The following is a 110,935-nucleotide window of genomic DNA, read 5'->3' as shown; positions in this document are numbered from 1 at the left end:
CGGGAGTCTGCAAAAAACCCTCCCCCAATGCAGGGGAGGGCACAGGCTACTGACAATCGGGGGGAGACGAAGCCGCCCGGTACGTACAGTCAAAGGTACAGCGCTGAAAGAGAGGTCCGCAGGAGCGGGCGATGCCAAGCCGGTTCGGGAGTGGTCCCGGGCCGGGCATGGCCCGCGCCTTCGTGCATCGTGACTTCCGGGTTGCTGCTACCGTCGGTTTGACCCGACGGTAGCAGCACCTTCTTGCCGTGGATCAGCGCAGCAGGCTGAGCACGCCCTGCGGCACCTGGTTGGCCTGGGCCAGCATGGCCGTACCGGCCTGCTGCAGGATCTGGGTGCGGGTCAGCTCTGCGGTTTCCTTGGCGAAGTCGGTGTCCTTGATGCGGCTACGCGATGCCGACAGGTTTTCCGTCGAGGTCTGCAGATTGGCGACGACCGAGGTGAAGCGGTTCTGGATCGCGCCGAGGTCGGCGCGGGTGCTGTTGATCGCACCCAGGGCCTTGTCGACCACTTCCATCGCCTGCTGTGCGCCGGTGACGGTGCTGATATCAACGTCGGCCAGGACCTTCGCAGCCGGGGCGGTAGCAGTGCCAGCGATCGCGCTGGTGGTGAAGTTGCCGCCGGTGGTTACCGCAGCCTTGATTGCGCTGAACTTGCCATCGCTGTCTACGCTTTCCTTGACCGAGGTCAGGGTGATGGAATCAGCCGTCGCCGGAGTGGCGGTAGGATCGCCAGCCTTCAATTCTGCATAGATGCCGGTTTCACCGATCTTTGCGTTGATCGCTGACACCATCGCGGTATTGGCGGCGGCAAGGTCCTTGGCTGCGTCGCCGGTGGCGGTGAACTTCACGTCGCCGATGGCAATACCACCCGCCGGGATGCTGCCACCAGTGAGGGTGGGGCCCTTGATGGTGGCTTCTGCACCAGCTGTCGTTGCAGTGCCGGCGGTCAGGGTCAGCGAAGCGCTGTCGAAGGTCGTGGCGCCGATCGAGTTGGACTTTGCGTCCACCACCTTGTCGATGGCGATGGCTTGACCTGCATTTGCGCCAACCTGGAACAGTTGGCTGGAGAACGAACCGTCCAGCAGCTTGGTGCCATTGAACTCAGACTGCTTGGCGACACGGTCGATTTCGCTGACCAACTGGGTCACTTCGGCCTGCAGCGCCTTGCGGTCGCTGGCGGAGTTGGTGGCGTTGGACGACTGCACCGAAAGTTCGCGGATGCGCTGCAGGTTGTTGCCGATCTCCGTCAGAGAGCCTTCGGCGACCTGGGCCAGCGAAATGCCGTCGTTGGCATTGCGGATGGCGACGTCGGTACCGCGGATCTGGGTGCCGAAGCGCTCGGAGATCGCCAGGCCAGCGGCATCGTCCTTGGCGCTGTTGATGCGTGAACCGGAGGACAGGCGCTGGATGGTGGTGGCCAGCGAGCTGCCGCTGGTGCTCAGGTTGCGCTGAGCATTCAACGACATCGTATTGGTGTTGATGACTTGTGCCATGGTGCTTTTCCTTTGGCGAAGGTGGAACGTGTTTCAGGAACCGGGCGGCAGCTCAGCCGCCGCCCGGCGGTCGATCAAGGTGCAGATCAGCGCAGCAGGCTGAGCACGCCCTGCGGCACCTGGTTGGCCTGGGCCAGCATGGCCGTACCGGCCTGCTGCAGGATCTGCGTGCGGGTCAGCTCGGCGGTTTCCTTGGCGAAATCGGTATCCTTGATGCGGCTACGCGAGGCCGACAGGTTTTCCGTCGAGGTCTGCAGGTTGGCGACGACCGAGGTGAAGCGGTTCTGGATCGCACCGAGGTCAGCACGGGTGTTGTTGATTGAATCCAGAGCGTTGTCAACAACCTCAAGAGCACGTTGGGCGCCAACGACGCTGCCAATATCGAGGCTCGACAGAGTCATCTTGGTATCCGTGCTGCCGGTTGCGCCAATCTGAACGGCAGTGATATCCGTGGGGGTGCCAGACACGGCAGTCTTTGCTAGGCCAGCGGCATCAAGATCCGCCTTGACAGAAGTCAGGGTGATCTTGCCCGCGACCGCTGCTCCAGTTGCTGGATCAGTTGCTTGGGCGGCATGCACGCCAGTCTCACCGATCTTCGAGTTGATGGCAGCAGAAACAGCGGTTAGAGCATTCTGGACGGTAGCAGCTTGGGTAGCGGCCGCATTGGCCCCGGTCCCCTGATCGAACGTAACATCGCCCAACTTGATGCCGCCAACCTCCAGTCCGGAGATCTTGCCCGAGGAAAGATCCATGGCTGCTGCAATGGTCAGCGAGCCATCGGCAGCAAAGGCAGAGTTGCCAATGGAGTCGCTCTTTGCATCAACCACTTTGTCGATGGCGATGGCCTGCCCTGCGTTGGCGCCGACCTGGAACAACTGGCTGGAGAACGAGCCGTCAAGCAGCTTGGTTCCGTTGAACTCGGACTGTTTGGCGACGCGGTCGATTTCGCTGACCAGCTGGGTCACTTCGGCCTGCAGTGCCTTGCGGTCACTGGCCGAGTTGGTGGCGTTGGACGACTGCACCGACAGCTCACGGATACGCTGCAGGTTGTTGCCGATCTCGGTCAACGAACCTTCGGCGACCTGGGCCAGCGAGATGCCGTCGTTGGCATTGCGGATGGCGACGTCGGTACCGCGGATCTGGGTGCCGAAGCGCTCGGAGATCGCCAGGCCAGCGGCGTCGTCCTTGGCGCTGTTGATGCGCGAACCGGAGGACAGGCGCTGGATGGTGGTGGCCAGCGAGCTGCCGCTGGTGCTCAGGTTACGCTGAGCATTCAACGACATCGTGTTGGTGTTGATGACTTGTGCCATGAGGAGAGGTCCTTGAGCGGTTGCACGTGAGTTGGGTTAGACGCCCCCGACGTGCCCCGGGGGCGGCTCATGTCAGCGCTGCAACAGGCTGAGCACGTTCTGCGGTACCTGGTTGGCCTGGGCCAGCATGGCCGTACCGGCCTGCTGCAGGATCTGGGTGCGGGTCAGTTCGGCGGTTTCCTTGGCGAAGTCGGTATCGCGGATGCGGCTGCGCGAGGCCGACAGGTTCTCCGAGGAGGTCTGCAGGTTGGCCACCACCGAGGTGAAGCGGTTCTGGATCGCGCCGAGATCGGCGCGGACGCTGTTGACCGACTCAAGAGCCTTGTCGACGATCGACAGTGCCTGCTGAGCACCCGCAACGGTGTCGATCTTGATATCCGCAACATGGACCGGGTTGGCTGCGGGACCGACAGTGTTCATCGCAACAGGGTCCGTAGCCGGAGCGACCGGCGGCTTGGTCACAGTGATGTCAGTCGCGTTTCCATCCGCCTTGACGGCGGTGAGCGCGACCTCGCCCGGAATGACTGCGCCATTGGCTGCAGTGGCTACTGTAGCGTGCAACCCGGTTTCGCCCAGCTTGTTGTTGATGGCTGCGGCGACGGCCTTGGCCGCGCGCTCCATGTTGGCGTTGTCGACGGCCGGCTCCGGGGTGCCGGCCACAGCGCGGGGGGTATAGTCGAACTTGATCTCGCCCAGGGATACATTGCCGACCTTCAGGCCGCTCAGCGTACCCTTTGCATCTTCCACATCGGTTGCAGTGAAGGCGATCTTGCCGGCATCGAGGAAGCTTGCTGCCCCCAGCGATTCAGCCTTTGCATCCACCACGCTGTTGATCGCAATGGCCTGGCCTGCATTGGCGCCGACCTGGAACAGCTGGCTGGTGAACGAGCCGTCCAGCAGCTTGGTGCCGTTGAAGTCGCTCTGCTTGGCGACGCGGTCGATTTCGCTGACCAGCTGGGTCACTTCGGCCTGCAGGGCCTTGCGGTCGCTGCTGGAATTGGTGGCGTTGGAGGCCTGCACGGCCAGTTCGCGGATGCGCTGCAGGTTGTTGCCGACTTCGCTCAGCGAGCCTTCGGCAACCTGGGCCAGCGAGATGCCGTCGTTGGCGTTGCGGATGGCCACGTCCAGGCCGCGGATCTGGGTGCTGAAGCGCTCCGAGATCGCCAGGCCGGCGGCGTCGTCCTTCGCGCTGTTGATGCGCAGGCCGGACGAGAGGCGCTGGATGGTGGTGGCCAGCGAGTTGCCGCTGGTGCTCAGGTTGCGCTGAGCGTTGAGCGACATCGTATTGGTGTTGATTACCTGTGCCATGGGGTCGTCTCCTCTTATATGGAACCCGTTGGTGAATGAAACGAAGCGCCGCCTGTTTTTTTGTGTGGCTGTGTGCTTCGTTGTTGCCAAATGAATAACGGCGCTTTGTCAACAACCTTTAGCCGTGAATTCCGCTGAAGCCGTAATTCGTTGCCGGAGGCTGTTTTTCCGGGGTTTTCCAGCCCTGGAGGGGCGTGAAGGCGACCCCGGAAGGGGCGGCTGGGCAAGCCCAGCCAGCGCTGATGAAGGTATCGGCGGGGGCCAGCCGGGCTTGATGGGCAATCACGGAAAATCCGCGGAAGGTAGGTCGGCGCGCCCGGCGGCAACGGGCCGCATAAACGAGAAAGGCCGCGATGCAGGGCATCGCGGCCTTTCAGGGGTGACGCAGGAGATGCGTCAGCGGATCTTGTTGAACAACGACATCGACTGCATCTGCGAGAAGATCGTCTGTGCCGCCTGCAGTGCAGTGCTCTGCAGCTGGTACTGGCTCAGCGCATCGGCGTAGTCCAGGTCGCGCATCTGCGACAGCGTGGTCTTCAGGGTCACACTGTTGGCCTCTCGCATGTCGGCGGCATTGTCCAGCGCCTTCAGCTGCGCACCGCCGGCCGCACGCGAGTCGATCATCCGCTCCGACGCCCGTGCCACGTCGCGCAACGCGCTCTGCAACTCGTTCTGCTGTGCGCTCATCTTCGCGGTGGTGCCGGTGTCGGCGTCAAGCGCGGTGATCAGCTTGTCCATCGTGTCGAAGATGTCACGGCTGCTCGCCGGCTTCACGTTGAAGCTGTCGCCTGCGGCAGGCGCACCGGTGATCTGCAGGCGTACGCCGTTCACTTCCAGATCATCACCGGCCTTGTAGGTGCCGGTGCCGGTCACATTGCCGGCACCATCCAGCACTTCGTACTGGTTGGCGGCGGTGAAGCGGACGCTGAAGCTCTGGCCGTTCCAGCTGTCGCTGCCATCGCGGGTGATGTTGGTCAGCACGCCGTTGCCGGTGTTGCCGGCGGCGGCACCGCCATCGACGAAGCCATCGCCGGTGGGGATGCGCATGAAGATCTCGCTGCCGGGCAGGGCATCGCGGACGTAGGTATCGGGGCCAACCTCGATCTGGCGCTGGGTCTGGTCACCGCGGTAGACCACCTTGCCATTGATCTTGGCGAACGGCGGGTCGCCGTCGTTGGTACCTCCGAATACATAGCGACCGGTGCCGTCCTCGGCGTTGGCCAGCGACAGCAGGCCGTCACGGATCTGGTTCAGCTCGGTGATCAGTGTCTTCTTGTCGGCCGCGCTCAACGCGGGGTTGCTGGCCTGGATGGTCAGGTCGTTGACCCGCCCCATCAGATCGTTGACCTGTGCCAGGGTGTTTTCCTGCACACCCAGGCGGTTCTGTACGTTGCCGGCGTTGAGCTTCATGCGGTCCAGTGCGGCCAGGCTGCGGTCCAGTCCGACCGCAGCGCCGGCGCCGACCGGATCGTCCTTGGCGGTGACGATCTTGCTGCCGGTGGCGATCTGCTGCTCCAGGTGGCTGAGCTTGGCCTGCTTGGCCATCATCAGCGACACCGACTGGTTGTACATCATGCTGGTGGAGATGCGGCTGCTCATCGGCGGACGGCTCCCAGGATGGTCTGGAACATGCTGTCAGCGGTGGAGATCAGCTGCGAGGCTGCCTGGTAGGCCTGTTGCAGGCGCAGCATGTCGGCGGCCTCCTCGTCCAGGTTGACGCCGGACACTTCATCGCGCGCTTCCTGCGCCTTGTCGTTGATCACCAGCTGGGCATCCAGCGAGTACTCGGCCGAACGGGCCGCGGCACCGACCTGGGTGGTCAGGCCGCCCAGCGCGCCGTTCAACGTCACCGTGCCGGCGTTGAAGGCCTTGGCGCTCTCGACCTTGGCCAGCTTGGCGGCATTGCTGTTGTCAGAGGACCCGGCCGGGGTCGGGGTGATGTTGAAGGTGTCGCCGACCTTCGGAGCGCCGTCCAGCACGAAGCTCCAACCATTGGCACTGATGGTCTGGCCGGGGGTGTAGGTCTGCGGCGGGCCACCGTCGATGGTGTAGGTGGTGGCCGAGGTGAACACGATGGCCGCCGGGTTTCGCAGGTTGGCGTTGCTCGCATCGGTCACGGTCACGCCGCTCAGCTTGCCGGTACCGGTGTTGGCGGTCGCGGCCGCGCCTTTGACCGCAGCCGCAGCGGCAATGCGCGACGGATCGGTGATGGCCATCTCCATGCTGCCGGCCACACCTGCGGTGGGCTGCAGCAGGAAGCGGTCGTTGGCCGACGGCGTGCCGCCGACCACCAGCTTGACGCCGTTGATCATCAACGGGTCGGCAGCGGTGCCCGAACCGGTCAGCGGCACGCTGGCGCCGGTGTCGGCCCGGCTGGCCTTCCAGTTGGTGCCATCGAACTGCAGCACCACGTTCTGCGCGTCCAGCTTGCCCAGGTCGCCATAGGTCGCGCTGAGGCTGGCAGTGCCGGTATTGCTGTTGTTGGCGGTGACGCGCGGGTTGCCGATGTTGAAGAAGTCGCCACCCAGCTGGCCATACAGGTCCACGCCCTGGTGATGGGCCTGGTTGAACGTTTCGGCCAGGCCCACGGCGAGCTTGCCCAGTTCGGCCTGGGCCGGGGTCAGCACGGTGTCGCGGAACTCCAGCAGGCCACCGATCTGGCCACCGACCGCCTTTGCGTCAAGCCGGATCGTATTGCCCTGCGTCTCCAGAGCCAGCTGCAGGCGCTCGGGCTGGTACGGGTCGGCCACGGTGGTGACCTTGGTCGCCGTGGTACCCACCACCAGCGCGTTGCCGCCGGCGGTGTAGACATTCATGATGCCGCCGTCCTGGATCACTGCCGTGCCACCGGTGTAGCCGATCAACTGGGTGATCAGCTGGTCGCGGCGATCGAGCAGGTCAGGCGCAGCCGTGGCGATGTTGGTGCCGATGGCACCGTTGATCTGCGCGATCTCCTGCGCCAGGCGGTTGACCTCGGTGGCACCGGCCATCAGGCCGTTGTTGACCTCGCTGTTGAGGTTGTTAAGGTGCGTGTTGAGCTGCACGAAGCGGTTGGCCAGCGCCTTGCCGCCGTCGAGCATGTTCTGGCGGTCGGCGGTGCCGGAGGCATTGGAGGACAGGCCGCTGACCGAGTCGAAGAAGTTCGACCACACACCGGCCACGTTGGTGGCGGCGTCGGAGAACAGCGAGTTGACCCGGTCGGCCATGCTGGAAAGCTGCTTCAGGCGCGCCAGTTCACCGCTGCTGTCGAGCAGCCGCGAGATCGCCAGCTGGTCGGCGGTGCGGCGGATGTCGGTGATACGGGTGCCGTTGCCGACCGTGCCATAGCCGTAGTTCTGCGGATCGGCGGTGGCGAAGTTGACCTTCTGCCGGCTGTAGCCGGGTGTATTGAGGTTGGCCACGTTGTGGCTGGTGGTCGCCAATGCACGCTGGAAGGCGAGCAGGGCACCGGTACCGGTGGAAAGTACGCTGGACATGGGGTTCCTCAACGACGAGTGATACCCAGCGCCGCAGTTGCGGTGCTGGCGAAGGTCTGGCCAAGGCGCGAGCCGGCATCGGCAACGGCGCTGACGGCGCGCTCGATGGTCGGTCCGCCGGCGATCGCGGCGATCTTGGCCGCATAGCGCGGATCGGTGGCATAGCCGGCGCGCTGCAGGCCGCGGGCGAAGCCCTGCACGTCGGTGCCGGCCTGCAGGGCCTGCTGGTAACGCGGGCTGGTCTTCAGCAGGCGCACGTAGTCGGCGAAGCTCTCGGCCGGCGAACTGTAGGCGCGGAAGCTGGCGGTCTCGTTGCGGCGCACGCCATCGACATATTCGTGGGTGCCGGCCGTGGCGCGCTGGCCGTTCCAGCCATTGGCCTTGATGCCGAACAGATTGTGCGAGGTGCTGCCGTCGGCATGCTTGATGTGGCGCTTGCCCCAGCCGGTTTCCAGCGCCGCCTGGGCGACCAGGGCGCGGGCATCCACGCCCAGCTCCTTGGCTGCGCTCTGTGCGTGCTGCCAGATGCTGGCTACGAAACCTTCCGGGGTGTGTTCGCCCAGCTGGGCGACGGCGGTGCGCGTGGCCATCGCATCGGCTGGGCTGATGGCCGTGCCGCGGTTGCTGGCGGTGGCCGCCCATTGGTCGCTGCTGGCGGCCCAGTCCTCGCCCTGCAGGCTGCCGATGTACGGATCTTCGGTGCCCAGCGAGCGGTGCATGCTGCTGCTTTCGCGCCCGGCGATCAGGTCCAGCGCCTGTTCCATCGGCGCAACCGCGGCGTGTGCGCCCGACTGGGCGCCGGCGGCCATCTGCTGCAGCAGGCGCACCGCTTGGCTGCCATCTTCCAATGGCAGCGACGGTGCCGGCTTGGCCGGTGCATTGAGCTGGTAGGCGCGGCTGGCCTTGGCCGGATCCACGCGGGTATCCAGCGCCGGACCCTCGGCGGCCTGCCCGGACAGCTGCCGGCTGATCATGCCCGACAGTCCCAGGCCCTTGCCGCGGGTCATCGCCTCGGCAATCTTCTGGTCGTACATGTCGCGGAACATCTTGTTTTCGCCGGGGAACAGCGAGTCGCCGAAGCTGGCGTCACGCATGCTCTTGACCAGCATCTGCGCGAACTGGCCTTCCAGTTGGCGCGCGACCTTGTCGATCTTGGCCGGATCGTTCTGTTGCGCCGGGTGCAGATCGAATGCGGGATTGATGCGCATATCAGATCACCTCGAGCTCGGCACTCAGGGCGCCGGCCTGCTTCAGGGCTTCCAGGATCGCGATGAGATCGCCCGGTGCCGCGCCTACCGCGTTCACCGCGTGCACGATCTCGTCCAGGGTGGTGCCGCCGCTGAACTTGAACATGCGGCTGCCGTCGTTGGTGGCAGTGATGGTCGACTGCGGGCTGGCCACGGTGCGGCCGCCGGACAGCGCATTGGGCTGGCTGACGTTGGTGTTTTCCTGGATGGTCACGGTCAGCGAACCATGCGAGATCGCAGCCGGTCCCACGCGCACCTGCTGGCCGATGACCACGGTGCCGGTGCGCGAATTGACCACCACCTTGGCCGGGGCGCTGCCCGGGGTCAGTTCCAGGTTCTCGATGCGCGCCAGCAGGCCAATGCGTGCGCCCGGATCGGTCGGCGCGGTGACCGCCACGGTCACGCCGTCGACCGCACGTGCCGCACCTTCGCCAAAGGCGTTGTTGAGCGCGGCGACCATGCGCGAGACCGTGGTGAAGTCATTGTTGTGCAGGTTCAGGGTGATGTCGCCGCCGTTGGCCAGCGGATCGGGCAGGGCGCGTTCAACCGTGGCACCGTTGGGAATGCGGCCGACGCTGGGCACGTTCACCGAGACACGGGAACCGTCCTTGCCCTGCGCACCAAAGCCGCCGACGATCAGGTTACCTTGGGCGATCGCGTAGATCTGGCCGTCGGCGCCACGCAGCGGCGCCATCAGCAGCGAACCGCCACGCAGCGAGACCGCATTGCCGATCGACGATACGGTGATGTCGATCGGCTGGCCCGGCTTGGCGAACGGCGGCAGTTCGGCGTGGATCGCCACGGCGGCCACGTTCTTCAGCTGCGGGTTGACGTTCGGCGGTACGTTGACGCCCAGCTCGCCAAGCAGGTTTTTCAGGCTCTGCACGGTGAAGGGGGCCTGGCTGGTGCGGTCGCCGCTGCCATCCAGGCCGACCACCAGGCCATAGCCCACCAGCGCATTGCCGCGCACGCCGCCGACCTGGGCCAGGTCCTTGATGCGCTCGGCGCTGGCCGGGGCAACCACTGCGAAGACCATGAGCACGCCACAGTAGAGCGACGCCATGCGTCGCTGCCAGGAGGAAGAGGAGAAGAGTTTCATGCCCATACTCAGAACGGCGTCAGGCCGGAGTTGAAGAAGCGGCTCAGCCAGCCCATCGCGTTGGACTGCGCGACCGGGCCGCGGCCGCCATAGACGATGCGGGCCTCGGCCACGCGGCTGGACGGAATGGTGTTGTCCTGGCTGATGTCGCCCGGGCGGACGATGCCCTGCACCTGCACCAGTTCATCGCCCTGGTTCAGCCGCAGGTTCTTCTGCCCCTGTACAACCAGGTTGCCGTTTGGCAGGCGTTGGACCACGGTGACCGTGACGCTGCCCTGCAGGCGGTTGCTCTGCGCGCTGTTGCCCTTGCCGGTGAAGTCACGCGCGCCCTTGGCCGTGGCACTCAGGATGTCCTTACCGCCGAGGGTGACCGGCGCGCCGAGAATGGACGGCGTGCCCAGGCTCAGGTTCGATTCCTTGTTGGTTGCGGTATTCGCACTGGTTTGCGCGGTGGTGTTTTCCAGCAGGGTGATGGTCAGCAGGTCGCCAACATCGCGTGCGCGGCGGTCCGAATACAGCTGCAGGGTCGGGCCGGCGGCATAGATGGCACCCGCGGTCGGCTGGGCCTGCGGCGGCATGATCGGCTGGATCGGCGCCATCGTCGGGTAGGGACGCACGTCGCCGGCGATCACGCAGCCACCGAGCAGGGCGGCCACGGCGCAGGCGAGGGCAGTGCGGGCGAAGTTGGAAATGGGCGACATGGCGGTTTCCCGGTTTGGCCGGTCAGAGCTTGTTGTTGAGGTAGCCGAGCATCGAATCGGTGGTGGAGATCGCCTTGGCGTTCATTTCGTAGGCGCGCTGGGTTTCGATCATCGACACCAGCTCTTCCACCACGTTGACGTTGCTGCCTTCCAGCGCGCCCTGCACCACGGTGCCGAGGCCGTTGAGCCCGGGGTTGCCGTTCTGTGCCGGACCGGAAGCGGTGGTCTCCAGGAACAGGTTCTCGCCGCGAGCCTGCAGGCCGGCCGGATTGACGAAGTCGGTCAGGGTCAGCGCACCCACTTCCACCGACGCCGCACCGTCGGCCATCTTCACGCTGATGGTGCCGTCGGTACCGATGGTCACCGACTGCGCGCCTTCGGGAATCTGGATGCCAGGCTGCACCGGGTAGCCGCTGTTGGTGACCAGTTCGCTGTCCTGGTTGATCTTGAACGAGCCATCACGGGTGTAGGCCGAGCTGCCATCAGGCATCTGAACTTCGAAGAAGCCGCGGCCGTTGACCATCACGTCCAGGGCGCGGCCGGTCTGCTGCTGGCCGCCCTGTTCAAAATTCTTGGCGGTGGCGACCACGCGCACGCCGGTGCCGAGCTGCAGGCCGGTCGGCAACTGGGTCTGCGCCGACGAAGAGCCGCCGGGCTGGCGCACCTGCTGGTACAGCAGGTCTTCAAAACTGGCACGGTCCTGCTTGAAGCCGGTGGTGTTGGTGTTGGCGAGGTTGTTGGAAACCACCGACATGCGCATCTGCTGCGCATCCAGTCCGGTTTTCGCGATCCACAATGCCTGGTTCATCTTCGGTGTCCTGTCTGGTGAAGCCGGCCGCGTGGTGCGGCCCTTGAATGCGGGTGTGCAAGCGGTGTGCCAGCGCCGGCATCAGCCGGCGCCGGAATTCCGTCAGCTGCCCAGGCGCAGCATGCTGTTGGCGCTGCGCGCGTTCTCGTCGCCGTGCTTGATCACCTGCACCTGCATTTCGTACTGGCGCTGCAGCTGGATCATCTGCACCAGCGCGCCAGCGGCGTCCACGTTGCTGCCTTCCAGCTGGCCGCTGTGCACGGCCGTGCCCTGTGCCGGTGCGAACGGCTGGCGTGGGTCGGTGTTGCGGAACAGGCCATCCAAGCCACGCTCCAGGCGTTCATCCGGTGCCTGCACCACTTTGATGCGACCGATCTGTGCCATGGTCTGCGGGCCTTCGCCCTGCGGGATGATCGAGAGCGTGCCGTCGGCACCGATCTCCATCGCCTGGTAGGGCGGAATGGCGATCGGGTTGTTGTTGTCATCCAGTACCGGACGGCCGCTGGAGGTCACCAGCTGGCCGTTCGGCGTCACCGACAACGCCGCGCCGCGCGTGTAGGCCTCGCTGCCGTCACTGGACTGCACGGCCAGCCAGGTGCCGGTCTGCAGGGACAGATCCAGCGGCTTGCCGGTGATGTGCTGCGAACCGGGCGTGCGGTTGAACCCGGCGTCGACATGCAGCGCATCCACCCGCGAGGCAAAGCCCGGGCCACGGATCGGGAAGGCTTCGGTGTTGGCCAGCGCTTCCTTGAAGCCGGGGGTGTCGGAGTTGGCGAGGTTGTGGCTGAGCGTGCCCTGCGCCTGCAGGGAGGCGCGGGCACCGGTCATCGCCACGTAAAGGGCTTTATCCATGCGGGGAGTTCCGTGACAGGGTCAGCGCGTCATCAACGGATGTTGATGACGGTCTGGGTGATCTGATCCTGGGTCGTGATCATCTGCGCGTTGGCCTGGAAGTTGCGCTGCGCGGTGATCATGTTGACCAGCTGCTCGGTGAGGTCGACGGTGGACGCTTCCAGCGAGCCGGCCTGGATCTTGCCGAGGTTGGAGGTGTCCGGCATGCCGGTGCGCGGCGTACCCGACTCGAACGTCTCCACCCACAGGTTGTTGCCCTTCTGCTCCAGGCCCTGCGGGTTGTTGAAGGTGGTCAGTGCGACCTGGCCGAGGGGCTTGTCGTCACCGTTGGAATAGCGGGCATAGACCACGCCGGTTTCCGACACGGTGATCTCGTTGAGCTTGCCGGCGGCATAGCCGTCCTGCTGGGTGTTGCGCAGAGCGAACTTCTCTCCGTACTGGGTCGAGCCGCTGATATCCAGCGTCATGTTGAGCTGACCGGCGCCGGTGGTCGGGGTGAACGTGCCGAGGCTGACCTTGCCGTTGGCCGGAGTGGTCAGCTTGCCGCTGTTATCGAAGGCGACCGCGGTCGGGGTGCCGGCCGGTTGGCCGTCCACGTAGTTGTGCACGGTCCACTCGTTTGGATTGGCGCCCTTCACGAAGTACGAGACCTGGATATGGCTGACGCCCAGCGAGTCGTACACGGTGATGCCACCGCTGGAATGGTTGTAGCTGTTGGAGTCGGTTGGATCGAAATTTGCGACCGTCGGCTGCTTGGCGTTGGCCGGCAGGGTGAAGCCGACCTTCACTTCGCTGGTCTGCTTCGGCGGGCTGTCGGTGGTCAGCAGCTGCAGGTCGACCAGACGGCCTGCATCGAAGTTGGTGCCATCGGCATTCGGCGCGAACACCTGCAGTCGCGCGCCCTGCGGGTTGATCACGTAACCGGCGGAATCGGTCTGGAAATTGCCGGCACGCGAGTACACGCGCGAGCCGTTCATGTTCATGGTGAAGAAGCCCTCACCGGAGATCGCCATGTCCAGGCTGCGGCCGGTCTGTTCATTGTGGCCCTGGATGAACTGCTGGGCGACATTGGAAACACGGACGCCCGAGCCGGTCTGGTTCTTCGACAGGCCGTAGCTGGTGGAGGCGAACAGGTCGGCGAATTCGGCGCGCGATTGCTTGAAGCCGGCGGTGTTGACGTTGGCGACGTTGTTGGCGGTGACGCTCAGGTCGGTGTTGGCGGCATTGATGCCGGACAGAGAGACGTTGAAGCCCATGGGATGCTCCTGGTTGATGCGGAATGTGCGGCTCAGCTGACGCGGAGCACGTAGTCAATCGGGGCCGTGCCCAGGCCCTTGAGGTTCAGGTACAGACCGTCGGAACCGACGGTCACGCTCTCCACCGGGGCCTGCACGAAGGTGGACAACTTGGTGCTCTTCCCTGTGGTGTCGACGTGGTTGGCGACGATGGAGTACTTGCCCGGTTCCATGCGCTTGCCGTTGGCGTCCTTGCCGTCCCACTGAAACGCGGTTTCACCAGCGGCCTTGGCTTCTACGCTCAGCGAGGTGACCTTGGTGCCGTTGGCGTCAGTGATGTCGACGGTTACGATGCCGGCCGAGGGTGCGGCCACCGTGCCTTCGACGCTGCCTTCCTTTTCCAATACCAGCTTTTCCGACGGCACCAGCACCTGGTGACCGACCAGCGCGGCACCGCGCAGTACCTGGTCGCTGGCCATCGATTCCTGGAAGCCCTTCACCGTCTTGTTCAGATCGGTGATGCCCTGCACGGTGGACATCTGCGCCATCTGCGCGACCATCTGCGTGTTGTCCATCGGCTTCAGCGGATCCTGATGCTGCAGCTGCTCGGTCATCAGGCGCAGGAAGTCGGCCTGGTCCAGCGTGTTCTTCTTTTTCGTAGCGTTGCTGTTCGGGGCGTTCAGGCCGAGTGCGGCGTAGACGTCCTGGCTGGTCTGGTTGTTGACGGCGGTGGTCATGGCGGTATCCGGTACTGCGGGCCTCAGCGGCCCATGGTCAGGGTGGCCAGGGCCAGTTCCTTGGCGGTGGTCAGCATCTCCACGCCGGCCTGGTAGTTACGCGAGGTCGAGATCAGGTTGACCATCTGCGCCACCGGATCGACGTCGGGCTGGTAGATGTAGCCATCGCCATCGGCCAGCGGGTGGCCCGGCTCATAGCGCTTGATCGGCGCGGCCTCGCTCTGGGTGATCTCCTTGACCTTCACCGAGGTGATGTTCGGATCGTTCTTGCTGGTCACGGCCTGGAAGATCGGCTCCAGCGGCTTGTACACGGCGTCGGCGGAACCGGCGACGGTGTCGGCGTTGGAGAGGTTGGAGGCGATGGTGCTCATGCGCACCGACTGCGCCTGCAGCGCGGAGCCGGCGATATCGAAGATCGGCAGGTTGCTCATGGCTTATTGCCCCGTGATCGCGGTCAGCATGGAACGCACCTTGCTCTCGACGAAGCTGAGCGAAGCGCGGTATTCGAGTGCGGCGCGGCCATAGGCGGCACGCTCGGCATCGGGATCGACGGTGTTGCCGTCCAGGCTGGGCTGTACGCCGTCGCGCGCGATCTGGAACGGATTCAGGCCACTACTGATTTCGTAGTGCTGCTCGTTGGTGGTGGTCATCAGGCCGTTGGCATCCTGCCCCTGGGCATGGCGCAGGGCGGCATCGAAGTCCAGGTCCTGGGCCTTGTAGCCGGGAGTGTCGGCATTGCCGAGGTTGCTGGCGATCAGCTTCATCCGCTGTTCGCGCAACGGCATGGCCTGGGCGTGGACGCCCAGGTAGTCGGTAATCAGGTTGCGCACGGTGCACTCCCACGGGAACGTTGCCCGGGAAGCTGCAAGGGGTGTGCCAAAGCACGCGCGACATCGCGTCCGCCGGGCATGGTCCGGCGCTAGCCCAGGGGTCGGGGAGGTTGTGGTAGCGCCGGGCCATGCCCGGCGGAGACCCGTGACGCGGCCCTACGCCGCCATCGCGACCTTGCGCAGGCGGTCCAGCACGAAGTCAGCCAGTTCGTGAGGCGAGTATTTGGCGACGAAGGCGTTGGCGCCGACGCGCTCGACCATCGCATTGTTGAATACGCCCGACAGCGAGGTGTGCAGCAGCACGTACAGGCCGGCCAGGCCCGGATGGCGCCGGATTTCCGTCGTCAGCGTATAGCCGTCCATGGCCGGCATCTCGATGTCCGAGATGACCATGGCGTAGCGCTCGGCCGGGTTCTCGCCGGAGGCATGGATCTGAAGCAGGTGGTCCAGTGCCTGCTTGCCATCGGAAAGCAGGGTGGCGCCCACCCCCAGCTGGTCCAGCACGCTGCGGATCTGCTGGCGGGCTACGCGCGAGTCGTCCACCACCAGCACCTGCAGCTGCGGGCCGTCGGCCGGCATTGCCATGGTCGGGTCCAGCACCGCTTCGCCACGGACCTGGGCGATGTCGGCCAGTACGCTTTCCACGTCGATCACCTGGATCAGCTCGCCCTGGAAGCGGGTCACCGCGGTCAGGTAGCTCGATTCGGCGCCCAGTTCCGGCGGCGGGTGGATGTCTTCCACCGCGATGTTGACGATGCGCTCCACGCCGCTGACCAGGAAGCCCTGGATCGAACGGTTGAATTCGGTGACGACCAGATAGCCGGGCGAGGTGTCCGCATCGGGCTCGCGCTCGGGATGGCCGATCGCCAGCCCGAGGTCCAGCACCGGCACCGAACGGCCGCGCACGTCGGCCACGCCGGAGAACTGGCTGGGCAGCCCGGGCACCTGGAACAGCTCCGGGCGCCGCAGGACCTCCTGCACCTTGAAGACATTGACGCCAAAAAGCTGACGTCCGCCGAGACGGAACAGCAGCAGCGCCAGGCGATTGTGGCCGGCCAGTCGGGTCCGCTGGTCGATCCGGTTGAGCAGGTCATGGGACATGGCTGCTGTATCGGCGCCGCAGTGGCGGAACTTGAGGGCGCTCTGCCGCCCGCGTGGTCCGCACCGCAATTGTGGCGTCGCGCCATGTTCGACCGAGGCTCGACTCTACAAAACGCAGCTCTGCCCATCTGGCACACCCCTTGCACGCACCAGGGCCAGATCCCATCGACAGGAGGCGCCATGCGCCGGGTCACATCTCTCTTCGCCATCGCGTTGGCCTTGGCCTCGCCGTGGGCGGTTGCCGCCGACTGGCAGCCGGTGGCCAGCATTCGCGCCGCGGCGTTGTCGACGCTGCCGGCCGGCAGCGAGGGCGAGGCCCAGGTGGCCGATGCGCTGCGCCTGCCCAGGTGTGGTGGCGCGCTGCAGGTGCAGCCCACCGCCAACACCACGGTCGAAGTCAGCTGCCCCGATGCCGGTGGCTGGCGCCTGTTCGTGCCGGTGAAGGTACGGCGCAACCAGACCGTGCTGGTGCTCAATCGTGGAATCGGCACTGGAGAAACCCTCACCGCCGCCGATATCACCACTGCCCAGCGTGACGCCGCCCGGATTGCCGGTGCAGTGCTGGCCGATCCCAACGCGGCGATCGGCCGCATCGCCCGCCGTCCGTTGCAGGCCGGAGCCCTGCTGTCGAACAACGATCTGGTGGTGCAGCGTCTCATCAAGAGGGGAGACAATGTGGCCCTGGTATCGCGTCGCGGCTCGGTCGAGGTCCGCATTGCCGGTCGCGCGATGGGCGATGCCGGTGAAAACGAACGGGTCTCGGTAGAGAACCTGTCCTCGCGGCGGATCGTGCAAGGCACGGTCGATGCCGCCGGTGACGTAATCGTGGCGCGTTGATTTACCGCAAAATATCCCTAAAGATCACGGCCCTGCGGCCGTTATCCCTTGTGAACGGCAACTCCAGGACACCCCATGAGCCAGAAAATCGACGGCAACCTGCAGGTCCCCCAGGCACTGCGCAGCGTGACGACCCCGGCCAACAAGCCCGGCGTCAGCACCGATGCGGCAGCACGTCCGGTCGAAGCGGCCGACAGCCTGCGCCTGACCGGCGAGGCCACCAATCTGCAGGCCATCGAGCGTGAGCTGACCACCGCCCCGGCGATCGACGCCCAGCGCGTGGCCGCCGTGCGCGAATCGCTGCAGAACGGCACCTACAAGATCAATCCGGACGCGATCGCATCGCGCATGCTCGAGCTGGACCAGCAGCTGCACGGATGACCGCGGCGATGAGCGAGCCGCTGCAGCGCCTTGCCCAGGCCCTGGACGTTGAACGCCAGGCCTTGGTCGAGCACGACGTGCACGCCCTGATTCGGGCCACCGGCGCCAAGCTGGAGGCGCTGCGTGCGCTGGAAGGCGCGCCGCCGGTGGGCGAGGGCGAACAGCTGCAGGAACTGGCCGAGCGCAACCGCGCCAACGGCGTACTGCTGTCGCGCCGCCGCCGCGAGGTCAACTGGGCATTGCGCCAGCTCGGCCGCACCGAAGATGCCTCGGCCTACGATGCCAAGGGCCAGGCGCACACCGTCACTGCGCGCCGTCCACTCGCCGTCGCCTGACGCGACGGCGGTCGCACAACCCATTCCTGCGGGCTGAAGCCCGCTGCGTGACCGCGTATATTGGGCGCCTGTTCGAATGCCCCGAGTCGCCGTGTCCGCTGCCAACGCCCTGGTTACCGCCCCCCTTCCGCCACAGCCGGTGCTGCAGGCCCTGCTTGAGCGCCTGCGCGAAGGGCTGCTGCTGTTCACTGAAGACGGGCAGGTGGCGCTGGCCAATCCGGCCGCGCAGAACCTGCTGGCCAGCGGCGAGGGTGGCGGTCTGCCACCACCGCAGCGCCTGCGTGAACTGCTGCCGCCCGATGCCCTGGAACAGGCGCGCCAGCATGGTCACTGGAATGGCAGCCTGCCGCTGGGCGAGGGCGTGGTCATCGCCCATCTGTATCACCACGGCCCGGTGGGCCAGGGGAACTTCCTGGCGTTGTTCCGCCATATCGAGGGGCAGGAAGACTACGAGCGCGAGCTGCAGCAGCGCCATGCCGAGCTGCGCCAGGCCTACCTGCGCCTGAACGGCACCCAGGAAAAGCTGCTGCAGTCGGAAAAGATGGCCTCGATCGGCCAGCTTGCTGCCGGCGTCGCGCACGAGATCAACAACCCGATCGGCTACGTGCACTCCAACCTGGGCAGCCTGCAGGAATACCTACGCAGCCTGTTCACGGTGATCGAAGCCTACGAACGCGCCCTGCGCGCGCCGGACCCGAAGGCGTTGATTCCGGAAATCGACGATATCCGTGACCGTCTGGACATCGATTTCATCAGCCGTGACCTGCCGCAGCTGATGGCTGAATCGCGCGAAGGCATCGAGCGGGTCACCCGCATCGTGCGTGACCTGAAGGACTTCTCGTATTCCGGCCGCGACGAATCGTGGAAGCTGGTCGACCTGCACGCAGGCCTGGAATCGACCATCAACATCATCTGGAACGAGCTGAAGTACAAGGTCACCCTGGTGCGGGAGTTCGGCCAGCTACCGCTGGTGGAATGCCTGCCGTCGGAGTTGAACCAGGTCTACATGAACCTGCTGCTCAACGCCGGCCATGCCATCGCCGAGCGCGGCACGATCACGGTGCGCACCGGCGTTGATGGCGATCACGTGTGGGTCGAATTCGAGGACACCGGCGGCGGCATCTCGCCGGAACTGCGCCAGCGCATCTTCGATCCGTTCTTCACCACCAAGCCCGTTGGCAGCGGCACCGGCCTGGGCCTGTCGATCTCCTACAGCATCATCAACAAGCACCACGGCCGCATCGACCTGGACAGCACCCCGGGCGTGGGCTCGCGCTTCCGCGTGGTGCTGCCGGTGAAGCAGCCGCGCTGATCGACTCTACATGTGGGTCACCGCAGCGGACGATCCTCACCGCCATCTCCGCTTTCCACCGGCGCCGGACCGGCGTTGCTGCGGCGTTGCTCCTCATAGGTGCGGAACGCCTGGTGGATGTGCTTGCGCAGCTCGTCGTCGTTCCACGGCTTGGTCAGGAAGCGATAGATCGCACCGCGGTTGATCGCGTCGGTCACGGTGTTCAGATCGGTGTAACCGGACAGCACCAGGCGGATCGTGTCCGGGTACAGCATCTTCACCCGGCCCAGGAACTCGGTGCCGCTCATGTCACTCATGCGCTGGTCGGACAGGATCACCTGCACGTCGTTGATCGCCAGCAGGTCGAACGCATCGCGCACGTTGCCGGCGGCCAGGATGCGGTAGCCATCGCGACGGAACAGGCGCACCAGCGAGCGCAGCACGTTCTCCTCGTCGTCCAGCAACAGCAGCGTGCGGTCGGGACGGGTCTCGGCAAAGGCCTCCGGGCGCAGGTAGCGGCGGCGCAGGGTCATGCCGGCGGCATCGGCCGACATCGGTTCGCCGAACAGGTAGCCCTGGAACACGTCGCAGTCGTTGCGGCGCAGGAAGCCCAGCTGCGCCTGCGATTCCACGCCGTTGGCGATCACGGTCATGCCCAGCTGGTGGCCCATGGCGATGATCGCACGGGCGATGGCCGCTTCGCGGTTACCGGCCGGCGCACTCTTGATGAAGCTGCGGTCGATCTTCAGCTTGTCCACCGGGTAGCGCACCAGCGCACTCAGGCTGGAATCGCCGGTGCCGAAATTGTCCAGGCTCAGGCTGATGCCTTCGTTGCGCAGGTTGGCCAGCGTCTCGTGCACGAAGTTGACGTTGTTGGTCAGCGCGCTTTCGTTGATCTCCAGCGTCAGCATCTGCGCCGGCACGCCCGCCGCCTGGATCAGGCCCATGACTTCTGCGAAGAAGTTGGGCCGCAGCAACTGCAGGGTGGAGACGTTCACGGCGATGGTGAAGTCGTCGAAGCCCTGGTCGCGCCACAGGCGGGCCTGCTTCAGCGCGCCCTCCAGCACCCAGGTGCCGATCTGCACGATGATGCCCAGCCGTTCGGCGGTGCGCATGAAGCGCTCCGGCACCAGCATGCCCAGCGTCGGCGACTGCCAGCGCAGCAGCGCCTCCATGCCCACCACGTGGCCGTCGCGGGCACTGACCAGCGGCTGGTAGCGAAGCTTCAGCTCGCCATTGGGGATCGCGTCGACGATCTGGCGCGCGATGATGCTCTCGCTGTGCGCGCTCGGCGGCGTGTCCACGGCGTGGATGCGCACCGCGTTGCCGCCTTCGCGGGCCGCCTGGTACAGCGCATCCTCGGCATGATCGAGCAGGCGTGAGGCGCTGCTTGCATGGTCCGGGCACAGGCTCACGCCCAGCTTGCCGGTCATGAACAACGTATACGGCAGCACCGACAGGGGCAGCTCCATCTGCTGCCGGATCTCCTCGGCAAAGTCCTCCGGCAGCGGCACGTCGGCCGTGCGTGGCACGGCGATCAGGAACTCATCGCTGCCGTGGCGCCACAGCTTGCCGCGCCCGCGCAGGTAGGACTGCAACCGCTGCGCCACCAGCGCCAGGGCCTGGTCACCCACCTCGGCGCTCATGTTTTCGTTGACCGAAGCGAAGTGGTCGATGTCGACATGCATCAGCATCAGTGCGGTGCCGCCCGAGGCCGCCTCGGCGACCATTACCTGCAGCTCGGGGTTGCCGGCGCCAAGGCGATCAGGCGCATCATCGATGCTGACCGGGGGCTGGTTGGGATTCCACATAGGCTCAGTATTCCGGTGACTCAGCGGCGGCCATGCTGGCCGCCTGGTAGGGGAGGTGGACGTCGATCAGCGTGCCTTCGCCGTGCGCGGATTCGATCCGCACATGGCCACCGACGCTCTGCGCGCGCTCACGCATCACGATCAGGCCCAGCCCGCGCGGACCATCGGGGTCGAAACCCTCGCCATCGTCGCGGATCTGCAGGTGCAGGCCGCGCTGGCCGACATCGCGCAGCTGCAGCTGCACCTGGCTGGCACGGGCGTGGCGCAATACGTTGGTCAGGCTTTCCTGCGCGATACGGAAGCAGGCCTGCTCGATGCTGTTGTCGGGACGGTGCGGCAGGGGCTCGATCTCGGCCAGCAGTTCCACCGGCGACGAACGGAACAGTACCCGTGCCTGCCAGCTCAAGGCTGCTTCCAGGCCCAGCGCGTCGAGCTGCGGCGGGCGCAGCAGGGTAGAGATGTCGCGCAGCTTGGCCACCGTGGTATCGGCCAGGCTGACGATCTGCGCCAGATCCTCGGCGCGGCGCTGCGGATCATCTTCGTCCTGTGCTGCGTAGGCGGACAACTTGATCGCCGTGATCGCCTGGCCGATGTCGTCGTGCAGATCGCGCGAGATCGCGCGGCGTTCATCCTCCTGCAGCGAGAACAGGCGGCCGGCCATCGCCTGCAGTTCACGGTTGCTGGTTTCCAACGCACTGCGGGTCCGCTCGGAATCGCTCAGGTCGCGCACGATCAGCAGCTTGCAGTCGCGTCCGCCATAACGCACTTCACCTACCGCCAGGCCGGCATGGAAGCTGCGGCCATCAGCGCGCTGCATCGCCACCACGCTGCTGTGACCGGGCCCCAGGTGGGGCTGGCCGGCACGCAGCTGGCTGCGCACGCGGGACAGATCGGCGTTGCCCACCAGTGCCGACAGCGGCTCGCCCAGCAGGGTGTGGCTGCCATAGCCGAACAGGCTGGCGGCCCAGGCATTGGCGTACAACACGTGTTCTTCGGAGAGGATCACCACGCCATCGGGCAGTACCCGTACCAGCTCGCGGAACTGCTCCTCACGCTCGCGCAGCAGGCGTCGCGACTGCTCACGCTCGGTCACGTCCTGCAGCGTGCCCAGCACGCGATTGCGGCCGGCCTCGTCGATGCCGCTGGCAGCACGCAGATGCACCATCAAGGCGCGGCCATCCATCGACAACAGCGGCAGCAGCACGTCCACGTGCACGGGATCGCCGGAGCAGAGTTCGGCCAGCAGCTGTTCGGTCTGGGTAGCGGTGGCCGGATCGGCCGGCACCAGCAGTTCGTCGAAGCGATGCCAGCGCCGGGCCTCGGGCGGGCGGCGACCCAGCAGGCGGTAGACCTGATTGGAATAACGGCCGAGCCCGGTGGACGGGTCCAGCTCCCAGGCGCCGATGCGGGCCAGCTCGTGGGCTTCTTCCACCCGGGCCAGCGCCTGGTCGCGGCGCAGTTGCGCCAGATCCTCCGCAGTGCGGTCGATGGCAATCAACAAGCGGGCGTTGTGGCCGTCGTAGCTGATGGCGTTGGAGCGCAGCTCCATCTGCCGCAGCGAGCCGTCACGCAGCTGCAGCTGGGTACGCAGGATGCACAGTTCCTCTGGTGCCTCGCGGATCGCCTCCAGCTTGGTCTGCAGTGCCTGGTCCTGGCCTGGCGGCCACAACGCGTCGATGGTCTGCTCCAGCAGTTCGTCACGGTCCCAGCCGAAGGCGGTGCAGGCCGCCGGATTGGCATCGAGGATCGCCAGCGTATCGAGGTCATAGACCAGGATCGGGCCGGGGTTGCCTTCGAACATCTGCCGCAGGCGCAGCTCCGAGGCCTGCTGGCGTGCATGGGTGTGCAGCACGTGCTCGGCCAGCGGGCGCAGCAGCAGATACAGCAGGCCCGCACTGGCAAGGGCGAAGAACGAGCCCTTCAGGCCCTGCCACAAGGCCGCCTGCTGCGGGTCAGGCACCAGTGCCTGCACCGCACTGTCGGTGGAGATCATCCAGGCCAGCGCCATCGCCAGGTAGCTCAGCACCACCCGGCGCCGGTCGCGGCTCAGCGCCTGCGCCATTCGCGGGTCGGGAACTGGGGCGTTGCCGGTCGGTTCTGCGGGCATGGACAGGGCGGAAGAAAGGGGCGCCGGCCATCTTACCGCGCAGGTGCGCCCAGACCACTCAATTATCCGCCGCAGGCGCCGTTAACCACTGCGTGCCCCGCTGACGGGCGTGTCATCCGGAGCAAGATCGCGTGGACCAAGGGATCATCGCCAGCCTGCTGCAGCACCCGCTTGCGTCGGCGCTGGTCATCGTCGACCGCACGGGCCGCCCGCTGGCGGCCAATCCGGCTGCGCGCGAGCACGGCTTGCCGGCTACCGTGGCTGCGTATGCGCCGATGCTGGAAGATCTGCGCCTGATGGCCGCCGATGGCGGCATCGTGGCCTGCACGCTGCCGGGTGGCCCGCACGGGCACTACGACGGCCACCTGCGGGCCGTGCACGATGGCGCCGGCAATCTGCTGGCCTTCACGCTGAGCATTCCCGAACCGGTGCCGCTTGGCGGCGGTGGGCGCTGGGAGCTGGCGCTGGACAGTGCCGGGCACAGCCTCTGGGACTGGGACATTCCCAGCGACCGTGTGGTGCGCACCCCGGCGCTGGGTGACGAAACCGCCACCGAGATCCTGGCCCGCGTGCACAGCGAGGATATCGCCCAGGTGCGGGTCGCACTGGACGAGCATCTGCGTGGCTTGAGCGAGCAGTACAGCGCACAATTCCGCTTCCGCCAGGCCGATGGCCAGTGGCGTTGGGTACTGGACCGCGGGCGCGTGGTCGCGCGCACCGCCGATGGCCAGCCGCTGCGCATGGTCGGCACGCATACCGATATCGAACAACAGAAGCAGCTGGAAGGGCTGCTTCAGGAACAGCAGCTGCACCTGAGCGAGGCCCAGCGCATCGCCAGCATGGGCAGCTGGTCGTTCGACCCCAACAGTGGTCATTTCTGGTGGTCGCCGGAACTGCGCTCGATGCTGGCGCTGGAGCAGGGCAGCGCGCCCGGCCAGCGCCGCTGGCTGAAGCAGCTGCATCCGCGCTCGCGGGGTGCGTTGCGTGCAGCCTGGCGGCGTCTGTGGCGTGATGGCCGGGCCGCCAACATCGAACTGGAACTGACCCGCGGCCACGAACCGTCGCAGCATCTGCGGCTGTGGATGCAGCCGCTGCTGGACATGGATGGCCAGCCCAAGCGCTTGCTCGGCCAGGTGCAGAACATCACCGAGCAGCACCAGACCGATGCGCTGATCCGCTGGCGTACCGAGCTGCTCAACCGCGTCTCCGCGCTGGGCCGCATCGGCGGCTGCGAGATCGAGGTGCAGACCCGGCACATGCAGTGGACCGAGGAGTGCTATCGCATCCACGGCCTGCGCAAGGAGCCGATCACCCTCGACCAGGCGCTGGCGCTGTACACCGAAGATTCGCGCAATGCCTTCGACGCCGCGCTGGTCCGGATTGCCGGTGGCGGGCTGCCCGAACAGCTGGACCTGTGCTTCTACCGCCAGTCGGGCCTGCGCGTGTGGGTGCAGGTGCTGATCGAGCTGGATCGCCGTGACGGACTGCCGCCGCGCTTCGTGGTGCTGTTCCGTGACATCACCCGCGAGCGCGAGGCCAACGAGCGCATCGAGCTGCTGGCCCACTACGATCTGCTCACCGGCCTGCCCAATCGCGTGCTGCTCGGCGAACAGACGGCAGAAGCCATCGAGGAAGCGCGCGACCGTGGCACCTCGCTGGCGATGCTGTTCATCGATCTGGACGGTTTCAAGACCATCAACGACAGCTTCGGTCATGCCACCGGTGATGCGCTGCTGAAGGCCGCTGCGACGCGCCTGCACCAGAACCTGCGCAACAACGACCTGTTTGGCCGCTTCAGTGGTGACGAGTTCATCGTGGTGCTGCGCGATCTGGCCGAGCCGGAAGACGCCGGCCACGTGGCGCGCAAGCTGATCGCCTCGTTGGCCGAGCCGCTGCGCCGTGGCGAGACCACGTTGAAGGTCGGCGCCAGCGTCGGCATCGCGATGCTGGGCGATGCGCAGACCGACTTTGATTCCCTGCTGCGTGCTGCCGACGCCGCGATGTACGCGGCCAAGGAAGCCGGGCGCAATACCTACCAGTACTACAGCCAGGATGCGCTGGCCCGCATCCAGCGCAAGCTGGAGCTTGAGCACGCCCTGCACGGCGCCATCGAGCGCGAAGAGTTCAGCCTGGCCTACCAGCCGCTGCTGCATGCCCACCACGGCGAGCCACCTGCAATCGAGGCGCTGCTGCGCTGGCACCGGCCCGGGATCGGCTACTGCAGCCCGGCCGAGTTCATTCCGATTGCCGAGAAGTGCGGTGAGATCGTGCGCATCGGCGACTGGGTACTGAATGAAGCCTGCCGCCAGGCCACCGCCTGGGACCGCGCCGGCCTGCGCTTCGACCGCATCGCGGTGAATGTCTCCGCGGTGCAGCTGCGTGACCGTGGTTTCGCCGAGCGCGTGATCGAGATCTGCCACGCCCATGGTTGGCCGCCGCAGCGGCTGGAACTGGAACTGACCGAGTCGGCACTGATCCGTGACACCGACATCCTGCGCCATTGCTTCGATGTGCTGGAACGGCACGGCGTGCCGCTGGCGGTGGATGACTTCGGTACCGGCTTCTCCAACCTCAATTATCTCAACCGCTTCCCGGTGGGCCGCCTGAAGATCGACCGCAGCTTCGTGCAGGGCATGCTGCATGATTCGGGCACGGCCGAAGTGACCCAGGCCATCGTGCACCTGGGCCACGCGCTGGGCATGAAGGTGGTGGCCGAGGGCGTGGAAACACACCAGGAAGAAGACATGCTGCGCCGCCAGGGCTGCGACGAGATCCAGGGCTACCTGTACTCGCGCCCGCTCAGCCCGCGCGACCTGGCGCAGTGGCTGCGCCAGCCACAGCCGGTTTCGCTGCGTACCGATGCCAGCGGGGAAGTGGTGCTGGCGCGCTGATCAGCTGCACTGGTTGGAACTGACCTTGGCTGCTGTGTCTATCCACGCATGGCGTGGATCTACCGCAATCCGCTTTGGTGGGTGCCGACCGTTGGTCGGCACTGATGCCTGGACGCGCGATCATCCACGCACGGCGTGGATCTACCTTGGGAACTCCGCCTTCAACTGCATGCGCAGCGCTTCGACGATGGCCGCATAGCGCCGCTTCTGGACCAGATAGCTGGCCAGGAACAGCGGCAGCACCAGCAGCATGGGCGCCACCATCGGGCGCATCGCCACCAGCAGCAACAGCAACAGCGACAGGATGGCCACGAACCAGCTGCACAGTCCGATCACCCGCACCTCGTGCCGTCGCGCGTTGAGTACGATGCGACCGCGCATCACGGGGAAGTAGCGCAGGCCGAAGCTCGGCGCGAAGCTCTCGCGGAACGCCATGCTGCCATCGGGCAGCGCATGGAAGGCCAGTCGCAGCCACTTGTCCTGCGGCAGGTCACGTTCCAGGCTGCCCAGCGAGAGCCGGGACTGCATGGCCGGTGACGCCGCGATGCGCTCATTGAACACGGTGATGCCCCAGCTGAAATAACCGGCCACCCAGGCCATCAGAAGGACGGTCTCGATCAGCAGGAGTGCGATCAGGGCGATGGCCATCGGTCTTCCATGATCGGGATCGGTGGATCATGCCACTGCCCGGACAGTAGATCCACGCCATGCGTGGATGGCAGGCGGTCCGAGCCACCATGCGGGTGGGGCCGCCCAGCGACTCAAGCAGCCTCTTGGCGTCAGTCCTCTTCCACCAGATCGCTAAGATCCAGAATCCGTGGAGCAACACTGTGCGCAACGACGCTTTGGATCATTCCGGGCTTGGGCCGAAGTGAATAGGCTCGCATCGTGTGGATGGGATTGAACTCCAGCCACGGGCAGGATGAATGCCCCACGATAACCGGCATGTTGAAACTGATGTCCTTGGGATCATCCAGTGGGAGAGTCCATTTGCCGCCGTGATGCTGACACACGGTTTCCCCAAGATATCGTGCAAACACAACTCTCAAGGCAGCCTGCTCGTCCTTCGATAACGTTGCGGCCATCAACGTGTACAGGGTTTCGAGGCGATCAAGGCTCTCCAGGCTACCGTCTAGGTCGACGCCGCGCTGCTGCGCCTGCTCGATCAGCCATTCAATCTGATCGTCCATGATGATCAGAAACTGTTCGAAGGCTTCTTGCGCTTCTTCCGGATTGAATGCCATGACGCTGTCAAGGAGGGAGAGCGATGAGTGTGCCCGGAGCCGGTGATTCAGACCATGCAACAAATCTGAAATGGTGGGTGGCCGCTGCCATTTCATCCACGCATGGCGTGGATCTACTTCAGCGCTTCCCCATCCAGCCCCAGGTCCCACGCCAGCCCCAGCAGCGCCTCGTCCGCGCGGGACGGCGCCGGCCGCGCATCGGCCAGCTGCTGCAGCTCGCGGATCTCCTCGCGTGCCACATCCTCCAGCTGTTGCAGCTGCTCACGCACGCTCGCGTTGCGCGGGCGCTCGGTATCGGTGAGGGAGGGCAGGGCACGGATCAGGGTCATGGTGCGCGTACAGGATGCATCCAACGGCGGGTCACAGGCAAAGGCCCCGGAGGAACCGGGGCCTTGCGGGCTGCCGGCGAGGGCAGCGGACATCAGGGTCAGAACAGCTCGACGGTGCCGGCGCCCATGCTCTGCTGGGCAACCGGCTTGTGCGGCGGGCGTTCCCATTCGCTGCGCAGTTCGCGCAGGCGGCTGCCGGTGCGCTGCAGGGCGGTGGCGATCTCTTCGTCGAACACGCCGCCGTTGCGGTGCAGCAGTTCCTGCAGGGCGACTGCTTCGCGGTTGATCGCGGTCAGGCGGTCCAGGTGGGTGTGCACGCCGCCCAGCGCCTGGGTGGCGATGTCTTCGAACTGCAGGGCGCGCACGGCTTCGGCCACGCTGCCATCAATCGAACGGGCACACTCGGAGACTTCGCGCATGCCATCGCCCAGCGAGGCATTGATCTGGGCCACGTTGTCGAGCATCGCGGCCGCTTCCTGGCGCGCTTCACGGGAGCGATCCATGTCACGCGACGCCATGTGCGAGACCGTCTCGCGCACCTTGGCAATGGCGTCCTTGGAGCTGTGCGCCAGCTTGCGGATCTGCTCGTTGAACGTGGTCGAGCGCTCGGACAGGTTGCGCACTTCGTCGGCGACCACCGCGAAGCCGCGACCGGCTTCACCGGCACGCGCTGCTTCAATTGCAGCGTTCAGGGCCAGCAGGTTGGTCTGGTCGGCGATCGATTTGACGTCTTCCAGCAGCGCGAAGATGCCATCCAGGTGCTGCGCCATCTGGTCGATGTGCTGCACGGTGGTGCTGCTCTGGCCGCTCACCTGTTCCAGTGCTTCGACCAGCTGTTCCATGCGGTGGCTGGCGTGCTGGGCGAAACGGGCAACGTCGAGGCCGGCATTGCCTTCATCACCGGCGCGGTCGACGATGCGCGACAGGGCCTGGCTCTGCTGGCGCGACTTGCGGTTCATGGCATCGAAGCTGCCGCCCAGGCTGGAGACGGCCTGGCGGATCAGGTCACGGGCACGTTCCACTTCGCCGCGCGAACCGTCGATCTCGTTGCCGACGAAGTTGCGCAGTTCGGTCAGCAGCTGGTCCTGCTCACGCAGGACACGGGCATGTTCCGGGGAACGGTGCGCCTGGGCGCGGGTGGTCCACCACGCAAAGCCGAGCCAGCTCAGCGTCATCGTGGTCAGGATCGCCCAGCGCAGGGCGGCCGGCCATTCGAAACCGATGGCGAAGGGGAGCAGCAGGGTCAGAGCCAGGGGGGCGGCCAGACGGATGAAAATGCGTGAGTACATGGACGTTCTCGGGAGGTGCACGGAGGATGTATCGGCCGTACCCCCTTTCTCTTTAACGTCGATGTGCCCGGAAGTGCATTCTGAATGCGCCGGTTTTCCGGCGCCTTGGCGGCTTCAGGGTCAGAGCCCTTTCCGTGCCGGAAAGGGATCCGACCCCATGGCCTCAGGCCAGCTGCCGGTCCACGGCCTCGATCATCGCTTTGCGGCTGAACAGGAAGTCCCAGTAGCTGCCGCCCAGCTGGCGCCACAGCACCGCCGAGCGCACCGCGGCCAGCAGCAGGGCGCGGATCTCGGCCACAACGCCAGCCTGGCCCAGATAGTGCGGGTTGCCCTGCACCATCACCCGCGGCTTGAGGTGGCTGATGGTGTCCGCGTAAAGGCCGCCCAGGTTGGCCAGCACGTCCGGATGGCCGCTGTCGCCCAGCTCGGTGGCCTGGCGCTGGGCGCGCTCGATGCCCGAGGCGACCTTGTTCACGGTGGCGCCGTCCTGCACGAAGCGACGCTCCAGCTGCAGCACCGACAGGGCCAGCTTGGGCAGGATCGGATCCTGGCCCTGGCTGCGGAAGTAGTTGTGCAGCAGGCGCAGGCCGGCCTTCAGTGCATGGCGGTCACCGAACACCTCCTGCGGCGAGGACGCATCGACACGGAACACGCTGTCCACGGCGGTGCGCACGGCGGCGGCGTCGGAATGGCCGGTATCGGCGATACGGCGTACCTGCTGCAGGGCCTGGGCAATGCCGGCCAGGGCCAGGACGCGGTCGTCGACAGTGAAACTCATGCAGCGATTACCTCAAAAGGGGAGGGGGTGGTGCGCAGGCGCTGTTCCAGCGGCGCATCGGTGGCGGCGATCACCGCGCCACCCAGGCACACGTCACCGTCATACAGCACCAGTGATTGACCGGGGGTAACGGCGCGCTGCGGGCGCGCGAAGGTGACCAGCACGCTGCCATCGTCCAGCACCTCGACCGTACACGGCTCGTCGGGCTGGCGGTAGCGGGTCTGGGCGGTGCATTCAAAGCGCCGTGCCGGCGGCGCGCCGGCGATCCAGTGCGCGGTTTCCGAGCGCAGGCGATCGGACAGCATCCACTTGCTGTCGCGGTCCTGGTCCACGTACAGCACGTTGCTGGCCACATCCTTGCCGACCACGTACCACGGCGCGGCCGGACGTCCACGCACGCCGCCGATGTTCAGGCCTTCGCGCTGGCCCAGGGTGAAATAGAACACGCCCGGATGTTCGGCGATGACGCTGCCGTCGGCCGGGTCGAGGATCTGGCCGGGCTTGGCCGGCAGGTAACGGCCGAGGAATTCACGGAAGTCGCGCTCACCAATGAAGCAGATGCCGGTGGAGTCCTTCTTGGCGTGGGTCGGCAGGCTGACGTCACGTGCGATCCGCCGCAGGTCGGTCTTTTCCAGGTCACCGATCGGGAACAGGGTGGCCGCCAGCTGTTCCTGGCCCAGCTGGTGCAGGAAGTAGCTCTGGTCCTTGGAGCGGTCGGCGCCGCGCAGCAGCAGCCACTGGTGGCCGCGCTGGGTCACACGTGCGTAATGGCCGGTGGCGATGCGTTCGGCGCCCAGTTCGCGGGCGGCATCCAGGAAGTGCTTGAACTTCACTTCGCGGTTGCACAGCACGTCCGGGTTCGGCGTACGGCCGGCCGCGTACTCGGCCAGGAAGTGCTCGAACACGCCCTGCCAGTATTCGCTGGAGAAATCGCGGAAGTGGAACGGAATGCCGAGCAGGCCGCAGACGGCCACCGCATCGCGGCGGTCGTCCTCGGCACGGCAGTCGCCGCTGCCGTCGTCGGCCCAGTTCTGCATGAACAGACCGGCTACGGCCTCGCCCTGCTGTACCAGGCGCCAGGCGGCGACCGAGGAGTCGACGCCACCGGAGACGCCCACCATCACGCGCGGAGTGCTCATGCGACCTCCCGGACCAGGGAAAGTGGATGGCGCTGGCCACCCAGGTAATCAGCCACCACCTGCCAGACCAGCGGGCTGCGCAGGCGCTCGCCGGCGGCTTGCAGTTCGGCCGGGGTCAGCCAGAGTGCGCGGTCGATGCCGGTGTCCAGTGGCTGCGCCGGGTCGTGCGAGACCGGGCGCGCCGCGTAGCAGAAGCGCAGGAAGGGGGTGCCGTCGCCGGCCGTCCACTGGTAGCAGCCGATGAAGTGGGTCAGCTGCACCGTCCAGCCGGTTTCCTCGCGGGTCTCGCGCAGGGCTGCCTCGGCCAGGCTTTCGCCCGGCTCGAGGTGGCCGGCCGGCTGGTTCAGCACCTGGTGGCCGTCGATGGTCTCTTCAACCAGCAACACGCGGCCGCCGTCGACCACCACAGTGGCGACGGTGGCGTGCGGTGCCCAGCGCGGGTCCGGCGTAGCGTTCAACTCAGAACTCGTCCTTCTTGGTCAGTTCCAGCTCCATGGCGTCGGCGGTGCGGATGGCCGCATCGATGGCGTCGCTGAGCTGGTCGGCCGTGGCATCGGCGTCGATCTTGACCACGAACATGGCGGTGGTGTCCTGCTTCACCCAGCCGCCCATCTTGGCGTCCTGCGAATCTTCCAGCAGGCGGTTGGCCACGGCCACCGGGAACTGCTTGGTCTTGGCGTTGTAGGCCGGCGACCAGATCTCGCGGATGTTGTGGGTGCCGAAATCTTCCACCGACGAGCGCACGTAGACCATCTGGGTGCGGTCACCTTCGACGTCGAACACCATGCGGTAGTCGCCGTCCTCGTCGACCTCGTAGGTGTAGCCCAGCTTGTCCAGGTGGCGGGCCACGGCCTTGTCGGCCTGGGTCTCGGCGGCGGCGGAGCCGGCGGCGGCCAGGGCGATCAGCAGGGCGGAGAGAAGGGTCCTTTTCATGAAGATCCTGTGAAACAGTGTTGAGAGAGGATGCAATTGTGACGGCGGCCGTGCGTGCCGTCCAATCTGCGGCGGGCCGACGCAGGCCCGCTCGAGCCTCTATAATGAGCAGATGCCCCGCGAGTCTTCCCCCGATTCCCATCACGAGCACGGCGTTGCCGTGGAACCCGCGCGCCCGGAAGTGGCGCCGCCGCCGTTCTACCAGGTGATGCTGCTCAATGACGACTACACCCCGATGGATTTCGTGGTGGACGTACTGCAGCAGTTCTTCAACATGGACCTGGACAAGGCCACACAGGTGATGCTGCACGTCCATACCCGCGGCCGCGGCGTGTGCGGGGTGTTCACCCGCGAAGTGGCCGAGACCAAGGTTGCCCAGGTCAACGAGTATTCGCGGATGAACCAGCACCCGCTGCTGTGCACGATGGAAAAGGCCTGACCGCCCCCGACCTGTAGAGCCGAGCCCACGCTCGGCTGCTGTTCACCCAGGCATCCAGATCTCTGCCAGCAGCAGCCGAGCGCAGGCTCGGCTCTACAGCTGGATCAGGCCTCCGCCAACGCCTCCAGCGCCATACGCGCCACGGCCTCGTCGACCTCGGCGGGGGCGCCGTCATCCCGGAACCAGACTGCCGACAGCCCCGCGCTGGCTGCGATCCAGCGCAGCAGGCGCGTGCGCTCCAGGCCCGCCAGTGCACTGACCTGTTCCAGCCGGGCGGCAAACCGCTCAGGCTGCGTCGCAACGTGGATGCCCGGACCGCACAGGTCCGGGTTGCTGAACAGTGTCGTGTAATCAAAGGCGCGATCACCCAGCAGCCGCTTCGGGTCGATCGCCAGCCAGCCGCGCGCGCCGAAATCGAGCACGTTGTCGTGGTGCAGGTCGCCGTGCAGCGGCCGGATCTCGCGCTCTTCCTGCAGCAACCCCTCCGCCAGTGATCTGCACTGTTCCAGCAGTGGCGGCAGCGCAGCCCTTGGCTGCAGCAGGTCGGCGAACCATCTACGGAGGCAGACCAGTTCCGCTGGCGGCGCGCTCCGTGGCCGGTGCAGCCGCTGCAGCACCTGGCACAGGATCGTGGTGCAGGCGTCATCGTCGCCCTCGATCGAGCGTTGCCGCAGCGAGTCGCCGCCGGCACGCTCGATCAGGATCGCCGGTCCCTCGTGGGCCAGCAGGCGGGCGGCGCCATCGCCCTCCCACCAGCGCAGCAGGCGATGGCTGTTCTGCTCTTCGGTTTCGCTGCTGATCTTCAGCATGGCCGGCTCGCCGGCGATGGTCAGCACTGGCCAGAGCTGGGCATGGGGCGTTTCGATGGCTGCGCCATCACGCCGCAATCGCCAGCGGCTCAGGTAGGGTTCGCTCATGCTGGGCGGGCTGTCCTGGAGTGAATGAAGATCAAGCGATGTGTACTGCTAACGCCATCTGAACGCAGCAATCCGCTAGGGTGATGGAAATCGCGTAGTCAGGCCGCATATTGTCCCCATCTGCCGCCGGAGTAATCCATGTTCAGCAAAGACCTCGAACACACCATCGGCCAGTGCTACAAGCGCGCCCGTGAGGCCCGGCATGAGTTCATGACGGTCGAACACCTGCTGTTGGCACTGCTCGACAACCCGTCCGCCCAGGCCGTACTGAAGGCGTGTGGCGCCGACGCCGAACGCCTGCGCCAGGAGCTGGAGCAGGCCATCGAGGCCTCCGTGTCCCGCCTGGCCGAAGATGACGGCCGCGATACCCAGCCGACCCTGGGCTTCCAGCGCGTGCTGCAGCGGGCCGTGTACCACGTGCAGTCCTCGGGCAAGAAGGAGGTCACCGGCGCCAATGTGCTGGTCGCCATCTTCGGCGAAAAGGACTCCCACGCCGTCTATTACCTCAACCAGCAGGACGTCACCCGGCTGGACGTGGTCAATTACCTGTCCCATGGCATCGCCAAGCTGGGCGAAGAAGGCGAGCAGCCGTCCTCCTCCTCCGAGGGCGAAGGCCGCATTGAAGGCGGGGAGGGCGAGCCGAAGGGCGATGCCCTGACCGAGTTCGCCAGCAACCTCAACGAACAGGCCCGGGCCGGTCGCATCGACCCGCTGGTCGGTCGTGCCGACGAAATCGAGCGCACCATCCAGGTCCTGTGCCGCCGCCGCAAGAACAACCCGCTGTACGTGGGCGAGGCCGGCGTGGGCAAGACCGCGATTGCCGAGGGCCTGGCCCGCCGCATCGTCGAGGGTTCGGTGCCTGAGGTGCTGGCCGATGCGGTGATCTATTCGCTCGATCTGGGCGCACTGGTGGCTGGTACCAAGTACCGTGGCGACTTCGAGAAGCGCCTGAAGAGCGTGCTGACGGCACTGAAGAAGGTGCCCAACGCGGTGCTGTTCATCGACGAGATCCACACCATCATCGGTGCTGGCTCGGCGTCGGGCGGCACCATGGATGCGTCCAACCTGATCAAGCCGGCGCTAGCGTCGGGCGAGCTGCGCTGCATCGGCTCGACCACCTTCCAGGAATATCGTGGCATCTTCGAGAAGGACCGGGCGCTGGCCCGCCGTTTCCAGAAGATCGACATCGTCGAGCCGACGGTGGGCGAGACCTACGAGATCCTGCAGGGCCTGAAGTCCAAGTACGAGCTGCATCACGGTGTGACCTACTCCGACGAGGCCCTGCAGGCCGCAGTGGACCTGTCGGTGAAGCACATCGGCGACCGCCTGCTGCCGGACAAGGCCATCGACGTGATCGACGAGGCCGGTGCCCGCCAGCGCCTGCTGCCCGAGGAGCAGCGCAAGGAGCTGATCGACGTTGAAGAGGTCGAGGCAATCGTGGCCAAGATGGCGCGGATCCCGGCCAAGCAGGTCAGTGCCACCGACAAGGATGTGCTGCAGCACCTGGAGCGCAACCTGAAGATGGTGATCTTCGGCCAGGACCCGGCCATCGAGACGCTGTCCTCGGCGATCAAGCTGGCCCGCTCGGGCCTGGGCAATCCGGAAAAGCCGATCGGCAATTTCCTGTTCGCCGGTCCGACCGGTGTCGGCAAGACCGAGGTGACCAAGCAGCTCGCGCTGCAGCTGGGCATCGAGCTGGTCCGCTTCGACATGTCCGAGTACATGGAGCCGCATTCGATCAGCCGCCTGATCGGTGCCCCTCCGGGCTACGTCGGCTTCGACCAGGGCGGCCTGTTGACCGAGAAGATCGTCAAGACGCCGCACTGCGTGCTGCTGCTGGACGAAATCGAGAAGGCGCACCCGGACATCTTCAACATCCTGTTGCAGGTGATGGACCGCGGCGTGCTGACCGATACCAATGGTCGTGAGGCGAACTTCAAGAACGTCGTGCTGGTGATGACCACCAATGCCGGCGCGGCGCAGGCCTCGCGGCGTTCGATCGGCTTCACCAAGCAGGACCATGCCACCGACGCGATGGAGACCATCCGCCGCAGCTTCACCCCGGAATTCCGCAACCGCCTCGACGCGGTGGTGCAGTTCCAGGCGTTGGGCTTCGAGCACATCCTGCGCGTGGTCGACAAGTTCCTGATCGAGCTGGAGATGCTGCTGCAGGACAAGCACGTCAGCCTGTCGGCCACCCCGACCGCGCGCGACTGGCTGGCTCACCACGGCTTCGACCCACTGATGGGTGCGCGCCCGATGGCCCGCGTGATCCAGGACAAGATCAAGCGCCCGCTGGCCGACGAGCTGCTGTTCGGCAAGCTGGTCAACGGTGGCAAGGTCAGCATCGATGTCCGCGACGACGAGCTGGTGGTCGAGACCCAGGCTGAGCCGGAGCGGCTGCTGCCGGTTACGGTGGAGTGAGCTGAAGGCTTGGCGTGAAAGACTGGAAACAACAAGGGCGGCTTCGGCCGCCCTTGTGCTGTCCGGGGTCAGCGGCTGCGGCGGCGCGCTTCGCGCTTGAACCGCTCGGCATCGATCAGCTCGATGCGCGCGACCTCGCAGCTGCCGCGACCGGTGTCCAGAGCGCTTCGGCCCTCGCTGCACAGCTCGCCAGCCTCCTTGCCGTCGGTCTTGAAGCCGAGGCGGGTGGCCAGCACGGCAGAAGGGCAGCTGTTGCGGAAATGCACGACATAGTGGTCTTCGCCGGAGCGAAGCAGGATGTTCTTGTCGGCGCCGGCGCGAACGATCTGCTGTTCGCCGGTCAGTGGTACGCACTGCGCCGGCGGGGTGTCGGCGGCATGGGCGGGCGATGCCAGCAGGGTGGCGGCAGACAAAGCCAGGGGGATGAGCAGGGAAGACAGATTCATGGCGGGGCAGGGGGCGGCGATCCGGACTGGATCGGATCCCAGGATGCTGCCGCCGCTGCAAATGCGAATCTGCCGCAAGCAGGGCTGACCGACGTCACGGTGAGATCGGTCACGATGACCTTTGGCGCATCAGGCTGCGATCGAACGGAATCCCTGCTGGCGCCCCTGGTTGCCGCCATCCTCGATGACGAATGCGACCGCTTCATGCGGAATGTGCGGTCGCTGCTTGAGTGTGCTGCCCATGTGTGGGACCTCGCGCTGCACGGCCAGATACAGTGGGTGGGATGCGTCCATGCTGGTGCAGACCAGGCAGGGCTGGCCGAACCAAGTGCCGTCCGGGCCCTTGCTGGCGTAGCAGCGGCTGGTGACGGACTGCGGGTCCAGGACGATCAGGTAGATCATGCGCGCAGCGCCTTCTGTGAAGAACGCGTTGAGTCTAGAGTCCCGGCGCGATGCCGGATTTCAGACAAGGACGAAAATCGAACGATCTCGGTGCCGCGCATTTTCTTCCGCGCACGACAAAGGGCCAGCAGCGAGGCCGGCCCTGTCGGAGTGGCGCATTGCGCCGACCGCTTACTTCATGCGGTAGGTGATACGGCCCTTGGTCAGGTCGTACGGGGTCATTTCAACCTTGACCCGGTCACCGGTGAGGATGCGGATGTAGTTCTTGCGCATGCGGCCGGAGATGTGGGCGATGATTTCGTGCCCATTTTCCAGACGAACGCGGAAAGTGGTGTTCGGCAGCGTCTCGCTGACGGTGCCCTCGAACTCGATGGAATCGTCTTTCGACATGTAGTCCTGTGCGGTTCAGAAAACGGCCACGCTGGGCCTAAGGCGCGGTATTTTACGCGTGATGGGCCCGGCTTGCAAAGTTTGTGTTAACCCCCGGCCAAACGCCGTGCTGGCAAGCGTCCGACCGCCTGGGTCCAGGGGCCTTCACGGCCGTCACGGTGTACGGCCTGACGGACGTGCTCCAGAAAGTCCGCGCGCGGCAGGTGTTCGGCGCCCATCCGCAGCAGGTGCGGATTCTCCACCTGGGCATCGATCAGTTCCCAGCCCCAGTCACGCAGGGTGGATGCGAGGGCCGCCAGGGCGATCTTGGAGCCGCCGCTGGCGCCACTGAACATGCTTTCGCCGAAAAACATCGATCCGATCGCCACCCCATAGATGCCGCCGACCAGCGTCTGCCGGTCCCAGACCTCGAAGGAGTGGGCAAACCCCAGGTCGTGCAGCTGGCTGTAAGCCTCGACCATCGCCGGGCTGATCCACGTACCGTCCTGGCCCGGTCGCGGTGCTGCGGCGCAGGCACGCATCACACGACTGAAAGCGGTGTCGGCGGTGATCTCCCACGTGCTGCCGCGCAACTGGCGGCGGAAGCGGCTGGACAGGTGCACGCCCTCGGTGCGGAACACCATGCGCGGGTCTGGCGACCACCACAGGATGGGCTCGCCCTCGCTGAACCACGGGAAGATGCCGCCGGCATAGGCGTTGAGCAGGCGCACCGGATGCAGGTCGCCTCCCACCGCGAGCAGGCCGTCGGGCTGGCGCAGTGCGGTTTCAGCCGGAGGGAAGGGAGCGTCCGGCGCATCGGCCAGGCGCCAGGGCAGCTGGCGGGTCATGCCGCCATTGTATTCGTCGTGGCGATCGCTGATGTCTGGCACCATCAGCGTCCAACGGCAAGGAGCCCACGCATGAGTGACGCGATCACCGCCATCCTCGATGTGCACGATATCCCGCGCACGCGCAACGACAGCCAGGGCATGCTGCTGGCGCTGGCCACTGAACAGCCCGGCCAGCTCGGTGCGCTGATGCTGCTGGCCCTTGCCCGGCGTTCACCCAGCTCGGCCTTTCTCGACATGGCGCTGGATCTGCTGCCCGATGAAGCGATTGTGCCGGTCTGTGCCGAGGCCTGGCGCCGCTATCGGGATGGCGAGCGCGGCGAACTGCTGGCCAGCGTGATCGAATTCACCAGCTACCAGGCGCCGCAGGTGCTGCAGGACGACTGGGAGGCCTTGCTGGCGCTGGCCACCGAAGACGAGCTGCAGCTGGCTTCGCAGGTATGGCAGGGCCTGCCCTCCGTCATTGCCGTGCAGTGGGCGCAGATTCTGGTTGAGGCCGACGACGATCGCGAGATGGCGCGGGCCAGGGCGCTGCTGCTGGCGGCGCAGCCCGAGAGCTATGCCGTTGCCCGCGGCTACCTCGCTGACTGGGGCGCGCTGGATGCTGAGGTCTGGGCGCACTGGGCCGGCGTCGCGGACGGACCGCAGCCGCGGCGCCTGCATGGGGAGCGGCCGCTGCACATCCGCTTCGGCCGCGAGCAGCATCGCGCGCAGCAGGCGGACGAACCGAGCTGGCGCAAGCGCATCTGGCGCCTGCACCCGACCTGGAATGGCGGGCAGGTACAGTACGCCGGGCAGATGGGAGGGCCGCTGGAATCGTTGTGTGGCAGCTGCCATGCACCGCTGCAGCGCCTGCTGCGAACCGACGCTGCCGCGCTGCAGCCGGGCGCGGCGGGTGAGATCACGCTGGGCCTGTGCCTGGACTGCTGCGGCTGGGAAGATCCGCCCGTGCGTTTCTATCGCCACGATGCCAGCGGCCTGCCCAGCTGCCACCCCAGCCAGCGTCTGGAGGTGCCGGCGACGCCGACCGACAGCGGTGACCTGATGCAGGCCGAGGTCGGCCTGGCCGCCATGGATACCTCGCGCTGGCGGCAGCAGGACTGGGGACAGTCCAATCATCGGCAGAACCTGTCGCGCGTGGGCGGCGCACCGAGCTGGGTGCAGAGTGCCTGGTATCCGGCGTGCATCGATTGCGGTGAGGAGATGCCCTTCGTGATGCAGCTGGATTCGACGCTGCCGACCACCAGTGGAGGCGCGCTGCTATGGGGCAGTGGCGGCATGCTCTACACGTTCTGGTGTGCGAAGTGCCGGGTGAGCGGGCACTTCTGGCAGTGCACCTGAGCACAGCGCCATCGCTATTGCTCTGATAGATGCCAACGTCGGTTGGCACGCCTCATTGCCCCGGTAGGTGCCAACCTTGGTTGGCACGCTTTTCCGCACCGCGCAAGTCGAGCAAGCTCGACGCTACGGCTCTGCGCGGAACGGCCCATGCCCCTGCAACTCCTGCTGGTACCGCCGCACACTCTGCCGCTCCTGTCGGCACCAGTCCTGCAGTGCCTCTGCGAAATCCGGATCGGCCACCCAGTGTCGGCTGCGCACCAGCGTCGGCAGGAAGCCGCGTGCCAGCTTGTGCTCGCCCTGTGCGCCGGGTTCGAAACGGCTCAGCCCTTCGCGCAGGCAGTATTCGATGCCCTGGTAATAACAGGCCTCGAAGTGCAGGCCGGGCAGGGTGGCGCCGCCCCAGTAGCGGCCGTACAGCGTATCGCCACCGCGCAGGCACAGCGCGCCGGCAATCGGCTCGCCGTCCTGTTCGGCCAGAAACATCACCAGCCCGCGGCCCAGTGAAATGGCCAGATGGCGCAGGAAGGCCTCGGTCAGGGCCGGGGCGTTGCCATACTCGAGGAACGTCTGCAGATAGAAGCGGTACATCGCCTGCAGGTCGGCGCGGCCGGCCTCGTCGCCATGTACCACGCGGAAGGTGATTCCCTGGCGGGTGACTTTGGCCCGTTCCTGGCGGATGTTCTTGCGATGCTTGTGGTCCATCGCAGCGAGGAACTGGTCAAACGTCGCCCAGTCACCCGGATTCTGCCATTGGAACTGCACGTCCTCGCGCAGCAGCCAGTCGTCATCGAACAGAGCCTCATCGCTGGCGGTGTGGAAGTTGATATGGGCCGAGGATACGTGCAGCGCGGGCAGCGCCTCGCGCAATGCCGACAGCAGCGCGATGCGCCCTGAATCGTGACGGGCCAGCAACCGCGGGCCGGTGACCGGCGAGTACGGCACCGCGCCCAGCCACTTCGGATAGTAGTCGCGGCCGTGGCGGGCATACGCGTTGGCCCAGGCATGGTCGAACACGAACTCGCCGTGCGAATTGGTCTTCAGGTAACCCGGAATGGCGCCGACCAGCGTGCCGCCCTCCCACAGCGTGAAGTGCCGGGGCTGCCAGCCCCAGTCCTCGCGCAGGCAACCGTGCTGTTCAAGTCCGGAAAGGAAGGCGTGGCTGACGAAGGGGTTGCGGCCGTCGTGCAGGGCATCCCAGTCGGTCGCGGCAATGGACTGCAGGGAGTCGAGGAAGCGGGGGGAAGACATGGGGGAAGGATAGGGCAGATGAAACAGAAAGGCCGACGCACTGGCGTCGGCCTATCATCCGGAGTCGGGCGTGGCTCGACCCTACAGGAGCGGGTCAGCCTCTCAGCTGGCCTTGCCCTGGGCGTCCAGGTAGCGCTCGGCGTCCAAGGCAGCCATGCAGCCGAAGCCGGCCGAGGTGATCGCCTGGCGGTAGTGCTGGTCGGCCACGTCGCCGGCGGCGAACACGCCTTCCACCGAGGTCTGGGTGGCATTGCCGCCCAAGCCCGAGCGGATCTCCAGGTAGCCGTTGTTCATCGCCAGCTGGCCGTCGAACAGGGTGGTGTTCGGGTGGTGGCCGATGGCCACGAAGAAGCCGTGGGCATCGATGTCGCGGGTGCTGCCGTCCAGAGTGGACTTCACGCGCACACCGGTCACGCCGGCGTCGTTGCCCAGCACTTCTTCCACCTGGTGGTGCCAGACGGTCTCGATCTTGCCTTCGGCCACCTTCTTGAACAGCTTGTCCTGCATGATCTTTTCCGCCTTCAGGGTGTCGCGGCGGTGGACCAGGTAGACCTTGCGGGCGATGTTGGACAGGTACAGGGCCTCTTCCACGGCGGTGTTGCCGCCGCCGACCACGACCACGTCCTGGTCGCGGTAGAAGAAGCCGTCACAGGTGGCGCAGGCGGACACGCCGCGGCCCTTGAACTCGTCCTCGGTCGGGATGCCCAGGTACTTGGCGGTGGCGCCGGTGGCGATGATCAGCGCATCGCAGGTGTACTCGTGGCTGTCGCCGATCAGCTTGAACGGGCGCTGCGACACGTCGGCGGTGTGGATGTGGTCGAAGATGACCTCGGTCTCGAAGCGCTCGGCATGGGCCTGCATGCGCGCCATCAGGTCCGGGCCCATCAGGCCGTGGGCATCACCCGGCCAGTTGTCCACCTCGGTGGTGGTCATCAGCTGGCCGCCCTGCTGCAGGCCGGTGATGACGACCGGCTTCAGGTTGGCGCGGGCGGCGTAGACGGCGGCGGTCCAACCGGCCGGGCCGGAACCGAGGATGACGAGGCGCTGGTGGCGGGAGGGCAGGCTGGTGCTCATGTAAACTCGCGAAAAGGTAGATGGGACAAGGCGCTGGCGATATTTGCGCAGCATCCGTGGCAGGTCATAGAGTGGCGGCTGGGGCAGGGCGATTCAAGCCGATGAACAGAACGCCGTCATCCGGCGATGGTTCCGGCGCTCTGAACGCCCTGTCGGATGTCGCATAACTGAAAACTGACGCCGTCTCATTTATTATCAATCACTAACAGCGCATTCCAAAGGTATGGTCTAAGGTGGCGAAGCAGGTCCCCGAACGCTCCAAGTCCGACGACAGCAAGGCGTCACGTCGCACGGCCGCGGCAGCGACGACCGACAATCCACGCCGCCAGCGCCTCTGGCGCGATCTTGGCCTGATCGCCATCGCGCCGGCCTTGCTGTACCTGGCGGCCAGTCTTTTCACCTATTCAGCGACGGACCCGGGCTGGTCGCATACCGGCAGCGTGGTCGCGCCGGTGCACAACCTCGGCGGTCGCGCCGGCGCCTGGATCGCCGACGTGCTGCTGCAGCTGTTCGGCTACATCGCCTTCCTGCTGCCGGTGGTGCTGGGCGCGCTGGCGTGGATCGCCATGTTCGGCCTCAAGCGCGAGAGCAAGGGCGAGAACGACCTGGACCCGGCGCTGCGCCTGGTCGGCCTGGTCGGCTTCCTGATCGCCGGGACCGGCTTCCTGCACGTGCGCCTGTTCAGTGGCGATGTCTCCAGTGCCGGCGGCATCCTCGGCAAACTGGTGGGCAACTCGCTTACGGTGGGCTTCGGGGCGCTGGGCGCGAATCTGTTCGTGCTGGTACTGCTGTTGGCTTCGATCACGCTGGCCACCGGGCTGTCCTGGTTCACGGTGATGGAGAAGATCGGCCGCGGGGTGATGTCGCTGGCGCCGCTGCTGGCGCGCAAGAAGGAAGAAGTCACCGAGTGGCAGCAGACGCGGGTGATGCGCGAGGAGCGACAGGAAGTGCGCAAGGCCGACGCCGAGGTGCGTGCCAAGCGCGAGCCGGTGAAGATCGAGCCGCGCCCGGAACCGGTGATCGAGAAGAGTGATCGGGCCAAGCGCGACACGCAGATCCCGATGTTCCGTGGCGTCAACGGCGACGGCTCGGACCTGCCGCCGTTGGCCCTGCTGGACGACCCCAAGCCGCAGCCGGTGGGCTACGACAAGGAAACCCTGGACGCGCTGTCGCGGCAGATCGAGTTCAAGCTGAAGGACTTCCGCATCGACGCTCAGGTGGTCGGCGCCAACCCTGGCCCGGTCATTACCCGCTTCGAGATCGAGCCCGCGCCGGGCATCAAGGTCAGCCAGATCAGTTCGCTCGACAAGGACATCGCGCGTGGCCTGTCGGTGAAGTCGGTGCGCGTGGTGGACGTGATTCCGGGCAAGTCGGTGATCGGCCTGGAAATTCCCAACGTCACCCGCGAGATGATCTACCTCTCCGAGCTGCTGCGTTCCAAGGAATACGACAAGTCGGCCAGCGTGCTGACCTTGGCGCTGGGCAAGGACATCGCTGGCCGCTCGACTGTGGCAGACCTGGCGCGCATGCCGCACCTGCTGGTGGCCGGTACCACCGGTTCGGGCAAGTCGGTGGCGGTCAACGCGATGGTGCTGAGCCTGCTGTTCAAGGCCTCGCCGAAAGACCTGCGGATGCTGATGATCGACCCGAAGATGCTCGAACTGAGCGTCTACCAGGGCATTCCGCACCTGCTGGCGCCGGTGGTCACCGACATGAAGGAGGCCGCCAACGGCCTGCGCTGGTGCGTGGCCGAGATGGAGCGCCGCTACAAGCTGATGAGCGCGGTCGGCGTGCGCAACCTGGCCGGCTTCAACAAGAAGGTGAAGGAAGCCCAGGACGCCGGCCAGCCGCTGATGGACCCGCTGTTCAAGCCGAACCCCGAGCTGGGCGAGGCGCCGCGCCCGCTGGAGACGCTGCCGTTCATCGTCATCTTCATCGACGAATTCGCCGACATGATGATGATCGTCGGCAAGAAGGTGGAAGAGCTGATCGCGCGCCTGGCACAGAAGGCGCGTGCGGCCGGCATCCACCTGATCCTGGCCACGCAGCGCCCGTCGGTGGACGTGATCACCGGCCTGATCAAGGCCAACATTCCGACGCGCATCGCCTTCCAGGTCAGCTCCAAGATCGACTCGCGCACCATCCTCGACCAGTCCGGCGCCGAAACCCTGCTCGGCCACGGCGACATGCTGTACCTGCCGCCGGGCACCGCGCTGCCCGAGCGCGTGCATGGTGCGTTCGTGTCCGACGATGAAGTGCATCGCGTGGTCGAGCACCTCAAGGCGATGGGCCCGGCCGACTATGTCGACGGCGTGCTGGACGAAGTGCAGACAATGGGCGACGGCGTGGTCGTCGGCGCCACCGGACTGCCGGAGAACAGTTCGTCCGGCGACGAGTCCGACCCGTTGTATGACGAAGCACTGCGGGTGGTGACCGAGACCCGCCGCGCCTCGATCTCCGGCGTGCAGCGCCGGCTGAAGATCGGCTACAACCGTGCAGCGCGACTGATCGAGGCCATGGAAGCGGCCGGCGTGGTCAGTTCGCCCGAGCACAACGGCGACCGCACGGTGCTGGCTCCGCCGCCGCCGAAGTAAGACCCGACGTATCCCCCACGACGTCCAAGGAACCGACGCATGCTTCACCCCGTACCAAGCGCGCTGGCACTGGCGCTGGCAGCCTTCCTGGCTGCCGGCCCGGCACTGGCAGACACCGCCACCTCCGCGCCCGCCACGGCGCCGCCTTCCACCAGCGGCGATACCGAAGCCAGCAATAATTTCAGCATTGTCCGTTACCGCGCCGACTACCAGGTGCGGCCGGATGCGGGCAATGTGCAGACCGAAACCTACGAAGTCCTGCTCAAGACCAAGGCGTCCGTCGAGCAGTTCAGCCAGGTGCGGCTGAGCTACAGCGAGAAGATGGAGACGCTGGAAGTACTCGGCGCCTACACCATCACCGCCGACGGCCAGCGCCGCGACGTGCCGGCCGACCGCATCTACACCCAGGAGAGCTACTCCAGCGCCTCGGCGGCAATGTATGCCGACCGCAAGGTGCGGGTGATCGTATTCCCGAACCTGGCCCCGGGCACGCGCCTGTACTACCAGGTGCGCCGCACCCAGGTCACGCCGTACTTCCCGGGCTACTTTGGCCTGTGGGAAACCTTCAACGTCTTTACCGAGTACGAGGACGCTGAGGTCACCCTGAGTGCGCCGGCCAACCTGCCGATGTTCGTCGACAGCCGTGGCGTGCAGGGCAGCGATCGCCCGACAGTGAAGAATGGCCAAGCGCAATGGCGCTGGCGCTACCAGCGTCGCGAAGCCATGCCGGCACAGAACTGGTCGGCGGCGGGCTGGGAGTTCGGTCCGAACATCATGGCGAGCACGTATCGTGACTGGTCGCAGATGGGGCGCGCCTACCAGCTCAAGGCTGGCCCGGCGGCGCAGGTCACGCCGGAACTGCAGGCGCTGGCAGACGAAATCACGACGGGCATCAGCGACCGTCGCGAGCAGGCTGATGCGCTGTACCGCTGGGTGGCGCAGAACATCCGCTATGTGGCGGTGTACCTGGGCAATGGTGGCCTGGAACCGAACAGCGCGCAGAGCATCCTCGACAACCACTACGGCGACTGCAAGGATCACGTGACGATCCTCGAGGCGCTGCTGGCGGCCAAGGGCATCGCCAGTTCACCGGTGCTGATCGGTGCGGGCGGCGGCCCGACGCTGCCGAAGATCCCGGTGCTGGGCCGTTTCAACCACGCCATCACCTACATTCCCGAATTCGATCTGTACCTCGATTCGACCACCGCGTGGGCGCGCTTCGGCCAGCTGCCGGAGGGTGACCTGGGTGCGCCGGTGATGCGCACCCGCGACGCCACGCTGGCACGCACCCCGGCCAACACGCCGGAGCGCAACGCCACTTCGATGGAAGTGCGCTTCACCTTCGACGCCAACGGCAACCTGCGCGGCGAGACGATCCCGAAGCTGGGCGAGAACGCCGAGATCGGCATGCGCGCCCAGTTCTCCCAGCTCAACGCGCAGAACCGTGCGCGCGCTGAAGAGCAGATCATGGCCGCCTCCGGTTTCGACGGGCGAGGGCAGCTGCAGATCCAGGGCGTGCCGGTCGACCTGACCCGGCCGTTCGGCTATCGCATGGCGTTCCAGGCCGAGGACTACGCCGACTTCAGCGTGGCCGGCGGCATGGCTGTGCCGGATCCGCCGGGTGGCGAGTCAGTGCGTGGGCTGTACGCCACCGCTTCGGCGCCGGCCAATGAGACGCCGTTCTACTGCAATGCCAGCCTGCGTGAGGAAACCTATCGCCTACAGTTCCCGGCCAATGCGCCGATCATCGCCATTCCGGCCAGCCAGCGTTTCGCCAACGCCGCCGGCGAGTACCGGGTGGACTGGAGCCGCGAAGGCCAGGAGGTCACCGTGCATCATCGCCTGCAGCAGAATGCGGTGCGCGGGCCGGAGGCGCTGTGCCAGCCGCAGGACTACGCCGCGTTCCGCGCGCTGTATCGCGAAGTGCGGCGCGGCTTCCGTGGTCAAGTGCTGTACGGCAAGCTGCCGGGATCTGGCGGCTGAATCGCCGATGGACGTTCAGGGCGGCATAATGTCGCCCTGATCGCCCATTCATCTTTCCCCGGGCACACTGGCAACCACCTTTCCTGGCGCCCGCGCCCACAGGATTTCCGCATGAACTTCCGCTTCCGCCGTTTTCTTGCCACCACCACCCTGGCCGCAGCCTGCGCCGCCGCCGGCAGCGCCTGGGCCGGTGCCCGCGACGACCTGAAGACCTTCACCAGCGGCCTGAAGGGCCTGGATGGCCAGTTCAGCCAGCAGGTGTTTGACAGCCGCGGCAAGGTGAAGGAATCGACCAGTGGCCGCGTGGCGCTGTCGGCGCCGCGCCTGTTCCGCTGGGAGTACGTGCGTCCGCACGAGCAGCTGATCGTGGCCGACGGCAAGAAGGTCTGGATGTACGAGCCGGACCTGGAGCAGGCCACCGTGCGCGAGCAGGGCAAGGAAGAGCAGAACAGCCCGCTGACCGCGCTGATCAACCCGGCGCTGCTGGAGCAGCAGTACGACGTCAGCGAAGAGGCCGCGCAGCGTGACGGCCTGCAGTGGCTGTCACTGTCGCCGAAGCGGGAGACCGAAGCCAGCTTCCAGTACGCCGCGCTGGGTTTCAACGCCCAGGGCCTGGCCAGGATGGAAATCACCGACGCGGTCGGCCAGCGCACCGTGATCAGCTTCAGTGGCTGGAAGCGCAACCCGGGCTTCGCCGCCGGCACCTTCAGCTTCACCCCGCCGAAGGGCACCGACGTCATCGGTAATTGATGGCGGTCGCCGGGCATGGCCCGGCGCTACCTGCTCTGGTGGGTATCAACCGGTACCGCCTTGGTGGGTGTCAACCTTGGTTGACACGCTCTTGAACTGCCGGCCAGCGGCCGGCACTACCGGAATCGTGGTCACCCGGCGCGGTACAATAGCCGCGTGCCAAGACATCGCTCCACTTCCTTCCCTGGCCCCGATCTACTGAGCGTCGATCGGGAACACATGCGCCCGCTGGCCGAGCGCATGCGCCCGCGCACCCTCGACGAAATGGTCGGGCAGAAACGCCTGCTGGCCCCGGACAGTGCGCTGCGTCGCGCCGTCGAATCCGGGCGCGTGCATTCGATGATCCTGTGGGGGCCGCCGGGCTGCGGCAAGACCACGCTGGCGCTGCTGCTGGCCGAGTACTCCGACGCTGAATTCCGTGCCATCTCCGCGGTGCTTTCCGGGTTGCCGGAAGTGCGCCAGGTGCTGGCCGAGGCCGCGCAGCGCTTCGCCGAAGGCCGTCGGACCGTGCTGTTCGTGGACGAGGTGCATCGCTTCAACAAGGCACAGCAGGATGCGTTCCTGCCGCACATCGAGCGCGGCACCATCCTGTTCGTCGGCGCCACCACCGAGAATCCGTCGTTCGAACTGAACTCGGCGCTGCTGTCGCGTTGCCGCGTGCATGTGCTGGAAGCGGTCTCGCCAACCGATATCGTCGAGGCGCTGGAACGTGCACTGGGTGACCGCGAGCGGGGCTTGGGCGAAGAGGGCATCGAGGTCGCGCCGGAACTGCTGCTGGAAATCGCTACCGCTGCCGATGGTGATGTACGCCGTGCGCTGACGTTGCTGGAAATTGCCGCCGAGCTGGCGGGCGGGGAGGGTGGCCGCATCACGCCGCAGACCCTGACCCAGGTGCTGGCCGACCGCACCCGCCGTTTCGACAAGGGTGGGGAGCAGTTCTATGACCAGATCTCGGCGCTGCACAAGTCGGTACGCAGCTCCAATCCTGATGCCGCGCTGTACTGGCTGACCCGCATGCTCGATGGCGGTTGCGATCCGTCATACCTGGCGCGTCGGCTGACCCGCATGGCCATCGAGGACATCGGCCTGGCCGATCCGCGCGCACAGAGCATGGCGCTGGAGGCCTGGGACATCTACGAACGCTTGGGCAGCCCGGAAGGCGAGCTCGCCTTCGCCCAGCTGGTGCTGTACCTGGCCAGCACCGCCAAGTCGAATGCGGGCTACGCCGCGTTCAACCAGGCCAAGGCCGACGTGCGCGAAAGCGGCACCGAAGAAGTGCCACTGCACCTGCGCAATGCGCCGACCAAGCTGATGAAGGAGCTCGGCTACGGCGCCGAGTACCAGTACGACCACGACGCCGAAGGCGGCATCGCGCTGGACCAGACCGGTTTCCCGGATGCGATGGGCGAGCGCGTGTACTACAACCCGGTGCCGCGTGGCCTGGAAATCAAGCTGAAGGAAAAGCTGGACCGGTTGCGCGCCGAGCGCGAGGCCGCGCGGGCCGCGAAGGGCCGCTGACCCGGCTTCTGTAGAGTCGCGCCGTGCTCGACTTCGCTCCTGCGCCGGTTACGGGTGCCATCTGGAACAGCAGCCGAGCATGGCTCGGCTCTACAGGAGTAATGGCAGCCGAGCATGGTTCGTCGCCACATTGTCCTGCGCGCGTGCATTTGGCACACTGCGCGGCTACTTTTTCAAGGATCGATGCCGTGCAGGAAATGATTCTGCCGTTGAAGCGCTACGCCCAGTTCGAGGGACGTGCCAACCGCCGCGAATACTGGATGTACCAGTTGTTCCTGTTCCTGGTCGCAACGGCAGTGATGCTGCTGGCCGGTGTGCTGGCGATCCTCCTGCGCAACAGTGCCGATGCGCTGGCCGGCATCCTGATTGGCATGGTGGTGCTGCTGTGTGTGATGTGGCTGGTCACGATCGTGCCGCTGATCGCGGTGACCGTGCGCCGCCTGCATGACTGCAACCAGTCGGGCTGGCTGTTCCTGCTGGCGCTGGTGCCGGGCGGCGGGATCGTGATCATGATCTTCTCGCTGCTGCCGGGCACGCCGCAGGAGAATGTGTATGGTCCGGTGCCTTCGGGCCCGTGACGCTATTGGCGTCGAGCATGGCTCGACTCTACAGGGGTAAAGAAGAGAAGCCGGCGTTTCGCCGGCTTCGTCTTTACTTGATGCTGCAATCGCCGAAGGACAGGTAGTCCGTGCCGGAACTGAACTGCAGCGTGCAGCTGGCGGTGAACGTTGCGCCTTCTTCGAGGGCGCCCAGCTTGGCCGCCTGCTGCTCGTCGTCGGTGGTCAGCCGGGCCAGGACATTGCCCTGGTCGTCGCCGGCCTCGATCAGCGGTTCGCCCGCCAGGTTGCTGGAAACGCCCAGCGCCACGGCGGTGAAGGTCACCGTCTGGTTGAGTTGGTCCATGCTCAACGTCGAATTGCCGGCCTCTTCAAAGGCCTGGTAGAGCGACGGCAGATCCTGCGCGGCGTGGGCGGCCAGCGGGGCGAGCAGGCCGAGGGACAGGGCGATCAGTGCGGTGTGCTTCAAGGGTTCTCACAATCATGGGATCCAATCCCATGGCGGTTGTGTGCAGATGAGCGCGACCCGGATGGCGGCAAGTGCCCGCCATCCATGGCTGCGCTGGAAGCGGGGCGATCCAATGCCCCGGTGGGCGGCAAAATAGGGGAACTGCTGCCCCTCGTGCAACCCGGGCATGCGCGCGCGTGATACACAGTGTGACGTTCGATCGATGTGATAATCATTCGCGTTTAAGGTAGACTGCGGTCCCTTGTGAACCGGCGGCCCTGGGCCGCTTCTGCCGCCGCTGATGAAGCATTTCGTCCCGCCTTCGCGCCGTGGTCCGCTGGCCCGCGGCCTGGCCGCCTTGATGATGGGTCTGCTCCTGGCCACCCCGTATGCCTATGCACAGCAGCGCAATCCGCTGCAGAAGATCGGCCACACCGTGCTCGACGAGCCGGCGGCCAGCTATCGCTTCGAGCATTTCGTGGTGGACAGCCCGGACCGGCAGCGCCGTTGGCGGGTGAACCTGGCGATCCCGGCCAAGGCCGGCAAGACACCCTCCCCGGTGTTGTACGCGCTGGACGGGAACGCCGTCGCCATGGTCCTGGACCAGCCGCTGCTGGCCGAACTGGCCACGCGCAAAGCACCACCGGTGCTGGTGCTGATCGGCTACGACAACGACCTTCGGATCGATTCCAAGGCGCGCACCCGCGACTACACCGCGTGGATCGACCGTGCCGACGACGAGAGCGGTACAACCCAGGCGGTCGGTGGTGGTGCCACGGCCTTCCTGGATGTGATCGAGCGCCGCATCAAGCCGGAAGTCGAGCGTCGCGCACGCATTGATACGCAGCAGCAAGCGCTGTGGGGTCACTCGCTGGGCGGCCTGTTCGTGCTCAATGCGCTGTACACCCGTCCCGCCGCCTTCCAGTCCTACCTGGCGGCCAGCCCGTCGCTGTGGTGGAGCCAGGGCGCGGCGCTGGGTGATCCGGAACAGCAGTTCGTGCAGAACGTGCATGGCCAGCCGGCAAAGCTCTGGCTGATGCTGGGCGGCGCCGAGCGAGTCGGTGATCGTGGCAAGCGCGACATGAACAATCCGCGCGTGGTCGCGCACCTGCGCCGCATCGGTGGCGCCACCCCGGATGCGGCGATGCAGTTGTCCGAACGGTTGGCCAAGGTGCCGGGCCTGAGCGTGCAGTACCGGGAGTTCGACGGCCTCGGCCATGGCCCGATGCTGCCCGCGTCGTTCCATGCCGCGCTGCATGAGTTGTACGGCGTGACCGACCGCAGCGCCGGTGACGGTGTCCCCACGGGTGGTGACAACGCCGCCGAGTGAATCCCTTCGCACGCGATGCCGTGCGACCCCACTACCCAGGCGAGGCTGCCGACGTGCAGCGGCCCAGGCAACCGATGAATCCCGCGCCACGTGGCGCGGCCTACGTGTGCAAGGAGCCTTCCATGTCGTTCCGTCCGTCTTTCCGTCTCACCTCTCTCGCCGCCGGCCTCTTGCTGGCGGTGACCGCCACCGCGCAGCCGGTGTTCGACCAGCCGGCCAACGCCACCTTCAAGGGTGAAGTCGTCTCACGCGGTGAGAACGTGGTTCCCGGCAGCACTGCCGACGTGGTCGGCCGTGGGTTCTTGCCGGGCCAGAAGGTCAGCCTGCTGCGCGGTGACAGCGTGCTCAACGCGCAGCCGCTGGTGGTCGATGCTGATGGCAACTTCAAGACCCAGTTGAGCATTCCGGCCGACGCGGTGCCGGGCACTCATCCGGTGGTGGTGCGCGCCAGCCAACCGGCTGCGGCCACCGTGCTGAAGCTGCGCGTCTCGCCGCAGCTGCCGCTGTCCGGCCAGGCGCAGTTCGCCACCCAGTCCAACAAGCTGGTGCCGGGCCTGTACCAGTCCGCCTACAGCGCCGCCAGCAACGCGGTGTTCGTGACCTCGGCGGTGGGTCGCCCGCCGGTGACCCAGTCGCAGCTGCTGAAGCTGGACCCGAAGTCGCTGAAGGTGACCAAGGCGATCACCCCGGCGCAGGTGCCGGGCAGCACCAATGGTGCGGTGTATGCGGTCTACGGCGTGGGTGTGGATGACACCAACGGCAATGTGTGGGTGACCAATACCCGCCAGAACTCGATCGCCGTCTATCGCCAGAAGGACCTGTCGCTGGTCCACCAGTTCCCCGTCGACACCGTGCCGCATGCGCGCGACGTGGTGGTCGACGGTACGCACGGCAAAGTGTTCGCCTCGGCCACGGGAGAGGACCATCTGTCGGTGTTCGATGCGAAGACGTTCAAGGAACTGCCGCAGGTGACGCTGGAATCCGGCGTGGACGACGGCAAGTTCACCCCGATGAGCCTGGTGCTGGACGAGAAGGGCGGCAAGCTGTTCACCGTCAGCATCGGCACCCCGGAGGCGGCGGTGATCGATGTGGCCAGCGGCAAGGTCGACAAGGTCATCGACCTGGGCAATTCGATCAGCGCCTCCGGCGTGGCCTTCGATGCGGCACGCAACCGTCTGTACGTGGCCTCGCAGGGCACCGACAACCTGCTGATCGTCGACGTGGCTGCCGGCAAGGTGCTGCATGACGTGCCGGTCGGCGCCGGTGCGCTGAACGTCGCCTTCGATGATGCCTCCGGCCTGGCCTACGTCAGCAACCGTGGCGCTGGCACGGTCACCGTGGTGAATGGTGACGGCAAGGTGGTCGCCAACCTCGATGGTGGCACGCTGCCGAACCATGTGCGCGCCGATGGCAAGGGCAACGTTTTCGCGGTGAACAAGTCGCGCGGCGCCGAAGACCCGAAGGGTGACCGCATCACCCGCATCACCCCGAAGCAGTAAGTCACACGGTGGGGCGGCGTGTGCGTCGCCCTGCCAGCAAGGAGAACGAGCATGAACATCGCGTCCCGTCTGCGCCTGTGTGCGCTTCCGTTGGCTGTTTCGCTGGCGCTGGCCGCCTGTGGCGGTGCGTCGGCGCCGCCTGATGGCCAGAAGGCCGCCGAGCCGCCCACTGCAACGGCCGCTGCGGCAACCGCGTTGCCGGCAGGCTGGCAGCGCGTGGCCGGCGCCGAGATGCCGACGGTGCATGACCAGAAGGCGGTGCTGCCGGCCAAGGTGCATTCCGATGACGGCGCCGATATCGAGGTGGCCGATACCAGCCGCGTCATTGCCGGTGGCGACGACGTCATCGCGGTGATCGAGGCACTGGGCCTGGGCACGCAGGTGTTCGCGGCACCGACCAACACCACCACCCAGGCCGGCCTGGCCGCCCCGCATCAGTTCCTGTTCAACCGCACTACCGGCGTGGAGGGCGTGCTGAGCCTGCAGGGCTCGCTGTTCCTCGGCAACAGCCTGCGCCGCCACACCGAGCTGGCCAGGAAGCTGCGCGAAGTGGGCGAGCCGGCCGTGGTCATCGATGACCTGCAGCCGGCCCCGGACAAAGTGCGCAAGGTCGCCGCCGCACTAGGGCTGGCCGAGGCAGGGCAGGCACTTGCCACGCAGGTGCAGCGCCAGCTCGACGAGGCTGCAGCGATTGGCAAGGGCCTGGGCCATGCGCCACGAGTGATCCACGTGTCGGCAACCGGTGCCGGTGGCTCGCCGACTGTTGCCGGTGCCGACAGCGCGTCGGCGCAGCTGATCGCATTGGCTGGCGGCGTCAACATCGGCACCGAGGCCGGGGTGAAGAACTACTCGCAGCTGAGCAATGAAGGCGTGGTTGCCGCGGCACCGGAGGTGATCCTGGTGACCGAGCATGACCTGGAGCTGTTCGGTGGTGCCGAGGGCCTGTGGAAGGCGTACCCGACGTTGAAGCAGACCCCGGCCGGGCAGGCCAATCGGGTCTGGGTGATGCCGGATGTGCAGCTGAAGTACACCAGTGTCGGTTCCGGTGCTGGCGCACTGGCGCTGGCCAAGGCCCTGGCGGCGTTGCCCAAGGCATGAGTCCGGCGGATCGGCGCCGCCGTCGCGGGCGGACAATGTTGCTGGTGGCGTTGCTGGCACTGCTGGGTGCGGTGCTGGCCTCGTTCGCTGTGGGCCCGCTGCGGCTGCCGCCGCTGGAGGTGATGCAGGCATTGGCGGTGAAGCTGGGCCTGCTGGATCCGCAGGCGGTCAGCAGCCGTGATCTGGCGGTGGTCTGGCAACTGCGCATTCCGCGTGCCCTGCTGGGTGCGATGGTGGGCGCGTCTCTGGCGATGGCCGGTGCCAGCCTGCAGGGCCTGTTCGGTAACCCGCTGGCCGACCCCGGCATCGTCGGTGTCAGCCAGGGTGCTGCACTGGGTGCGGTGGCCGCCATCGTGCTGGGCGCCGCCGGTGCGGCGGGCTGGCTGGTGCCTGTGGCCGCGTTCGTCGGCGGTGCGCTGGCGATCGGCCTGACGTATGCGTTGGCCCGGCCTGGCAAGGGCACGGGTAACGCCACGCTGCTGCTGGTCGGTATCGCGATGGCCGCGTTCTGCTCGGCGCTGATTGGTTTCCTCACTTACATCGCCAGCGAAAGCGAACTGCAGTCGCTGGTGTTCTGGCAGATGGGCTCGCTCGCGCGCGCCAACTGGGCCGACGTGGCTGCGGTGGTGCCGTTGTTTGCGATTGGCGTGTTCGCGTTGCAGCGACTGGCAACGCCGCTGGACATGCTGGCGCTGGGCGAGCGCCAGGCACAGCATCTCGGGCTGGATGTCACCCGCACGCGGCGTCGCCTGGTGGCGTTCAGTGCGCTGCTGGTGGGTGCGGCGGTGGCATTCGCTGGTTCGATCAGTTTCGTGGGCCTGGTGGTGCCGCACGTGGCGCGCCTGTTGGTCGGCCCCGGGCATCGCTGGCTGCTGCCATTGTCCGGCCTGCTCGGCGCGTTGCTGATCGTGGTGGCCGACACCGCCGCACGCACGCTCGATCCGCCCGCGGAGATTCCGCTGGGCTTGTTCTCGGCCGCGCTGGGCGCACCGTTCTTCCTCTGGCTGGTGCTGCAGCAGCGCCGCAAGGCGGCCCCATGAGCGTGCTGCTGAAACTGCACGAGGTGGTGGTGCGCCGCCAGCAGCGCGAGATCCTGCATGGCATCTCGCTGGCGTTCGAGCCGGGTACGGTGACCGCCCTGGTTGGACCGAATGGCGCGGGCAAATCCACGCTGTTGGCGGTGGCTGCCGGTGACCTGCGCGCCGATGCGGGCGAGGTGAGCCTGTTGGGCAATCCGCTGGCCAGCTACAAGGCCGGACCACTGGCGCGCGAGCGCGCGGTGATGCCACAGGAGCACGGCGTGCGCTTTGCCTTCAGCGTGGAAGAAGTGGTGGCGATGGGGCGTTTGCCGCATCCGCCGGACCCGGTCACGGACGATGCCCGGGTGGAAGCGGCCATCGATGCAGCCGAACTGCAGGCGCTGCGCCTGCGCGAGGTGCAGCAGCTGTCCGGTGGCGAATCGGCTCGCACCACGTTCGCGCGCGTGCTGGCGCAGGACACGCCGCTGTTGTTGCTTGATGAGCCGACGGCCGCGCTGGATCTGCGCCACCAGGAGCGCACGCTGCGCAGTGTGCGTGCCTGTGCCGAGGCCGGTGCGTGCGTGATCGTGGTGCTGCACGACCTCAATCTGGCCGCGGGCTATGCCGATCGCATCGTGCTGCTGGAACAGGGCAGGGTGGCGGCCGATGGCACGCCATTGCAGGTGCTGACCGAAGACAACCTGCAGCGGGTCTACCAGCAGGATGTGGTGGTGCTGGAGCATCCGCGGCGCGGGGTGCCGCTGGTGGTGGTGACCTGAGCATCAACGCGCTCTGCCAGGCGACGTATCATGTGCGGTTCGTTCTCTTCAATGGACTGATGCAATGATCCGTACTGTTTCACATGGCGTGCTGCTCTCGGCAATGGTCGCCTCCGTATGCGCCGCCAGCACTGCGTCGGCATCCTCGGTTTCCCTGATCAAGGCCGCCGAGCAGGCCTCGCTGATCGAGAGCCGGTATTCCGCTGGCGGGAGCGCTCCTGTGGTTCCGGTGGCGACCCGCTATTTCGCCAGTGATGAAGTGCTCATCAGCTGGGACGACCAGCAGGTACTGATGTTGTGCAGGGAGGCGGTGTACCTTCAGATTCCTGCCGGCAAGGCAGGTGACGTTGCGCTGGCCACCGAACAGCGGCAGATGATTGCCTACCAGGCGCTGATGTCTGGAATGGGTTCGGTTGCGGCCGTGGCAGAAGCGGCGGGTGATTCCGTGGTGGTGGCAGACGACGGTAGCGAGACCCGTCGCGCGGGGGAGAGCAGCTGGGCCTACGGGGTGGAGCGCCATGAAGTCACCACCCAACGCATGGCCGATGGCGCGCTGCGGATCCGGGCGCGCAAGACCGAGACCGTGAACAAGGCCAAGCCTGCGGAGCCAGGCGATATGTTCAGCACCGAAGACGACCAGGCTGCACGGTTGTCGGAGCTGGCGCCGGTCGGCAGCTGGACCGAGGTGGTGATCCATGGTGGCCCGCGCCAGGCGCAGGTGGATCTGGCGATGTCGTTGAAGGGATGGATCTCGATGGGGGACGACCAGGCGGCGACCGTGGGTGAGGCGCGCAAGCTGCACAACTGCAACTAAGGCAGGGGAGGGGTCAGAGCCCTTGGCCGTCGCAAAGGGGTCCGACCCCGATGCCCGCCGGCTTCATCGTTCCATTTGTGTGCGTAATATTCACTTGCGCGCCAGATTGGCAGGTCTAGAATGCGCCCCATGAACCGGATGCCGCTCCTGAAGTTTTTCACCCTGACCCGCGCAAGCGCGGAACGGGCGTGTCTGCCTGGAGCCCCACGAGGCCGTTGAAGCGGCCATCGCTGGACCTTCGACAGAGCGCCCTCCGGGGCGCTCTTTTCGTTTCCGCAGTTCCATTTCCCGTAACCCGATGTACCGCAAGGAGAACGTGCCATGCACCAGATCGCCGAGACCGAACGCTAGCCGCGCACCCTGTCGCCAACCGGGGTGCGCGGCCCCCGAAGTTGGCTTTGCAGGAACCTTTCTCATGAACACCCAAGTCCTTTCCCGCCGTCGCAACCTCGGCATCATTGCCCACATCGATGCCGGCAAAACCACGCTGACCGAACGCCTGCTGTGGAAAAGCGGCGAAATCCACCGCGTCGGCGAAGTGCACGACGGCAATGCGACCACCGACTTTTCGGCGATCGAGCGCGAGCGTGGCATCACCATCGGCGCTGCCGCCGTGCAGGCGCAATGGGCACCGCGTGACCTGCCGCCGCATCGGCTGACCCTGATCGACACCCCCGGTCACATCGACTTCGCGATCGAAGTCGAACGTTCACTGCGCGTGCTCGACGGTGCCGTGGCCGTGTTTTCGGCCGTGGACGGCGTGCAGCCGCAGTCCGAGACGGTGTGGCGCCAGGCGCGCCGCCATCGCGTGCCGCTGATCGCTTTCGTCAACAAGATGGACCGCGTTGGCGCTTCGTTCGAGCGCGTGTTGGAGCAACTGCAGGACAAGCTGCGGGCGCGGCCGTGGGCACTGGGCGTGCCGTTGGGCAGCGAAAGCGGCTTCAATGGCTGGGTCGATCTGGTCGATGAGCGCGTGCTGCAGTGGCAGGATGGCGCCGCAACCACGATGACCCCGTGGGACGACGCGGTGCGCGACCAGTGGCAGGCACAGCGCGATGCGCTGGTCGAAGCCGTGGCTGATCACGACGAGCAACTGGCCGATGCCTGGCTGGAAGGTCGCGTGATCGATGCCGGGACGCTGCGTGCGGCGATCCGTCGGGCGACGCTGGCAGGTGCGGGCGTGCCTGTGCTGGCCGGTGCTGCGTTCAAGGACAAGGGCATCGAAACGCTGCTGGACGCCGTGGTCGATTACCTGCCGTCGCCGCTGGATCGCCCTGCGGTGAGCGCCGAGAGCGAAGGTGGCGAGGTGGTGCTGCCGCCGGATCCGGACGGTCCGCTGGCGGGCCTGCTGTTCAAGATCACCCACCAGCAGCACGGCGCGCTGAGCTTCGTGCGGCTGTACTCGGGCACCTTGAAGGTGGGCGACGCCGTGGCCAGTTCGCAGCATCCGCAAGGGCGGCGCGTCAGCCGCCTGGTTCGCGTGCAGGCCGACCAGACCCACGACATCGAACAGGCCGTGGCCGGTGACATCGTCGCGGTACTGGGCTGGAAGGATGCGGTCAGTGGCGAGACGCTGAGCAGCCGTGCGCTGCCGTTGCGCCTGGAGAACATCCAGGCACAGGCGCCGGTGCTGGCCTGGCGGCTGGAGCCGGCGCGTGCGGCTGACCTGATCCGGATGGCGCAGGGACTGGCCAGCCTGGCCCAGGAAGATCCGTCGTTCCGCGTCGAAACCGATCGCGATACGGCGGAAACCCTGGTCTGGGGCATGGGCGAGCTGCACCTGGAGGTGATGGTCGAACGCCTGCGCAGCGAATGGAAGGTGGACGTGGGCGTGGGCTCGCCGCGCGTTGCCTACCAGGAGATGCCGATGCGTGCGATGACGGGCGTCGTCGGGCGGCTGGTCAAGCAGACCGGCGGCCAGGGCCAGTTCGCGCACGTGGTGCTGGACGTGGCGCCGCGTGAGGACGACCAGATCGTGTTCAACGATCGCATCGTCGGTGGCGTGGTGCCGCGCAGCTTCATCGCGGCGGTGGAAAAGGGCGTGCGTGCCGCACTGTCGGAAGGGCCGCAGGGTCATCCGGTGGTCGGTATCGAGGTCAGTCTTGTCGATGGCCAGACCCATGCCAAGGACTCGTCGGAGATGGCGTTCCATCGTGCGGGTGCCGAGGCGATCAAGACGGCGCTGGCCGAGGGTGGCACGCAGCTGCTGGAACCGGTGATGGCGGTGACGGTGCATTCGCCGTCGGCGTCGGTGGGTGATGTGGTGGGCGACCTCAACCGTCGGCATGGTCGCATTGCCCGCATCGACGACCAGGACGGTCGCGCCGAGGTCAGTGGCTTTGCGCCGCTGGCGCAGCTGGTGGGTTACACCACGTCGCTGCGTTCGCTCAGCCAGGGGCGGGCGAGCAGCGAGGCGCACCTGCACGGCTATGAGCCGGTACGCGCTGCATGAGGAAGGTGAGGGGAGCCCGTTCGCGGGCTCCCTTTTTTTTGTGGTCGGGAACGCGCATCCACGCATGGCGCGGATCTACTGGGAGTTGGCGGGTTTCCGTATCCACACAAGGCGCGGCGATTCCGCAGTAGATCCACGCCATGCGTGGATGGAGCCCTCGGCATGCGATTTTTTGCATTGCATCGCAACAAAACTGCAGAAAAGGCTGGATTAAAGTGATGCCTCACGATAAATTGCGCACCCCCCGTTGCTCGCCGCCGCCCGCACCCCTCTCATGCGTGATGACAAAGACCCCGGAACCCTGGAGCTGACCCTGCCGCGAAAGCGCGGTCGTCCGCCCAAGTTCGGGTACGCCATGAGTGATGCGCAGCGGGCCGCGCGCTACCGCGCGCGCCGGGCAGGGCAGGCCAACCACGCCGATGTGCGCTCCTGCTCGGACATGGTGCTGCTGGACAAGATCCGCGCCGCAGTCAGTGCGCGCGACACCGAGCTGGCCGGTTTCCTGGTCCACGTGCTCTGGCAGCGCTACCCCCTGCAACTGAAATAGGCCGTCGGTGGGGTGGCCGTTGTCATCGAGCTTGTTGATAATGCGGGATTCAGGTTGTTCCCGCTGGCGCGCCCGGGATGGCAGGCGCGCATGATCGAACGGTTCCCAAGATGACGACCACCAGCGACACCACCACCGAAGCGGCGCCGAGCAGCGCCCCCCTGTTCTACACCCGTCCGGTGCCGCTGCAGGCCGATGTGCATGCCGATCTGCGCATCCTGCCGGGCAAGCTCGAGTTTGCCGCCGGCAACAACGCCATTCCGCTGGTGCTGGGCGAGTTCTCGCTGGCCCTGCACCACTTCCCGATCCTGTTCGCTGGCCCGACCGCCGTGCCGATGGCCGCCGTTGGTGTTTCCGACCAGAACCTGTTCATCAAGGACGGCCTGTGGGAAGACGAGGCCTATATTCCGGCCTATCTGCGTCGCCACCCCTTCATCTTCATCGACACCGGTGCGGACAACGACTTCCTGCTGGGCATCGACGAAGAGAGCTCGCGCGTGGTCAAGGGCGGTGACGAAGGCCAGCCGCTGTTCGTGGACGGCAAGGCCACCGACATGGTGCAGCAGGCGCTGGAGTTCTGCGGCCAGTACACCCGCGAGCATGAACAGACCCAGGCCTTCTCCAAGGCCCTGATCGACAACGGCCTGCTGGTCGAGCGCAATGCCACCGTGCGTACCCCGGATGGCCGCGAGTTCAATCTCAACGGCTTCCTGGTGGTGGACGTGGAGAAGTTCGTGGCGCTGCCGGAAGCGACCGTGGTCGAGTGGCACCGCAGCGGCTGGTTGGCGCTGATCCATCAGCACCTGATGTCGCTGGGTCGCTTCAACGACCTGACCCGTCGCCAGGTCGAGCGCCTGGCGGCCTGATCAGGCCGATGGTGCGGCTTCCGCCCTGCGGGAGCCGTGCCACTGCTGCAATCCCTGCAGCAGCCGCCGCGCCTGGACCCAGTCGGGCGCGGCCTCATGCCCCATCTCCCACAGAGCGGCCGCCATGCCGGCCTGATCCATTGCCCGGCACATCTGCAGCGTGCCCTGCAGGCGGTGCGCATGGTGGCGTAGTGTCGCAGCATCGACGTCGTGCACGGCCTGTTCGATCCTGGCCAGCTCATAGGCAATGTCCGCAGCGTAATCCGGCTCGACGCCAGGGGCGTCATCGGGCGCAGTACGGTGCGCCGGGGGCGGAAGGCCCAGTGCCTGCAGCAAGCTCGCAACCTGCAATGGCTTGACCAGGATGGCGTCGAATCCGGCTCTTCGGCAGCGCGCCGCATGGCGGCGCCCCATGCGGGCGGACAGGGCAATCACTCGCAGGGGGGGCTCTGCCTGCGCGCGCAGCTGCTGCGCCAGAGCGTAGCCATCCGAGTCGCGAAGCCCGATGTCCAGCATGACCGTGGCGCGCGGTCGTAGCGCGTGCTCGGCCAATGCGGTGTCGGCATCGGCAACCGCGCGTACATCCGCACCCAGCCGGCGCAGCTGCTCTGCGACGATGTGCCGGCTGAGTGCATGATCTTCGACCAGGAGCAGGTCGATGCCGGCCAGTGGTGTCTGCTGCAGCGGCTCGATGGGTGGCGGATCGCCGTGGACGGCGCGGACCGGCAATCGCAGGGTGAAGCGGCTGCCGCGCCCATGCACGCTGTGTGCGGTCAGGTTGCCGCCCATGGCAACGGCCAGTTCGCGCGCGATCGTCAGGCCCAGCCCGGTGCCGCCACGTCTCTGGCCATCCTCGCTCTGCTGGAATGGCCGGAACAGAAGCGCCAGTTGAGCGGGCGCAATGCCGATGCCGCTGTCGATCACATCCAGCAACAGCTCCCGGGGAGACAGGGCGGGCGATAGTTGCAGGCGCACTTCGATACCGCCGACATCCGTGAATTTCAATGCATTGCCCAGCAGGTTGTCGACAATCTGGCGTAGTCCATCGGCATCCAGCGCGACCACCGGCGCTGGATCAGGCGTGCGATCGAGCTGGAGTGACAGGCCTCTCCGTAGTGCCTCCGGCCGGATGGCTTCCAGTGCACGGGCACAGAGTTGACCGACGTCACAGGGCACGGGATGCGGCCTGAAGCTGCCGCTGGCAAGGCGCGAGAACGCCAGTGAGCGATCGAGCAGCCTGCGCAGCGACTGGCCGGCAGCAAGCGCTGCCGCGAGCAGTTCGCGCTGCCCCTTGGGCAGGTGAGACTGGCTTAGCAGGTCGATCGAAGCCAGAATCGTCTGCGCGGAATTCCGCACCTCATGGCTGATCATCCCCGCCGCGCGCCCCAGGCGGCGTTCCGTGCGGCCGATTCGCCAACGTAGCGCCTGCCAGAGCACGGGCAGGCCGATGAGTGCCGTGGCCAGACACAGCAGCCATCGCAGGAGCGGGAGGCGCATCTGGTCAAGTGTGCTCTCGATGGATGCGGGCAGCATCTGCTGTGCCCACAACTCCAGCAGCCCTGCGTGCTCTTCGAGCGTGATGGCGCGCAGCGCCTGATCGATGCGCGCCAGCAGTTGCTGGTCCTCGCGGCGGACAAACAGGTGCAGATCGGTGGAAAAATCGCTGTCGAACGGGTGCAGTTGCAGGTTGCCCGCGAAGTGCTTCCGGATCATCGACTGCAGCGTTGCTTCCAGGCCGATGGCCGCATCGGCGATACCGCTCTCCACGGCGGCCAGCGCCGCATGGCGGTCGTGAAGGCGCAGCAGGTGGATCTGAGGATGGTGGGTCGCCAGCCAGTCGGCATAGGGGCCACCGTCAACGACGGCCAGCACCTGCGTCCTCACCCCGGTGACGTCACGGGGTGGGCGCTCGCCTTTACGCGAGGCCATCACCGTCCTGCCGCCATGGAAAGCGCCCGATGCCATCAGGTCGGGACAAGGAAGCGGGCGATGCGAAGGATTGCCCATGACCAGCACCAGGTCAGCCTCGTGCCGGCAGACGGCAGCGACCGCCGCGCTCGTGCTGGTGTAGGTGAGATCGCGGAAGCGCAGGCCGGAATGCTGAGCGACAAGGTCGGCATAACCATGGGCGAGGGTAGGGGGCGTGCGTGAATCCTCCAGCGCTGCAGGTAGCGGGCGCAGTGATGGCGCGGTGGCGACCCGCACTTCGCGGCCGGCGGACCATTCCTGCAGTTGCGCATCCTCCGCGGAGGCTGCGGGCAGCAGGATCAGGGCCAGCAGCAAGGTGCACGAAGTGCGCAGACGGAGACGAACGCGGCGCCTCATCGCACCCCCAGCTGCCGCCGCAGTGCATAGATCTCCACGTCATTGCGCAACCCGAGCTTGCGCAGGGCGGCGACCTTCTGGGTGCTGACCGTCTTGACGCTGCGGTGGCGGTGCAGCGCGATTTCGGAGACGGTCAGGCCTGCCAGAAGCAGGTCCAGCACTTCGCGTTCGTTGCGACTGAGTTCCTCGCGGTTGGCCGGGAACAGGCAATCGGCGGGCAGGCGGCACAGTCCCTGCGATATGCGCACGATGGCTTCAGACAGCATCTCCAGGGGCTCGGACTTGCTGACCACGCCGCTGATGCCGGCCGTCAGCAGGTGGTCGATGCGGGTGGTTGGCGTCAGCGTGGCGAAGGCGAGCAGGGGGACATGAGGAAAGCACTCGCGCAGGAGAGAAACCAGTTCATCACTGCTGCGGTCGCCGGGCGCCAGGGTGAGATCGATGATGGCGACATCCACTGCCAGCCGGCGCAGGCTGCCAACGAGCTCATCGCTGCGGGTGTGGCTGGCGACGATGTCGAAGCGGCTGTCGCGGGACAGGTGCAGGACGGTGCCGCGGCGGACGACTTCGTGATCGTCGAGGAGTGCCAGCCGCAGTCGGCGCGGTGCAGGGTATCCATTCATGCGCTGGGAGGTGATCGGCGCCCGAAGGGCGTGGCGATCATTCTGGCGCTGCTGTCGCGTCGAGCATCGAATTTGTTGGATTTTTGCGATTATTCCTAAGGGTCGATGTGCAAGACCCATCAATCCAGTGTTGCCGATTGATGCAGTGGATCGTCAGGCCACAGTCAGGCCCTTCAGGGCACGTCGCCCCCGCTGCGCAGGTCGCGGGCCATTTCGCTGGTCGCAGCCCATCCGAGATCGGCATACAGGGGCTTCCCTTGGGCAGTAGCGTGCAGCACCGCGTAGGCCACCCCTCGCCCGGCGAACGCGTGGTCGGCCAGCTTCATCAGCTGGCGGGCGATGCCGCGACGCCGGTAGCCGGGGTCCACGTAGACATTGAGTACGTAGCCGCGCGAGTCCTGCTCTGGATGGGCGGGGTGGGGCGGCCAGTCGATCAGCATCAGGCCGATGCCTGCGATGGGTTGTCCATTGTCGGAAAGGACATGGCCGAAGTAGTCGCCCGACATCAGGCGCGGCTCCAGCCATCTACGGAACGGGGCGGCCATCTGCTGCAGGACCTCTTCGCTCCGGCCGCTCTCACGGAACATCGCTTCACGGTGGGCACAGATGAGGTCGAGATCGCACGGAAGGATCTGCCGGACGACGAAGCCATTCCAGGAGGCTGTGATGGTATTGTCCGGAGTGCTGTCCATCGATCGTGTATCCGTTCAGACCCTGCTGGCTTGCCCAGCATCGTATCTGAAGGGCGCATGGTGAAAGCACCACGTTGCAATGATTGATGATCGATTGTTGCTCCAGGACGATCCACCGGGGACGAGGGTGCGGTGTCATCGCACCGACTGCGGCACCCGCCTCAGCGTGCGGGTGTCGTAACCCATCGCCGCAATCCGCTCGACTGCCTGCTGGTAGTCTCTGTCCGACACCTGCGGGGTGCGGGCCATATACCAGACGTAATCACGCTTGCTTCGCGCCACGATGGTCTGGCGGTAGCCTTCGTCGAGCCAGGCGATCACGTACTCAGCCTGGATCGGCCAGATGAACTGCATGCCCCAGATCGCGCCATTGCCTTCCTTCTCGACACGGCCGATGGGGTGCATCGACTTCTGTGGCGCATCAAAACTGCCCTTGCGATAGGTGAAGGTGGTCTGGATGCGCCCATCGGAGCGCAGGGCATAGCTCTCCACGGCGTCGAAGGCCTCGCGTTCAGGGCGCGATGGGATATGCGCGATCACGTACCAGTCACCCATGAAACGCGGCACATCCACCGATGACGGACGCGGCAGTGGGCGCGTGTCGCTGGAGCTGCAGCCGGAACCGAACAGGCCGATCGCGATCAGGGGAAGCAGTGGAAACTTTCGCATGTCACACCTCAGCGGGGCCGGAACAGGTAGTGGGCCACCAGCCACTGCTGGCCGTCGTCGTAGCCGAACAGCTCGGCGCATGCCATCCAGAACATCCGCCAGCGTTGCCACCAGATGCGCGCAGCCGCCGGCCCATAGGTCGCCGCCAGTATCGGCATCACCCGGTCGCGTGCCGCATCCTGATTGGCCAGCCAGTGCTCGGCGGTGCGTTGGTAGTGGGTGCCGTCCAGCAACCAGCGCTGATCCAGCCGCAGGTCGCGCTGGAAATGCAGAAGGGTATCGGCGGCCGGCATCAGTCCGCCGGTGAAGAAATGGCGGCCCATCCAGTTGTCGCCACCCTCGGTTTCGAACGGGTACATCAGCGTGCGATGGGCAAAGATATGCACGAACAACGCACCGTCTGGCTTCAGCCACTGCGCGATGCGCGCCAGCAGGCGCTCGTAGTTGCGCACGTGTTCGAACATCTCGACCGACACGCAGCGCTCGAAGCGTGCCGTGGGCAGCTCAAGCTGGTTGACATCGCGGGTGATCACCTCGACGTTGCGCAGCCCCCTGGCTTCACACTGCGCCATGATGTGCTGGCGTTGGCTGTGCGAATTCGAAACGGCGGTGATGCTGGCCTGCGGGTAGCGTTCTGCCATCCACAGGGTCAGTGAGCCCCAGCCGCATCCCAGTTCGAGAATCTGCTGGCCATCGGCCAGGCCTGCGCGCTGGCCGTACAGTTCCAGCATCGCGTCCTCCGCCTGGTCCAGCGTTTCGCGCCCGGTTGGGTAGTAGCAGCTGCTGTACTTCAGTCGCTTGCCCAGGCAGGCCTGGAAAAAGGCTGCTGGCACTTCATAGTGCTGTCGGTTGGCTGCGTCGGTGTGTAATGCGAGTGGGCTGTCGGCCAGCTCGGCGATGCTCCGGCTGAAGCGCGCCGACTGGCCTTCGATGCCACCCTCGCTTTCCTCATGCAGGCGTCGCGCGCACAAGCGGCGGATGCCGGCACGCAGCGCCGCATCGGGGACCAGCCCGCGTTCGGCCCAGGCGATCAGCCCGGTTTCCGCGTCTTCGGCAGGATTCAGTGAGGGGATCGCGTTCATGCGGAATGCTCCTTGGAAGGGCGGGGGAACCAGGGAAAGAACATCGGCGTGCTGCGCTGATAGGCCTGGTAGTCGTCGCCGCGGCTGCGCAGGGCCTGCTTCTCGGTGAACGGGATGCCGCTGAGATAGCGCAGGAACACATACATCAGCACGGGGCCGAGCCAGGCCAGCCACCACAGCGGGGAGCCGACGGCCAGCAGCACGTAGGTGAACCAGTGCAGCCACTCGAAGAAGTAGTTGGGGTGGCGGGAATACCGCCAGAGTCCATCACGGCAGGTGCGGCCCTTGTTCGCCGGGTTGGCGCGGAACCGGGCCAGCTGCTGGTCGGCCAGCGATTCTCCGCCCACGCTCAGCAGCCAGACGAGCGCAGCCGCCATCACCCAGGGTGCCGTGCCTGCGGTTTGATTGGCGGCGACCGCGACGAAGGGCAGGGCAAACAGCACCACCAGCAGTGCCTGTGCCATGAAGAACCCGAAGATCTTTCCCTGGTGTCCTTGCCAGTGCTCACGAAGGTAGCGATAGCGCCCGTCCTCTTCTTCGTGCCGGACCCGGTGCCAGAGATGAAGGGCCAGGCGACCGCCCCACAGGCCACCGAGCACAGCCAGCGCCACCCGTGGCGTGACCGCACCCTCGCCCAGCAACGCCAGTAGCAGCGCGGCGGCGCCCACGCCCTTGGCCCAAAGTACGTCCACAACGCCGATGTTGTGGTGGCGGCGCTGCCAGGCCCAGCCCCAGCTCATCACCAGTACCGCGTAGAGCAGCACCCAGAGCAGGTTGATCATGATGACGCTCCGACCAGAGGTGGTTGTGGCGTGGAACGCGGACCGCCACGGGCGGCGCGGCACAAGAGGGAAAGCGCAATGGCCCAGCCTGCGCCCAGCACCAGGACGCCATGCCACATCGGGCTGTTGAACTGCACCGCATCGAATCCACGCGCGGCCGACAGGTAGGCCAGTGGCGCCAGCAGCAGGCCGAACAGAGGCGGCAGGGCAGGGTGTCGCTGAAGGAAGCGCATCGAGGTGGTCAGGGTCATGGCGAATGCCGCCCACAAGGCCATGATCCAGAGCGGTGGCGCCCACCCCGGCGGGGCAGCGGCGTAGCGCACGGTGCCGCTGGCGGCCGCAGTGGCATCGACCAGCCAGGCGCAGGCCAGCGCAAGCACCAGCAGCCGCAGGTCCAGTCGCGGATGCGCCGACGCCAGCAGCTGGCTGCCGATGTAGAGCGACGCGGCCAGCAACGCAGGCCACTGCCAGCCGCGGCCCGCGCCGGCTACCGCGCACAGCCATACCAGCTGGTTGCCAAGCAGATTGGGCCAGAACCGGCGCATTTCAGTTGCCTTCACCCGGTGCGCCCGCGGGCCGATGGCCCGGGCGCGCCAACAACAGATGCGAGACGCCGATCGAACGCTCCAGGAAGCCGCCTTCGCAGTAGGCCAGGTAGAAATCCCAGAGGCGGCAGAAGCGGGCATCGAACCCCTGCGCCTGCACGGCAGGCAGCTGCGCAAGGAAGCGTTGGCGCCAGGCGCGCAGGGTCAGCGCGTAGGAATGGCCGAAGTCCTGCTGGGCGATCAGCTGCAGGTCGCTGGAACGCGTCTTGGCGGCCATGATCGCGTTGATCGATGGGATGAAGCTGCCCGGGAACACATAGCGCTTGATGTAGTCGACGCTGCGCCGGGCCTGCTCGTAGCGATGATCCTCGATGGTGATGGCCTGCAGCAGGGCAACACCATCGGGCTTCAGCAGTCGCTGCAGCGTGGCCATGTAGGTGTCCAGGTATTCGGCGCCGATCGCTTCGATCATCTCGATCGATACCAGCTTGTCGAACTGGCCCTGCAGGTCGCGGTAGTCCTGCATCAACAACGTGACCTGGTCCTGCAGTCCTGCGTCCCGCACGCGCTCGGTGGCCAGCGCATGCTGCTCGGCAGAGATGGTGGTGGTGGTGACATGGCAGCCGTAGTGCCGCGCCGCGTGCTCCGCGAAGCCACCCCAGCCGGTACCGATTTCCACTACGCGATCGCCGGGCTTGAGTTGCAGCTGCTGACAGATGCGGTCCAGCTTGCGGCGCGAGGCGGACTCCAGCGATTCGGATTCGCTGGTGAACAGCGCCGACGAATACATCAGGTCAGGCGACAGGAACAGGGCGAAGAAATCGTTGCCCAGGTCGTAGTGGGCGGCGATGTTGCGCCGGCTGCCCTCACGGCTGTTGCGGTGCAGCCGGTTCCATCCGCGCAGCAGCCAGCCAGCCACACGGGCCGGGCCCTGCTCCATGCCGTCCAGCAGCTCGCGGTTGCGTACCAGCAGTTGTATCAGGGCGACCAGATCATCGCAGTGCCACTCGCCCTGGATATAGCTTTCACCTGCGCCCACACTGCCTTGGGCAGCAACCTTGCGATAGAACGCGGGGTCATTGATGGTGACAGTGACATGCAGTTCGCCACGGGCGTCGCCCAGCCAGACTTCGCCGAGTGCATCGCGCACGCATAGGCGGCCGTCGCGCAGGGGGGCAAGCTGCGCCAGCAGGCGGCGGCGCAGGAAGGCGTCCAGCGCACCGGGGCGCGGCAGGGCCACCGAAGGTGTCATCGAGTTCATCGCGGTTTCCCGGCAAGGGTGGGGTGGTCGTGTACGGGGTTGCGCTTCAGCCATAGCCGCAGTGCGTGCCAGTGGATGGCGGCCACCACCTGGGTGGTCATCAGGGGATAGCAGGCCAGAACCCGGGCCAGTCCGCGGCCATCCAGGGCACGTCGCTGCATGGCCTGGGTGGCATCGAACTGGCGCACGCCGTCGCGCCAGACCTGCATGTGCACGCGCAGGTCCTGGTCCGGGCGGTTGAACCGCCAGTCGTAGCGGCAGTCCATCGGCATGAACGGCGAGACATGGAAGCACTTGTCGAACTGCCAACGCAGTGAACTGCCTTCGTGCGTGGCGGTAGCGACCGGCAGCACATAGGTGTGTCGTTCCTTCCAGGGCGTGTTGGTGATCTCGGCTACGATGCAGTCCAGCGTGCGGCCGTCGGCCTGGTAGCAGTAGTAGAAGCTGACCGGGTTGAAGACATGCCCGGCGAAGCGGAGATGGGTGAGCAGGCGCACCGGGCCGGTCGGCCGGTAGCCGAGCGTGCCTGCAGCGTGGTCGCGCACCGCATCGGCCAGTGGCCGGGCGGGGTCGCCGAAGTAGTCGCTGCGGCGGAATTCGGCCAGATTGCGGCGATTGACCGACCACAGCCAGCGCCCAACAAACACGGTCTCCAGTTCATCCAGGTCGAGCAGCAGTTGTGCAACCGGGTAACGGAACGCATGCGGATGCGGATGATGCCGGCGATGCATCACCTGCCCGATGTAGAGTGCGCTGGCACTCATGCCGCCACCTCAACCGAGGCGGATGCCAGCCGATGTGGAGCGCAGGCTTGCAGGGCATCGACCACGCGGCGGGCACTGCGGATGCCATCCTCATGGAAGCCCCAGCCCCAATAGGCGCCTGCAAACCATGTGTGGCGGCGGCCCTGCAGTTCCGCCCAGCGCTGCTGTGCGCGCACTGCAGCGTGGTCGTGTACCGGGTGCGCGTAATGCAGGGTCCGCAGCACCTTGGCCGGATCGATCGCCTCTCTGCGGTTGAGGGTCACTACCAGGGGGATGTCGCCCGGCAGGCCCTGCAGCAGGTTCATGCAGTAGCTGACCGTGCAGGGCGCCGCGCGATCCTGTGGCACGTGCGCGTTCCAGGCCGCCCACGCTTTGCGGTTGCGCGGCAGCAATGACGCATCGGTATGCAGCACCGCCTCGTTGGACTGATAGCGGATGGCGCCGAGGACCTCACGCTCGATGGCATCTGCGTCGGCAAGCAACGCCAGTGCCTGGTCGCTGTGGCAGGCCAGGATCACTTCGTCGAAGGCCTCCACGCCGGCGCTGCTGTGCACGCGTGCACCCCAGGGCATGCGTTCGACCCTGCTGACCGGGCATTGCAGCCGCTCATGCACACGCCAGCGGCGACGCAGCGCATCCACGTAGCGCGTCGATCCCCCGCTGACCACCCGCCAGCTTGGCCGCCCGGTCATCTGCAGCATCTGGTGATTGGCCATGAACTGGGCCAGGTAGCGCGCCGGGAACGCCTGCACGGTAGCCGTCGGCGAGGACCACAGCGCCGAGGCCATCGGCAGCAGGTGCTCGTCGATGAACGCCTCGCCATAGCGCTGGCTGCGCAGGTACTCGCCGAGCGTGGGACCGTCTTCTTCGGCCAGCAGCAACGGCGCGTCGCGATAGAACCGGCGCAGGTCGGCCAGCATGCCCCAGAAGCGCGGCGATACCAGATTGCGGCGCTGGCAGAACAGCCCATCCAGCGAGGTGGCGTTGTACTCCACACCGCTGCGCTCACTGTGCATGGAGAAACTCATCGTGGTCGGTTGCGAGGCCACGCCCAACTCGTCGAACAGCGCCGTCAGCAAGGGATAGTGCTGGGGGTTGAAGACGATGAAACCGGTATCCACCGCCATGCCTCTGCCCGCCACCTGCACGTCGTGGGTATGGGTGTGCCCGCCGAGGTAATCGTTGGCCTCGAACAGCGTGACGTCGTGCTGGCCATCCAGCCACCAGGCACTGGCCAGCCCCGCGATACCCGAGCCGATGACCGCGATGCGCATCTCAGTACCTCGCCTTGGCCAGAACCCACTCGGGGATGGGCTTGAGCCCTTTGACCAGGCCCAGCGCCGCCATCGCGCGCAGCCCGTACCAGGTCAGGTCCACTTCCCACCAGCGGAAGCCCTGGCGCACAGTGCCGGGAAAGAAATGATGGTTGTTGTGCCAGCCCTCACCGAAGGTGAGCAGCGCCAGCCACAGGTTGTTGCGGCTGTCGTCGCGGGTCTCGAAGCGGCGGCGGCCAAAGCGGTGCGCCAGCGAATTGATGGTGACGGTGGCATGGAACAGCACGATGGTGGAAATGAAGAAGCCCCACACCAGCAGCTGCGGGCCATTGGTCTGCAGGTCGGGCGCCCAGCGTTCCAGTCCAGCTCCCAGCGCGTACAGCGCTGCGGCCAGCAGTACCGGCACTGCCGTATCGAAGCGGTCGAGCCAGCGCAGCTCGGGGAAGCGCGCCAGGTCAGGTACCCGCGACAGATCGGTGGCGAAGGCCTCGCGGGTGAGGAACCAGCCCATGTGGCTGCGCCAGAAGCCGCCTTCGCGCGGTGAATGCGGGTCCAGCCGCTGGTCGGCATGCCGATGGTGGTGGCGATGATGGGCAGCCCACCACAGCGGCCCGCGCTGCACGCTGGAGGCGCCGATGACTGCGAACACGAACTGCACCGGACGCGATGCCTGGAAGGTGCGGTGCGAGAAGTAGCGGTGATAGAACGCCGTGATGGCGAACATGCGCACTGCGTAAAGCGCCGTGGCCATGACGACCGCCGTCCATGACACGCCTACCCAGATCACCGCGATGCAGGCCAGGTGCATCAGTGCAAAGGGTACCGCGCGCATCCAGTCGATGCGTCCTGGCTGTTCGCCGGTGGTCTCTGTGGCGTTGCTGGTATCCACCCACCGCTGCAACGTACGCAGCAGGCGCCAGCGTCGACGGGGGAGGGGCGCTACAGAGGCCATGGCGGATCTCGGCGGGTGTCGTGTCCTGCTTTACGCAGCAGGGCGCGCAATGGATGCGCCACTTCGAACTAAATTTCGCTTCACCTGGGCGTCACGGTGCAACGCTCGACCAGGGGCTGCGCCCACGCCTGTTGCCAGTCACCTGCCGGTCGCTCGGCAGCTGGCGAGCTGAAGCGCACCGTCACCTGCGGGTAGCTGCCGCGGGCATCGCGCAGGTTGCTGGTGCCGCGGAATTCCAGCAGGCGGCGGTCGGCGCTGGCATAGACCAGCGACAGGCGCGGCACGATGCCGCCGTACCAGGTGTCCAGACTGACCTCGATCGCCTGGGCGTCGATGCCTTGCCAGCGAATGGAGCCCGACCGCCGCACCTGCACCGGGAAGTAGCGCTGCCGCCCTGGCACCAGGAACGGCAGGCTGACGCGTTCGCCGCGCAGCAGCGCCGGCCAGTGCAGGCGGACCGCGGCATCAAACCCCGCATCGATCACCGCATCCGGCGGCAGTTCAAGCTGGCGCCGACGCAGCTCACTGGCGGCATCCTCCTTCCATGCAATCGACACTGAGTCGCCAGTGGCGTCTACCTCGGCGGTCTGGCCGCTGCGGCGGTCCTCCAGCGAATAGCCCCGTGCCTGCGGCCGGGCGCTGGCGGGCAGATGCTTGCGGGCGAAGGGTTGACCACCCGGGCACTGGTACAGCACCCAGCGCTCGGCGCCCTCCGTTGCCTCGCGCCGCCAGTGCACTTCACGGTAGAGGATGCCGCCCTGCGCGGAGGTGGCCACGCCCTCGCTTCGCAGCCAGGGTGCCGCCAGCGCGGCGTGAGGCAGGCACAGCAGCAGCCAGGCAGTGCGCATGGGTCGTGATCCGGAAGGGAGGGCTCAGGGCGTACGGCAGCGGCGGCCGGTTGGATGCACAGCGCCGGCTGCATCCAGTTGCTGCCCCTGCGCGTACAGAGGACAGACCTTCACCCGCCCGCCGCGAACCCAGATGTACCCTGACGCCGCCAGCACACTCCTCAACTTCGATAGCGCACGCACCGTGTCCAGTTCCCAGCAGCCGAGCAGCGAGCCGACGAACTGGGCCGGTGACATGGACGGCGTGGCGCGGCTGCGCGACCGCGACTGTTTCATGCGGATCTACGATTACTTCATGCCGCGATTGTGCGTGTACCTGCGCGGCCTGGGTGCACCGGATGCGGTTGCCGAGGAACTGGCGCAGGAATGCCTGCTGCGCCTGTGGCTGCGAGCGGCCGACTACGATGCGGCCCAGGGCGCGCTGAGTACGTGGCTGTACCGGATTGCGCGGAACCTGCATATCGATCGCATCCGTCGCGAGCGAAGCTGGATGCAGGTGCAGTCAGCGGTGGAGGATGCTGCCACACTTGACGTGATCGAGCGCAGCAGCGCCGAGCAGTTCGCAGACCAGGCACGGCTGCGCCAGCGCATCAACGAGTTGCCCGCGGTGCAGGCGCGGCTGGTGCGGATGTCCTATTTCGAGGCCAAGAGCCACAGCGAGATCTCAGAGGCGCTGGGCATGCCGCTGGGGACGGTCAAATCACACCTGCGCCGCGCGTTTCTGCAACTACAGGCCAAAGTGGGAGGTGCGTCGTGAACCCGCATCACCACTTGCACGAATCCACCCTGATGAGCTATGCCGCCGGCGCGCTGCCGGCGCCATTGAGCATCGTGGCCGGTGCTCATCTGGAGCAGTGCCCGCATTGCCGTCACCGCCTGCGCGACGCAGAGGCGATCGGCTCGGTGCTGCTGGAGCAGACCCAGCCACCCGCAGCCGACACGCGACGCGAACAGCTGCGTGAGGCGATGCTGATGCAACTGGCCGCGGAAGCGCCGATGGCCATGGCTGGGGTCGCACGCCCCGTGCCGAAGGAGCGGCCCGAGGCCGATCCGGACCATCTTCCTGCTTCGCTTCACCCGTATTTCGGTGCGTCGCTCAGTGGCCTGCGCTGGCGCTGGATGGCGCCGGGTGTGCACTGCATCCGTGCAGAGCAGATGCCTTCGCTGATCATGCTGAAGATCGCCCCTGGCAAGTGCCTGCCGATGCACAGCCACGGCCGCAGCGAGCTGACCCAGATCCTGCGGGGCTCGTACAACGATGCGCTGGGGCTGTTCGCGCCCGGCGACGTGGCGGATCTGGATGAAGACGTGGAGCATCAGCCGGTGACTGCGCCCGGGGTTCCCTGCATCTGCGTGTCCGCCTTGGATGCGCCGTTGGTGTTCAGTGGCTGGCTGGCGCGGAAGATCCAGCGTTTCGTGAAACTCTAGCGGGGGCGACGATGGCCGGGACGGGCGCATTACGGATTCTGTTGACCGGTGCCGCAGGCCTGGTCGGGCAGGGTGTGGCGTTGGCTTGCCAACGCTCACCACATGTGTCCGGCCTGACAGCGCTGGTCCGCCACCCGGGAAGTCTGAGCGGTGCCGGCAGCGAACTGATCGTTCCGGACTTCCTGCGTATCCAGGGGCGGTTGGAAGAACTGGCCGGGTTCGATGCCTGCTTCTATTGCGCCGGCGCACCACCGGTCGGCACCACTGAGGCCGAATACCGGCGCGTGACCTTGGACACGACATTGGCGGTGGCCCGTGCCTGGGCGGCTGCGAATCCCGAAGGGTTTTTTTTGTATGTATCCGGTGCCGGTGCGGACCCTCGGAGCCGGCTGATGCCGTTGAGGATCAAGGGCGAGACCGAGGTCGCATTGCAGGCCCAGCCGGTGCGTACCGTGATGCTGCGCCCGGGCGGCGTGCGGCCGGTATCGGGAACCGGCACGCGCCACGCGGTGCTCAAGCCCTTGTACTGGGGTGGCGCGCCGTTGATGAAACTGGCTGGCGCACTCGTCCCTTCACTGGTCACCAGCAATCTGGCGGTGGGCCAGGCGATGATCGCACTGGCCGGAAGAGAGCATCCGCCTGCGACGGTGGAGTGCGCGGACATCAACCGGATCGCGGCAGGCATGCGTGATCCGGCCGCGTGAGCTCAGTGCGCGGCAGCGTCCAGCGCGGTGCGTACCGCCTGCGCAAGGTCACTGCGGGTAAACGGCTTCGGCAGCAGCGCTGGGAACCGCCCCTGACTGCCCACCGCTTCGTGGTCGCGTGGATAGCCCGATGTGAAAAGCACGGCAATTTCTGGCCAGCGCTCGCGGACCTCTCGGACCAGCTCCCAGCCCGACATGCCGGGCATCACCACGTCGGAGAACAGCAGGTCGACCCTGGTGTCCGGCCGCTCCAGCAACCTCAGCGCGGATGGTCCGTCATGCGCTTCCAGTACGCGGTAGCCCAGCAGGCGCAGTGAATCAACCGTGTGCGCGCGCACATCGTCGTTGTCCTCGGCCACCAGGACGGTTTCCTCGCGCGGCGCGTAACCGGCCAGGCCAACCTGCGGCGCACGTGCTTCGCAGGGCAGGGCCAGCGGTGAGCGCGGGAACATCATGGTGATACTGGTGCCGCCGCCTTCCACCGAATCGATCAGCACGTGGCCGCCGGACTGCTTGACGAAGCCATGCACCATCGACAGACCAAGCCCGGTGCCGCGGCCGACCTGCTTGGTAGTGAAGAACGGTTCGAACACGCGCGCCAGGGTAGCCGCGTCCATGCCGTGGCCGTTGTCGCGCACCCGCAGCATCACGTACTCGCCCGGCGTTGCATCCGGGAACAGGGCGGCGTAATCGTGGTCGAGGTGGCTGTTGTCGACCTCGATCACCAGCCGGCCGCCATGTGGCATCGCATCGCGGGCATTGACCGCCAGGTTCAGTACGGAGGCCTCCAGCTGGCTGACGTCGATCTCCACGCACCAGATGTCCTGCGCGCTGCGGATCTCCAGCTGCACCAGCTCACCCAGCGCACGCTGCAGCATGTCGTGCATGTCCAGCAGGCGCTCGTTGAGGTTGGCGGCCTGGCTGTGCAGCGGCTGGCGTCGGGCAAAGGCCAGCAGGCGCTGGGTCAGGCTGGCGGCACGGCCCACGCCCTTCAGCGCATTGTCCAGCGCACGGCTGACCATCGCACCGGGTTCGCCTGCGCGCTCGTTGAGCAGCATGGCGTGCTCAACGTTGCCGGAAATGACCGTAAGGATGTTGTTGAAATCATGCGCGATGCCGCCGGTGAGCTGGCCGACCGCCTCGATCTTCTGTGACTGGCGCAGCGCATGTTCAGCCTGCAGCCGCGCGGTGGTTTCCACCGCCTCGGAAACCACGGCTGTGACCACGCCTTCGGTATCCAGCAGCGGACGGAACGAGAAATCGAAGCTGCGCCGGCCGGTCGGGAGCTCCAGCTCCAGTGCATGCAACGAACTCCGGCCCTGTACGGCTGCGGCGACGGCCCGGTCGATCAGCGCGCCGATGCCATCGGTTGTGCCGAACCAGATCGATTCGCCAAAGCGCTGGCCAATGACGTCCCCCTTGTCTGCCAGCACCGCGGCCAGTGACGCGTCATTGGCATCAACCACGCGTCCGGACAGATCCAGCAGCACCTGATGCTGGAAGCTGGATTCGAAGATCGCCTGCAGGCGCCGCTTGCTGGCCCTCAGTTCGGTGGTGCGCGCCTGCACCTGTCGTTCGAGTACCTGGTTGTCCTCGCGCAGCGCCAGTTCGGCCTTCTTCAACAGTGAAACATCGCTGCCCATGCAGATGTAGCCGACCACGCTGCCATCGGTGGCTTGCTCAGGCACGCAGTCCATCTGCACGAACCGTGATTCGCCGCTGCGGTGGATCAGTTCGACCTGGAAGCTGGTGCGTTCGCCCCGCAATACCCGCTCCAGGCTGGGCAGGGCGTGCTCGAAGGCAGAAGTCCCGCTGACATCCCGTGCCGCGCGCCCCAACAGTTCTGCAAGGCTGAATCCGTGCCAGTCCAGAAACGCCTTGTTGGCAAACCGGTAGCGATGGTCCTTGTCCAACTGGGCGATCAGCGCCGGGACGGCATCGGTTACCTGCTGCAGCTGGGCCTGGCTTTCGTTCAGCGCGGCCTGCGCATTGGCCAGCTGGGTACGCTCGCGCGCCTCCTGGCGGGCGCGGCGGATCGCATCGGGCAAGCGTTGCAGGCGTTGCTTCACCACGTAGTCGCGCGCACCGCGCGTGAGTGCCTGTACCGCCAGTTCCTCGGTCAGCGTGCCGGAAACAAAGATGAAAGGCGTCTGCGGCACGCGTTCGCGTGCCAAGGCAAGTGCTGCGTCACCATCGAAGCCTGGCAGGACATGATCGGCGAGGATCACGTCAAACGCACGGTTGTCGATGGCCTCGATGAACGCATTGCGGGTCCACAGGCGCTCGGCCTCGAAGTCGAGGCCGGCGCGCTGCAACTGTGCGCTGATCAGCTCCGCATCAAGCGCGCTGTCCTCCAGCATGAGGATGCGCAGGCGCTCGCTGCGGCGCGATCCATCACGCATTGTGCTGCCCCGAGCCGTTGGGCCGATGCGGCGGCGGCTGGTTGGTGATGCCCCAGAACATGCCCAGCCCCTGGATGGCGTCGAAGAACTCCTTGAAGTCGACCGGCTTGACCACGAATGCGTTGACGCCCAGTTCGTAACTGCGAACCAGGTCCTGCTCTTCACGCGAAGAGGTCAGCATCACCACCGGCGTGCTGCTCAGATCCGGGTCGCTACGCACCTGTTCCAGCACCTCCAGGCCGTTGACCTTGGGCAGCTTCAGGTCCAGCAGCACCACCACCGGGCCGCCGTGCATGGCGCCGGCAAACTTGCCTTCGCAGCGCAGGTAGTCCAGCGCTTCGGCGCCGTCGCGTACATGGATGACATCGTTCAGCAACTGGCAGCGCGACAATGCGGCCAGAGTCAGCTCTGCATCCTTGGGGCTGTCCTCAACCAGGAGGATCGGCCGCAGGTCCCTCATGGGTGATCTCCTGTGGAACGGGGTAGGGTGAAGTGAATGGTGGCGCCCTTGCCGGGCTCGCCCTCGGCCCAGGTACGGCCGCCATGGCGGCTGATGATGCGGCGTACATTGGCCAGGCCGATGCCCGTGCCTTCGAACTCTTCGACGTGATGCAGGCGTTGGAACACGCCGAACAGCTTGTCGACGTAGCGCATGTCGAAGCCGCAGCCGTTGTCGCGCACGAAGAAGTGGTCTTCGTCGTCGCTGCGTTCGTGACCGACCTCGATAACAGCCTGGTCGCGCTCGCGGGTGAACTTGATCGCGTTGGCCAGCAGGTTCTGCCAGACCAGGCGCAGCATCGTCGGATCGGCTTCGACCTCCGGCAGCGGTGCGAGCGTCCACTGTACGTCGCGGCCGGCGTAGTCCAGGGCCAGGCTCCGGCGCACATCCTCGGCCAGCGCGGTCATGTCCATCCGCACACGCCCCAGGGTGGAGCGCCCCATCTGCGAGAAGCTGAGCAGGTCATCCACCAGTGTTCCGGCGGACTTGGCCGATTCCACGATCGTGTCCAGGAAGCGGCGCTCGGTATCGTTCAGGCGCTCGCCCGCCGAGCTGCCCAGCAGTTCGGAATAACCGACAATGTGACGGAACGGAGCGCGCAGGTCGTGGCTGACCGAGTAGGAGAAGGCTTCCAGTTCCTTGTTGCTGCGGAGCAGCTGCTCGTTCAGTTCGGCCATTTCCTCGGCCTTGCGCAACACGATATCGACGATGGCCGTGCGCATCTCGTGTGCCGCGTCGCAGTCAGCATCGCTCCACGGCAGGCTGCGCTGCTGCACGGTCTCCTTCCAGGCCTCGAACGAGTTGCGCGGAGACAGCGCCACGCCCGGTGCTGCTTCCTTGCGGGGATCGCCACCCCAGCGCACGGTGCGCACCACTTCCGGCCGGAACCACATCAGGTAACTGTCATGCAACTGCGAAATGGACACCGCCAGCACGCCGCTGGCTACGTCGGCCAGGTGCGCGGCAGGTGACCATTCGGCTGCCAGGTGATCGGTGCAGTAGGTTTCCTGGCCGGCCTGCTGCGTGGCCAGCCAATTCGCCAGGGCCAGCACGTCGCTGGCAGAAGGGCACTGGCCGACACGCAGGCAATCGCCCTTGTGCACGATCACCGCGCCGGCCGCGCCAGTCAGCGACAGCAGGCTGGCCTCGTCGTCGCGCAGCGCGGCCATGAAGTCCTCATCACCGGCCATGCGTGCCAGCAGCTTGACCAGCACAGAACGCCGGGCCACGCGCTCTTCGATCGCACGCGCACGCTCCTTCAACGCAATCTGCAGCGACAGGATCTGGCCCATGAACTCGCAGGCAGTGCGCACGTGGTAGGGCAGGCGGCGCGGCTGCACGGTGTGACAGGACACCAGGCCCCACAGCCGGCCTTCATGCACCAACGATACAGACATCGACGCACCGGTTCCCATGTTGCGCATGTAGTGCAGGTGTACCGGCGAGACGCTGCGCAGCACGGCCAGGCTCAGGTCGGTGGGCGGCGCGTCGCGATGGTCCTCGGCCCGCATCAGCGGGGCAGGGGTGTAGTTGTTGTCCGCAATCAGGCGGACCCGGTTGCGCCGATACAGTTCGCGGGCCTGCGCGGGAATGTCCGACTCAGGGAAGCGCAGGTCCAGGTAGGACGGCAACAGGCCGTTGCCATCCTCGGCCACCACGATGCCGTTCCAGCCGGCATCGAACTGATAGACCAGGGTGCGGTCAAAGCCGGTGAGCCGCCGCATGTGCGCGGCCGCAAGCCTGCACAGGTCTTCCACGGTCGCCGCCGATTCAATGCCGGTCATCAGCTCGCGGATGGCCGGATACAGTTCCTCCAGTGAGCCCGGTTGGCCGGGAACCGGTGCTTCCAGTTCGACCAGCAGATCGTTGGCGGAACGGTGCACCAGCAACTGATGCCGGCCGTGGCCATCCAGATGCACGGCACCGACATGTGCACTGCTGCCGATCACGGCCTGCTGGAACAGGCCCTGGAACGGCGCCAGCACGCCGCCAAACACCTCGCTGACATGCTGCGTCAACGGTTCGCCGAACTGCTGCAGCAGGCCGGGATGGCTGATGGCGCGCTCGCGCACCTGCAGGGACTGCGGTTCAACGACCAGGAGCACACCATAGGGCTGGATCGCGCCGGGGGTGTGGATCGGTTCGCGCGCGCAACTGGACAAGGCAGTGTCGTGCGCGGACTCAGCAGAAGGCATCAAGGGCGGGACTCATCATTCGTGGATGGCTGGAAAGGCCCAGTGGTACATCCGGTACCCCTCAATGGTGAAGCAAAATCATGCATTCGCCTACCAGTGTATGCGTGTGAAGCGTGCTTCTGTCCAAGCTGAATTCTTCATGTGGGGACGAGGTCGAGCACTTGCAGTTTTCGCGAAGAATACATCTCCGCTGCACATCAGCTCGACAGGTCATTGCCTAGAGTGGATCCACTTCCCTGAGCGACCGCCCCGTGAACCTGCAGCCCGCGCCCCTGTCCCCGTACCGCATGCTGGCTGACAGCTGCCAGTTCGAACTGCTGGATGTAGATGCGCTGCAGGATCCCGCCAGTGGCCGGCTGCTGCACCTGTACTCGCTGGTTGCCCGTTGCCTGTCCTGCGAGACGATCTTCAAGGCGGAAGAAGGGCGGGGCCTGGTCAGCCATACTGCGGCACGGGTGGTGCGGTGCCCCACCGGCTGCGGCCAGCAGGCATTCAAGCCGGCCCTGCTGCGGACCTGGCGCCCGCAGGCCATTGCCCAGGCGTGAGCGGCAGGCGACCTTGTCACAGCAGTCCGGGATTGGCTCGCCATACCGCAAAGTTGAGCGCCGAGGCGAACGAAATCCAGGCCAGGTAAGGGAGCAGCAGCACCCCCGCAATCGGGCGGGTGCGCGCGAACGTGACGATCGTCGCGCACACCAGCACAATCAATACAAGAATGTCGGCGAAGGCAAGCGCGCCCAGCCTCCAGCCGAAGAAGAGCCAGCTCCACAGTGCGTTGACGGCCAGCTGCACCAGATAGAGCACCAGCGCGGGTCGTGCCCCACGCCAGCCACGTTCGCGCCAGGCCAGCCACGCGGCAATCGCCATCATGGCGTAAAGCAGCGTCCACACCGGGCCAAAGACGCTGGCCGGTGGTGCCCACCCGGGGAGGGCAAGGGTGGCGTAGAAGGTGGCCGCCGATGTGGATGCCCACGCGCCCAGGGCGGCCGCCGCGAAGGTGATCGTCACCCATCCCAGAAGACCTGAAATCTGTGAACTCCGCTTCATACCGTACAGCTCCCTGATGCGCATGCTCCCGTATACGCACAGAGGCCGCGAATGGATGCAGGCTGCGGGCCTTCTCAGTCTGAAGAGCCGGCGGCGCTCGTGCCCTGGCTTGCCGGCAGCAGGGAAGGCTGTTGATCAAACCACTCACGTGCCTTGGACAGATGCCATTGGCGCCGGTCACCGTCCAGCTCGATGCCCGCACCCAGCAGTCCCCAGCGCAGGTAGAGATCGCCGCGTTTGCGCTGTTCCAGAAGATCCAGCCGCGCGCGTACCGACAGGCGATCATTCTCGGCCTGCAGTCCATCGATGACCAGATGGCCAGGGCGCCAGCGCAGCGTCGCCTGTGCCTGCACCTGGCCGGAATCGAGGAGGGACAGCGTCCAGCGTGGGTAGTCGGTGCGCTCTGCGAACAGCGCGAGCAACGGACGGGCATCGCTGAGATCCAGATCCGTGGTGGCGTCCACCTGGAATGGCGACTGCGCATCGATACGGCCGCGTTTGAAGGCCGCGCGGCCTTTCCAGGCGGTTGCGCGCTCCGTACCCGCCACCTGCACGTTGCGTAGCTCGACCGTGGTGCCGGACAGGTCGAAATGACGCTGGTTGAAGTCGCCCCGGCGCAGCGTTGCGTTCACGTCGACGTCGCCGCCCATGTCCAGCCCCGCCACCTTGGCACTGGCGTTGCGCCCCAACAGCCGGGCCGTGCCATGGCCAACGCGGCCATCGGTATCGAGGGTGGCATCACCGCTGAGTGAGCCGGTGCCGCGCAGCAGGCGCACCTGTTTTGAACCGAGATAACGGTTGTAGGCCGACAGATCTGGAATGGTGGCTTCGCTGAAGCTCAGGTGCGCGCGCACGCCCTTGCGCAGCTCCTGCAGGCGACCGTCGCCGGTCAGATCCAGCGCCAGATCACGACCATCGAACAGCCGAACGTCCTTGGCATCGGTGGGACGCGCGGTGAAGCGGGGCAGGCGGACGGCAAGCAGGGCCAGATTTGGAGCGCCTGACTTCAGTTCCCCGTGCGCGCTGGCGGCACCGGCAAGCCGGACGCCGGCGACCTCGGCAACTGCTTCGGCAGAGGGAATGTCCACCGTGCTGCCTTCGCTCAGCTCGCCGTTGCGCAGCCGCAGGTCGGCCTTCAGTGTGCCGCCGCCGTCCAGTTGCAGCCACGGCTTGCGGACGAACAGGGCAGGGATCCAGTTGAGTGAGGTGAACGTCCATTCGCCGCGCACCGTGCCGGAACTGCGCTCCAACAACTGAGCGAGGTCCTGGAAGGGGATATCACGGCCTGTGATGTGCAGGTCCGCGTCCACTTCGCTGCCTGAGCCGGGCTTTGGCGGCAGGCGGGCCTGCAGGCGCAGGTCGTTGGCCACGTTGAGCTGCAGGGCCAGCACGCCGCGATCGGGGGCGCCGTCACCCAGGTAGAGCGGCACCTGCCACAGCGCGTGGTCCCTGGGCTGCAGTTGGCCGTCGATCAGGTGCAGCGCCAGCTGCAGGCGGCCGGGCACGGGCGCGCTGGAGATCTTCGGCTTTGTGACATCCGTATCCATGCGCAGTCCCTGGCTGCGTGCATCAACGTCCAGCTGGGCATGCAGGATCTTCAGTTTGGCGAGCCCCGGCGCCTGGTCCCGGTAATGACGCGGATAGCTGAAGCGTGCGGCAAGGTTCATGTCATCCAGCACCTGCACGCCATCGAAGCTGGTGTCCGCACCCTTGAACGTGACGGTTGAATCGAGCAGTTCCGAGGGGCCACCGCGCAGCTGCTTGATGAAGCCGACCGTGCCCTGGCCCTTGCCGATGATCAGCAACTTGCCGAAACGGGCGCTGCGGATGCTGTCGCTGTGGATGGCATCGAAACGCAGCGTCCAGCCCTGGTCGCTGCGCGGGGGCGGCGGAATGGCCTCGTCAACGCGGCTGATCTCGGCCGATACGCCCGTGGCCTGCAGGCGCGGAACCCGCACTTCGCGCTGGAACAGCGGCAGGACTGCCAGCCTGGCGCTTGCCCGGTCGGCATGCAGCACGTAGACGGTGTGGTTGACGTGGCCGCGCATGTGCACGTTCCAGGCGATCACGTGGCCGGGCAGCAGGGTGATGGCCGGGCCCGTGGTCATCACGAACTTGTGTGGCTTGCGGTTGGTGACCTGGTCGAACAGTGGCGTGTTGAGGAAGATGTTGCCGGCCAGGAGGTAGGCAACATACAAGCCCAGCAGGATGTAGATGGCAATGCGCCGTCGCCGGGGCAGGTGATGTACGGGCGCAGGAGGAGGGGACATGAACCACTCGAACAACGAGGACCCCCGCACTATTGCGAAGTGACCGGCGGCAGCATGTGAAGCCGGCGCGCCGCTCAGATTCGTTGTGGCCTGCCACACTAAATCAATTGCAACCCATCGGGATGCCGCCGGGTTTCATACAATCCTTCCAGCACCTGTCCAGCATCAAGGAAGACCCTGTGAGACAACGCGTCATCGTATGCCCGCTGATCCAGAACCAGGGCGCCTATCTGCTGTGCCGCATGCCGTTGCACCGTGGTGCATTCCCAGGCCAATGGGCACTGTCCGGCGGCGGGCTGGGGCCCGACGAACGCATCGAGGAAGGCCTCCGTCGGGAGATCCGCGAAGAGCTGGGGCACGCACTGCAGATCGGTGCCGTTCAACCATGGACCTTCCGCGACGACATCCGCACCAAGCTCTATCCGGACGGTTCCAGCGAGCAGATTCACATGATCTACCTGATCTTCGACTGCGAGGCACGGAACCGTGACGTTACGATCAACGAAGAGTTTGATGCCCATGCCTGGGTGGAACCGAAGGATCTGGGTGCGTACGACCTCAATGCGGCAACCCGGATCACGCTTCTGGCGAAGGGGCTGCTTTCGAGCTAGTGCAGAAAGGGGCGCCAGGTTGAGATGGAGGGCCTGCGGCAGCGGACTGCCATAGACCATTAACGTGACGCGTCACGCCGGACGGAAATCACGTTCCCGTCATGGCAAGTGACCGGCCGATGCAATTGGAGGCGGGAGAACGATGAAGGTCCTGCTTTGGGCGCCTACAGCTTTGTTTGCCTTGCTGTCATTGAGAGCGTTGGCTTTCGTTGCCTATCAAGGACTGAATGGAGCCGCCTTTGAAGAGGAAGAGATCATTGTCGCGGGGGGCGGCTTGGTCTGCGGCTGGATCGCTTGGGTCATGTACAAGACCCTGATCGGACGATGGAGAAAGCCGTAGCTGCCAGGCCGCGAGGGGCAGGCTGGCTTCTTGGCTTGGCATAGCAAGGCCGGTGATTGAGGCGAACGGTACGCCAGCGTCCCCGGAGCTTTGAACATAATATACAGAATGCGGCTGATTGGAGCCGGAAAAGCCTTGTGAATCAATGGCTTTAGCGCGGGCGGCGCCTGGTGCTGCGAACACTACCAGCGCCAACACGGCGGCGACCGCGCTCAACCTGTCCAACATCGATTTCCACATGGCGCGTTCGGCAGGGGATTGCGCCCGTTCGGCGTGGATCTGAGCCGTCCAGTGGGGACCATCGAGCTTCGCCATCGCGCAGATTTGCGCAATTCGCTCATCTGAGATGGGCGCAAGGCTGTGCCGCCACTGGTGGATCGTCTGCCGTTTCAGGCCCACAGCCGTTGCTAACTCATTGTCTGAATTGAAATTGCAGCGCTCACGCGCCTGATCCAGCAGTTCGGCAATAGCGGTCATGTCAGATACTCGTTTGACAAGTTGTCAGGCAATCAGCTTACATCCTCCGCGTCAGATGCGTATCTGACGCCCGCCACCGGCACCCCAAGGCCGCTGGCGGGTTCCCTTGGGGGCTTGGGGCAGGGGAAGAGGGATGATCGATCCGTTCATTGCCTTCGTGCTGCTGGCGGCCATCGTGGCCGTTTCGATTGGCAGCGCAAAACTGGTTTCGTGGTGCCTCGACCGGCGTGGGGAGTCTGCCCGTCGCAGCGCACGCGAAGCCGCCTTCGTAGCCCAGGCACGCGCCGAACTGGCCGCAACCGGCTGGACCCCGGATCAGGAAACGCTCTATCAGGCCGAAATCGCTGCCACCAAGCGCGGCGATCTGCTGGCCGCTGCCCATTTTGCCGAGCAACGAGAGGCCGCCCATGTTCGCTGAGTTCATGCGTGATCCGCTTGTTGTTCTCGTGCTGGGCGGCGTGCTTCTTACCGGCTTCTATTGGTCGCTGGTGTTCGTCCTGCGCGGCAAAGGGGGGCGCAATGGCCGTTGATCGCGCTCGTTTCAGGATGGCTGTAGAGGGCGGGGCAGGGGGCTTTTCCCCGCTTTCGCCCGGTCAAAAGGGACAGCGGGCGGCGGCGGAGATTGGCCCGGGGAGTAACACGGGCCAAAAGGGTCAGGAAGACGCAATCATCGACTACCTGACCTTTGTGGTCCCGCTCTCCGCCCTTGAAGAAGTCAACTGCAAGAAGCTGGACCTCTTGCTGTTCCGCATTTTCGGCTTCCGTGGCGAAGTGGTTGCCGGTGCGATTCGTGAGAAGAGCTGGAACTTCTACGAGCAGTCGGCGGTGTTGATCGATCGCGAAAACGAAGTCGTTGGCCGGGTGGGCATTGGCGGCAAGAAGAACACCGTGTGCATCAGCCTCACCGGCATGGGCTGCAAGTGGATTCGTGACCGCGCCCGCATCTACAAGCAGCTGTCCATGCTTGATGGGAAGATCACCCGCGTTGACTGCGCGCACGACGACTATGAAGGCGAACGCCTGGACGTGCATGCGCTCCGCGAGGTTGCTGCTCAGGGTGGCTTCACCGAAGGCGGATGCCCACCACGTCACCGCTTCATTTCCGATGAAGGCCACAACACCGGCTGCACGCTGTACGTGGGCGGCAAAGGCCACAAGGAACTGTGCGTATACGAAAAGGGCAAGGCCGAAGGCCTGTCGTCGTCTCGCTGGGTACGGGCAGAAGTGCGCCTGTACGGCAAGCACATGGAAATCCCGTTGGATGTGCTGCTGAACCCCGGCGCATACCTGCGCGGTTCGTACAGCGCGTTGCAGAACCTTATTACGGGCGTGTGCACGCGACTGCGCACGCTGCAAAAGCAAGTGGAAACCTCTGTCGAAGCCGGTATTGAGTGGGCGCATCGACAGGTAGGGCCATTCCTCAACGTCCTTCGCGGAGCGCTCGGCGATTCATGGGCCGACTTCGCAGAGAGCCGCATCCTCCGTGACGGTCACCCCGGACGGTTTCGCGGTATTGCCAAGGGTGAACCACTCCATCGCTATGTGAGGGAAGAACTATGCCTATCTGCCGCGTGAAGTCCGCTGCCGTCGAAGAACGGCACAACAGCAAGACCAACACCATCAATCGCTCGCAGACCGTTGGCCTCGACCTGGGCAACGGCTTCGAGCTGCCGTTCCGTGTCGGCCTCGGCTCGCGCCCGCCGTACACCCCGGGTGAGTACGACATTGACCCGCAGTCCTTCGCACTGAGCCAGTACGGCGATCTGGTGCTGAAGCGTTACGTCGACCTCGTACCGCTGCAGGCGAAGGCCGCAGCTGTTCCGGCGAAGCCGTAAGCCATGGCCGTGCTGATCCCTGCTTGCCGCGAAGCCGACTTGGACACGGCTACGGGGACCTGCACGGCTGTGATCTGGATTCCTCAGCCGGCACTGCTGCCGGAACTGCCGATTGAGGATGCACAGGCCATCGGCGCGAAGATCGCGCTCCTGTGGGCTGTTGCGTACGTGTTCCGGCTCATTCGCAAAAAAATCGAACAGTCCTAGGAGGACACATGCAGAAGATGTTGAAGGCCCTGAAGGGCAAGGGTGCCGCGCTGGCGGCTGTCGGCACCGCCGCGCTGGTTTCGGCTCCGGCGTTCGCGTCGGGCGGTGGTGGCGTGGACGTGGGCCCCGTGGTCACGTCCATCAATGGCGCGCTCGGCCCGGTCGGCCAGATCGGCGCTGCTGTGCTGTTGGTGCTGGTCGGCATCAAGGTCTACAAGTGGGTGCGCCGCGCGATGTAACGGCAACCGGGGGGCAGGGCCGACTCCCTCCCCCCGGTCTTCTAACGCCCTGGACAGGGCAGGGGGCTTGGGATGGAAGGGTGGATCTGGCTGTGCGCATGGCTGGTGGCCTGCGCGATCATTTTTGTGGACTTCAACTGATGCACTGGCTTGCACGCGTGTTCGCCTCCGCGATTGCCAGGCGTATCGCCTATGTGCTGATAGCATTGATTCTTGGCTGGCTCGGGCTGGGCGAGGCTCATGCTCAGACCAAGAATTGCCGCAGCGAGGCAGCTCAATGTTCTGTAGGTGAAGCCGATGCGCAGTGCCAGGCATTCGTCCCGCCGATTAAGACAGGATTCCGTAGTAACAGCCGCAAGCAATGTGTTCACGTTGGTGGGCCTAATGCGGGATACACCGAGATGAATTACTGGCAGATTCAGGCCAGCACCGGTGTCGAACAAGGCCCCTTTAATGAGGGCAACTGGTACTGGGTGAACAAGTGTTCTTCGGAGCCTGAGTACACAGGTACTGGCCCTTGGGCTAGCAGTGGGGCCGCGAAGAACGGGAGCATCGGTTGCCGCAACGGATGCGATGGTGCGTGGTATAGCAACGGCGATGGCAGCAAGACGTGGACCGCAACCGGCAGCATCTGTCCTGCGAATGAAGAGTCAAACTGTAATGCAATGGGATCCGGCTACTTTTGGAACGCATTGCTTAGGGTTTGCGAGCCGACTAACGATGGAAAGTGTCCCAACGGTGCAAAACCAAACTCTCTTGGTCAGTGCGCGCCTGAGCCCTGCCCGGAAGGAATGACGCAGCAGCAGGATGGCACCTGCAAGAAGAAAGAGAACGAGTGCCCTGCGGGTCAGGTTCGTTCACCTGATGGCAAGTGCCTTCCCGGCGACGGACAGTGCGCAAAGGGTGAGGTGCGCGGCCAGGACGGGACCTGCAAGAAGGACGCCGACAACGACGGCAATCCCGATCCAGTGAACGAAGAGTCTTTCAGCGGTGGCGACGATTGTAGCGCGCCGCCTTCGTGTAGCGGGTCGCCGATCATGTGCGGTCAGGCGCGTATTCAATGGCGCATCGACTGCAACACGCGCAAGAACCGGAACATCGCGGGCGGCAATTGTGCATCCATGCCGATCTGCACGGGGGAGAAGTGCGACGCGATGGAGTACGCCGGCCTTCTAATGCAGTGGCGGTCGGCCTGTGCGCTGGAAAAGATGGCGCAGGGCAGTGGCAATGGAGGCGGCGATAACGCTGATGTCAAGGCGATTCGTGACGCCCTGACCGGCACCGGCGGCGCAGTCACAACGGCACCGGATCGGCCTAGCTCTGATGTATGGGCGCCGCGTAGCGGCACGCCGGTGAAGCCTGACACGGGCGGATACGGCTGGGGGCGGGCCTGTCCGCAGCCGCCGAGCTTTGAAGTGTTCGGAAATGTCATCCAGATCAACACAGCGCCGCTCTGCAACTGGTTGATTCTCGGTGGCTACTTCGTGATGGGGCTCGCCGCCCTAGCTTCGCTTCGCATCATCGCATCTAGGGACGCTTGATCATGCCAATGCTGATTAGCACGCTGCTGACGGCGCTCGCCGCGCTGTTCCGTTCTAAGTGGGGCCCATGGGTTGCAGAGGCCATGGTCTGGCTGGGGTTGTCCTGGGCAACCAACGAATTCTTGGTTCAGCCTTGGATTGATCAAATGGAACAGGCGATGCGCGCGGGTGCGCCCGGCGGTGAGTTCGGCGCGTTGGTCGTTGCTTACGCGGGACTCATGAAGTTCGACGTGGCCTGCACCATGATCGCCTCGGCGGCGACCGCGAAGTTCGCTGTGGGTGCCGCAAAAACGTTCCTGACGAAGCGGACCTGACATGCCTATCGAACTGTTCACCGGTCAGCCGGGAAATGGAAAAACGGCGCTGATGATGGAGCGCCTTGTCGCCGAAGCAAAGGCGGCTAGCCGGCCTATATTCGCTGCTGGGATCGATGGACTTGACCCCGGCCTTGCGACTGTTCTGGATGATCCGCGCCACTGGAATAACAAGGACGCAGAGGGGAACTACATCGTCCCAGATGGGTCGCTGATCTTTGTCGATGAGGCGTGGAAGTGGTTCGGGCACCTTCATGACGCGACGCGCCAGCAGACGCCGCGCCATGTTCTCGAGCTGGCTGAGCATCGCCATCGTGGGCTGGACTTCGTATGGACCACGCAGCAGCCGAACCAGCTGTATCCGTTTGTGCGCGGCCTGATCGGATCACACGCGCACGTGGTCCGTCGCTTCGGCACAAAGATGCTCGACGTCTACCGCTGGGGTGAGTTGAACGAAGAAATCAAATCGCTGGCGAAGCGCGACATGGCGCAGCGCACGACCCGGTTGCTGCCCTCGCAGGTCTTCGGTCAGTACAAGTCTGCTGAGGTACACACGATCAAGGCCCGCATTCCCTTCAAGGTGATGTTGTTGCCGGTGCTGGCGGTTGCTGCCATCGTTTTCGCCTATCTGGCATACACGTCACTTCGTCCCTCCAGCTTCGCCGGTGGCGAGGGGAAAGAGGGGACGCAATCGGCGTCAGCCGATGCGGCCCCTTCGCCCTTCCGTCCAGCGGGAGCCAAGGAAGATGCGCCGCGTTGGCCGACTGCCGCTGCATATGCCAAGGATCACTTGCCGCGCATCAGCACCATGCCCTGGACAGCGCCGGTCTTTGATGAGCGGCAAGCGCGTTCGGATCCGCAGTTGGTGTGTATGTCGTCGCTGGAAGGGCTGGATGCGCAGGGCGTGCGGCAGGAGGCCAGCTGCCGGTGTCTGACGGAGCAGGGCACCGCATATGAGTTGAGTCAGCCGGAATGCCGCACGCTGGCTCGGAACGGCCCGGTCTATAACCCCTATCGAGAGCGTTTAGAAGAGCGCAGCACTCAGCGTGTTGAGGATCTCGATCGATCTCGGTCGGTTGCAGCAACGGGACGTGTCGGGGGTGTTGCCCAGCACGTTGAACGTTCCATGGGCACGTTTCCAGAGTCGCCGTCCTATCGATCTGATTCCTACATGACCACGGCGCCGGGGCCGAACAAGCTGTGACCAGCAGCGCACGCGAGTTGTTGAAGTGGCTAGCCGTGATCCTCATGACCGGGGATCACGTCGCCAAGGTCATTTACGGTGGGTATGTGCCAGGTATCAGCGAAGCGGGGCGGGTGGCCTTTCCGCTGTTCGCATTGGTGATGGCCTACAACCTCGCACAGCCCGGTGCGGATGTGGGTAAGTCTGTCCGCAGGCTCGCGCTGTGGGGTGTCATCGCGCAGCCGGTGCACGCGGTGGCTTTCGGTTACTGGTTGCCCCTCAACATCTTGCTTACCTTCTCGCTGTCTGCATTGGTGATCTATGCGGTTGAGCGGCGCGAAAGTGCGGTGGTCGTGATGGCCGCGGGAGTGCTGCCGTTGGTCGTGGATTATCAATGGGCCGGGGTAGGGTTCGTGTTGCTGGCGTGGCTGGCCTTCCATCGGCGCCAGCACTGGCTGTTGGTTCCGGCGTTCGCCGCGATCTGCTGGTTCAACGGCAACCTGTGGGCGCTGGCGGCGATTCCGGTGGCAGTGAGTCTGTCCCGGGTGGCGTGGCCGGTCCCGCGTGGCCGGTGGGCTTTCTATGTTTACTACGTGGCCCACCTTGCGTGCATGGGGCTGCTGGCGCCTATACTGCGGCCATGAGCCTGCGCCGATACCTCGACATTCACTACTGGATTGCCCGATGGATGGACCGGGCGTTCGACCGTCAGCACAAGCGCGAGCGGCCCTAACTCTCCGTCAGCATGGGTCGTTGGGACGATCTCGCCATCCACCCTCAATGCGCTCGAATCTGCGCCCCTGAATGCAGCGTTCACCAGGTTTAAGCGGCTGCGGAGCGGGATCTGCGGCGGGCAGGGTGATCACGCGCGGTTGCGGCGCTGCTTGCTGCAAGGCCTCCCTAAACTCTTGATCAAACTTCTGCATGTCTGCCTTGAATTGCGCCTCTTCCTTGGCAGTCATCGGACGCGTTAGTTCGCGCGTCATAGCGGCGGCCTGTCGGCGGGCATTCCACTCGATAAGGCCCATCGCGATCGCGATTAGCAGGGCAGCGCCAACGCCCATATAAATCCACGGTGATGTCGGCTCGGTTCGCCGGATCGGTCGCGAGCGGTCGCTGCGAAAATGCACGTCGTGCAGGTCTGGCTTTCCGAAGGTCGGTTCGTGTCGTTCGCGTTCCATACGGCCCCCAAGGCGTCCTGCGCGCATTGTAGCCGGGGTGTAGGGGCAGCGCCCCTACGGAAGCGCCTCACACGCGCTGGCGGCGTTTCGGCCCCGGTACCGGCAGGACTGCCGCTGGTGGTTCGGCGTCGGGCCCAGCCATCGCCACCGGTGACCGCTTTTTCTGGCGCTGTGCCAAGGCATCGGAGAGGCTCACCACGCTGGCAGCGTTGAAGGACAAGGGTTTTCGGGGCTTGCCGATCGCGCGGCCGCTCTCCATCATTCGACGCCATTCCTGCGCTTGCGCAGCGGTGAGCGACAGCCAGGCCAGATCTTGTGGTTCCAGCTCGCGGCCCTCGGGTGTGACCAGTCGGCCACCCTTAAACGAAAAACCGGCCCAAGGGCCGGTCAGTTTCCGATCACGCACGATCAGGCTCCATGCCAGAGTAGGTGCCGGGGCAGCGGCAAGAGACGTGCCAGCCACCCCAAGATGATCTGAACATAATATACATTATGCGAAATGTTGCGTGTCTGCCGAGCCGTTCGGCGTGGAGCTGCTTTCGTCGGTTCCGCCTGGCAATGGCTCCAACTGTGGCTTGGCTCTTGCCTTCCTGTTAGCTCCCCCGACAAGGATGAGATTGCAGCATGAGCAAGATCGATCCCCATGATCGCATCGACCTGACCGGCCCTTGGGTCGGTTTTGGATTCCAAGGTGGGACACATGTTTACTCCCGAAGGTCATCAGCTGGAGCCATGCGACATGGCCTGGTGGTCCCTGACCTGCAACATCGCACGGGAATGGCGACTGATGATGGCCAATGCGGCTCCTCGGGCCTCAGCCTCCCGAAGAGCTTCCGCCACGGCGAAATCTAGCGTCATCTACCTAGCCGAAGCCCTTAGAATTCGCCGAGAACGGCGGTTCGTCGTGGGTGACCCGGGTTCCGACGCCGGGGCGTCCAATGTTGTCTACATGAGTCGTGGGCCGAGGCCCCGCCAGCGCGTGTAAGGCGCCTCCGTAGGGGCGCCGCCCCTACACCCCGGCTACAATGCACGCAGGACACCTTGGGGGACGCATGGAGCGCGAACGACCGGTTTATCTTCCACCCATCCAGCGCAGTCGCTGGAACTATCCATGGCTGAGTGCTGGGATTCTTACGCTGTTGAGCCTTGCAACGATTGGCTTCCTGATGCTGGACCGCACTAACAGCGCGTGGAATGAGCGATTTCTGAGCAATCACGGTGCAGCCGAGCGACAGGTGCAGGAGTTGTCAGTACGGCCCGAGACTGAAACAGGGCCGACAGTCGCCGTCCTTGCCGAAATCAAGGCGCGTCGCGAGCAAGCTGACGCGGCGGCTCGAGGACAACGGAATGGGCTGCGGTGCATCAATGGCATGATTTTCCGTCGCATCGAAGGTGGGTGGGAGAACCTTCCGGGTTACCGATGCCGAGAATAGCGTCGGACTACTACTGCTCTACTTCGATATTCCGCCCAATAACGGGGCAAGTTTGGCTGTGCATCTCTTTAATTATTTTCGATAGCATCTTTGAGGATTTGAATGGCGACCTTTCTAGAAGTGATGCGGGATAGACTGATCGGATTTGGCTTCAAATGTGAGATTGCGGACGCGGCGATCAAGGTCGAAGTGCCTGGAGAATTAGATGCTAGGGGGCAGCAGGCAATTAATCTTATTCGCGAAGATGAATCAATAGAGCAGTCGTATCAAAAGTATTTGCGCGTTCGGAGCAAGGCGTTCGATCCAGAAAAACTCCAGTTGACAGTTAACAATTCCGTTGAAGTCATGCTTAGCCGGCTAGATCCACCCTACGGCCCTCCAGGAGATTCGATCGAATTCATAGGGGGTGGCGGCGAAGCAGTTCTTATTGCAGAACCTTCCGACTTCTACCTTATTGAGCAGTTTTTTGCTCCATCCTATGATGCCTACTTTGAAAGGCGCATCAGAAAGGCGTTGGGGCGAAGGTACTATACGCGGATCGTTCGTCGCCTTCTGCCATATTCATACTCTAGAACTGCGAAGTACACGCATCCCGGCAGGAAACAGCCATCGGATTTGATGGATCGTGCCATTCGAGCAATCGACGCCTGTCTATTCAAGCTTTCAGTAGATAGCCGAATAAGCTACAGCATATTCCTGCCGCGCGATCCCTTTGCGGTGGTGACTCCAGAGCGAATCGTCGATAGAAAAATTCCGAGAGCGTCATATGAAGCTGCGCCAGTGATCTATTACAAGCTTGGGCAAGCGTCCACGCTGCCAAGCCAAGCATTTCTATCTTACTACCATGTTCTGGAGTTTTACTTCCACAGGGTTGCGGAGAAGCGTCTCCACCATCAACTGGCTTCAATGTTGAACGATACCAACTTCAGAACGGAATCTCGATCGCTCGATAGGGTCATTTCGCTAATTCGTGGCGGCTATCAGCGAAGCGATGAGACGGAACTGCTTAGGGCGGTCATCGATCATTTCATTCCGGAGCCGGATCTTCTTGAGTTCCTTAAACAGGTGGAACAGAGCTCAGGCTCCTCTTCCTACTTCAAGAAGGTCAAAGCTTTTGGCAAGGAACTGCAGATCGTCAACCATCCAGGGCAGGCGATAGGGACTGCGGCGAAAACCATTAAGGAAATTCGAAATGCGATCGTCCACTCGAGTGATAACTACAAGCGAGACGAATGCCACATTCCTTTGACGGAGACTGAGGCTGTCATCGGAAGGTTCATACCTGTGGTGCAGTTCCTTGCGGAGCGAGTGATCTTTGGATCCGCGAGCTGAACTGAGCCGCACATACGAAGCCGGTGCGCTTAGAAGCTCGGCGGGTAAGCCGGTGTCTCTGGGAACGTCCCCAAGGGGCGTTCCCCGACCTCAATGAGCGCATGCGGTGACTGCTCACGCGTGCCTGATGGCTCAGACTGAGCGACATTCCAGGTTGGATCATCCCGACGCGGATCCACCCCCTGCCGGGGCGCCCGATAGGGATTGTAGGCCGGGCCGTCGCGCGCGATCGCCACACTCCCCCACATAGTCAACAAGCATACCGAGGGACGTCAGGAAGTAGGACGAAGGGAGCGTTGAAGGGCTACTGACGCCTGCCAGCCTTTGGTAATCCTGTCGCATCCGCCTCGCCCATGGTATCGCCGGGCGGATGCCGACAGTCCGTAGGCCTGCACCATTGGCATCGCCGATAGCTTTGCAGCGCAAGGCTCCAGCCTCATTGCGCTGCATACAACGATTCTGAAAATGTTGAAAGTGGTGACGGCATCGGCCTTACTGCCTTGGCATCTCGCATGGGCGGGCGTATTTCTTTCCCTGCCACCAATGCATCGGTGGACGGGGCTCGAAATCCCGGTAACGCGACTGTAGTTTGCGCTTGCCAGCCGGCACCACCGCGCGTGGTGCCGGCTGGCAATCCGTCGGCCGGCTATGGCGGGCGGTGCGTGGGGGCCTTGTGCCCACCGGGCCAAGTCGCGTACCGGATTTCGAGCCACGCATCGTCCGCCACCTTTATCGGTGGCGGCTTCTGCATGCACGCAAGGAGCTCCGCCATGACCCAGCCCCACTCCCCTGCCCCGCACCCGATCCACGACGTGCCTGCGAATGGCCCTGCGCTGGACCCGAACACCCTCATCGCCCTGCTGCACAGCATCGGCGCCGGTGCCGCCTCCGATGGCCAGCCCTGGCCGGAACGCCATCAGATGCCCGGTCGACGCATCGCCCTGGCGGATACCGACTGCTCGCTGGCGGGTCTTCGCGTGGTGCTGGAGATCCTGCTGGCCGCGCAGCGCGCCCGCGAGAACGGCGAGCTGGAGCAGTACGTTGGCCCGCGCGTGATGGAAGGGCTGATCATGGCCGGAATCGGCCTTACTGCACACGCCAGTACGCGACTGCATCCGGAGGGCTGAGTGGCCTGGTGGCGCTGGGCGGCCACCGCGCTCTGTCTTGTGGTGGTGGTTGCGGCACAGACGCAGTGGCCGGCGCCGCCGGTGCCCTCGCCTGTCGCGTTCCAAAGCATCAACGATGATCGATTCTCACAACTGCGCCGCCAAGCCGTGCAGTTCGTGGAGGCTCGGCCACGACAGGGCTTCCAGTTCGTTGAGCGGCATCGAGATGCCGCGTTCCAGGTTCATTGCCGAGGCATACCCGTGCTGTGGCTGGAGAGGCGCCCGCAACATCTGCTGTTGCAGGTCTCACTGGACGCGAAGCTGCGGGCGCCTGCCGTTGTGCGGTTGCGGGCGCTCCTCCAATGGCAGTTGGAGCCGTTGGATTACCTGGAGCAGGTACTGGCTGGCGTGCCGGAACCTGTTCTGTTGGATCGGGTGCTGCAGATTCTTGCTGGTGATGTGCCTGATGGGGCGCGATGTGGCGTGCCGTAGTCGAGCATGGCCCGACTCTACAGGGTTGCGGGCAGCGAGGGTTCGGGCTGCAGCTCTGCCGCTCGTCACCTGCGCGACAGGCATTGGCCCAGTGATCATGCGGGTCACCCCTCGGCATCGATCCAGCCCGCATCGCGCGCACGCGCAAGATCTTCTGGCGTATCGATATCCAGGCCCAGTTCCGGTGCCTGTAGGACATGCACCGTATCGACAGGAAGTTGCCGCAGGCGCGCTCCGAAGCCGCGGTCACCGGTTGCACGCGCAGCGTTGAACCATGCACGCGGCACCACTGCAGGAACGCCAAGCGCATTTCCGTGGCGGGTGCCCGCGCACCCTGACGCCGAGACGCTGGCACCCGAAAGCAGCGCCTGCAGATGGGAGCGCTCGATTGCGGGCTGGTCGCATGCCACGACCATCACCGCGGTCACCGTGGGCAGCAGGCGTGCGCCGGCAACCTGCAGACTGCTCGCCAGGCCGCGTTCCCAGTGGTGGTTGGTTACCGGAGTGGCCTCCAGCCCGGCAATGCTGGATGTCACGGCCTGTGCGTTCGCGCCGACCACGACCAGTACCTGCGCTGGCGCGAGCTCCCATGCCAACCGCACCACGCGATGTACCAGGGTCTCGCCCTGCCGGGTCAGAAGCTGCTTGGGCTGGCCAAGTCGGGTGCTCCCGCCGGCAGCCAGCACGACAACCGCATGCGCGTCAGTCACCTGCCGTGCGCGCTTCGCCATTGCTGCAGCTGCGCGGCGATGCTGAGCGAAATCGCCTCTGGCCCTCGGCCGCCGATGTCCAGGCCGACAGGTGATCGAAGTCTCGGGGAAAGGCGGTGGCGCTGTTCCGGTGTCAGCAGCTTGAACAGGTCCTCGCGCCTTCGCCGCGGACCCAGCAGTCCAATGAACATAACTTTGGTATCAGCCAGGGCCACCAGCGCCTCCCGGTCCAGTTCGAAATCGTGATGCATCACCAGTACCGCGTCGCACGGGTCGCCATGAAGGGCCTCGGCCGGGCTGGTCTGAAGATGCGCATCCGCGCACTGCCCGGCTGAGGCCCAGCGCGCTCGCCGTTCGGCCACGCTGACCCGCCACCCCAGGCCGCGCAGCAACGGAACCAGGAAGGGCGTTTCGGGACCGCCCCCCAACACCAGGGCCCGCGGAAGACGGGGCAACGGCAACCGCCATGCGCCCTCGCCAAAGGATTGCGCCCCCTCCATCGGATGCAGCTGCCATGCCTGCTCGCGATGGCCGGCGCGGAAGACGACCTGGCCCGACGTACGAAGGTCGCGCTGGAGTGACACGCCCTCGCGCAGCCAGACCTCGATGACGTCGTCGATGCCGGCCATGGCACGCAATGGCAGGAGCGCAATCCGCAGCCGGCCGCGGCACCCGAGCGCGGACCCACTCAACAGATCGTCGTCACTGCGGGTGTCGATCTCGATCCAGTCGACCCGCCCTGCCGCGCTCACCTGCTCCGCGCGTCGCGCGAGCTCCGGCTCCAGGCATCCGCCGCTGAGCCAGCCGACCTGGCTGCCGTTGCAGAACAGCACCATGTCGCCGGCACCGGCGTAAGTGGAGCCATCGGTTTCCAGCACCAGCGCGAGCACGGCGTGCTCCCCCGCGCGCATGCGCGTCAAGGCCGTATCGAGCACGCCGCGCGGGCTGCCTTCGGTGAGGAAGCTCGGCGGTGCGGACAGGTCCTCGGCAAGATCGCCGGGCTCCCCTCCGCCTGCAGCGGAGGCCTCCAGAGTGGTCGAGGCTGCGGGACGGTCCATGCGCAAGGGTCAGCCCACGTCGGGCAAGCCGGGCAACAGCTTGTCCAGGGTAATGGGATAGTTGCGCACGCGCACGCCGGTTGCGTTGTAGATCGCATTGGCGATCGCGGCGCCAACCCCGCAGATGCCCAGTTCACCCACACCCTTGGCCTTCATCGGCGAGATCACCGGATCCAGCGTGTCGAGGAAGACCACTTCCTGGTACGGGATGTCGGCATGCACGGGAACCTCGTAGCCGGCCAGGTCGTGGTTGATGAACAAGCCCAGCCGTTTGTCGACCACCAGCTCCTCCATCAGGGTCGCGCCCGCACCCATCACCATCCCGCCGATGACCTGGCTGCGTGCAGACAGCGGATTGAGGATCCGGCCGCCATCGCATACGGCAAGCATGCGGCGAATGCGCGTCTCTCCCGTGTAGGCATGCACGGCGACCTCGCAGAAATGCCCTGCATAGGTGCCGACGTCGTAGCCTTGCTTGAAGTCGCCGAAGGCAATGCCGTCCTCCGCCGACAGTGCCCCCGCCTCCGCCAGCTTGATGGTCCGCCCACCCGCCTGGATGCGGCCATTGGCGAAGTCTGCGGTGTCGCCGTCGAAGCCGAGTTTCTCGCCGACCTTGCGGCGCAGGCTGACGCACGCCGCGTACACGCCTGCGGTCGAGCTTGCCGCGCCCCACTGGCCGCCGGAACCGGCGGAGGCCGGATGACGGGAGTCGCCGAGGGTCACCTGGACCCGCTCCAGCGGCACGCCCATGGTCTCGGCCGCCGTCTGCGCGATGATCGTGTAGGAGCCGGTGCCGATGTCGGTCATGTCGGTCTCGACAATCACTCCGCCCTGACCGTCAAGCCGCACCCGCGCCGCCGACTTCATCGTCGGTGCGCCGCGATAGCCCGCAGACACGCCCATGCCGACCAGCCAGTGTCCTTCCCTGACCTGCGCCGGCCTGGGGTTGCGCTTGTTCCAGTTGAAGCGCTCCGCGCCTTCGCGCAGGCAGCGCACCAGGTTGCGGTCGGAGAACTTCTTGGACGGATCGCCGGGCACCACCTCGGGCTCGTTGAGGATGCGGAACGCGATCGGGTCGAGGCCCAGCTTCTCGGCCATTTCATCCATCGCCACTTCCAGCGCCATGTGGCCCGGTGCTTCGCCCGGTGCGCGCATCGCATTGCCTTCGGGCATGTCGAGCGTGGCGATGTAGTTGGCCACCAGGCGGTTGGCGCCCGCATAGAGCTTGGGCGTCTGCAGGGTGCCGTTTTCGCCATCCTCGCCGTTGATGTTGCCCGACCAGTTCTCGTGGGCGATGGCGGAGATCCGGCCATCCTTTCCGCAGCCGATCCGCACGCGCTGGAGGGTGGCGTGCCGGTGCGTGGTGTTGTTGGGCATCAACGGGCGTTGCAGCGCGATCTTCACCGGTCGCCCGACCTGCTTGGCCGCCAACGCGGCCAGCACCGCGTCGGCCCGGATGAACAGCTTGCCGCCGAAGCCGCCGCCGATATAGGGCGAGTCCACGCGCACCTTGGCAGGATCGATGCCGAGGATCGCCGCCATGCCCTGCCTGGCCCAGTCGATCATCTGGTTCGCCGTCCACAACGTGAGCGTGTCACCCTCCCAGGCGGCGATGGTGGCGTGCGGCTCCATCATCGAATGACTTTCGTCGGAGGTGTGGTAAGTCTCGTCGAGCTTGACCGCCGCGCTCGCGTAAGCGGTGTCGAAATCGCCCAACGCCTGCCGGTCGGGCTTGCCGTCACGCCCCTTTGCCAGCGGCGCGGACGGTGCCAGGGCCGGGAAATCGAAGCGGCCCTTGCCGCGCTCGTAGCGGGTGCGGATCAGCGCCGCGGCGGCGCGGGCCTGCTCGAAGGTCTCTGCCACCACGCAGGCGATGGCCTGATGGTAGTGGGCCACCTCGGCTCCGCCGAACAACGGTGCATTGTTCCAGTTCGATGTGCCGACCGGCTTGGTTTCCGGTGCGGTGATGACCGCCAGTACGCCAGGCGCGGCACGTGCGCGGGACGCATCCATCGAAATGATGCGCCCTTTGCCGATGCCCGCGCCGACGATGTAGCCGTAGGCCTGGTTCGGCGCCACGTCATGGCGCTCGTAGGCATAGGGAGCGGTGCCGGTGGTCTTGCGTGGACCGTCGATGCGCGGCGTCGACTTGCCGACGACCTTGGCCTTGTCGAACAGGTTGTCGCCGGCGGGGGCGTTGAATTCAAGGGGCATCAGCGCTCTCCTTCCACCAGCACCGCTGCGAGGGTGCGCTCTGCGAGCGCGATCTTGAACGCGTTCTCCGGCGTCGGACGGGCACCGGCGAACACCTGCCGGGTCGCGGCCTTCACGCCGTCGCGCAGCAGGGGTTCGGCTGCCTCGACGCGCCACGGCTTCGGCGCGACCCCACCGAAGGCGAACCGCGCCGAGCCGTCACGCTGCACGACCGCGGCGACCGACACCAGTGCGAACGCATAGGACGCGCGGTCCCGTACCTTGTGGTACACGTGCCGACCGCCCAGGGGTTCTGGCAGCGTGACGTGGGTGATCAGCTCACCGCGCTGCAGCACGTTGTCCTGCTGCGGCCTGTCGCCGGGGGAACGATGGAAATCGGCAATCGGGATGCTGCGCGTACTTCCGTCACCCCTGACGGTCTGGATCGAGGCGTCCAGCACCCGCAGGGCCACCGCCATGTCGCCCGGATAGGTCGCGATGCAGCTGTCCGAGGTGCCGATCACGCCCATCTGCCGGGAGAACCCCTCGAGTGCGCCGCAGCCGGATCCGGGCAGGCGCTTGTTGCAGGGCAGATTGGGGTCGTAGAAATACGGGCAGCGCGTGCGCTGCAGCAGGTTGCCGCCGGTGGTGGCTTTGTTGCGCAACTGCCCGGAGGCGCCTGCCACGATCGCGCGGGTCAGCACCGCGTAGTCGCGGCGCACGCGCTCATGCGAGGCCAGCGCGGTATTGGTGACCAGCGTGCCGATGCGCAGGCCACCCTCGTCGGTGGGTTCGATCCTGTCCAGGCCGATGTCCTGCACATCGACCAGGTGCGCTGGCGTCTCGACCTCCAGCTTCATCAGGTCGAGCAGGTTGGTCCCTCCGGCCAGGAACTTCGCGCCCTCGGTACCGGCGACGGCCTTGGCGGCCTCGGCCGGGGATTTCGCGCGTTCGTAACTGAAGGCCCTCATGCGCGCCTCCCTGCAGAGGTCACGCCAGCGACCTCTGCCATCGCCTCGGCAATGTTGGAATAGGCGCCGCAGCGGCAGAGGTTGCCGCTCATGCGTTCGCGCATTTCCATGTTGGTGGCCCGGGGCCGTGCGCTGACGTCCGCCTGTACATGGCTGGGCACACCCCGCTTGATCTCGTCCAGGACCGCCACCGCCGAACAGATCTGCCCCGGCGTGCAATACCCGCACTGGTAGCCATCATGCTTGATGAAAGCGGCCTGCATCGGATGCAGGTCATCGGGAGTTCCGAGGCCTTCGATGGTGGTGATGGCATCGCCCTGGTGCTGCACCGCCAGGCTGAGGCAGGCATTGATGCGCTCACCGTTGACCAGCACGGTACAGGCACCGCATTGACCGTGGTCGCAGCCCTTTTTCGTTCCGGTCAGCTTCAGATGTTCGCGCAGGGCATCGAGCAGCGTGGTCCGGGTGTCCAGTTCAAGTTCCCGCCGCTCGCCGTTCACGTTCAACGCCACCGTGCTGATGACCGGCGGCCTGGGCGGCGGGGGCGCCGCCAGTTCGGCGGCGAGCGAGGAGGCCCCCGGTGCGGCGGACATCGCCACGGTCGTGACGCCGCCGGCGATCACCTGGCGACGCGTCAACTTCATTCCTTCATCACAACTTGGCACAGTGACCTCCTGGCGTTCGGGAAAATCCCGTGGCTGGATGGACGCGCTCACACTACCGAAGGGCTACTATGCCCCTCTGCGGGGTACAGACCTGTGAAGTCGGCGAAATGTGCGAACATGATGCAGCAAGCCCGAAGAAATCGGCTGCATCCAGCCACAGCGCGGCACTCTTGAGCCATGCGTATGCCTCACTGGATGACTCACAGTCCTGTTTGTCCCTCAGCATGAGGAACATGATGGCCCGACGCTACAAAGGCGTTCGCTGGGAGGGCTCGGGTTCGTGGATGGAGCCCTCCAACAAGGCAACGTAGGTATCAAGCCTGGTGCGAAGGCCGATCAGCATCCAGCCCAGCAGGTACAGCAGCACCATGGCGAAGATCAGTAGTGCACCCAGCGGGCCAACATCGAAAGCGCCCGCCCAGTCGCCCCATTTCCATCCGCGGAACTGCAGGTAGAGGGCAATCAACAGCGGGAATGGTCCCAGCCGCTGCAGGCCGCCATACATCATGCCCATGCGCTCAATCATGTTTGTGCGCAAGGTGCTGACGAACTTGAGTCGCCGCTCGCGCTGGACGCGCGGGAATCCGCGAAGCTCGGTCACCACCGCTTGCCAGTGAGCGAAGTCTTCATCCATCTCCCGGGCGTGCGAGAGCCGCGGCTGGCTGAACTGGCGAATGCCCCTGCGGGCGGCCAGTACGCCACCGACAATGAACCCTCCTACTTCGATTGCCAGGCAGGCAACAACCACCTGGAGCACTACCCCAAGAGGCAACCATCGATCCGGAAGCTGACCCATGAGAATGCCGATGATCGCCGCACCCACGCCGATGCGAAACGCCCACGTCTCCACCCTGCCCGCCTTGGGGTAGATGCTGTGCTCAACCAGTCCCTGCACCGGCTGGTAGAGCCAGTGGAATGTCAGTTCCTGCGAATCGGTCTTTGCCGGCGGATCGAATCCGCCCCCTGCCTGCATGTCCATTGCATCCCCTGCCCCACCGGCCAGGTTGCCGGCGCCACCATCGTAGCCGAGCGGGGTTGTGGCGGAATACGGCCTAGCCGTGTAATCGTCAGGGCCAGGACCTTCCCGGAGTCGAGCACGGCTCGATTCTACAGAGGCGGAGCCTGCGGGCCGACCCGAACATGCACCACATGGCTGACGCCGCGATGGAACATCTTGGCGTACGGGCAGACGCGTTCGGTGTTGCGAACGAGTTCGCAGGCCAGGTTCTCATCCATGCCGGGAAGATGTACCACGATCTCGGCCGACAGCAGGTACAGCCCATCTGCCGGATCACGGGCGAAGGTGACCGCCACTTCGATGCTGGGGTTGTGCAGCAGCAGGCCGGCACGCGCGGCCACCAGCACCATGGCACCGTGGAAGCAGCCAGCGTAGCTTGCGGCCAGCAGCTGCTCGGGATTGGCGCCGCCGCCAGGCCCGCCGAGTTCCGGCGGCAGGCGCAGGTCCACCGCCAGTGCACCGTCGTCCGACCGCACGACGCCGGACGCCCGCCCGTGCTGGGCCTGGCCACCGCTCACCCGCACGCGGCCGGTGTACAGCGGCTTCACGTCGTCGCCCTGGTAACGGTCCAGCATGGCGGGCGAAGGAGGCTTCAGCTCGGTCATTGCGCGGCTCCATCAAGCGCAGCTGCGGCAGGCGATCGATTCGCCGCTCAGGCAGGCTGCCGCTGCAACAGGCCGGACTGCTGCAGCCAGGCGTCGAAATCGACCTGCCCCAGCCACGCGTGTCCGACCGGCACCAGCGTGTCGATCTGCAGCGGCGCGCCGAAGTACAGCGCCTGGGCATCCGCAACGACCTGCCGGGAATCACCCGTCAGTTGCAGATACTGCCTGGCCAGATCCGCCATCGCGCTACGCTGCGGCCCGGCGATTTCCAGCACGCCATTGGCCGGCGGCTGCTGCGCGATGCGTGCCACCGCTTCGGCAACATCCTCGGCGGCAATCGGCTGCACGTCGGCGGCCGGCAGCCGCAGGGTCTCCCCATCGCCGGCGGACTGGATGATGCCCGGCAGGAACTCGAAGAACTGCGTGGAATGGATGATGGTGTACGGCAGGCCCGAGTCGCGGATCAGGCGCTCCTGGGCGATCTTGCCGCGGAAATAGCCACTGGCTGCCAGCATGTCGGTGCCTACGACGGAAAGCGCAACGTGGTGATGTACGCCGGCACGGAAAGCGGCCGCAAGTATGTTGTGGCCAGCGGTCACGAAGAACGAAAGCACTGCCGCATCTTCGAACGAGGGCGAGTTGGCAAGGTCCACCACCACGTCGACGCCGTCCATGGCGGCATCCAGACCTTCACCGGTCAGCACATCCACCCCGGTCGAGGGTGCTGCCACCACGATCTCATGCCCGGCTACGCGCAGGCGTTCCACCACCTTGCTGCCGATGCGGCCGGTACCACCGATGACGAGGAACTTCATTGCGTATCTCCTGGTATGTAGAGGGGCTGCCGGGTGTGGCCGGGCGCAGGCATCGTAGGTGGCGCGGGCGCGAGGCAGTAGGTCCGTGACCGGCCGCGCACTGTTACCCGGCACGCACCAGTACGCTCAGGCCCAGGCAGGCTGTGCGCCTGGCTTCAGAGGGGTGGCCTGCTGGCGTGCTTCCCAGTGCGAGATCACATCCAGTTCGAGCGCGCGTACCCGCTGCGTGCTGAAGTCGATGAAGGCCCGCACGCGCTTGGGCAGCTGGCGGCGGCTGAGGTAGCACAGGTAGTGGCCACGATCGAGCGGCGCATGCCGATCCAGGCAGGTCACCACCCTGCCCGCCCACAGCGCTTCACGCACCTGATAGCTGGGCAGCTGGGCGACTCCGAGCCCGTCGATGACGGCCTGCAGGGCCAGGTCGGCATCGTTGAACACCAGTGCGGCCGGCGGCTGAAGGTGTACTTCGGCACCGTCGACACGGAATTCCCAGGGCTGCATGCGTCCGCCCGGCAGGCGCCGCCCGATGCAGTCATGCGTGGACAGCGCATCCACCGACGCGGGTAGGCCGTGCGCCTGCACGTACGCAGGTGATGCACATACGACCAGCTGCATCGGCACCAGCTGCTTGGCGATCACCTGGCTGTCTTCCAGCAGGCCATCGCGAAACGCCACGTCGATGCGGTCACCGGCCAGGTCGGGGGCCTGCTCGTCCAGCAGCAGCTCCACGGATACCTGCGGGTACTCGGCACGGAAGGCTGCCAGCAGAGGGGCAATCACCCGCCGGCCGAAGCCGTGGCTGGCACTGATGCGCAGGTGCCCGCGCGGCGGGCCCTCGCGCAGGTCGCGCATTTCCTCCAGCGCCTGCAGGATGCAGGTCACGCCCGGGTTGCAGCCCTCCAGGAACAGCTCGCCTTCCCGGGTGAGCGTGGTCGAGCGCGTGGTGCGCAGGAACAACCGCACGCCCAGCTGGCTTTCCAGCTTCTGCACGCTGCGGCTGACGGCCGAGCGGCCGATGCCGAGGCGGTCGGCCGCGCGCGCGAAACTGCCCTCGGACGCCACTGCAATGAAGGCCAGCACACCGGCGTAGCTGGTGGAGAAGGACGCATTGAGCGCATCGTGGCCGTCACTGGCCGCGCGGGGCGTTGCGGCATTCATGGGTGGCCTGGCTCCAGGCGGGCACGTTGTGCGTGCAGGTGGCTCCGCGCCAGCGCCAACCGTTGCCTGCACGTGGAAGGGTCGAGCCCCAGCAGGGGCACGATGTCCTCGAATCCGGCGCCCAGCACGTCGTGCAACAGCAGGATCGCGCGTGCGTCGGGCGGCAGTTCGCGCAATGCGGCGAGGAAGGCCTGCCAGACCTGTTCGCTGGCAGGGCGCGATGCGGTGCGCACGTGCGATGAGGTGTCCATGCCCGGCAGACGGCCGAGCATCGGCCGCTGTGACAGGACATTGGTGTTTTTCATGCAACAGCGTGCGGCCCGGCCCCCGCCTACCGGCGTTGCGAATGCAGGCCTAGCCTCGCTGTGCCCTTCACACGCTACAGGAACACACCATGACCGCACGCCTGGATTACGCCGCGCAATCCCCCGAACTGTTCAAGAAGCTCGGCCTGTACTCGCATGCCGCCCACACCGCCTCGATCGAAGGGGCCATCATTGATCTGGTCAACATCCGTGCATCGCAGCTCAACGGCTGTGGCTTCTGCCTGGACATGCACGTGAAGGAGGCCACCCTGCGTGGTTAGCGCCCGCTGCGCCTGCATCACCTGGCGGCATGGCGTGAATCAACGCTGTTCAGCCCGCGCGAGCGCGCCTGCCTGGCCTGGACCGAAGTACTGACCCAGCTGCCGGCGCAGGGGGTGCCCGACGAGCTGTACGCGCGCGTGCGCGGCCAGCTGTCCGATCAGGAAATGGTCGACCTCACCCACGCGGTGATGGCGATCAACGCCTGGAACCGTGCCAATGTCGCCTTCCGTACCACGCCCGGCACCCTGGATACGGCCTTTGGCCTGGACAAGGCCGGCCTGGCCTGACCCTTCCGCCGCTGCCCCATGCAGCGGCCCTCCTCCACCGCTTTGGAGACCTGCCATGCGTCGCTCTGTTCTGGTCCTGTTTGCGCTGCTGCCACTGTGCGGCGCTGCCGCCACCCCGCCCTCTCCTGCGCCCCAGCCCTTGGTGCGCGAGGTGATGACCCGCGCCCTGCCGGAGCAGCCCGGCAAGGAAGCGCTGATCCTTACCGTGGAGTACCCGCCGGGTGGTGCTGATCCTGTCCACCGCCACGATGCCCATGGCTTCGTCTACGTCCTGGAAGGACGGATCGTGATGGGTGTGGCCGGCGGCAAGGAGGTCACCCTTGGCCCGGGCGAGGCCTTCCATGAGGGCCCGGCCGATCTGCACACCGTAGGCCGCAACGCCAGCGCTACCGAGCCGGCGAAGTTCGTGGTGTTCCTGATCAAGGACATCGGCAAGCCGGCGGTGCTGCCGCCGCACTGATCGCACGTCCGGCGCTGGCACCAACGACAGGTTCCCGGGTGTCACAATCCGGGGACCTGTCCCGTCTACGCTGGCATGGACGAATCCACTGCGCTGTTCTCACGCCTCCGCCCACGCCTGTTCGGCGTGGCCTACCGCATGCTTGGGTCTTCGCACGAAGCCGAAGACGTGGTGCAGGATGTCTGGCTGCGCTGGCATGGCGCCGACCAGTCACAGATCGAGAATCCGGAAGCCTGGCTGGTGGCGGCCACCACCCGTCGCGCCATTGATGGCCTGCGCCTGGCACGGCATGCGCGCGAACACTATGTGGGCATGTGGTTGCCCGAGCCGCTGCTGACCGATGACGCCGCCACGCCCGAGTACGTGCTGGAAACCGCCAGCGATCTGTCGGTCGCCTTCCTCAGTGTGCTGGAACGGTTGGCCCCGGATGCACGTGCGGCCTTCCTGCTGCACGATGTGTTCGATCAGGATTACGCAGTGGTCGCGCGCACACTGGACAAGACGGAAGCCGCCTGCCGGCAGATCGTGCATCGCGCACGCCGTCAGCTCAGGCAGGAGCGCCCGCGCTACAACGTCCCGCAGGACGTGCACCAGAAACTGCTGCGCCGCTTCGCCGAGGCTGCATCCAGTGGAGATTTCCGCACGATGAAGGCGTTGATGGCCGAATCGGCCGAGCTGGTGGGTGACGGCGGCGGTATCGTCACCAGCTTTCCCGGGCCTTTGCTCGGCGGCACACGCATTGCCCAGCTGCTGTATGCCCCGCACCTGCGGCGCAGCGCGCAATTGCGGATGGTACCGGCCATGCTCAACGGACGGTTGGGACTGCTGCGCTATTTCGATGGCGTGCTGGAGGCGGCGATGGCCTTCGAGACCGATGGCGAACGGATCACGCAGATCCTGGTGCAGCGCAACCCGCACAAGCTGCAGCGGTTGGCTCGCCCTACCGCCATCCAGTAGTTTCACGCCAGGTGTGGATGGCGTCCGTTGTCGGCCTCGTCCTTGCGGGATTCGAGCGGGGCGCCGATGCGCCCCGTCGAAAACCCCTGCTTGCGCTGTATCCGCAGGATCCGATCAGAAGTCCCAGAACACCGGCACCCAGCGGAACGTCTCGCCCTCCAGCGACACCCGGCCCACTGACGGGAACGGAAGATGCGTGGCCACCAGCATTTCGCCGGTGCCGGCCAGTTCCTTCAGCAGAGCGATGCGTACGCGTGCGGATTCCTCCGGGTCGTGCTCAAAACCGTTGTGCCAGTTCGGCTGGTCGAAGCCGACCGCGAATACCGCGTCACCGGCAAAGGTCAAGGCGTGCCCCGCAGACGCCACGCGCACCACGCAGTGGCCCGGGGTATGCCCACCGGTACGGCGGGCCGTTACGCCCGGCGCGATCTGCTGTTCGTTCTGGAAGGTATGCACATAGCTGCTGTACTCGGCCCAGAAGTGCTTGGCCGTGGCGCGTAGCGCATCGGGGAAACCCTGCGGCATGTTGGTGCGGCTGAAGTCCGGCGACTTCCAGAACTCCACCTCCGCTGCGGCCACGTGGATCTTCAGGTCCGGGCGCAGCTGTTCCTTCACACCTTCAACCAGCAGCCCGCCGACGTGGTCCATGTGCATGTGGGTGATCACCACATCGGTGATTTCGCCCAGGTTGATACCGGCAGCACCAAGGCGACGGATCAGCTGGCCGGCGCGCGGCAGCTGCAGGTCCGGGTCCATGCCCAGGCCGGCATCGATGAGAATGGTGCGATCCCCGCTGTGCACCACCATTACGTTCAATGCCCAGTCGAAGGCATCCTGCGGCAGGTACATCTCTTCGAACCATTCGGCACGGTCGGCCGCCGGTACGTTGTGGCCGAGCATCTGGGTGGGCAACGGCAGGACGCCATCGCTGATCACCAGCACTTCGACGTCGCCCACTTTCAGGGCGTAGCGCGAGGGCACCAGTTCATCGAGGGCGGGGGCAATGGGCGCGGCGGTGTTTTCCATACTGAACATGAGGGATCTCCACGAAGAGCCATTTGGCGGGCAGCAATGCAAGGCTGGCGCGAACGAATCCGGGCGCTTGCCCATGGCGCAGGCAGTGACATTGCCAGGGCACGGTTGCCTGGCAGGCCAGCGCTGCGGAGTTCATGGGAAGACGGGCCACTGCGCGGGCAATGGGCCCGGAACACGGCAGGTGCCGTGTGGGATCAGCCTAGGCAGTACGCCGCAGGTGCGATAGCGCCGTGAAGGGGTACGTCATGTTGCGTTCCGGGAAGCAATGCGGAACCGGCTGCAATGCCACCATTGCAAGCGCCTCTGGCTCGTTCGGTAGCGCGCAGGCCCAGGTCGGGCAGCTTCGGATGATCATCCAGTCGACCCCACTGTGGATCCGTGCACTCAGGACGATCTATCAAGAAATTCGGACTTGTCATATCCCTGGCGCCTGATCGCGGGCGCAAAGTACGTCTCACCACCCACCCATGAGAGTTCCCGCATGAACACCTTCGCCCGTACCCTGGCCGTCGCCGCCCTCGCCCTCTCGGTCCAGGCCGGCCTGTCCGCGCAGGCCGCCGAACCGGCCACGCCGGCGGCAGTCACCAGCATCGCGCGCACCGCCAGCTACATCACCACCGCCGATGGCGTGCAGCTGTACTACAAGGACTGGGGCCCGAAGGACGGCCCGGTCGTGACCTTCAGCCACGGCTGGCCGTTGAACTCGGACAGCTGGGAATCGCAGATGATCTTCCTGGCCGATCATGGCTACCGTGTCATCGCGCATGACCGTCGCGGCCACGGGCGTTCCAGCCAGCCGTGGGACGGCAACGATATGGATCACTACGCCGATGACCTGGCCACGGTGATCAATACGCTGGACCTGCACGATGTCACCCTGGTGGGCTTCTCCACCGGTGGTGGCGAAGTGGCGCGCTACATCGGCCGGCATGGCACCGGGCGAGTGAAGAAGGCGGTGCTGATCAGCTCGGTACCGCCGTTCATGCTGAAGACCGCCGACAACCCGAACGGCCTGCCGATCGAAGTGTTCGACGGCATCCGCAAGGCACAGATGGATAACCGCGCGCAGCTCTACAAGGACATCCCGTCGGGCCCGTTCTACGGCTTCAACCGCCCGGGCGCGAAGGTCTCGCAGGGGCTGATCGATGCGTGGTGGGCGCAGGGCATGCAGGGCGGCCACAAGAACACCTACGATTCGATCGCTGCGTTCTCGGCCACCGATTTCCGCGCGGACCTGAAGAAGTTCGATGTGCCCACCCTGGTCATCCACGGTGACGACGACCAGATCGTGCCGATCGATATCTCCGGCCGGCAGTCGGCGAAACTGATCAAGGGCGCAAAGCTGATTGTCTACCCGGGTGCGCCGCATGGCCTGACTGACACCCACAAGGACAAAGTCAATCAGGACCTGCTGACGTTCCTGCAGGAAAAGTGAGTGACCGGGGCTCCGTTGTGATGGCGGAGCCCTTCCTGCCCAGAAACAGGGCCGGCGCCGGATGAGCGCCGGCTGCCAGGTCAGTGCACGATTGCGACCGTGGGATTTCAGGCCAACGATGGAGCGCGTTCCGCACTTTGATGAAGGGTTAACCTCCAACGGAGGACACTGCGCCCTCACGGCTCTTCTCCGGCGCAGAATCCTTTGCTCCCGTGTCCAGCCCAAGACGACACGGCCATGCACCCTCCCAATGCCTTCCGGATCCATGCGATCCAGCCCCTTCTTGCGCGCAATGGCGCCATCGTTCGCCTTGATCAGTTGCGATCTACCTGCAAGAGTTGCGGCCTGCGCTCGTCAATGAGCGAGAACGCCGGCATTCAGACAAGCCCATTGGGCACGACGCTCACTTGCCCCGCATGCGGTGCCACGGGGCTGATGGACGAGGTGGAGATATGGCACCACTGGCTCGAACAATGCCGCCGTGAACGGATGCTGGCGCTCTTTGATCCAAAGCCTGACGAACCTCTGGAACCAGACACTCCGGAATGACGAGCGCGTTCCGGGCGCTTGCGGACGCAGCGCCAGCTACGCGCCTCAACCGTCGCCCGGGTGCCGGCCCGCCAGGCTGCCCATCGTGAAGGCGTAGCCAGCTTCCTCCAGCAGCGTTCTCATGCGTAGCTCCACGCGCCTGGGTGAAAGCAGGCTGTTGGGCGCGTACAGGGCATAGACATAGCCGGCGCCGTCGATGATTTCGCGGCGCACGGCGCAGTCGCTGGATTCAGCTGCCTCGGACCAGACAGACATCAACCGGGCAGGACTGATGGACTGCCCGTTGCGAAGACGAAAGAACAGCCAGCGGACTCCCAGGGACGGGGCTGGATTCAACTTAGCCACTGCGAGCCTCCAATGCGCCGGAAAAGATCCCTGAGAACCTCGGGATCCAATCGTGGATGCTCGTCTTTCGAAGATCGCGGAAGGTCGATGCGCGCAGCACCCTTCACCAGTGCAGGCAGATCGGACTGAAGGTCGATCCACCATCCCGCGGGCAGACGGAGGCCCGTGCCCGTTCTATCGTAGATGCAGATCGTAAAATTCATCGCGTTGCTCCTGAATGACCCGAGCATACGCTTGCGCAATGTCAGGTCCGGATGCGACGCCTAGGGAGATGTCGCGTCGACGCGTTTTGCGCATTCGAATACGTGTGCTTCGTCCTGCTGGACCCTGCGGAATGATTCAAGCCAGCTGAATGCTGCGCCGCGATTGTGAATCATGTCGCCGAGCCTTCCGGTCAGGCATCGTGCGCATTCCATCCCGCCAGGGCTGGGTGCGTGGCAGCAACGGCATTGCGCCATCGTCGTGGTTCTCTCCGGACGACATTGGTACATGATCTTGGTCATCAGGCTGATCGCCTGGCTTTGCGAGGACATGCCCGCTCCCTGTCTACCGCGGAAGCGGCCGCGCGGCGCGCGGCTCCTCCTGTTCCTCAGCGGCGGGTATCGCCGCCGAGACCGCCCTTCTTTTCATCCGCTGGCTTCGGGCTCTCGCGATCCTTGTTGTCCTGCTGCTGTTGCTGTCCTTGCTTACCGGGCTCCTCTCCGCCGGGTTCGCCCCCCTCGCCCTGCCCCTGCTGTGCAGGCTGTTCTGCTTCAGCGGACGCGTTGGAGCGGTCATTCCTGTTCTGTTCGGGGACGCTGTTCATTTCGATTCTCCGCCGCAGCAAGTCTGCTGCCGATTGACTGTGGGCGTGTCGCCGTTACGAGAACGTACGGGGACGCGTCCCATATGAACAAGGGTCATGAACAGGCCCGCAGCAACAAGCGTGTACAGTGGAGTTTCGAAAAGGGGTAACGCCATGATCCATGGAAGAAGCAAGCACGTTGTCGACGTCGAGCGCGAGCTGGCCCACTGGAAAATCGCGTTCAACCTGGGCGCCCTGCCCGCGATGAGCTTCCGATATGAAGTGGCGCCCGTTATCCGGCTTGCCTGCGATATCTATGTGAGAGATCCGCATGGCACCCGGTCGGCATGGATCGACGATCTGCAGGGCAGGCTTGCGAAGCGATCGAGCCTGCGCGGCCATCCTGGCGCAGCGGAGATTGCCGATCGGTGCTGGTCCCTGCTTGGCTGCGCCTAGGCGCGGCTGGCTGCGTGATTCCGCTCGCGCATCAACTCATCATTCAGTACGTGGACAATGGACATCACCGCGTCGGCAAGTCCACGAGAATCGCTGATGGATCCGTAGAAGTAGATCCTGGCGCCTTCAATGCGAACATCCGCCAGCTGGAGCTGGGACGCCAGTGCCCTGCACTTGATGAGGAACATCTCTGTCCAGCGAGCGCCCGGCGCCAGATCCAGCAGCGCGGTGATGGCTTCGTCGGTGGATGCCTCTACACGCTCATGCAACAACGGGACATCGAAGCCGACGATTCTTGGGAGCATGGAAGCGTTCACCTGACCATCCTCTCGCTGATGGGCGCTGCGAGTACTCCCACAGTACAACAGAATGCGTCCAGCCCCAGATGAGATGGCGTCAGCTGGCCTGCCCCAGCTCGCGCGCAAGGAACGGCGCAGTCCTGCTTCCCTTGGCGCGGGCCACCTGTTGCGGCGTGCCCTTCGCCACGATGGTGCCACCCGCGCCGCCTGCACCTGGCCCGACATCAATCACCCAGTCCGCCTGTGCGACAGAACGCATATCGTGCTCGATCATCACCACGGTGTTGCCAGCCTCCACCAGCCGTTGCAGCTGCGCCAGCAACCTGTCCGCGTCCGATGCATGAAGGCCGGTGGTGGGCTCATCCAGCACATACAGCGTGCGTCCGCGCTGGCTGCGCTGCAGCTCGGTCGCCAGCTTGATGCGCTGTGCCTCACCGCCTGAAAGCTCGGTGGCCGGCTGGCCCAGCCGCAGGTAGCCCAGACCGATTTCCTGCAGCAACTGCAGCGGGCGGGCAATGGCGTCTTCTTCGGCGAAGAACGCCTGCGCCTGGTCCACCGTCATCTGCAGG

At 65.6% G+C, this 110,935-nt stretch carries 115 protein-coding genes and 1 pseudogene (1 of these 116 only partly in view); 48 read left to right on the top strand and 68 right to left on the bottom strand.

The features are described 5' to 3' along the window. Positions 1-253: 253 nt before the first annotated feature. The 15 genes from G5A07_RS01245 to G5A07_RS01175 form a co-directional block, all read right to left on the bottom strand. On the bottom strand, positions 254-1,495 hold the full coding sequence (locus G5A07_RS01245) for a flagellin (RefSeq protein ID WP_099560465.1): 1,242 nt from the start codon (positions 1,493-1,495) through the stop codon (positions 254-256). Between the two features lie 86 nt (positions 1,496-1,581). Then, positions 1,582-2,805 carry a flagellin gene (locus G5A07_RS01240; protein WP_191862408.1) on the bottom strand — a complete coding sequence of 408 codons (1,224 nt, stop codon included), beginning with the start codon at positions 2,803-2,805 and terminating at the stop codon, positions 1,582-1,584. Positions 2,806-2,877: 72 nt separating this feature from the next. After that, a complete protein-coding gene (locus tag G5A07_RS01235; RefSeq protein WP_049455064.1) occupies positions 2,878-4,113 on the bottom strand; it encodes a flagellin in 1,236 nt (411 codons plus the stop codon). 396 nt (positions 4,114-4,509) lie between these two features. Beyond that, complete coding sequence (gene flgL / locus G5A07_RS01230) at positions 4,510-5,712, bottom strand: flagellar hook-associated protein FlgL (RefSeq protein WP_043395591.1); 1,203 nt, start codon at positions 5,710-5,712, stop codon at positions 4,510-4,512. Beyond that, the gene (gene flgK / locus G5A07_RS01225; RefSeq protein WP_191862406.1) at positions 5,709-7,589 is read right to left on the bottom strand and encodes a flagellar hook-associated protein FlgK; all 1,881 of its coding nucleotides are present in this window, start codon (positions 7,587-7,589) and stop codon (positions 5,709-5,711) included. The genes flgL and flgK overlap by 4 nt, the downstream gene beginning before the upstream one ends. Before the next feature lie 8 nt (positions 7,590-7,597). Further along, positions 7,598-8,797 (bottom strand): flagellar assembly peptidoglycan hydrolase FlgJ, encoded by a 1,200-nt coding sequence (gene flgJ / locus G5A07_RS01220; protein WP_049455063.1) that lies wholly within the window; start codon positions 8,795-8,797, stop codon positions 7,598-7,600. A 1-nt stretch (position 8,798) separates the two neighbouring features. Then, the gene (locus G5A07_RS01215; protein WP_099560499.1) at positions 8,799-9,935 is read right to left on the bottom strand and encodes a flagellar basal body P-ring protein FlgI; all 1,137 of its coding nucleotides are present in this window, start codon (positions 9,933-9,935) and stop codon (positions 8,799-8,801) included. 8 nt (positions 9,936-9,943) lie between these two features. Then, entirely contained in the window at positions 9,944-10,636 is a 693-nt protein-coding gene (gene flgH / locus G5A07_RS01210) for a flagellar basal body L-ring protein FlgH (RefSeq protein WP_010485899.1), read from the bottom strand. Between the two features lie 22 nt (positions 10,637-10,658). Then, a complete protein-coding gene (flgG, locus tag G5A07_RS01205; RefSeq protein ID WP_005409571.1) occupies positions 10,659-11,444 on the bottom strand; it encodes a flagellar basal-body rod protein FlgG in 786 nt (261 codons plus the stop codon). 102 nt (positions 11,445-11,546) lie between these two features. Continuing rightward, on the bottom strand, positions 11,547-12,296 hold the full coding sequence (locus G5A07_RS01200; RefSeq protein ID WP_019337418.1) for a flagellar basal body rod protein FlgF: 750 nt from the start codon (positions 12,294-12,296) through the stop codon (positions 11,547-11,549). A gap of 32 nt (positions 12,297-12,328) precedes the next feature. Next, complete coding sequence (gene flgE, locus G5A07_RS01195) at positions 12,329-13,552, bottom strand: flagellar hook protein FlgE (RefSeq protein ID WP_019337419.1); 1,224 nt, start codon at positions 13,550-13,552, stop codon at positions 12,329-12,331. Positions 13,553-13,584: 32 nt separating this feature from the next. Continuing rightward, positions 13,585-14,268: a flagellar hook capping FlgD N-terminal domain-containing protein gene (locus G5A07_RS01190; RefSeq protein ID WP_043395609.1), complete on the bottom strand. Its 684-nt coding sequence runs from the start codon at positions 14,266-14,268 to the stop codon at positions 13,585-13,587. A gap of 23 nt (positions 14,269-14,291) precedes the next feature. Further along, entirely contained in the window at positions 14,292-14,699 is a 408-nt protein-coding gene (gene flgC / locus G5A07_RS01185) for a flagellar basal body rod protein FlgC (RefSeq protein ID WP_010485892.1), read from the bottom strand. Between the two features lie 3 nt (positions 14,700-14,702). Next, a complete protein-coding gene (gene flgB / locus G5A07_RS01180; RefSeq protein WP_010485889.1) occupies positions 14,703-15,098 on the bottom strand; it encodes a flagellar basal body rod protein FlgB in 396 nt (131 codons plus the stop codon). Positions 15,099-15,254: 156 nt separating this feature from the next. Beyond that, entirely contained in the window at positions 15,255-16,199 is a 945-nt protein-coding gene (locus G5A07_RS01175) for a chemotaxis protein (RefSeq protein ID WP_010485887.1), read from the bottom strand. A 180-nt stretch (positions 16,200-16,379) separates the two neighbouring features. On the opposite strand from G5A07_RS01175, the gene flgA reads away from it, so the two are divergent. The 4 genes from flgA (at position 16,380) to G5A07_RS01155 (ending at position 19,064) form a co-directional block, all read left to right on the top strand. Next, complete coding sequence (gene flgA / locus G5A07_RS01170; protein WP_010485884.1) at positions 16,380-17,036, top strand: flagellar basal body P-ring formation chaperone FlgA; 657 nt, start codon at positions 16,380-16,382, stop codon at positions 17,034-17,036. 75 nt (positions 17,037-17,111) lie between these two features. Beyond that, a complete protein-coding gene (flgM, locus tag G5A07_RS01165; protein ID WP_019337421.1) occupies positions 17,112-17,417 on the top strand; it encodes a flagellar biosynthesis anti-sigma factor FlgM in 306 nt (101 codons plus the stop codon). Further along, complete coding sequence (locus tag G5A07_RS01160; protein WP_010485882.1) at positions 17,414-17,752, top strand: flagella protein; 339 nt, start codon at positions 17,414-17,416, stop codon at positions 17,750-17,752. Before flgM ends, G5A07_RS01160 begins: the two co-directional genes overlap by 4 nt. A 91-nt stretch (positions 17,753-17,843) precedes the next feature. Beyond that, on the top strand, positions 17,844-19,064 hold the full coding sequence (locus G5A07_RS01155) for an ATP-binding protein (RefSeq protein WP_191862404.1): 1,221 nt from the start codon (positions 17,844-17,846) through the stop codon (positions 19,062-19,064). A 17-nt stretch (positions 19,065-19,081) separates the two neighbouring features. Here the strand turns inward: G5A07_RS01155 and G5A07_RS01150 are convergent, their stop codons facing one another. Both G5A07_RS01150 and G5A07_RS01145 read right to left on the bottom strand, forming a co-directional pair. Next, on the bottom strand, positions 19,082-20,854 hold the full coding sequence (locus G5A07_RS01150; protein WP_019337423.1) for an EAL domain-containing protein: 1,773 nt from the start codon (positions 20,852-20,854) through the stop codon (positions 19,082-19,084). A gap of 4 nt (positions 20,855-20,858) precedes the next feature. Then, on the bottom strand, positions 20,859-22,961 hold the full coding sequence (locus G5A07_RS01145; RefSeq protein WP_191862403.1) for a PAS domain-containing sensor histidine kinase: 2,103 nt from the start codon (positions 22,959-22,961) through the stop codon (positions 20,859-20,861). 131 nt (positions 22,962-23,092) lie between these two features. On the opposite strand from G5A07_RS01145, the gene G5A07_RS01140 reads away from it, so the two are divergent. Then, positions 23,093-25,852, top strand: a complete 2,760-nt coding sequence (locus tag G5A07_RS01140) for an EAL domain-containing protein (protein WP_049408904.1) — start codon at positions 23,093-23,095, stop codon at positions 25,850-25,852. Positions 25,853-25,993: 141 nt separating this feature from the next. Here G5A07_RS01140 and G5A07_RS01135 read toward each other — a convergent pair whose 3' ends face one another. From G5A07_RS01135 to G5A07_RS01100, 8 genes are all read right to left on the bottom strand, one after another. Beyond that, entirely contained in the window at positions 25,994-26,500 is a 507-nt protein-coding gene (locus tag G5A07_RS01135; protein WP_191862400.1) for a hypothetical protein, read from the bottom strand. 131 nt (positions 26,501-26,631) lie between these two features. After that, the gene (locus tag G5A07_RS01130; RefSeq protein ID WP_019337427.1) at positions 26,632-27,096 is read right to left on the bottom strand and encodes a hypothetical protein; all 465 of its coding nucleotides are present in this window, start codon (positions 27,094-27,096) and stop codon (positions 26,632-26,634) included. 113 nt (positions 27,097-27,209) lie between these two features. Next, positions 27,210-27,425, bottom strand: coding sequence for a hypothetical protein (locus tag G5A07_RS01125; protein WP_032966708.1), 216 nt, complete (start codon positions 27,423-27,425; stop codon positions 27,210-27,212). A gap of 98 nt (positions 27,426-27,523) precedes the next feature. Next, positions 27,524-28,714 (bottom strand): methyl-accepting chemotaxis protein, encoded by a 1,191-nt coding sequence (locus G5A07_RS01120; protein ID WP_010485867.1) that lies wholly within the window; start codon positions 28,712-28,714, stop codon positions 27,524-27,526. 163 nt (positions 28,715-28,877) lie between these two features. Then, a complete protein-coding gene (hflD, locus tag G5A07_RS01115) occupies positions 28,878-29,492 on the bottom strand; it encodes a high frequency lysogenization protein HflD (protein ID WP_010485865.1) in 615 nt (204 codons plus the stop codon). Then, positions 29,489-30,631 (bottom strand): tRNA 2-thiouridine(34) synthase MnmA, encoded by a 1,143-nt coding sequence (gene mnmA, locus G5A07_RS01110; protein ID WP_010485863.1) that lies wholly within the window; start codon positions 30,629-30,631, stop codon positions 29,489-29,491. Before mnmA ends, hflD begins: the two co-directional genes overlap by 4 nt. Further along, positions 30,628-31,089: an NUDIX hydrolase gene (locus G5A07_RS01105; protein ID WP_191862398.1), complete on the bottom strand. Its 462-nt coding sequence runs from the start codon at positions 31,087-31,089 to the stop codon at positions 30,628-30,630. The genes mnmA and G5A07_RS01105 overlap by 4 nt, the downstream gene beginning before the upstream one ends. Position 31,090: 1 nt before the next feature. Continuing rightward, a complete protein-coding gene (locus tag G5A07_RS01100) occupies positions 31,091-31,564 on the bottom strand; it encodes a hypothetical protein (RefSeq protein WP_010485859.1) in 474 nt (157 codons plus the stop codon). Positions 31,565-31,676: 112 nt separating this feature from the next. Between G5A07_RS01100 and clpS the strand changes: the two genes are divergently transcribed. Next, positions 31,677-32,003, top strand: a complete 327-nt coding sequence (clpS, locus tag G5A07_RS01095; protein ID WP_019337429.1) for an ATP-dependent Clp protease adapter ClpS — start codon at positions 31,677-31,679, stop codon at positions 32,001-32,003. Positions 32,004-32,107: 104 nt separating this feature from the next. Here clpS and G5A07_RS01090 read toward each other — a convergent pair whose 3' ends face one another. After that, positions 32,108-32,920 carry an APH(6) family putative aminoglycoside O-phosphotransferase gene (locus G5A07_RS01090; protein ID WP_125437016.1) on the bottom strand — a complete coding sequence of 271 codons (813 nt, stop codon included), beginning with the start codon at positions 32,918-32,920 and terminating at the stop codon, positions 32,108-32,110. A gap of 138 nt (positions 32,921-33,058) precedes the next feature. Between G5A07_RS01090 and clpA the strand changes: the two genes are divergently transcribed. Further along, positions 33,059-35,344 (top strand): ATP-dependent Clp protease ATP-binding subunit ClpA, encoded by a 2,286-nt coding sequence (gene clpA, locus G5A07_RS01085; protein ID WP_049481282.1) that lies wholly within the window; start codon positions 33,059-33,061, stop codon positions 35,342-35,344. Between the two features lie 68 nt (positions 35,345-35,412). On the opposite strand, the gene G5A07_RS01080 is transcribed toward clpA, so the two are convergent. From G5A07_RS01080 to aat, 4 genes are all read right to left on the bottom strand, one after another. After that, complete coding sequence (locus G5A07_RS01080; RefSeq protein WP_071306143.1) at positions 35,413-35,790, bottom strand: hypothetical protein; 378 nt, start codon at positions 35,788-35,790, stop codon at positions 35,413-35,415. Between the two features lie 129 nt (positions 35,791-35,919). Beyond that, positions 35,920-36,192 carry a hypothetical protein gene (locus G5A07_RS01075; RefSeq protein ID WP_191862397.1) on the bottom strand — a complete coding sequence of 91 codons (273 nt, stop codon included), beginning with the start codon at positions 36,190-36,192 and terminating at the stop codon, positions 35,920-35,922. 171 nt (positions 36,193-36,363) lie between these two features. Beyond that, positions 36,364-36,582, bottom strand: a complete 219-nt coding sequence (gene infA / locus G5A07_RS01070; protein WP_005409596.1) for a translation initiation factor IF-1 — start codon at positions 36,580-36,582, stop codon at positions 36,364-36,366. A gap of 86 nt (positions 36,583-36,668) precedes the next feature. Further along, the gene (gene aat / locus G5A07_RS01065) at positions 36,669-37,409 is read right to left on the bottom strand and encodes a leucyl/phenylalanyl-tRNA--protein transferase (protein WP_049409900.1); all 741 of its coding nucleotides are present in this window, start codon (positions 37,407-37,409) and stop codon (positions 36,669-36,671) included. A gap of 72 nt (positions 37,410-37,481) precedes the next feature. Between aat and G5A07_RS01060 the strand changes: the two genes are divergently transcribed. After that, on the top strand, positions 37,482-38,750 hold the full coding sequence (locus G5A07_RS01060) for a hypothetical protein (RefSeq protein WP_191862396.1): 1,269 nt from the start codon (positions 37,482-37,484) through the stop codon (positions 38,748-38,750). Positions 38,751-38,873: 123 nt separating this feature from the next. Here G5A07_RS01060 and G5A07_RS01055 read toward each other — a convergent pair whose 3' ends face one another. Then, positions 38,874-39,998, bottom strand: coding sequence for a GNAT family N-acetyltransferase (locus G5A07_RS01055; RefSeq protein ID WP_159360124.1), 1,125 nt, complete (start codon positions 39,996-39,998; stop codon positions 38,874-38,876). A gap of 102 nt (positions 39,999-40,100) precedes the next feature. Next, positions 40,101-41,072, bottom strand: a complete 972-nt coding sequence (gene trxB, locus G5A07_RS01050; RefSeq protein ID WP_014037154.1) for a thioredoxin-disulfide reductase — start codon at positions 41,070-41,072, stop codon at positions 40,101-40,103. Between the two features lie 233 nt (positions 41,073-41,305). On the opposite strand from trxB, the gene G5A07_RS01045 reads away from it, so the two are divergent. From G5A07_RS01045 to G5A07_RS01025, 5 genes are all read left to right on the top strand, one after another. Beyond that, a complete protein-coding gene (locus tag G5A07_RS01045; protein WP_010485837.1) occupies positions 41,306-43,666 on the top strand; it encodes a DNA translocase FtsK in 2,361 nt (786 codons plus the stop codon). A 39-nt stretch (positions 43,667-43,705) separates the two neighbouring features. Next, positions 43,706-45,649 carry a DUF3857 domain-containing protein gene (locus G5A07_RS01040; protein WP_191862394.1) on the top strand — a complete coding sequence of 648 codons (1,944 nt, stop codon included), beginning with the start codon at positions 43,706-43,708 and terminating at the stop codon, positions 45,647-45,649. Positions 45,650-45,760: 111 nt separating this feature from the next. Next, the gene (lolA, locus tag G5A07_RS01035) at positions 45,761-46,399 is read left to right on the top strand and encodes an outer membrane lipoprotein chaperone LolA (RefSeq protein ID WP_191862392.1); all 639 of its coding nucleotides are present in this window, start codon (positions 45,761-45,763) and stop codon (positions 46,397-46,399) included. Between the two features lie 219 nt (positions 46,400-46,618). Further along, complete coding sequence (locus G5A07_RS01030) at positions 46,619-47,917, top strand: replication-associated recombination protein A (RefSeq protein WP_228355318.1); 1,299 nt, start codon at positions 46,619-46,621, stop codon at positions 47,915-47,917. A 188-nt stretch (positions 47,918-48,105) separates the two neighbouring features. Beyond that, positions 48,106-48,495: a DUF805 domain-containing protein gene (locus G5A07_RS01025; RefSeq protein ID WP_010485830.1), complete on the top strand. Its 390-nt coding sequence runs from the start codon at positions 48,106-48,108 to the stop codon at positions 48,493-48,495. Between the two features lie 73 nt (positions 48,496-48,568). On the opposite strand, the gene G5A07_RS01020 is transcribed toward G5A07_RS01025, so the two are convergent. Further along, positions 48,569-48,943, bottom strand: a complete 375-nt coding sequence (locus G5A07_RS01020) for a hypothetical protein (RefSeq protein ID WP_049455053.1) — start codon at positions 48,941-48,943, stop codon at positions 48,569-48,571. Positions 48,944-49,223: 280 nt separating this feature from the next. Between G5A07_RS01020 and G5A07_RS01015 the strand changes: the two genes are divergently transcribed. The 9 genes from G5A07_RS01015 to G5A07_RS00975 all read left to right on the top strand — a co-directional run bounded on the left by G5A07_RS01015 (position 49,224) and on the right by G5A07_RS00975 (position 59,326). Continuing rightward, positions 49,224-50,252 carry an alpha/beta hydrolase-fold protein gene (locus G5A07_RS01015; RefSeq protein WP_100445620.1) on the top strand — a complete coding sequence of 343 codons (1,029 nt, stop codon included), beginning with the start codon at positions 49,224-49,226 and terminating at the stop codon, positions 50,250-50,252. Between the two features lie 122 nt (positions 50,253-50,374). Further along, positions 50,375-51,751, top strand: coding sequence for a YncE family protein (locus G5A07_RS01010; RefSeq protein WP_191862390.1), 1,377 nt, complete (start codon positions 50,375-50,377; stop codon positions 51,749-51,751). Positions 51,752-51,802: 51 nt separating this feature from the next. Next, positions 51,803-52,849 (top strand): ABC transporter substrate-binding protein, encoded by a 1,047-nt coding sequence (locus G5A07_RS01005; RefSeq protein ID WP_019337456.1) that lies wholly within the window; start codon positions 51,803-51,805, stop codon positions 52,847-52,849. After that, complete coding sequence (locus tag G5A07_RS01000; RefSeq protein ID WP_019337457.1) at positions 52,846-53,889, top strand: iron ABC transporter permease; 1,044 nt, start codon at positions 52,846-52,848, stop codon at positions 53,887-53,889. The genes G5A07_RS01005 and G5A07_RS01000 overlap by 4 nt, the downstream gene beginning before the upstream one ends. Then, positions 53,886-54,647: a heme ABC transporter ATP-binding protein gene (locus G5A07_RS00995; protein ID WP_049409838.1), complete on the top strand. Its 762-nt coding sequence runs from the start codon at positions 53,886-53,888 to the stop codon at positions 54,645-54,647. Before G5A07_RS01000 ends, G5A07_RS00995 begins: the two co-directional genes overlap by 4 nt. Positions 54,648-54,711: 64 nt before the next feature. After that, complete coding sequence (locus G5A07_RS00990; RefSeq protein ID WP_043395674.1) at positions 54,712-55,461, top strand: hypothetical protein; 750 nt, start codon at positions 54,712-54,714, stop codon at positions 55,459-55,461. 415 nt (positions 55,462-55,876) lie between these two features. After that, complete coding sequence (gene fusA, locus G5A07_RS00985; protein ID WP_191862388.1) at positions 55,877-57,913, top strand: elongation factor G; 2,037 nt, start codon at positions 55,877-55,879, stop codon at positions 57,911-57,913. A gap of 274 nt (positions 57,914-58,187) precedes the next feature. Further along, positions 58,188-58,460, top strand: coding sequence for a hypothetical protein (locus G5A07_RS00980; RefSeq protein WP_005409616.1), 273 nt, complete (start codon positions 58,188-58,190; stop codon positions 58,458-58,460). 110 nt (positions 58,461-58,570) lie between these two features. After that, entirely contained in the window at positions 58,571-59,326 is a 756-nt protein-coding gene (locus G5A07_RS00975; protein WP_010485810.1) for a SapC family protein, read from the top strand. Here the strand turns inward: G5A07_RS00975 and G5A07_RS00970 are convergent, their stop codons facing one another. The 12 genes from G5A07_RS00970 to G5A07_RS00915 all read right to left on the bottom strand — a co-directional run bounded on the left by G5A07_RS00970 (position 59,327) and on the right by G5A07_RS00915 (position 71,143). Beyond that, on the bottom strand, positions 59,327-61,651 hold the full coding sequence (locus tag G5A07_RS00970) for an ATP-binding protein (RefSeq protein WP_191862387.1): 2,325 nt from the start codon (positions 61,649-61,651) through the stop codon (positions 59,327-59,329). Next, positions 61,648-62,394 carry a response regulator transcription factor gene (locus G5A07_RS00965; RefSeq protein WP_231298715.1) on the bottom strand — a complete coding sequence of 249 codons (747 nt, stop codon included), beginning with the start codon at positions 62,392-62,394 and terminating at the stop codon, positions 61,648-61,650. Before G5A07_RS00965 ends, G5A07_RS00970 begins: the two co-directional genes overlap by 4 nt. Positions 62,395-62,447: 53 nt before the next feature. Then, positions 62,448-62,966, bottom strand: a complete 519-nt coding sequence (locus G5A07_RS00960; RefSeq protein WP_057502829.1) for a GNAT family N-acetyltransferase — start codon at positions 62,964-62,966, stop codon at positions 62,448-62,450. Between the two features lie 135 nt (positions 62,967-63,101). Then, complete coding sequence (locus tag G5A07_RS00955; protein WP_019337464.1) at positions 63,102-63,635, bottom strand: lipocalin family protein; 534 nt, start codon at positions 63,633-63,635, stop codon at positions 63,102-63,104. 8 nt (positions 63,636-63,643) lie between these two features. After that, positions 63,644-64,717, bottom strand: a complete 1,074-nt coding sequence (locus G5A07_RS00950) for a class I SAM-dependent methyltransferase (RefSeq protein ID WP_171954271.1) — start codon at positions 64,715-64,717, stop codon at positions 63,644-63,646. Beyond that, complete coding sequence (locus tag G5A07_RS00945; RefSeq protein WP_010485798.1) at positions 64,714-65,499, bottom strand: DUF1295 domain-containing protein; 786 nt, start codon at positions 65,497-65,499, stop codon at positions 64,714-64,716. Before G5A07_RS00945 ends, G5A07_RS00950 begins: the two co-directional genes overlap by 4 nt. Next, on the bottom strand, positions 65,496-66,044 hold the full coding sequence (locus G5A07_RS00940; RefSeq protein WP_043395683.1) for a DUF2878 domain-containing protein: 549 nt from the start codon (positions 66,042-66,044) through the stop codon (positions 65,496-65,498). The genes G5A07_RS00945 and G5A07_RS00940 overlap by 4 nt, the downstream gene beginning before the upstream one ends. Position 66,045: 1 nt before the next feature. Next, positions 66,046-67,305: a cyclopropane-fatty-acyl-phospholipid synthase family protein gene (locus G5A07_RS00935; protein WP_109814627.1), complete on the bottom strand. Its 1,260-nt coding sequence runs from the start codon at positions 67,303-67,305 to the stop codon at positions 66,046-66,048. After that, complete coding sequence (locus G5A07_RS00930; RefSeq protein WP_049409823.1) at positions 67,302-68,069, bottom strand: DUF1365 domain-containing protein; 768 nt, start codon at positions 68,067-68,069, stop codon at positions 67,302-67,304. The genes G5A07_RS00935 and G5A07_RS00930 overlap by 4 nt, the downstream gene beginning before the upstream one ends. After that, positions 68,066-69,343, bottom strand: coding sequence for an FAD-dependent oxidoreductase (locus G5A07_RS00925; protein WP_019337469.1), 1,278 nt, complete (start codon positions 69,341-69,343; stop codon positions 68,066-68,068). Before G5A07_RS00925 ends, G5A07_RS00930 begins: the two co-directional genes overlap by 4 nt. 1 nt (position 69,344) lies before the next feature. After that, positions 69,345-70,295: an acyl-CoA desaturase gene (locus G5A07_RS00920; protein ID WP_164191988.1), complete on the bottom strand. Its 951-nt coding sequence runs from the start codon at positions 70,293-70,295 to the stop codon at positions 69,345-69,347. Between the two features lie 80 nt (positions 70,296-70,375). Then, entirely contained in the window at positions 70,376-71,143 is a 768-nt protein-coding gene (locus G5A07_RS00915; protein WP_019337471.1) for a hypothetical protein, read from the bottom strand. Positions 71,144-71,276: 133 nt separating this feature from the next. Between G5A07_RS00915 and G5A07_RS00910 the strand changes: the two genes are divergently transcribed. Genes G5A07_RS00910 through G5A07_RS00900 form a run of 3 tightly spaced genes read left to right on the top strand, consistent with a single transcriptional unit; the run spans position 71,277 to position 73,275 of the window. Then, positions 71,277-71,900: a sigma-70 family RNA polymerase sigma factor gene (locus G5A07_RS00910; RefSeq protein ID WP_019337472.1), complete on the top strand. Its 624-nt coding sequence runs from the start codon at positions 71,277-71,279 to the stop codon at positions 71,898-71,900. Further along, complete coding sequence (locus tag G5A07_RS00905) at positions 71,897-72,571, top strand: ChrR family anti-sigma-E factor (protein ID WP_019337473.1); 675 nt, start codon at positions 71,897-71,899, stop codon at positions 72,569-72,571. The genes G5A07_RS00910 and G5A07_RS00905 overlap by 4 nt, the downstream gene beginning before the upstream one ends. Positions 72,572-72,582: 11 nt before the next feature. Then, complete coding sequence (locus tag G5A07_RS00900) at positions 72,583-73,275, top strand: oxidoreductase (protein WP_049481247.1); 693 nt, start codon at positions 72,583-72,585, stop codon at positions 73,273-73,275. Between the two features lie 2 nt (positions 73,276-73,277). Here G5A07_RS00900 and G5A07_RS00895 read toward each other — a convergent pair whose 3' ends face one another. Genes G5A07_RS00895 through G5A07_RS00885 form a run of 3 tightly spaced genes read right to left on the bottom strand, consistent with a single transcriptional unit; the run spans position 73,278 to position 78,371 of the window. Next, a complete protein-coding gene (locus tag G5A07_RS00895; protein ID WP_191862385.1) occupies positions 73,278-75,677 on the bottom strand; it encodes a response regulator in 2,400 nt (799 codons plus the stop codon). After that, positions 75,670-76,137: a response regulator gene (locus G5A07_RS00890; RefSeq protein WP_010485778.1), complete on the bottom strand. Its 468-nt coding sequence runs from the start codon at positions 76,135-76,137 to the stop codon at positions 75,670-75,672. Before G5A07_RS00890 ends, G5A07_RS00895 begins: the two co-directional genes overlap by 8 nt. Next, the gene (locus G5A07_RS00885; RefSeq protein ID WP_191862383.1) at positions 76,134-78,371 is read right to left on the bottom strand and encodes an ATP-binding protein; all 2,238 of its coding nucleotides are present in this window, start codon (positions 78,369-78,371) and stop codon (positions 76,134-76,136) included. The genes G5A07_RS00890 and G5A07_RS00885 overlap by 4 nt, the downstream gene beginning before the upstream one ends. Before the next feature lie 251 nt (positions 78,372-78,622). Here G5A07_RS00885 and G5A07_RS00880 point away from each other — a divergent pair, with 251 nt between their 5' ends. Continuing rightward, positions 78,623-78,916 carry a hypothetical protein gene (locus G5A07_RS00880; protein ID WP_010485774.1) on the top strand — a complete coding sequence of 98 codons (294 nt, stop codon included), beginning with the start codon at positions 78,623-78,625 and terminating at the stop codon, positions 78,914-78,916. Between the two features lie 16 nt (positions 78,917-78,932). Here G5A07_RS00880 and G5A07_RS00875 read toward each other — a convergent pair whose 3' ends face one another. Together G5A07_RS00875 and G5A07_RS00870 are read right to left on the bottom strand one after the other, a co-directional pair. After that, positions 78,933-79,418 carry a TspO/MBR family protein gene (locus tag G5A07_RS00875; RefSeq protein ID WP_029550759.1) on the bottom strand — a complete coding sequence of 162 codons (486 nt, stop codon included), beginning with the start codon at positions 79,416-79,418 and terminating at the stop codon, positions 78,933-78,935. A gap of 74 nt (positions 79,419-79,492) precedes the next feature. Beyond that, a complete protein-coding gene (locus G5A07_RS00870; protein WP_191862382.1) occupies positions 79,493-81,688 on the bottom strand; it encodes a hypothetical protein in 2,196 nt (731 codons plus the stop codon). Positions 81,689-81,867: 179 nt separating this feature from the next. On the opposite strand from G5A07_RS00870, the gene nudI reads away from it, so the two are divergent. Continuing rightward, positions 81,868-82,299: a nucleoside triphosphatase NudI gene (gene nudI / locus G5A07_RS00865; RefSeq protein ID WP_191862380.1), complete on the top strand. Its 432-nt coding sequence runs from the start codon at positions 81,868-81,870 to the stop codon at positions 82,297-82,299. Positions 82,300-82,486: 187 nt separating this feature from the next. Here nudI and G5A07_RS00860 read toward each other — a convergent pair whose 3' ends face one another. Further along, positions 82,487-83,116: a DUF3693 domain-containing protein gene (locus G5A07_RS00860; RefSeq protein ID WP_191862378.1), complete on the bottom strand. Its 630-nt coding sequence runs from the start codon at positions 83,114-83,116 to the stop codon at positions 82,487-82,489. Between the two features lie 133 nt (positions 83,117-83,249). Between G5A07_RS00860 and G5A07_RS00855 the strand changes: the two genes are divergently transcribed. The 10 genes from G5A07_RS00855 to G5A07_RS00815 all read left to right on the top strand — a co-directional run bounded on the left by G5A07_RS00855 (position 83,250) and on the right by G5A07_RS00815 (position 89,079). Further along, positions 83,250-83,534: a hypothetical protein gene (locus G5A07_RS00855; RefSeq protein WP_191862376.1), complete on the top strand. Its 285-nt coding sequence runs from the start codon at positions 83,250-83,252 to the stop codon at positions 83,532-83,534. Then, the gene (locus tag G5A07_RS22365) at positions 83,524-83,646 is read left to right on the top strand and encodes a hypothetical protein (protein WP_262405774.1); all 123 of its coding nucleotides are present in this window, start codon (positions 83,524-83,526) and stop codon (positions 83,644-83,646) included. The genes G5A07_RS00855 and G5A07_RS22365 overlap by 11 nt, the downstream gene beginning before the upstream one ends. Further along, positions 83,636-84,691, top strand: a complete 1,056-nt coding sequence (locus tag G5A07_RS00850; RefSeq protein WP_191862374.1) for a replication initiation factor domain-containing protein — start codon at positions 83,636-83,638, stop codon at positions 84,689-84,691. The genes G5A07_RS22365 and G5A07_RS00850 overlap by 11 nt, the downstream gene beginning before the upstream one ends. After that, complete coding sequence (locus tag G5A07_RS00845; RefSeq protein WP_191862372.1) at positions 84,673-84,951, top strand: single-stranded DNA-binding protein; 279 nt, start codon at positions 84,673-84,675, stop codon at positions 84,949-84,951. The genes G5A07_RS00850 and G5A07_RS00845 overlap by 19 nt, the downstream gene beginning before the upstream one ends. A gap of 3 nt (positions 84,952-84,954) precedes the next feature. Next, complete coding sequence (locus G5A07_RS00840; RefSeq protein ID WP_065184837.1) at positions 84,955-85,158, top strand: hypothetical protein; 204 nt, start codon at positions 84,955-84,957, stop codon at positions 85,156-85,158. A gap of 8 nt (positions 85,159-85,166) precedes the next feature. Continuing rightward, positions 85,167-85,397 carry a major capsid protein gene (locus G5A07_RS00835; protein ID WP_191862370.1) on the top strand — a complete coding sequence of 77 codons (231 nt, stop codon included), beginning with the start codon at positions 85,167-85,169 and terminating at the stop codon, positions 85,395-85,397. An 80-nt stretch (positions 85,398-85,477) separates the two neighbouring features. Continuing rightward, positions 85,478-86,938, top strand: a complete 1,461-nt coding sequence (locus G5A07_RS00830; protein ID WP_262405773.1) for a virulence factor TspB C-terminal domain-related protein — start codon at positions 85,478-85,480, stop codon at positions 86,936-86,938. Positions 86,939-86,940: 2 nt separating this feature from the next. Next, positions 86,941-87,252, top strand: coding sequence for a DUF2523 family protein (locus tag G5A07_RS00825; protein WP_071227375.1), 312 nt, complete (start codon positions 86,941-86,943; stop codon positions 87,250-87,252). Between the two features lies 1 nt (position 87,253). Further along, entirely contained in the window at positions 87,254-88,456 is a 1,203-nt protein-coding gene (locus tag G5A07_RS00820) for a zonular occludens toxin domain-containing protein (protein WP_191862368.1), read from the top strand. Further along, positions 88,453-89,079 carry a TraX family protein gene (locus G5A07_RS00815; RefSeq protein ID WP_191862367.1) on the top strand — a complete coding sequence of 209 codons (627 nt, stop codon included), beginning with the start codon at positions 88,453-88,455 and terminating at the stop codon, positions 89,077-89,079. The genes G5A07_RS00820 and G5A07_RS00815 overlap by 4 nt, the downstream gene beginning before the upstream one ends. A gap of 96 nt (positions 89,080-89,175) precedes the next feature. Here the strand turns inward: G5A07_RS00815 and G5A07_RS00810 are convergent, their stop codons facing one another. After that, positions 89,176-89,616 (bottom strand): hypothetical protein, encoded by a 441-nt coding sequence (locus tag G5A07_RS00810; RefSeq protein ID WP_262405772.1) that lies wholly within the window; start codon positions 89,614-89,616, stop codon positions 89,176-89,178. A 67-nt stretch (positions 89,617-89,683) separates the two neighbouring features. After that, positions 89,684-90,022: a DUF3653 domain-containing protein gene (locus G5A07_RS00805; protein ID WP_191862366.1), complete on the bottom strand. Its 339-nt coding sequence runs from the start codon at positions 90,020-90,022 to the stop codon at positions 89,684-89,686. Positions 90,023-90,240: 218 nt separating this feature from the next. Here G5A07_RS00805 and G5A07_RS00800 point away from each other — a divergent pair. From G5A07_RS00800 to G5A07_RS00785, 4 genes and pseudogenes are all read left to right on the top strand, one after another. Beyond that, positions 90,241-90,601, top strand: a pseudogene (locus G5A07_RS00800) (DUF3653 domain-containing protein). Positions 90,602-91,151: 550 nt separating this feature from the next. Beyond that, a complete protein-coding gene (locus G5A07_RS00795; protein ID WP_191862364.1) occupies positions 91,152-92,381 on the top strand; it encodes a hypothetical protein in 1,230 nt (409 codons plus the stop codon). A gap of 770 nt (positions 92,382-93,151) precedes the next feature. Continuing rightward, entirely contained in the window at positions 93,152-93,508 is a 357-nt protein-coding gene (locus tag G5A07_RS00790) for a hypothetical protein (RefSeq protein ID WP_044570193.1), read from the top strand. After that, the gene (locus G5A07_RS00785) at positions 93,509-93,979 is read left to right on the top strand and encodes a hypothetical protein (RefSeq protein WP_111190986.1); all 471 of its coding nucleotides are present in this window, start codon (positions 93,509-93,511) and stop codon (positions 93,977-93,979) included. 104 nt (positions 93,980-94,083) lie between these two features. Here the strand turns inward: G5A07_RS00785 and G5A07_RS00780 are convergent, their stop codons facing one another. The 10 genes from G5A07_RS00780 to G5A07_RS00735 form a co-directional block, all read right to left on the bottom strand. Beyond that, positions 94,084-94,710 (bottom strand): nucleotidyltransferase family protein, encoded by a 627-nt coding sequence (locus G5A07_RS00780; RefSeq protein WP_191862363.1) that lies wholly within the window; start codon positions 94,708-94,710, stop codon positions 94,084-94,086. After that, a complete protein-coding gene (locus tag G5A07_RS00775; RefSeq protein ID WP_191862361.1) occupies positions 94,686-95,747 on the bottom strand; it encodes an XdhC/CoxI family protein in 1,062 nt (353 codons plus the stop codon). Before G5A07_RS00775 ends, G5A07_RS00780 begins: the two co-directional genes overlap by 25 nt. Positions 95,748-95,756: 9 nt before the next feature. After that, a complete protein-coding gene (gene paoC / locus G5A07_RS00770) occupies positions 95,757-97,961 on the bottom strand; it encodes an aldehyde oxidoreductase molybdenum-binding subunit PaoC (RefSeq protein ID WP_191862360.1) in 2,205 nt (734 codons plus the stop codon). Then, complete coding sequence (locus tag G5A07_RS00765) at positions 97,961-98,911, bottom strand: xanthine dehydrogenase family protein subunit M (protein WP_049433730.1); 951 nt, start codon at positions 98,909-98,911, stop codon at positions 97,961-97,963. The genes paoC and G5A07_RS00765 overlap by 1 nt, the downstream gene beginning before the upstream one ends. Beyond that, the gene (gene paoA, locus G5A07_RS00760) at positions 98,908-99,555 is read right to left on the bottom strand and encodes an aldehyde dehydrogenase iron-sulfur subunit PaoA (RefSeq protein ID WP_165711272.1); all 648 of its coding nucleotides are present in this window, start codon (positions 99,553-99,555) and stop codon (positions 98,908-98,910) included. The genes G5A07_RS00765 and paoA overlap by 4 nt, the downstream gene beginning before the upstream one ends. Positions 99,556-99,823: 268 nt before the next feature. Then, on the bottom strand, positions 99,824-100,555 hold the full coding sequence (locus G5A07_RS00755) for a hypothetical protein (RefSeq protein ID WP_191862358.1): 732 nt from the start codon (positions 100,553-100,555) through the stop codon (positions 99,824-99,826). 128 nt (positions 100,556-100,683) lie between these two features. Then, positions 100,684-101,199: an Ohr family peroxiredoxin gene (locus G5A07_RS00750; RefSeq protein WP_012480266.1), complete on the bottom strand. Its 516-nt coding sequence runs from the start codon at positions 101,197-101,199 to the stop codon at positions 100,684-100,686. Between the two features lie 47 nt (positions 101,200-101,246). Beyond that, positions 101,247-102,014, bottom strand: a complete 768-nt coding sequence (locus G5A07_RS00745; protein WP_191862356.1) for an SDR family oxidoreductase — start codon at positions 102,012-102,014, stop codon at positions 101,247-101,249. A 126-nt stretch (positions 102,015-102,140) separates the two neighbouring features. After that, entirely contained in the window at positions 102,141-103,172 is a 1,032-nt protein-coding gene (locus tag G5A07_RS00740; RefSeq protein ID WP_191862355.1) for a LysR family transcriptional regulator, read from the bottom strand. Then, positions 103,169-103,477 carry a sigma factor-like helix-turn-helix DNA-binding protein gene (locus G5A07_RS00735; protein WP_191862353.1) on the bottom strand — a complete coding sequence of 103 codons (309 nt, stop codon included), beginning with the start codon at positions 103,475-103,477 and terminating at the stop codon, positions 103,169-103,171. Before G5A07_RS00735 ends, G5A07_RS00740 begins: the two co-directional genes overlap by 4 nt. 89 nt (positions 103,478-103,566) lie before the next feature. Between G5A07_RS00735 and G5A07_RS22360 the strand changes: the two genes are divergently transcribed. The 4 genes from G5A07_RS22360 to G5A07_RS00720 all read left to right on the top strand — a co-directional run bounded on the left by G5A07_RS22360 (position 103,567) and on the right by G5A07_RS00720 (position 105,463). Then, complete coding sequence (locus tag G5A07_RS22360; protein ID WP_262405771.1) at positions 103,567-103,758, top strand: carboxymuconolactone decarboxylase family protein; 192 nt, start codon at positions 103,567-103,569, stop codon at positions 103,756-103,758. A 114-nt stretch (positions 103,759-103,872) separates the two neighbouring features. Beyond that, positions 103,873-104,046 (top strand): hypothetical protein, encoded by a 174-nt coding sequence (locus G5A07_RS22355; protein WP_262405770.1) that lies wholly within the window; start codon positions 103,873-103,875, stop codon positions 104,044-104,046. Between the two features lie 55 nt (positions 104,047-104,101). Beyond that, positions 104,102-104,506 carry a cupin domain-containing protein gene (locus G5A07_RS00725; protein WP_125436986.1) on the top strand — a complete coding sequence of 135 codons (405 nt, stop codon included), beginning with the start codon at positions 104,102-104,104 and terminating at the stop codon, positions 104,504-104,506. 75 nt (positions 104,507-104,581) lie between these two features. Beyond that, entirely contained in the window at positions 104,582-105,463 is an 882-nt protein-coding gene (locus tag G5A07_RS00720) for an RNA polymerase sigma-70 factor (RefSeq protein ID WP_143994483.1), read from the top strand. Positions 105,464-105,577: 114 nt separating this feature from the next. Here the strand turns inward: G5A07_RS00720 and G5A07_RS00715 are convergent, their stop codons facing one another. After that, the gene (locus tag G5A07_RS00715) at positions 105,578-106,498 is read right to left on the bottom strand and encodes an MBL fold metallo-hydrolase (protein WP_125436981.1); all 921 of its coding nucleotides are present in this window, start codon (positions 106,496-106,498) and stop codon (positions 105,578-105,580) included. A 481-nt stretch (positions 106,499-106,979) separates the two neighbouring features. Between G5A07_RS00715 and G5A07_RS00710 the strand changes: the two genes are divergently transcribed. After that, positions 106,980-107,933 carry an alpha/beta hydrolase gene (locus G5A07_RS00710; RefSeq protein ID WP_191862351.1) on the top strand — a complete coding sequence of 318 codons (954 nt, stop codon included), beginning with the start codon at positions 106,980-106,982 and terminating at the stop codon, positions 107,931-107,933. 237 nt (positions 107,934-108,170) lie between these two features. Further along, positions 108,171-108,482 carry a hypothetical protein gene (locus G5A07_RS00705; protein WP_099560612.1) on the top strand — a complete coding sequence of 104 codons (312 nt, stop codon included), beginning with the start codon at positions 108,171-108,173 and terminating at the stop codon, positions 108,480-108,482. Positions 108,483-108,527: 45 nt separating this feature from the next. On the opposite strand, the gene G5A07_RS00700 is transcribed toward G5A07_RS00705, so the two are convergent. Continuing rightward, complete coding sequence (locus tag G5A07_RS00700) at positions 108,528-108,827, bottom strand: hypothetical protein (protein WP_019336576.1); 300 nt, start codon at positions 108,825-108,827, stop codon at positions 108,528-108,530. A gap of 589 nt (positions 108,828-109,416) precedes the next feature. Next, positions 109,417-109,632, bottom strand: coding sequence for a hypothetical protein (locus tag G5A07_RS00695; protein ID WP_044570206.1), 216 nt, complete (start codon positions 109,630-109,632; stop codon positions 109,417-109,419). 153 nt (positions 109,633-109,785) lie between these two features. On the opposite strand from G5A07_RS00695, the gene G5A07_RS00690 reads away from it, so the two are divergent. Next, positions 109,786-110,067: a hypothetical protein gene (locus tag G5A07_RS00690; RefSeq protein WP_010485730.1), complete on the top strand. Its 282-nt coding sequence runs from the start codon at positions 109,786-109,788 to the stop codon at positions 110,065-110,067. Here G5A07_RS00690 and G5A07_RS00685 read toward each other — a convergent pair. Both G5A07_RS00685 and G5A07_RS00680 read right to left on the bottom strand, forming a co-directional pair. Then, complete coding sequence (locus tag G5A07_RS00685) at positions 110,064-110,384, bottom strand: hypothetical protein (protein ID WP_262405769.1); 321 nt, start codon at positions 110,382-110,384, stop codon at positions 110,064-110,066. The genes G5A07_RS00690 and G5A07_RS00685 overlap by 4 nt on opposite strands. A 79-nt stretch (positions 110,385-110,463) precedes the next feature. After that, positions 110,464-110,935: the final stretch of an excinuclease ABC subunit UvrA gene (locus tag G5A07_RS00680; protein ID WP_191862349.1), read on the bottom strand. Its footprint extends 2,180 nt past the window's final position; 472 of the gene's 2,652 nt are visible here — the last part of the coding sequence; the start codon falls outside the window, past its right edge — the gene reads right to left on this strand; it ends in the stop codon at positions 110,464-110,466.

Source organism: Stenotrophomonas sp. AS012628 (genome assembly GCF_010608305.1).
GTDB classification, from domain to species: Bacteria; Pseudomonadota; Gammaproteobacteria; order Xanthomonadales; family Xanthomonadaceae; genus Stenotrophomonas; species Stenotrophomonas geniculata.
The sequence above is the reverse complement of the archived record's forward strand: the minus strand, read 5'-3'. Positions and strand labels throughout refer to the sequence as shown.

Bases quoted from the DNA above. Each gene is read 5' to 3' on its own strand.
- G5A07_RS01245 (WP_099560465.1), bottom strand. From the start codon at position 1,495: ATGGCACAAGTCATCAACACCAATACGATGTCGTTGAATGCTCAGCGC.
- G5A07_RS01240 (WP_191862408.1), bottom strand. From the start codon at position 2,805: ATGGCACAAGTCATCAACACCAACACGATGTCGTTGAATGCTCAGCGT.
- G5A07_RS01235 (WP_049455064.1), bottom strand. From the start codon at position 4,113: ATGGCACAGGTAATCAACACCAATACGATGTCGCTCAACGCTCAGCGC.
- flgL (WP_043395591.1), bottom strand. From the start codon at position 5,712: ATGAGCAGCCGCATCTCCACCAGCATGATGTACAACCAGTCGGTGTCG.
- flgK (WP_191862406.1), bottom strand. From the start codon at position 7,589: ATGTCCAGCGTACTTTCCACCGGTACCGGTGCCCTGCTCGCCTTCCAG.
- flgJ (WP_049455063.1), bottom strand. From the start codon at position 8,797: ATGCGCATCAATCCCGCATTCGATCTGCACCCGGCGCAACAGAACGAT.
- G5A07_RS01215 (WP_099560499.1), bottom strand. From the start codon at position 9,935: ATGAAACTCTTCTCCTCTTCCTCCTGGCAGCGACGCATGGCGTCGCTC.
- flgH (WP_010485899.1), bottom strand. From the start codon at position 10,636: ATGTCGCCCATTTCCAACTTCGCCCGCACTGCCCTCGCCTGCGCCGTG.
- flgG (WP_005409571.1), bottom strand. From the start codon at position 11,444: ATGAACCAGGCATTGTGGATCGCGAAAACCGGACTGGATGCGCAGCAG.
- G5A07_RS01200 (WP_019337418.1), bottom strand. From the start codon at position 12,296: ATGGATAAAGCCCTTTACGTGGCGATGACCGGTGCCCGCGCCTCCCTG.
- flgE (WP_019337419.1), bottom strand. From the start codon at position 13,552: ATGGGCTTCAACGTCTCTCTGTCCGGCATCAATGCCGCCAACACCGAC.
- G5A07_RS01190 (WP_043395609.1), bottom strand. From the start codon at position 14,268: ATGACCACCGCCGTCAACAACCAGACCAGCCAGGACGTCTACGCCGCA.
- flgC (WP_010485892.1), bottom strand. From the start codon at position 14,699: ATGAGCAACCTGCCGATCTTCGATATCGCCGGCTCCGCGCTGCAGGCG.
- G5A07_RS01175 (WP_010485887.1), bottom strand. From the start codon at position 16,199: ATGTCCCATGACCTGCTCAACCGGATCGACCAGCGGACCCGACTGGCC.
- flgA (WP_010485884.1), top strand. From the start codon at position 16,380: ATGCGCCGGGTCACATCTCTCTTCGCCATCGCGTTGGCCTTGGCCTCG.
- flgM (WP_019337421.1), top strand. From the start codon at position 17,112: ATGAGCCAGAAAATCGACGGCAACCTGCAGGTCCCCCAGGCACTGCGC.
- G5A07_RS01160 (WP_010485882.1), top strand. From the start codon at position 17,414: ATGACCGCGGCGATGAGCGAGCCGCTGCAGCGCCTTGCCCAGGCCCTG.
- G5A07_RS01150 (WP_019337423.1), bottom strand. From the start codon at position 20,854: ATGTGGAATCCCAACCAGCCCCCGGTCAGCATCGATGATGCGCCTGAT.
- G5A07_RS01145 (WP_191862403.1), bottom strand. From the start codon at position 22,961: ATGCCCGCAGAACCGACCGGCAACGCCCCAGTTCCCGACCCGCGAATG.
- G5A07_RS01135 (WP_191862400.1), bottom strand. From the start codon at position 26,500: ATGGCCATCGCCCTGATCGCACTCCTGCTGATCGAGACCGTCCTTCTG.
- G5A07_RS01130 (WP_019337427.1), bottom strand. From the start codon at position 27,096: ATGGCATTCAATCCGGAAGAAGCGCAAGAAGCCTTCGAACAGTTTCTG.
- G5A07_RS01125 (WP_032966708.1), bottom strand. From the start codon at position 27,425: ATGACCCTGATCCGTGCCCTGCCCTCCCTCACCGATACCGAGCGCCCG.
- G5A07_RS01120 (WP_010485867.1), bottom strand. From the start codon at position 28,714: ATGTACTCACGCATTTTCATCCGTCTGGCCGCCCCCCTGGCTCTGACC.
- hflD (WP_010485865.1), bottom strand. From the start codon at position 29,492: ATGAGTTTCACTGTCGACGACCGCGTCCTGGCCCTGGCCGGCATTGCC.
- mnmA (WP_010485863.1), bottom strand. From the start codon at position 30,631: ATGAGCACTCCGCGCGTGATGGTGGGCGTCTCCGGTGGCGTCGACTCC.
- G5A07_RS01100 (WP_010485859.1), bottom strand. From the start codon at position 31,564: ATGAAAAGGACCCTTCTCTCCGCCCTGCTGATCGCCCTGGCCGCCGCC.
- clpS (WP_019337429.1), top strand. From the start codon at position 31,677: ATGCCCCGCGAGTCTTCCCCCGATTCCCATCACGAGCACGGCGTTGCC.
- G5A07_RS01090 (WP_125437016.1), bottom strand. From the start codon at position 32,920: ATGAGCGAACCCTACCTGAGCCGCTGGCGATTGCGGCGTGATGGCGCA.
- clpA (WP_049481282.1), top strand. From the start codon at position 33,059: ATGTTCAGCAAAGACCTCGAACACACCATCGGCCAGTGCTACAAGCGC.
- G5A07_RS01080 (WP_071306143.1), bottom strand. From the start codon at position 35,790: ATGAATCTGTCTTCCCTGCTCATCCCCCTGGCTTTGTCTGCCGCCACC.
- G5A07_RS01075 (WP_191862397.1), bottom strand. From the start codon at position 36,192: ATGATCTACCTGATCGTCCTGGACCCGCAGTCCGTCACCAGCCGCTGC.
- infA (WP_005409596.1), bottom strand. From the start codon at position 36,582: ATGTCGAAAGACGATTCCATCGAGTTCGAGGGCACCGTCAGCGAGACG.
- aat (WP_049409900.1), bottom strand. From the start codon at position 37,409: ATGACCCGCCAGCTGCCCTGGCGCCTGGCCGATGCGCCGGACGCTCCC.
- G5A07_RS01060 (WP_191862396.1), top strand. From the start codon at position 37,482: ATGAGTGACGCGATCACCGCCATCCTCGATGTGCACGATATCCCGCGC.
- G5A07_RS01055 (WP_159360124.1), bottom strand. From the start codon at position 39,998: ATGTCTTCCCCCCGCTTCCTCGACTCCCTGCAGTCCATTGCCGCGACC.
- trxB (WP_014037154.1), bottom strand. From the start codon at position 41,072: ATGAGCACCAGCCTGCCCTCCCGCCACCAGCGCCTCGTCATCCTCGGT.
- G5A07_RS01040 (WP_191862394.1), top strand. From the start codon at position 43,706: ATGCTTCACCCCGTACCAAGCGCGCTGGCACTGGCGCTGGCAGCCTTC.
- lolA (WP_191862392.1), top strand. From the start codon at position 45,761: ATGAACTTCCGCTTCCGCCGTTTTCTTGCCACCACCACCCTGGCCGCA.
- G5A07_RS01030 (WP_228355318.1), top strand. From the start codon at position 46,619: ATGCGCCCGCTGGCCGAGCGCATGCGCCCGCGCACCCTCGACGAAATG.
- G5A07_RS01015 (WP_100445620.1), top strand. From the start codon at position 49,224: ATGAAGCATTTCGTCCCGCCTTCGCGCCGTGGTCCGCTGGCCCGCGGC.
- G5A07_RS01010 (WP_191862390.1), top strand. From the start codon at position 50,375: ATGTCGTTCCGTCCGTCTTTCCGTCTCACCTCTCTCGCCGCCGGCCTC.
- G5A07_RS01005 (WP_019337456.1), top strand. From the start codon at position 51,803: ATGAACATCGCGTCCCGTCTGCGCCTGTGTGCGCTTCCGTTGGCTGTT.
- G5A07_RS01000 (WP_019337457.1), top strand. From the start codon at position 52,846: ATGAGTCCGGCGGATCGGCGCCGCCGTCGCGGGCGGACAATGTTGCTG.
- G5A07_RS00995 (WP_049409838.1), top strand. From the start codon at position 53,886: ATGAGCGTGCTGCTGAAACTGCACGAGGTGGTGGTGCGCCGCCAGCAG.
- G5A07_RS00990 (WP_043395674.1), top strand. From the start codon at position 54,712: ATGATCCGTACTGTTTCACATGGCGTGCTGCTCTCGGCAATGGTCGCC.
- fusA (WP_191862388.1), top strand. From the start codon at position 55,877: ATGAACACCCAAGTCCTTTCCCGCCGTCGCAACCTCGGCATCATTGCC.
- G5A07_RS00980 (WP_005409616.1), top strand. From the start codon at position 58,188: ATGCGTGATGACAAAGACCCCGGAACCCTGGAGCTGACCCTGCCGCGA.
- G5A07_RS00975 (WP_010485810.1), top strand. From the start codon at position 58,571: ATGACGACCACCAGCGACACCACCACCGAAGCGGCGCCGAGCAGCGCC.
- G5A07_RS00970 (WP_191862387.1), bottom strand. From the start codon at position 61,651: ATGAGGCGCCGCGTTCGTCTCCGTCTGCGCACTTCGTGCACCTTGCTG.
- G5A07_RS00965 (WP_231298715.1), bottom strand. From the start codon at position 62,394: ATGGGTCTTGCACATCGACCCTTAGGAATAATCGCAAAAATCCAACAA.
- G5A07_RS00960 (WP_057502829.1), bottom strand. From the start codon at position 62,966: ATGGACAGCACTCCGGACAATACCATCACAGCCTCCTGGAATGGCTTC.
- G5A07_RS00955 (WP_019337464.1), bottom strand. From the start codon at position 63,635: ATGCGAAAGTTTCCACTGCTTCCCCTGATCGCGATCGGCCTGTTCGGT.
- G5A07_RS00950 (WP_171954271.1), bottom strand. From the start codon at position 64,717: ATGAACGCGATCCCCTCACTGAATCCTGCCGAAGACGCGGAAACCGGG.
- G5A07_RS00945 (WP_010485798.1), bottom strand. From the start codon at position 65,499: ATGATCAACCTGCTCTGGGTGCTGCTCTACGCGGTACTGGTGATGAGC.
- G5A07_RS00940 (WP_043395683.1), bottom strand. From the start codon at position 66,044: ATGCGCCGGTTCTGGCCCAATCTGCTTGGCAACCAGCTGGTATGGCTG.
- G5A07_RS00935 (WP_109814627.1), bottom strand. From the start codon at position 67,305: ATGAACTCGATGACACCTTCGGTGGCCCTGCCGCGCCCCGGTGCGCTG.
- G5A07_RS00930 (WP_049409823.1), bottom strand. From the start codon at position 68,069: ATGAGTGCCAGCGCACTCTACATCGGGCAGGTGATGCATCGCCGGCAT.
- G5A07_RS00925 (WP_019337469.1), bottom strand. From the start codon at position 69,343: ATGCGCATCGCGGTCATCGGCTCGGGTATCGCGGGGCTGGCCAGTGCC.
- G5A07_RS00920 (WP_164191988.1), bottom strand. From the start codon at position 70,295: ATGGCCTCTGTAGCGCCCCTCCCCCGTCGACGCTGGCGCCTGCTGCGT.
- G5A07_RS00915 (WP_019337471.1), bottom strand. From the start codon at position 71,143: ATGCGCACTGCCTGGCTGCTGCTGTGCCTGCCTCACGCCGCGCTGGCG.
- G5A07_RS00910 (WP_019337472.1), top strand. From the start codon at position 71,277: ATGTACCCTGACGCCGCCAGCACACTCCTCAACTTCGATAGCGCACGC.
- G5A07_RS00900 (WP_049481247.1), top strand. From the start codon at position 72,583: ATGGCCGGGACGGGCGCATTACGGATTCTGTTGACCGGTGCCGCAGGC.
- G5A07_RS00895 (WP_191862385.1), bottom strand. From the start codon at position 75,677: ATGCGTGATGGATCGCGCCGCAGCGAGCGCCTGCGCATCCTCATGCTG.
- G5A07_RS00890 (WP_010485778.1), bottom strand. From the start codon at position 76,137: ATGAGGGACCTGCGGCCGATCCTCCTGGTTGAGGACAGCCCCAAGGAT.
- G5A07_RS00885 (WP_191862383.1), bottom strand. From the start codon at position 78,371: ATGCCTTCTGCTGAGTCCGCGCACGACACTGCCTTGTCCAGTTGCGCG.
- G5A07_RS00875 (WP_029550759.1), bottom strand. From the start codon at position 79,418: ATGAAGCGGAGTTCACAGATTTCAGGTCTTCTGGGATGGGTGACGATC.
- G5A07_RS00870 (WP_191862382.1), bottom strand. From the start codon at position 81,688: ATGTCCCCTCCTCCTGCGCCCGTACATCACCTGCCCCGGCGACGGCGC.
- G5A07_RS00860 (WP_191862378.1), bottom strand. From the start codon at position 83,116: ATGACCGCTATTGCCGAACTGCTGGATCAGGCGCGTGAGCGCTGCAAT.
- G5A07_RS00855 (WP_191862376.1), top strand. From the start codon at position 83,250: ATGATCGATCCGTTCATTGCCTTCGTGCTGCTGGCGGCCATCGTGGCC.
- G5A07_RS22365 (WP_262405774.1), top strand. From the start codon at position 83,524: ATGTTCGCTGAGTTCATGCGTGATCCGCTTGTTGTTCTCGTGCTGGGC.
- G5A07_RS00850 (WP_191862374.1), top strand. From the start codon at position 83,636: ATGGCCGTTGATCGCGCTCGTTTCAGGATGGCTGTAGAGGGCGGGGCA.
- G5A07_RS00845 (WP_191862372.1), top strand. From the start codon at position 84,673: ATGCCTATCTGCCGCGTGAAGTCCGCTGCCGTCGAAGAACGGCACAAC.
- G5A07_RS00840 (WP_065184837.1), top strand. From the start codon at position 84,955: ATGGCCGTGCTGATCCCTGCTTGCCGCGAAGCCGACTTGGACACGGCT.
- G5A07_RS00835 (WP_191862370.1), top strand. From the start codon at position 85,167: ATGCAGAAGATGTTGAAGGCCCTGAAGGGCAAGGGTGCCGCGCTGGCG.
- G5A07_RS00825 (WP_071227375.1), top strand. From the start codon at position 86,941: ATGCCAATGCTGATTAGCACGCTGCTGACGGCGCTCGCCGCGCTGTTC.
- G5A07_RS00820 (WP_191862368.1), top strand. From the start codon at position 87,254: ATGCCTATCGAACTGTTCACCGGTCAGCCGGGAAATGGAAAAACGGCG.
- G5A07_RS00810 (WP_262405772.1), bottom strand. From the start codon at position 89,616: ATGGAACGCGAACGACACGAACCGACCTTCGGAAAGCCAGACCTGCAC.
- G5A07_RS00795 (WP_191862364.1), top strand. From the start codon at position 91,152: ATGGCGACCTTTCTAGAAGTGATGCGGGATAGACTGATCGGATTTGGC.
- G5A07_RS00790 (WP_044570193.1), top strand. From the start codon at position 93,152: ATGACCCAGCCCCACTCCCCTGCCCCGCACCCGATCCACGACGTGCCT.
- G5A07_RS00780 (WP_191862363.1), bottom strand. From the start codon at position 94,710: ATGGCGAAGCGCGCACGGCAGGTGACTGACGCGCATGCGGTTGTCGTG.
- G5A07_RS00775 (WP_191862361.1), bottom strand. From the start codon at position 95,747: ATGGACCGTCCCGCAGCCTCGACCACTCTGGAGGCCTCCGCTGCAGGC.
- paoC (WP_191862360.1), bottom strand. From the start codon at position 97,961: ATGCCCCTTGAATTCAACGCCCCCGCCGGCGACAACCTGTTCGACAAG.
- G5A07_RS00765 (WP_049433730.1), bottom strand. From the start codon at position 98,911: ATGAGGGCCTTCAGTTACGAACGCGCGAAATCCCCGGCCGAGGCCGCC.
- paoA (WP_165711272.1), bottom strand. From the start codon at position 99,555: ATGAAGTTGACGCGTCGCCAGGTGATCGCCGGCGGCGTCACGACCGTG.
- G5A07_RS00755 (WP_191862358.1), bottom strand. From the start codon at position 100,555: ATGGACATGCAGGCAGGGGGCGGATTCGATCCGCCGGCAAAGACCGAT.
- G5A07_RS00750 (WP_012480266.1), bottom strand. From the start codon at position 101,199: ATGACCGAGCTGAAGCCTCCTTCGCCCGCCATGCTGGACCGTTACCAG.
- G5A07_RS00745 (WP_191862356.1), bottom strand. From the start codon at position 102,014: ATGAAGTTCCTCGTCATCGGTGGTACCGGCCGCATCGGCAGCAAGGTG.
- G5A07_RS00740 (WP_191862355.1), bottom strand. From the start codon at position 103,172: ATGAATGCCGCAACGCCCCGCGCGGCCAGTGACGGCCACGATGCGCTC.
- G5A07_RS00735 (WP_191862353.1), bottom strand. From the start codon at position 103,477: ATGAAAAACACCAATGTCCTGTCACAGCGGCCGATGCTCGGCCGTCTG.
- G5A07_RS22360 (WP_262405771.1), top strand. From the start codon at position 103,567: ATGACCGCACGCCTGGATTACGCCGCGCAATCCCCCGAACTGTTCAAG.
- G5A07_RS00725 (WP_125436986.1), top strand. From the start codon at position 104,102: ATGCGTCGCTCTGTTCTGGTCCTGTTTGCGCTGCTGCCACTGTGCGGC.
- G5A07_RS00720 (WP_143994483.1), top strand. From the start codon at position 104,582: ATGGACGAATCCACTGCGCTGTTCTCACGCCTCCGCCCACGCCTGTTC.
- G5A07_RS00715 (WP_125436981.1), bottom strand. From the start codon at position 106,498: ATGTTCAGTATGGAAAACACCGCCGCGCCCATTGCCCCCGCCCTCGAT.
- G5A07_RS00710 (WP_191862351.1), top strand. From the start codon at position 106,980: ATGAACACCTTCGCCCGTACCCTGGCCGTCGCCGCCCTCGCCCTCTCG.
- G5A07_RS00705 (WP_099560612.1), top strand. From the start codon at position 108,171: ATGCACCCTCCCAATGCCTTCCGGATCCATGCGATCCAGCCCCTTCTT.
- G5A07_RS00695 (WP_044570206.1), bottom strand. From the start codon at position 109,632: ATGAACAGCGTCCCCGAACAGAACAGGAATGACCGCTCCAACGCGTCC.
- G5A07_RS00690 (WP_010485730.1), top strand. From the start codon at position 109,786: ATGATCCATGGAAGAAGCAAGCACGTTGTCGACGTCGAGCGCGAGCTG.